At 67.6% G+C, this 113874-nt stretch carries 101 protein-coding genes, 3 tRNA genes and 8 pseudogenes (1 of these 112 only partly in view); 69 read left to right on the plus strand and 43 right to left on the minus strand.

The features are described from left to right. The 3 genes in view from rsmI to gshB are tightly spaced (at most 60 nt apart) and all read left to right on the plus strand, a layout consistent with a single transcriptional unit that may run on beyond the window. Window positions 1–167, plus strand: partial view of a 16S rRNA (cytidine(1402)-2'-O)-methyltransferase gene (gene rsmI, locus F1642_RS01300; RefSeq protein WP_255522032.1) — the 3' end only. 772 nt of this gene lie to the left of the window's left edge; only the last 167 of its 939 coding nucleotides appear in the window; the start codon falls outside the window, past its left edge; it ends in the stop codon at window positions 165–167. After that, a complete protein-coding gene (locus tag F1642_RS01305; RefSeq protein ID WP_157001422.1) occupies window positions 160–540 on the plus strand; it encodes a YraN family protein in 381 nt (126 codons plus the stop codon). Before rsmI ends, F1642_RS01305 begins: the two co-directional genes overlap by 8 nt. A gap of 60 nt (window positions 541–600) precedes the next feature. Beyond that, window positions 601–1578, plus strand: a complete 978-nt coding sequence (gene gshB / locus F1642_RS01310) for a glutathione synthase (protein ID WP_194885266.1) — start codon at window positions 601–603, stop codon at window positions 1576–1578. On the opposite strand, the gene F1642_RS01315 is transcribed toward gshB, so the two are convergent. After that, complete coding sequence (locus F1642_RS01315) at window positions 1548–3059, minus strand: YifB family Mg chelatase-like AAA ATPase (protein WP_194885267.1); 1512 nt, start codon at window positions 3057–3059, stop codon at window positions 1548–1550. The two genes, gshB and F1642_RS01315, sit on opposite strands and share 31 nt — an antisense overlap. 124 nt (window positions 3060–3183) lie before the next feature. Between F1642_RS01315 and coaBC the strand changes: the two genes are divergently transcribed. The 10 genes from coaBC to uvrB all read left to right on the plus strand — a co-directional run bounded on the left by coaBC (window position 3184) and on the right by uvrB (window position 14974). Further along, window positions 3184–4368, plus strand: coding sequence for a bifunctional phosphopantothenoylcysteine decarboxylase/phosphopantothenate--cysteine ligase CoaBC (gene coaBC, locus F1642_RS01320; protein ID WP_194885268.1), 1185 nt, complete (start codon window positions 3184–3186; stop codon window positions 4366–4368). After that, the gene (locus F1642_RS01325; RefSeq protein WP_194885465.1) at window positions 4359–5420 is read left to right on the plus strand and encodes a cysteine desulfurase family protein; all 1062 of its coding nucleotides are present in this window, start codon (window positions 4359–4361) and stop codon (window positions 5418–5420) included. Before coaBC ends, F1642_RS01325 begins: the two co-directional genes overlap by 10 nt. A gap of 16 nt (window positions 5421–5436) precedes the next feature. After that, window positions 5437–6957: a Fe-S cluster assembly protein SufB gene (gene sufB / locus F1642_RS01330; RefSeq protein WP_194885269.1), complete on the plus strand. Its 1521-nt coding sequence runs from the start codon at window positions 5437–5439 to the stop codon at window positions 6955–6957. A gap of 76 nt (window positions 6958–7033) precedes the next feature. Next, on the plus strand, window positions 7034–7789 hold the full coding sequence (gene sufC / locus F1642_RS01335; RefSeq protein WP_045982236.1) for a Fe-S cluster assembly ATPase SufC: 756 nt from the start codon (window positions 7034–7036) through the stop codon (window positions 7787–7789). Further along, the gene (locus tag F1642_RS01340; protein ID WP_194885270.1) at window positions 7789–9123 is read left to right on the plus strand and encodes a SufD family Fe-S cluster assembly protein; all 1335 of its coding nucleotides are present in this window, start codon (window positions 7789–7791) and stop codon (window positions 9121–9123) included. The genes sufC and F1642_RS01340 overlap by 1 nt, the downstream gene beginning before the upstream one ends. Next, the gene (locus F1642_RS01345) at window positions 9096–9614 is read left to right on the plus strand and encodes a hypothetical protein (protein WP_232303350.1); all 519 of its coding nucleotides are present in this window, start codon (window positions 9096–9098) and stop codon (window positions 9612–9614) included. The genes F1642_RS01340 and F1642_RS01345 overlap by 28 nt, the downstream gene beginning before the upstream one ends. Further along, on the plus strand, window positions 9611–10204 hold the full coding sequence (locus F1642_RS01350; RefSeq protein ID WP_194885271.1) for a Yip1 family protein: 594 nt from the start codon (window positions 9611–9613) through the stop codon (window positions 10202–10204). Before F1642_RS01345 ends, F1642_RS01350 begins: the two co-directional genes overlap by 4 nt. Further along, the gene (locus F1642_RS01355) at window positions 10201–11412 is read left to right on the plus strand and encodes a cysteine desulfurase (RefSeq protein WP_194885272.1); all 1212 of its coding nucleotides are present in this window, start codon (window positions 10201–10203) and stop codon (window positions 11410–11412) included. The genes F1642_RS01350 and F1642_RS01355 overlap by 4 nt, the downstream gene beginning before the upstream one ends. 102 nt (window positions 11413–11514) lie before the next feature. Further along, entirely contained in the window at window positions 11515–12732 is a 1218-nt protein-coding gene (locus F1642_RS01360; RefSeq protein ID WP_194885273.1) for an FAD-binding oxidoreductase, read from the plus strand. A gap of 55 nt (window positions 12733–12787) precedes the next feature. Next, entirely contained in the window at window positions 12788–14974 is a 2187-nt protein-coding gene (gene uvrB / locus F1642_RS01365; RefSeq protein WP_255522033.1) for an excinuclease ABC subunit UvrB, read from the plus strand. Here uvrB and F1642_RS01370 read toward each other — a convergent pair. Continuing rightward, window positions 14971–15252: an I78 family peptidase inhibitor gene (locus tag F1642_RS01370; RefSeq protein ID WP_194885274.1), complete on the minus strand. Its 282-nt coding sequence runs from the start codon at window positions 15250–15252 to the stop codon at window positions 14971–14973. The genes uvrB and F1642_RS01370 overlap by 4 nt on opposite strands. A 72-nt stretch (window positions 15253–15324) precedes the next feature. Between F1642_RS01370 and F1642_RS01375 the strand changes: the two genes are divergently transcribed. From F1642_RS01375 to F1642_RS01385, 3 genes are all read left to right on the plus strand, one after another. Next, window positions 15325–15639 (plus strand): hypothetical protein, encoded by a 315-nt coding sequence (locus F1642_RS01375; protein WP_194885275.1) that lies wholly within the window; start codon window positions 15325–15327, stop codon window positions 15637–15639. Window positions 15640–15724: 85 nt separating this feature from the next. Further along, window positions 15725–16036, plus strand: coding sequence for an ETC complex I subunit (locus F1642_RS01380; RefSeq protein ID WP_042248244.1), 312 nt, complete (start codon window positions 15725–15727; stop codon window positions 16034–16036). A 72-nt stretch (window positions 16037–16108) separates the two neighbouring features. Further along, a complete protein-coding gene (locus F1642_RS01385) occupies window positions 16109–17023 on the plus strand; it encodes an MYG1 family protein (RefSeq protein WP_194885276.1) in 915 nt (304 codons plus the stop codon). Between the two features lie 178 nt (window positions 17024–17201). Here the strand turns inward: F1642_RS01385 and F1642_RS01390 are convergent. Continuing rightward, window positions 17202–17276 (minus strand) — tRNA-Asn (locus F1642_RS01390). A gap of 60 nt (window positions 17277–17336) precedes the next feature. Beyond that, window positions 17337–18197: an MBL fold metallo-hydrolase gene (locus tag F1642_RS01395; RefSeq protein WP_194885277.1), complete on the minus strand. Its 861-nt coding sequence runs from the start codon at window positions 18195–18197 to the stop codon at window positions 17337–17339. A gap of 34 nt (window positions 18198–18231) precedes the next feature. On the opposite strand from F1642_RS01395, the gene F1642_RS01400 reads away from it, so the two are divergent. From F1642_RS01400 to dusA, 5 genes are all read left to right on the plus strand, one after another. Then, complete coding sequence (locus tag F1642_RS01400; protein ID WP_240542524.1) at window positions 18232–19587, plus strand: ATP-binding protein; 1356 nt, start codon at window positions 18232–18234, stop codon at window positions 19585–19587. A gap of 121 nt (window positions 19588–19708) precedes the next feature. Further along, window positions 19709–22126: an endopeptidase La gene (lon, locus tag F1642_RS01405; RefSeq protein ID WP_194885278.1), complete on the plus strand. Its 2418-nt coding sequence runs from the start codon at window positions 19709–19711 to the stop codon at window positions 22124–22126. A 124-nt stretch (window positions 22127–22250) separates the two neighbouring features. Continuing rightward, window positions 22251–22550, plus strand: a complete 300-nt coding sequence (locus F1642_RS01410; protein WP_045999535.1) for a hypothetical protein — start codon at window positions 22251–22253, stop codon at window positions 22548–22550. Window positions 22551–22628: 78 nt separating this feature from the next. After that, window positions 22629–22703 (plus strand) — tRNA-Val (locus F1642_RS01415). Between the two features lie 74 nt (window positions 22704–22777). After that, entirely contained in the window at window positions 22778–23764 is a 987-nt protein-coding gene (gene dusA, locus F1642_RS01420; protein WP_139597692.1) for a tRNA dihydrouridine(20/20a) synthase DusA, read from the plus strand. Here the strand turns inward: dusA and mazG are convergent. Further along, window positions 23761–24567 (minus strand): nucleoside triphosphate pyrophosphohydrolase, encoded by an 807-nt coding sequence (gene mazG, locus F1642_RS01425; protein WP_194885279.1) that lies wholly within the window; start codon window positions 24565–24567, stop codon window positions 23761–23763. The genes dusA and mazG overlap by 4 nt on opposite strands. Before the next feature lie 64 nt (window positions 24568–24631). On the opposite strand from mazG, the gene F1642_RS01430 reads away from it, so the two are divergent. The 11 genes from F1642_RS01430 to ggt all read left to right on the plus strand — a co-directional run bounded on the left by F1642_RS01430 (window position 24632) and on the right by ggt (window position 33899). Beyond that, window positions 24632–25798, plus strand: coding sequence for a M20 aminoacylase family protein (locus tag F1642_RS01430; RefSeq protein ID WP_194885280.1), 1167 nt, complete (start codon window positions 24632–24634; stop codon window positions 25796–25798). 130 nt (window positions 25799–25928) lie between these two features. Then, window positions 25929–26261, plus strand: coding sequence for a preprotein translocase subunit YajC (yajC, locus tag F1642_RS01435; RefSeq protein WP_045981124.1), 333 nt, complete (start codon window positions 25929–25931; stop codon window positions 26259–26261). A gap of 16 nt (window positions 26262–26277) precedes the next feature. Then, window positions 26278–27942, plus strand: a complete 1665-nt coding sequence (gene secD, locus F1642_RS01440) for a protein translocase subunit SecD (protein WP_045981125.1) — start codon at window positions 26278–26280, stop codon at window positions 27940–27942. A gap of 13 nt (window positions 27943–27955) precedes the next feature. After that, window positions 27956–28942, plus strand: coding sequence for a protein translocase subunit SecF (secF, locus tag F1642_RS01445; protein WP_139597694.1), 987 nt, complete (start codon window positions 27956–27958; stop codon window positions 28940–28942). After that, window positions 28942–29298 carry an Mth938-like domain-containing protein gene (locus F1642_RS01450; RefSeq protein WP_045999530.1) on the plus strand — a complete coding sequence of 119 codons (357 nt, stop codon included), beginning with the start codon at window positions 28942–28944 and terminating at the stop codon, window positions 29296–29298. Before secF ends, F1642_RS01450 begins: the two co-directional genes overlap by 1 nt. Continuing rightward, window positions 29295–29927, plus strand: a complete 633-nt coding sequence (gene ccmA / locus F1642_RS01455; RefSeq protein WP_194885281.1) for a heme ABC exporter ATP-binding protein CcmA — start codon at window positions 29295–29297, stop codon at window positions 29925–29927. Before F1642_RS01450 ends, ccmA begins: the two co-directional genes overlap by 4 nt. Then, window positions 29924–30580, plus strand: a complete 657-nt coding sequence (gene ccmB, locus F1642_RS01460; RefSeq protein WP_194885282.1) for a heme exporter protein CcmB — start codon at window positions 29924–29926, stop codon at window positions 30578–30580. Before ccmA ends, ccmB begins: the two co-directional genes overlap by 4 nt. Before the next feature lie 43 nt (window positions 30581–30623). Then, window positions 30624–31349 (plus strand): heme ABC transporter permease, encoded by a 726-nt coding sequence (locus F1642_RS01465; protein ID WP_045981130.1) that lies wholly within the window; start codon window positions 30624–30626, stop codon window positions 31347–31349. Next, a complete protein-coding gene (gene ccmD, locus F1642_RS01470) occupies window positions 31346–31489 on the plus strand; it encodes a heme exporter protein CcmD (RefSeq protein ID WP_045981131.1) in 144 nt (47 codons plus the stop codon). Before F1642_RS01465 ends, ccmD begins: the two co-directional genes overlap by 4 nt. After that, window positions 31482–32024 (plus strand): DsbE family thiol:disulfide interchange protein, encoded by a 543-nt coding sequence (locus F1642_RS01475; RefSeq protein WP_255522035.1) that lies wholly within the window; start codon window positions 31482–31484, stop codon window positions 32022–32024. Before ccmD ends, F1642_RS01475 begins: the two co-directional genes overlap by 8 nt. A gap of 69 nt (window positions 32025–32093) precedes the next feature. Beyond that, entirely contained in the window at window positions 32094–33899 is a 1806-nt protein-coding gene (ggt, locus tag F1642_RS01480) for a gamma-glutamyltransferase (protein ID WP_194885283.1), read from the plus strand. A gap of 155 nt (window positions 33900–34054) precedes the next feature. Here the strand turns inward: ggt and acnA are convergent, their stop codons facing one another. Beyond that, window positions 34055–36835 (minus strand): aconitate hydratase AcnA, encoded by a 2781-nt coding sequence (acnA, locus tag F1642_RS01485; protein WP_045999526.1) that lies wholly within the window; start codon window positions 36833–36835, stop codon window positions 34055–34057. Window positions 36836–37069: 234 nt separating this feature from the next. Here acnA and F1642_RS01490 point away from each other — a divergent pair, with 234 nt between their 5' ends. Genes F1642_RS01490 through F1642_RS01500 form a run of 3 tightly spaced genes read left to right on the plus strand, consistent with a single transcriptional unit; the run spans window position 37070 to window position 39624 of the window. Beyond that, window positions 37070–38047 carry a thioredoxin family protein gene (locus tag F1642_RS01490; protein WP_255522037.1) on the plus strand — a complete coding sequence of 326 codons (978 nt, stop codon included), beginning with the start codon at window positions 37070–37072 and terminating at the stop codon, window positions 38045–38047. A 45-nt stretch (window positions 38048–38092) separates the two neighbouring features. Continuing rightward, window positions 38093–38992, plus strand: a complete 900-nt coding sequence (locus F1642_RS01495) for a DMT family transporter (RefSeq protein WP_045981134.1) — start codon at window positions 38093–38095, stop codon at window positions 38990–38992. A gap of 26 nt (window positions 38993–39018) precedes the next feature. Further along, window positions 39019–39624 carry an inner membrane-spanning protein YciB gene (locus F1642_RS01500; RefSeq protein ID WP_045981135.1) on the plus strand — a complete coding sequence of 202 codons (606 nt, stop codon included), beginning with the start codon at window positions 39019–39021 and terminating at the stop codon, window positions 39622–39624. Here F1642_RS01500 and F1642_RS01505 read toward each other — a convergent pair. Beyond that, the gene (locus F1642_RS01505; protein WP_194885284.1) at window positions 39621–40487 is read right to left on the minus strand and encodes an alpha/beta fold hydrolase; all 867 of its coding nucleotides are present in this window, start codon (window positions 40485–40487) and stop codon (window positions 39621–39623) included. The two genes, F1642_RS01500 and F1642_RS01505, sit on opposite strands and share 4 nt — an antisense overlap. Window positions 40488–41039: 552 nt before the next feature. On the opposite strand from F1642_RS01505, the gene F1642_RS01510 reads away from it, so the two are divergent. The 15 genes from F1642_RS01510 to recN all read left to right on the plus strand — a co-directional run bounded on the left by F1642_RS01510 (window position 41040) and on the right by recN (window position 58789). Beyond that, the gene (locus F1642_RS01510; RefSeq protein ID WP_194885285.1) at window positions 41040–43436 is read left to right on the plus strand and encodes a ribonuclease E/G; all 2397 of its coding nucleotides are present in this window, start codon (window positions 41040–41042) and stop codon (window positions 43434–43436) included. Between the two features lie 114 nt (window positions 43437–43550). Continuing rightward, the gene (locus F1642_RS01515; RefSeq protein ID WP_194885286.1) at window positions 43551–44294 is read left to right on the plus strand and encodes a cytochrome c biogenesis CcdA family protein; all 744 of its coding nucleotides are present in this window, start codon (window positions 43551–43553) and stop codon (window positions 44292–44294) included. A 206-nt stretch (window positions 44295–44500) separates the two neighbouring features. Then, on the plus strand, window positions 44501–45664 hold the full coding sequence (gene ftsW / locus F1642_RS01520; RefSeq protein ID WP_194885287.1) for a putative lipid II flippase FtsW: 1164 nt from the start codon (window positions 44501–44503) through the stop codon (window positions 45662–45664). Then, entirely contained in the window at window positions 45664–46749 is a 1086-nt protein-coding gene (gene murG / locus F1642_RS01525; protein ID WP_194885288.1) for an undecaprenyldiphospho-muramoylpentapeptide beta-N-acetylglucosaminyltransferase, read from the plus strand. The genes ftsW and murG overlap by 1 nt, the downstream gene beginning before the upstream one ends. Continuing rightward, window positions 46746–48167, plus strand: a complete 1422-nt coding sequence (gene murC / locus F1642_RS01530; RefSeq protein WP_194885289.1) for a UDP-N-acetylmuramate--L-alanine ligase — start codon at window positions 46746–46748, stop codon at window positions 48165–48167. Before murG ends, murC begins: the two co-directional genes overlap by 4 nt. Continuing rightward, entirely contained in the window at window positions 48164–48466 is a 303-nt protein-coding gene (locus tag F1642_RS01535; protein ID WP_064503538.1) for a DUF2484 family protein, read from the plus strand. The genes murC and F1642_RS01535 overlap by 4 nt, the downstream gene beginning before the upstream one ends. After that, window positions 48463–48810 (plus strand): hypothetical protein, encoded by a 348-nt coding sequence (locus F1642_RS01540; protein WP_194885290.1) that lies wholly within the window; start codon window positions 48463–48465, stop codon window positions 48808–48810. Before F1642_RS01535 ends, F1642_RS01540 begins: the two co-directional genes overlap by 4 nt. A gap of 45 nt (window positions 48811–48855) precedes the next feature. Then, on the plus strand, window positions 48856–49791 hold the full coding sequence (gene murB / locus F1642_RS01545) for a UDP-N-acetylmuramate dehydrogenase (RefSeq protein ID WP_194885291.1): 936 nt from the start codon (window positions 48856–48858) through the stop codon (window positions 49789–49791). Window positions 49792–49938: 147 nt separating this feature from the next. Continuing rightward, the gene (locus tag F1642_RS01550) at window positions 49939–50874 is read left to right on the plus strand and encodes a D-alanine--D-alanine ligase (protein WP_194885292.1); all 936 of its coding nucleotides are present in this window, start codon (window positions 49939–49941) and stop codon (window positions 50872–50874) included. Next, window positions 50862–51812 (plus strand): cell division protein FtsQ/DivIB, encoded by a 951-nt coding sequence (locus F1642_RS01555; RefSeq protein WP_045981145.1) that lies wholly within the window; start codon window positions 50862–50864, stop codon window positions 51810–51812. Before F1642_RS01550 ends, F1642_RS01555 begins: the two co-directional genes overlap by 13 nt. A gap of 3 nt (window positions 51813–51815) precedes the next feature. Further along, on the plus strand, window positions 51816–53150 hold the full coding sequence (ftsA, locus tag F1642_RS01560) for a cell division protein FtsA (protein WP_045981146.1): 1335 nt from the start codon (window positions 51816–51818) through the stop codon (window positions 53148–53150). Window positions 53151–53371: 221 nt separating this feature from the next. Beyond that, window positions 53372–54967 (plus strand): cell division protein FtsZ, encoded by a 1596-nt coding sequence (gene ftsZ, locus F1642_RS01565; protein ID WP_127898162.1) that lies wholly within the window; start codon window positions 53372–53374, stop codon window positions 54965–54967. Between the two features lie 227 nt (window positions 54968–55194). Next, the gene (lpxC, locus tag F1642_RS01570; RefSeq protein ID WP_045999514.1) at window positions 55195–56130 is read left to right on the plus strand and encodes a UDP-3-O-acyl-N-acetylglucosamine deacetylase; all 936 of its coding nucleotides are present in this window, start codon (window positions 55195–55197) and stop codon (window positions 56128–56130) included. 135 nt (window positions 56131–56265) lie between these two features. Then, a complete protein-coding gene (locus tag F1642_RS01575; protein WP_045981149.1) occupies window positions 56266–57114 on the plus strand; it encodes an outer membrane protein assembly factor BamD in 849 nt (282 codons plus the stop codon). Between the two features lie 28 nt (window positions 57115–57142). Beyond that, a complete protein-coding gene (recN, locus tag F1642_RS01580; protein ID WP_194885293.1) occupies window positions 57143–58789 on the plus strand; it encodes a DNA repair protein RecN in 1647 nt (548 codons plus the stop codon). On the opposite strand, the gene F1642_RS01585 is transcribed toward recN, so the two are convergent. From F1642_RS01585 to F1642_RS01615, 7 genes are all read right to left on the minus strand, one after another. Beyond that, window positions 58786–59118: an RcnB family protein gene (locus F1642_RS01585; protein WP_194885294.1), complete on the minus strand. Its 333-nt coding sequence runs from the start codon at window positions 59116–59118 to the stop codon at window positions 58786–58788. The two genes, recN and F1642_RS01585, sit on opposite strands and share 4 nt — an antisense overlap. Before the next feature lie 98 nt (window positions 59119–59216). Next, the gene (locus F1642_RS01590; RefSeq protein WP_194885295.1) at window positions 59217–59468 is read right to left on the minus strand and encodes a hypothetical protein; all 252 of its coding nucleotides are present in this window, start codon (window positions 59466–59468) and stop codon (window positions 59217–59219) included. A gap of 81 nt (window positions 59469–59549) precedes the next feature. After that, window positions 59550–60419, minus strand: a complete 870-nt coding sequence (gene mmsB, locus F1642_RS01595; protein ID WP_045999511.1) for a 3-hydroxyisobutyrate dehydrogenase — start codon at window positions 60417–60419, stop codon at window positions 59550–59552. Next, window positions 60416–61423, minus strand: coding sequence for an enoyl-CoA hydratase/isomerase family protein (locus F1642_RS01600; RefSeq protein ID WP_194885296.1), 1008 nt, complete (start codon window positions 61421–61423; stop codon window positions 60416–60418). Before F1642_RS01600 ends, mmsB begins: the two co-directional genes overlap by 4 nt. Before the next feature lies 1 nt (window position 61424). Then, entirely contained in the window at window positions 61425–62570 is a 1146-nt protein-coding gene (locus F1642_RS01605; protein WP_194885297.1) for an acyl-CoA dehydrogenase family protein, read from the minus strand. Window positions 62571–62645: 75 nt separating this feature from the next. Continuing rightward, window positions 62646–63776, minus strand: a complete 1131-nt coding sequence (locus F1642_RS01610) for a carboxylate-amine ligase (RefSeq protein ID WP_194885298.1) — start codon at window positions 63774–63776, stop codon at window positions 62646–62648. Between the two features lie 117 nt (window positions 63777–63893). Next, window positions 63894–65393 (minus strand): CoA-acylating methylmalonate-semialdehyde dehydrogenase, encoded by a 1500-nt coding sequence (locus F1642_RS01615; RefSeq protein ID WP_194885299.1) that lies wholly within the window; start codon window positions 65391–65393, stop codon window positions 63894–63896. A 100-nt stretch (window positions 65394–65493) separates the two neighbouring features. Here F1642_RS01615 and F1642_RS01620 point away from each other — a divergent pair, with 100 nt between their 5' ends. The 3 genes from F1642_RS01620 (at window position 65494) to coaD (ending at window position 67505) form a co-directional block, all read left to right on the plus strand. Beyond that, window positions 65494–66405, plus strand: a complete 912-nt coding sequence (locus tag F1642_RS01620; RefSeq protein WP_194885300.1) for a LysR family transcriptional regulator — start codon at window positions 65494–65496, stop codon at window positions 66403–66405. A gap of 55 nt (window positions 66406–66460) precedes the next feature. Beyond that, entirely contained in the window at window positions 66461–66922 is a 462-nt protein-coding gene (locus tag F1642_RS01625) for a CBS domain-containing protein (RefSeq protein ID WP_194885301.1), read from the plus strand. Window positions 66923–67013: 91 nt separating this feature from the next. Beyond that, window positions 67014–67505, plus strand: coding sequence for a pantetheine-phosphate adenylyltransferase (gene coaD / locus F1642_RS01630; RefSeq protein ID WP_045999505.1), 492 nt, complete (start codon window positions 67014–67016; stop codon window positions 67503–67505). Here the strand turns inward: coaD and F1642_RS01635 are convergent. The 10 genes and pseudogenes from F1642_RS01635 to pyrC form a co-directional block, all read right to left on the minus strand. Continuing rightward, window positions 67502–68218, minus strand: coding sequence for an SDR family oxidoreductase (locus F1642_RS01635; protein ID WP_139597759.1), 717 nt, complete (start codon window positions 68216–68218; stop codon window positions 67502–67504). The genes coaD and F1642_RS01635 overlap by 4 nt on opposite strands. 162 nt (window positions 68219–68380) lie before the next feature. After that, a complete protein-coding gene (locus F1642_RS01640) occupies window positions 68381–68863 on the minus strand; it encodes a polymer-forming cytoskeletal protein (RefSeq protein ID WP_194885302.1) in 483 nt (160 codons plus the stop codon). After that, window positions 68853–69353 (minus strand): M23 family metallopeptidase, encoded by a 501-nt coding sequence (locus tag F1642_RS16230; RefSeq protein WP_370582740.1) that lies wholly within the window; start codon window positions 69351–69353, stop codon window positions 68853–68855. Before F1642_RS16230 ends, F1642_RS01640 begins: the two co-directional genes overlap by 11 nt. A 106-nt stretch (window positions 69354–69459) precedes the next feature. Beyond that, a pseudogene (locus F1642_RS16235) lies at window positions 69460–70143 on the minus strand (DUF5930 domain-containing protein); the annotation flags it as partial. A gap of 185 nt (window positions 70144–70328) precedes the next feature. Further along, entirely contained in the window at window positions 70329–71726 is a 1398-nt protein-coding gene (locus tag F1642_RS01650) for a helix-turn-helix transcriptional regulator (RefSeq protein WP_194885303.1), read from the minus strand. 60 nt (window positions 71727–71786) lie between these two features. After that, window positions 71787–72902 (minus strand): multidrug effflux MFS transporter, encoded by a 1116-nt coding sequence (locus F1642_RS01655; protein WP_370582741.1) that lies wholly within the window; start codon window positions 72900–72902, stop codon window positions 71787–71789. Window positions 72903–73148: 246 nt separating this feature from the next. Continuing rightward, entirely contained in the window at window positions 73149–73499 is a 351-nt protein-coding gene (locus tag F1642_RS01660; RefSeq protein WP_045981166.1) for a DMT family protein, read from the minus strand. 4 nt (window positions 73500–73503) lie between these two features. Next, window positions 73504–75006 (minus strand): replicative DNA helicase, encoded by a 1503-nt coding sequence (locus tag F1642_RS01665; RefSeq protein WP_084693681.1) that lies wholly within the window; start codon window positions 75004–75006, stop codon window positions 73504–73506. A 96-nt stretch (window positions 75007–75102) separates the two neighbouring features. Further along, a pseudogene (locus F1642_RS01670) lies at window positions 75103–75773 on the minus strand (orotate phosphoribosyltransferase). Continuing rightward, window positions 75770–76813 (minus strand): dihydroorotase, encoded by a 1044-nt coding sequence (gene pyrC, locus F1642_RS01675; protein ID WP_045999500.1) that lies wholly within the window; start codon window positions 76811–76813, stop codon window positions 75770–75772. The pseudogene F1642_RS01670 and the gene pyrC overlap by 4 nt, the downstream one beginning before the upstream one ends. Window positions 76814–76970: 157 nt before the next feature. Between pyrC and F1642_RS01680 the strand changes: the two genes are divergently transcribed. Then, window positions 76971–77288, plus strand: coding sequence for an antibiotic ABC transporter (locus F1642_RS01680; RefSeq protein WP_232303263.1), 318 nt, complete (start codon window positions 76971–76973; stop codon window positions 77286–77288). Between the two features lie 63 nt (window positions 77289–77351). Next, window positions 77352–78104, plus strand: coding sequence for an SDR family oxidoreductase (locus tag F1642_RS01685; protein ID WP_045999499.1), 753 nt, complete (start codon window positions 77352–77354; stop codon window positions 78102–78104). Window positions 78105–78169: 65 nt separating this feature from the next. On the opposite strand, the gene gap is transcribed toward F1642_RS01685, so the two are convergent. The 3 genes and pseudogenes from gap to purB all read right to left on the minus strand — a co-directional run bounded on the left by gap (window position 78170) and on the right by purB (window position 81859). Continuing rightward, window positions 78170–79171 (minus strand): type I glyceraldehyde-3-phosphate dehydrogenase, encoded by a 1002-nt coding sequence (gap, locus tag F1642_RS01690; protein WP_045981170.1) that lies wholly within the window; start codon window positions 79169–79171, stop codon window positions 78170–78172. 289 nt (window positions 79172–79460) lie between these two features. Further along, window positions 79461–80471 carry a FliG C-terminal domain-containing protein gene (locus F1642_RS01695; RefSeq protein WP_194885304.1) on the minus strand — a complete coding sequence of 337 codons (1011 nt, stop codon included), beginning with the start codon at window positions 80469–80471 and terminating at the stop codon, window positions 79461–79463. Between the two features lie 73 nt (window positions 80472–80544). After that, a pseudogene (gene purB / locus F1642_RS01700) lies at window positions 80545–81859 on the minus strand (adenylosuccinate lyase). Between the two features lie 143 nt (window positions 81860–82002). On the opposite strand from purB, the gene F1642_RS01705 reads away from it, so the two are divergent. The 3 genes from F1642_RS01705 to F1642_RS01715 all read left to right on the plus strand — a co-directional run bounded on the left by F1642_RS01705 (window position 82003) and on the right by F1642_RS01715 (window position 84000). Continuing rightward, window positions 82003–82638, plus strand: a complete 636-nt coding sequence (locus F1642_RS01705; protein WP_194885305.1) for a hypothetical protein — start codon at window positions 82003–82005, stop codon at window positions 82636–82638. A gap of 103 nt (window positions 82639–82741) precedes the next feature. Further along, window positions 82742–83665 (plus strand): YihY/virulence factor BrkB family protein, encoded by a 924-nt coding sequence (locus F1642_RS01710; protein WP_194885306.1) that lies wholly within the window; start codon window positions 82742–82744, stop codon window positions 83663–83665. Continuing rightward, on the plus strand, window positions 83662–84000 hold the full coding sequence (locus F1642_RS01715; protein ID WP_045981174.1) for an SMR family transporter: 339 nt from the start codon (window positions 83662–83664) through the stop codon (window positions 83998–84000). The genes F1642_RS01710 and F1642_RS01715 overlap by 4 nt, the downstream gene beginning before the upstream one ends. On the opposite strand, the gene F1642_RS01720 is transcribed toward F1642_RS01715, so the two are convergent. From F1642_RS01720 to F1642_RS01730, 3 genes and pseudogenes are all read right to left on the minus strand, one after another. Continuing rightward, window positions 83997–85685, minus strand: coding sequence for a peptidoglycan -binding protein (locus F1642_RS01720; protein WP_194885307.1), 1689 nt, complete (start codon window positions 85683–85685; stop codon window positions 83997–83999). The two genes, F1642_RS01715 and F1642_RS01720, sit on opposite strands and share 4 nt — an antisense overlap. A gap of 4 nt (window positions 85686–85689) precedes the next feature. After that, window positions 85690–86839 (minus strand): annotated as a pseudogene (locus F1642_RS01725) (biopolymer transporter ExbB). 222 nt (window positions 86840–87061) lie between these two features. Then, the gene (locus tag F1642_RS01730; protein WP_194885308.1) at window positions 87062–87607 is read right to left on the minus strand and encodes a gamma-glutamylcyclotransferase; all 546 of its coding nucleotides are present in this window, start codon (window positions 87605–87607) and stop codon (window positions 87062–87064) included. Window positions 87608–87669: 62 nt separating this feature from the next. Here F1642_RS01730 and F1642_RS01735 point away from each other — a divergent pair, with 62 nt between their 5' ends. Next, window positions 87670–88677: a DUF2125 domain-containing protein gene (locus tag F1642_RS01735; protein WP_194885309.1), complete on the plus strand. Its 1008-nt coding sequence runs from the start codon at window positions 87670–87672 to the stop codon at window positions 88675–88677. On the opposite strand, the gene F1642_RS01740 is transcribed toward F1642_RS01735, so the two are convergent. From F1642_RS01740 to F1642_RS01755, 4 genes and pseudogenes are all read right to left on the minus strand, one after another. Then, window positions 88674–89600 carry a prephenate/arogenate dehydrogenase family protein gene (locus F1642_RS01740; protein WP_045981178.1) on the minus strand — a complete coding sequence of 309 codons (927 nt, stop codon included), beginning with the start codon at window positions 89598–89600 and terminating at the stop codon, window positions 88674–88676. The two genes, F1642_RS01735 and F1642_RS01740, sit on opposite strands and share 4 nt — an antisense overlap. Beyond that, a pseudogene (gene hisC / locus F1642_RS01745) lies at window positions 89597–90695 on the minus strand (histidinol-phosphate transaminase). The gene F1642_RS01740 and the pseudogene hisC overlap by 4 nt, the downstream one beginning before the upstream one ends. 456 nt (window positions 90696–91151) lie before the next feature. Then, window positions 91152–91772 (minus strand): 30S ribosomal protein S4, encoded by a 621-nt coding sequence (gene rpsD, locus F1642_RS01750; protein WP_045981180.1) that lies wholly within the window; start codon window positions 91770–91772, stop codon window positions 91152–91154. A gap of 151 nt (window positions 91773–91923) precedes the next feature. After that, window positions 91924–93048 (minus strand): ROK family transcriptional regulator, encoded by a 1125-nt coding sequence (locus tag F1642_RS01755; RefSeq protein ID WP_194885310.1) that lies wholly within the window; start codon window positions 93046–93048, stop codon window positions 91924–91926. A gap of 138 nt (window positions 93049–93186) precedes the next feature. On the opposite strand from F1642_RS01755, the pseudogene F1642_RS01760 reads away from it, so the two are divergent. The 3 genes and pseudogenes from F1642_RS01760 to F1642_RS01770 all read left to right on the plus strand — a co-directional run bounded on the left by F1642_RS01760 (window position 93187) and on the right by F1642_RS01770 (window position 96098). Continuing rightward, window positions 93187–94198 (plus strand): annotated as a pseudogene (locus F1642_RS01760) (sugar ABC transporter substrate-binding protein). Between the two features lie 73 nt (window positions 94199–94271). Continuing rightward, window positions 94272–95327: an ABC transporter permease gene (locus F1642_RS01765; RefSeq protein WP_045999488.1), complete on the plus strand. Its 1056-nt coding sequence runs from the start codon at window positions 94272–94274 to the stop codon at window positions 95325–95327. After that, window positions 95324–96098 (plus strand): annotated as a pseudogene (locus F1642_RS01770) (ATP-binding cassette domain-containing protein). Before F1642_RS01765 ends, F1642_RS01770 begins: the two are co-directional and overlap by 4 nt. Before the next feature lie 95 nt (window positions 96099–96193). Here F1642_RS01770 and F1642_RS01775 read toward each other — a convergent pair. The 5 genes and pseudogenes from F1642_RS01775 to thrS form a co-directional block, all read right to left on the minus strand. Continuing rightward, the gene (locus F1642_RS01775) at window positions 96194–97414 is read right to left on the minus strand and encodes a multidrug effflux MFS transporter (RefSeq protein ID WP_255522039.1); all 1221 of its coding nucleotides are present in this window, start codon (window positions 97412–97414) and stop codon (window positions 96194–96196) included. Between the two features lie 61 nt (window positions 97415–97475). Continuing rightward, window positions 97476–98099, minus strand: a complete 624-nt coding sequence (locus F1642_RS01780; protein ID WP_194885311.1) for a DsbA family oxidoreductase — start codon at window positions 98097–98099, stop codon at window positions 97476–97478. Further along, window positions 98096–99558 (minus strand): annotated as a pseudogene (locus F1642_RS01785) (AMP-binding protein). The gene F1642_RS01780 and the pseudogene F1642_RS01785 overlap by 4 nt, the downstream one beginning before the upstream one ends. 74 nt (window positions 99559–99632) lie before the next feature. Continuing rightward, complete coding sequence (locus F1642_RS01790; protein WP_042244736.1) at window positions 99633–99839, minus strand: cold-shock protein; 207 nt, start codon at window positions 99837–99839, stop codon at window positions 99633–99635. 191 nt (window positions 99840–100030) lie between these two features. Then, window positions 100031–101977, minus strand: coding sequence for a threonine--tRNA ligase (gene thrS, locus F1642_RS01795; protein WP_194885312.1), 1947 nt, complete (start codon window positions 101975–101977; stop codon window positions 100031–100033). A gap of 116 nt (window positions 101978–102093) precedes the next feature. Between thrS and F1642_RS01800 the strand changes: the two genes are divergently transcribed. Continuing rightward, entirely contained in the window at window positions 102094–103383 is a 1290-nt protein-coding gene (locus F1642_RS01800) for an MFS transporter (protein WP_255522040.1), read from the plus strand. Beyond that, window positions 103380–104129, plus strand: a complete 750-nt coding sequence (locus F1642_RS01805; RefSeq protein WP_194885313.1) for a carboxylesterase — start codon at window positions 103380–103382, stop codon at window positions 104127–104129. The genes F1642_RS01800 and F1642_RS01805 overlap by 4 nt, the downstream gene beginning before the upstream one ends. Here the strand turns inward: F1642_RS01805 and F1642_RS01810 are convergent. After that, a complete protein-coding gene (locus F1642_RS01810) occupies window positions 104111–104584 on the minus strand; it encodes a pyridoxamine 5'-phosphate oxidase family protein (protein ID WP_045999481.1) in 474 nt (157 codons plus the stop codon). The genes F1642_RS01805 and F1642_RS01810 overlap by 19 nt on opposite strands. An 89-nt stretch (window positions 104585–104673) precedes the next feature. Then, window positions 104674–106020, minus strand: coding sequence for a polyhydroxyalkanoate depolymerase (phaZ, locus tag F1642_RS01815; protein ID WP_127898190.1), 1347 nt, complete (start codon window positions 106018–106020; stop codon window positions 104674–104676). 251 nt (window positions 106021–106271) lie between these two features. Here phaZ and phaC point away from each other — a divergent pair, with 251 nt between their 5' ends. From phaC to F1642_RS01840, 5 genes are all read left to right on the plus strand, one after another. Further along, window positions 106272–108134, plus strand: a complete 1863-nt coding sequence (gene phaC, locus F1642_RS01820; protein ID WP_370582742.1) for a class I poly(R)-hydroxyalkanoic acid synthase — start codon at window positions 106272–106274, stop codon at window positions 108132–108134. A gap of 176 nt (window positions 108135–108310) precedes the next feature. Beyond that, complete coding sequence (locus F1642_RS01825) at window positions 108311–108766, plus strand: hypothetical protein (protein WP_045981193.1); 456 nt, start codon at window positions 108311–108313, stop codon at window positions 108764–108766. A 138-nt stretch (window positions 108767–108904) separates the two neighbouring features. Continuing rightward, window positions 108905–109483, plus strand: a complete 579-nt coding sequence (gene phaR / locus F1642_RS01830) for a polyhydroxyalkanoate synthesis repressor PhaR (protein ID WP_045981194.1) — start codon at window positions 108905–108907, stop codon at window positions 109481–109483. A 42-nt stretch (window positions 109484–109525) separates the two neighbouring features. Continuing rightward, window positions 109526–109615 (plus strand) — tRNA-Ser (locus F1642_RS01835). A gap of 349 nt (window positions 109616–109964) precedes the next feature. Continuing rightward, window positions 109965–110762, plus strand: a complete 798-nt coding sequence (locus tag F1642_RS01840; protein ID WP_194885315.1) for a DUF3883 domain-containing protein — start codon at window positions 109965–109967, stop codon at window positions 110760–110762. Window positions 110763–110896: 134 nt separating this feature from the next. Here F1642_RS01840 and F1642_RS01845 read toward each other — a convergent pair. Beyond that, a protein-coding gene (locus tag F1642_RS01845) for an IS3 family transposase (RefSeq protein ID WP_139599857.1) occupies window positions 110897–111984 on the minus strand; the annotation gives its coding sequence in 2 pieces (ribosomal slippage) (window positions 110897–111735 and window positions 111735–111984; 1089 coding nt in all). 258 nt (window positions 111985–112242) lie between these two features. Beyond that, window positions 112243–113568, minus strand: coding sequence for a sodium:proton antiporter (locus F1642_RS01850; RefSeq protein ID WP_194885316.1), 1326 nt, complete (start codon window positions 113566–113568; stop codon window positions 112243–112245). Window positions 113569–113874 lie beyond the last annotated feature (306 nt).

A 113874-nucleotide genomic window follows, 5' to 3' on the forward strand; every position in this document is an offset into this window, starting at 1 on the left:
ACCGCCCCTCTGCCGTTGAGATGGACGAAGACCGCGTGCGCGCCGTCCTGACTGCGCATATGCGCACCATGTCCGTCAAGGACGCCGCGCGCGAGGCCGCGCAGGAGCTGGGCCTGCCGCGCCGCAACGTCTATCAGCTGGCGCTTGGGCTGGCGGATCGTGACTGAGCCGGGCGGCAGGCGCGCGGGCCGGGGCCGCACCGCCGACCTGTCCGGCCGCCTGGCCGAGGAGAGCGTCCTGCGCCTCTATCATCAGCGCGGCGCGCAGGTTCTGGCGACGCGCTGGCGCGGGCAGGGGGCCGAGATCGACCTGATCGTGCAGGACGGTCCCGACCTGGTTTTTGTCGAGGTCAAGGCGTCGCGCAGCCATGCTGACGCCGCCCTGCACCTGCTGCCCGCGCAGATGCGCCGGATCACCCAAGCCGCGCTGGAATATTGCGACCGACAGGGCCTGGGCGAGGTTTCCATGCGCTTCGACGTGGCGTTGGTGGATGCCACCGGTCGGGTGGAGCTGATCCCCAATGCCTTCGGCGAGGTCTGAGGCAGGCTTGCATCCGCCCCGGCGGCGGGCCACAACTTGTCCGAAATTCAGGAGGGCCCCATGAGCCTGTATGTCGCCTTGCAGATGGACCCGATCGAGGATGTCTCGATCCACGCCGACAGCACCTTCCGCATCGGCCTGGAGGCCGAGGCCCGCGGCCACCGGCTGTTCCAGTACACCGTCGATCAGCTGCGCTATGACGAGGGGCGCATCGTCGTGCGCGGCCGCCCCGTCACCCTGCGCCGGACCGAGGGCGACCACGTCACCTTCGGCGACTGGACCGAGGTCGAGGCGGGCGATTTCGACGTGATCTGGCTGCGCCAGGACCCGCCCTTCGACATGGGTTATGTGACCTCGACCCATCTGCTGGACCGGGTGCATCCCCAGACGCTGGTGGTCAACGACCCGTTCTGGGTCCGGAACTGCCCCGAAAAGCTGATGGTGCTGGATTTTCCCGACCTGACGCCGCCCACCATGATCGCCCGCGACCCCGCTGCCTTCAAGGCGTTCCGGGCGCGCCACGGAGAGATCATCGTCAAGCCGCTTTACGGCAATGGCGGGGCGGGGGTGTTCCACCTGAAGCCCGGCGACCCGAACCTGTCGGCCCTGCTGGAGACCTTCGCGGGCATCAACCGCGAACCCATGATCGCGCAGAAATACCTGCCCGCCGTGGTCAAGGGCGACAAGCGCATCATCCTGGTCGACGGCGAACCCGTGGGCGCCATCAACCGCGTCCCGCAGGAGGGCGAGGCCCGGTCGAACATGCATGTCGGCGGGCGCGCCGAGAAGATCGGCCTGACCGAGCGCGAATTCGAGATCTGCACCCGCATCGCCCCCGTGCTGCGCGAGAAGGGCCTGATCTTCACCGGCATCGACGTCATCGACGGCTGGCTGACCGAGATCAACGTGACCTCTCCCACCGGCATCCAGGAGCTGGAGCGGTTCGACGGCATCAACGCCGCCGAGGCCATCTGGGAGGCGATCGAGCGGCGCGTGGCCGCCAAGGGCTACCCCCCCGCGACGAAGGGCAGGCGATAGCTGATCGCCTCGGCCAGGTGGCGGGTCAGGACATGGTCCGACCCGTCCAGATCGGCGATGGTGCGCGCGCTGCGCAGGATGCGGTGATAACCGCGCGCCGTCAGGCCCAGCCTTTCCGACGCCTTCAGGATCAGCGCGCGCCCGTCCGCATCGGGCGCGGCGATCGCGTCCAGCAGCGGCGGCGGCGCATCGGCGTTCACCGTCATGCCGGGATGGTCGCGGAACCGCTTTGCCTGGATCGCGCGGGCCGCGGCGACGCGGGCTGCCACCGTCGCGGACGTGTCGCCCGCCGGCAGGTCCAGGTCGGTGAGGCTGACGCCCGGCACCTCCAGCCGCAGATCGAACCGGTCCATCAGCGGCCCGGAGATCTTGCCCAGATAGCTGTCGCCGCAGACGGGCGCGCGCGAACAGGCCCGGCCCGGATCGGCCAGATAGCCGCAGCGGCACGGGTTGGCCGCCGCGATCAGCAGGAACCGGCTGGGATAGCGGATGTGCGCGTTGGCGCGGCTGACGAAGACCTCGCCTGTCTCGACCGGTTGGCGCAGGCTTTCCAGCACCTTGCGGTCGAATTCCGGCAGCTCGTCCAGGAACAGCACACCGTTATGGGCCAGGCTGATCTCTCCCGGCTTGGCCTTGGGGCCGCCGCCGACGATGGCCGGGGATGACGCGGTGTGGTGCGGGCTTTGAAAGGGCGCGCGGCGCGAGATCTGGCCGTTCTTCAGCAGCCCCGCCACCGAATGCACCATCGAGGTCTCCAGCGCCTCGCGTGCGGTCAGGGGTGGCATCAGGCCGGGCAGGCGTGCCGACAGCATGGATTTGCCCGCGCCGGGGGGACCGACCATCAGCAGATGATGACGCCCCGCGGCGGCGATCTCAAGCGCGCGTTTGGCGCGTTCCTGGCCGCGGACATCGGACAGGCACGGGGGCTGGGGACCGTCGACGACCTGGCCGGGGCGGGCCGGCGCGATGGGCGCGCGGTCGGTCAGGTGATCGACCACGGCGCGCAGCGTGTCGGCGGCCAAGACCGGCACCTGTTCGATCCACGCGGCCTCGGCGCCGCAGGCGCGCGGACAGATCAGCGCGCGGTCGTCATCCGCGGCCGCGACGGCGGCGGGCAGCGCGCCCGCGACCGCGACCAGCCGCCCGTCCAGCGCCAGCTCGCCCAGGGCCACGCAGCGGGCCAGTTCCTCCCGGGGCACGATGTCCAGCGCGGCCAGCACCGCCAGCGCGATGGGCAGGTCGAAATGCGACCCCTCCTTGGGCAGATCGGCGGGCGACAGGTTCACCGTCAGTCGCTTGTTCGGCAGGGCGATGGCCAGCGCGCCGAAGGCCGCACGGACGCGTTCCTTGGCTTCGCTGACGGCCTTGTCGGGCAGACCCACGATGGAGAAGCCGGGCAGGCCCGCCGCCACGGCGCATTGCACCTCGACCAGGCGGGCCTCGATGCCTTCGAAGGCCACGGAATAGGCGATGGCGACCATATTACCCCTCGGTTGTCCCGGAATGGTTAACGGCAGCGACCTTAAGGAAGCGTTAACGGGCGCGCTTTCCTTGCGGCAGCGGCGCCGCGTCGCTATCTGGGGCGCAGGACCGATGGGGTAGCGCATGCAGGACAGGCGGATATTGCTGATCGTGGGCGGCGGGATCGCGGCCTTCAAGGCGCCGGCGCTGATCCGGCTGCTGCGGGCGGCGGGCGCGTCGGTGACGCCGGTGCTGACAGCGGCGGGCGCGCAGTTCACCACGCCCATGACCCTGTCCGTGCTGGCCGGAGAGCCGGTTCACGACACGCTGTGGGATCAGGGTGCCGAGGCCGAGATCGGCCATATCCAGCTGTCGCGGCAGGCCGATCTGGTCGTCGTGGCCCCAGCTACGGCCGATCTGATGGCCAAGATGGCCCAGGGATTGGCGAATGATCTGGCATCCACGCTGCTGCTGGCGACGGACAAGCGCGTTCTGATCGCGCCGGCGATGAACGTGCGGATGTGGCACCACCCCGCGACGCAGCGCAACCTGGCCACGCTGCGGGGCGACGGCGTGCTGTTCGTCGGCCCGGACGAGGGCGACATGGCCTGCGGCGAATACGGCGCGGGCCGCATGGCCGAACCCGAGGCGGTCGTGGCCGCGATCCGTGCGGCCCTGACCGACGGGCCGCTGACGGGGCGGCATGTGATCGTGACGTCCGGCCCCACGCATGAGCCGATCGACCCGGTGCGCTATATCGCCAACCGCTCCAGCGGGGCGCAGGGGGCGGCGATCGCTGCGGCGCTGCGCGATCTGGGCGCGCGGGTCAGCTTCGTGACCGGCCCCGCATCCGTGCCCGCGCCGCAGGGCGTCGACGTGATCGCGGTGGAAACGGCGCAGCAGATGCGGGATGCGGTCGCGGCTGCGCTGCCCGCCGATGCGGCGGTGATGGCGGCGGCGGTGGCCGATTGGCGCGTGCTGAACGGCAGCGACCAGAAGATCAAGAAGACCGGCGACATGCCGACGCTGCAGATGGCCGAAAACCCGGACATCCTGGCTTGGATCAGCCGCGATGCGCGCCGTCCGCGCCTGGTCGTGGGGTTTGCGGCGGAAACGCAGGACGTGACTGCCCATGCGACCGCGAAGCGGCTGCGCAAGGGCTGCGACTGGATCGTGGCGAACGATGTCAGCCCCGCGACGGGCATCATGGGGGGCAGCCACAACACCGTCACGCTGATCACCGAAACCGGGGCCGAGGACTGGCCGCGGATGGACAAGCATGCCGTGGCGGCCCGGTTGGCCGCGCGGATCGCGGAGGCATTGGCATGAGAACCTATCTGGACTGGAACGCCACCACGCCGCTGCGCCCCGAGGTCAAGGCCGCCATCACCGAGGCGCTGGAAATCTCCGGCAACCCGTCATCGGTCCATACCGAGGGGCGGGCCGCCAAGATGGCGCTGGAACGCGCCCGCGAGCAGGTGGCCGTGGCCTTGGGCGCAGACGGGGCCGACGTGGTCTTCACCGCCGGCGCGACCGAGGCCGCGGCGATGGTCCTGGGACAGGGCGGGTTCCACTGCGCCCCCGTGGAACACAGCGCCGTCAAGGTCTGGTGCGAGGCGGACCTGCCAGTCGACGGCGACGGCATCGTCACAGTGACCGACCCCGCACGAACCAGCCTGCAGCTGGCCAATAATGAGACCGGCGTGATGCAGGACCTGCCGCAGGGGCTGCATTCCAGCGACCTGACGCAGGCCTTCGGCAAGGTGCCCATGGCGTTCAACTGGCTTGGCGTGACGGCAGGCTTCGTCAGCGCGCACAAGCTGGGCGGGCCAAAGGGAATCGGTGCGCTGATCCTGAAGAAAGGCACCGACCTGCCTCCGCTGATCAAGGGCGGCGGGCAGGAGCAGGGGCGCCGTGCGGGGACCGAGAACCTGATCGGCATCCTGGCCTTTGCCGCCGCCGCCACGGCCGCGCAGCGTGATCTGGACGCCGGGCTGTGGGACGCGGTCCGCGAGCGGCGCGACGCGCTGGAGGCGCGGATCTGCGACATCGCGCCCGGCGCGGTGATCGTCGGAAAGGCCGTGCGGCGCTTGCCGAACACGACATGCCTTCTTACATCGGGGTGGAAGGGCGAAACCCAGGTCATGCAGATGGATCTGGCAGGGTTCGCGATCTCGGCTGGCTCGGCCTGTTCATCGGGCAAGGTCCGGGCCAGCGGCGCCCTGCAGGCGATGGGGTTCGACGATCAGCTTGCGCAATCGGCGATCCGGATCTCGATAAGCCCCGCTGTTGGGGACGATCAGATCAACCGATTTGCGGATGCCTGGGAAAAGGCGTATTCACGCTGGCGCGACAGGAATGGACCGACCGCGGCCATTTGAGGAAAAGGACTGAAGGATGACGGACATCACCGATCTTGACGTGCGCGAAGGCGTAGACCGGGAAACGGTCGAGACTGTCCAGAACATGGGCAGCTACAAATACGGCTGGAACACCGAGATCGAGATGGACTATGCGCCCAAGGGCGTGAACGAGGATATCGTCCGTCTGATCTCGGCCAAGAACCAGGAACCGGAATGGATGACCGAATGGCGGCTGGAAGCCTATCGCCGCTGGGTCACCATGGCAGAGCCGAAATGGGCGATGCTGAACTATCCCGAGATCGACTATCAGGACCAGTATTACTATGCGCGTCCCAAGAGCATGGAGGAGAAGCCCAAGTCGCTGGACGACGTGGACCCCAAGCTGCTGGCGACCTATGACAAGCTGGGCATCCCGCTGCGCGAGCAGATGATCCTGGCGGGCGTCGAGGGCGCCGAGGATGCGCCCGCCGAGGGTCGCCGCGTGGCCGTGGACGCCGTCTTCGACAGCGTTAGCCTGGGCACGACCTTCAAGGACGAACTGGCCAGGGCCGGGGTGATCTTCTGTTCGATCAGCGAGGCGATCCGCGAGCATCCCGAACTGGTGCGCAAGTACCTGGGATCGGTCGTACCGCAGTCTGACAACTATTTCGCGACGCTGAACAGCGCCGTCTTCTCGGATGGCAGCTTCGTCTACATCCCGCCCGGCGTGAAGTGCCCGATGGAGCTGTCGACCTATTTCCGCATCAATGCGGAGAACACCGGCCAGTTCGAACGGACCCTGATCATCGCCGACAAGGGCGCCCATGTCAGCTACCTGGAAGGCTGCACCGCGCCCAAGCGCGACACCAACCAGCTGCATGCCGCAGTCGTTGAGCTGGTCATCCTCGAGGATGCCGAGATCAAGTACTCGACCGTCCAGAACTGGTTCCCCGGCGACGAGGACGGCAAGGGCGGCATCTACAACTTCGTCACCAAGCGCGCCGACTGCCGCGGCGACCGGGCCAAGGTGATGTGGACGCAGGTCGAGACCGGCTCGGCGATCACCTGGAAGTACCCGTCCTGCATCCTGCGCGGCAACGAGAGCCAGGGCGAGTTCTATTCGATCGCCATCGCCAACAACTGGCAGCAGGCCGATACCGGCACCAAGATGATTCACCTGGGCAAGAACACGCGTTCGCGGATCGTGTCCAAGGGGATTTCGGCAGGGCAGGCGCAGAACACCTATCGCGGGCTGGTCACCATGCACCCGCGCGCCACGAACAGCCGCAACTATACCCAGTGCGACAGCCTGCTGATCGGCGACAAGTGCGGGGCGCATACCGTGCCCTATATCGAGGTCAAGAACAGCAGCAGCCGCGTGGAGCACGAGGCGACGACCAGCAAGGTCGACGACGACCAGCTGTTCTATTGCCGGTCGCGCGGGATGGACGAGGAAGAGGCCGTGGCGCTGGTCGTCAACGGGTTCTGCCGCGAGGTCCTGCAGGCCCTGCCCATGGAATTCGCCATGGAGGCGCAGGCGCTGGTCGCGATCTCGCTGGAAGGCTCGGTGGGCTGATCGATCCGGCCGGGCATTGCTGCCCGGCCACCATAGATGCGGCGCCCCGGTGGCGCCTTTGCCGTTTGAGGGAAATATGCTGAAAATCAACAACCTGCACGTCAAACTTGAGGACGAGGACAAGCAGATCCTGAAGGGTCTGACGCTGGAGGTTCCGGCCGGAGAGGTCCATGCGATCATGGGCCCGAACGGGTCGGGCAAGTCCACGCTGTCCTATGTCCTGTCGGGCCGCGACGGCTATGAGGTCACCGACGGCTCCGCCACGCTGGACGGCGAGAGCCTGCTGGACATGGAGCCCGAGGAGCGTGCGGCCGCGGGCCTTTTCCTGGCGTTCCAGTACCCGGTCGAGATTCCGGGCGTCGGCAACATGACGTTCCTGCGCACCGCCGTGAACGCGCAACGCAAGGCGCGCGGCGAGGCCGAGCTGACCGCCGGAGAGTTTCTGAAGGTCGTGCGCGCCAAGGCGGCAGAGCTGCAGATCAGCCCCGACATGCTGAAGCGCCCAGTCAATGTCGGCTTTTCGGGCGGCGAGAAGAAGCGCAACGAGATCCTGCAGATGGCCATGCTGGAGCCCCGCATGTGCATCATGGACGAGACCGATTCGGGTCTGGACGTCGATGCGATGCGCCTTGTCAGCGACGGCGTGAACGCCCTGCGCAGCGAAGGCCGCAGCTTTCTGGTCATCACCCACTATCAGCGCCTGTTGAACCACATCCAGCCGGACGTCGTGCACATCATGTCCAACGGCCGGATCATCAAGTCGGGCGGCCCCGAACTGGCGCTGGAAGTCGAAGAGAACGGCTATGGCGACCTGTTGGCGGAGGCCGGCTGATGTCCGAATCCGCCGTTCAGGAAATCCAGACCCCGCAGGTCACCGGCGCGCCCAAGCCCGCCAATGCGCTGGATGCGCGGCTGGCTGCGACCACGCTGCCCACGGGTGGGTTCACCGCCGCCGCGCGCGCCGACGCGCTGGCACGGCTGCGCGCCATGGGCCTGCCGGGCCCGCGTGACGAATACTGGCGCTATACCGACCCGCGTCCGTTCAACGCGCCCGAGCCTCAGGCGCTGGCCATCGATACGGGCCCGGAATCGCCGCTATTCACCGCGCGTGACAAGCTGACGCTGGTCTTTGTCGACGGCGCGTTCGACGCCTCGGCATCCGACGACCTGTCGCTGGAAGGGATCGAGATCACCACCCTGGCACAGGCCGACCGGGCGGGCGATCATTGGTCGGCCGATCTGTACGGGACGCTGGAGCTGGCGGGTCAGACCCCGGTCAAGCGCCCCTTCGCGGCGCTGAATACGGCCGTCGCGGCCGACGGCCTGCTGATCCGCGTCACTGGCAAGCCTTCGCGTCCGGTGCATGTGCTGCATCGCCGCGGGTCGGACCGCGCGGATGCCGTCTGGCATCACGTGATCCAGGTTGAATCGGGTGCGGAACTGACGCTGCTGGAAAGCGGCATGGTCGGCGCGCGGTCGAACGGCATGATCGAGGCCGATCTGCTGCCGGGCGCCACGCTGCACCACATCGCGGCCAAGCGCGCCGTCGACCCCAAGGTCGGCCTGTCGCACCTGTTCGCCCGCGTGGGCGAGGGTGCGGTGCTGAAGAGTTTCGCGCTGGTCGTGAACGGCACCACCATGCGCCACGAGGCTGTCGTGGACATGGTCGGTGACGACGCGGTGGCCCATGTCGCTGCGGCGGTGCTGGGCGACGGCGATGTCGGTCCGTTTCACCATGACGATACCGTCTTCGTGACCCATGGCGCTTTGCGCGGCGAAAGCCGGCAGGTGTTCAAGAAGGTCCTGAAGAACGGGGCGACCGGCGTGTTCCAGGGCAAGATCCTGGTCAAGAACGGCGCGCAGAAGACCGACGGCTATCAGATCAGCCAGGCCCTGCTGCTGGACGAGGCCAGCCAGTTCCTGGCCAAGCCCGAGCTTGAGATCTATGCCGATGACGTCAAGTGCTCGCACGGGTCCACGACGGGTGCGATCGACGAGGGTGCGTTGTTCTACCTGCGCTCTCGCGGGGTGCCCTATGACCGGGCGATCGTGTTCCTGGTGCTGTCGTTCCTGGCCGACGCCCTGGCCGAGGTCGACGACGAGAGCCTGCGCGACGAGATCAACGAACGGCTGGACGCGTGGCTGACCGAACGCCCGCAGGGATGACCGGCCCGCGCGGCGGAATGGTGCTGCGCGTGCTGGAAAGCTGGTGGGCCCCGCGCCGGGTGGTGCGGGGCCTGTCGGCCATGCCCGACAGCACGCTGCTGGTCGTGCTGATGGTGGCGATGCTGATCACGCTGGTCGGGCAGGCGCCGGGCCTGTCGCGCGCGGCGCAGTTGGACCCGTCGATCCCGCTGGACGCGCGGATCGGGGGTGCGGCCCTTGGGACCATGTTCATGATGCCGCTGGTGGCCTATGCCATGGCGGGGCTGACGGCGCTGCTCAGCCGCCTGACCCCGTGGCGGCTGGAGGCGCGCCATGCGCGCCTGGCGCTGTTCTGGGCGTTGATGGCGGTGGCGCCCGCGACGCTTTTGGGCGGGATGGTGGCGGGGCTGATCGGCCCGTCCCCCGCGCTGACCCTGACCCGCACGGTGGCGGGTGCGGGATTCCTGTTCATCTGGGGCGCCGGGATCATGGCGCTGGCGAGACGCAAATGACCTTCGACGACTTCAAGGCGCTGGCGCGCCGGACCCTGCGCGATCCAGAAGGGGCGGCCCGCTGGTTGATCGACCAGCGCTGGCCGATGCAGGTGCGCTGGATGGCGCTGGTTCTGGCGGTGTCGCTGTCGGGGCTGCTGGCCTACGGTTCGACCCTGCTGTTCCCGCTGCCCTCGGACGAGGGGGCGGCCGTGTTCTCGATCAGCCGGCAGCCGCTGGTCCTGGCCGGAATGCAACTGGTCGCGATCGTTCTGGGCGCGGGTCTGATGGCCGGGGTCGGGCGCATGTTCGGCGGCCACGGCCGGTTCGAGGATGCCCTGCTGCTGACCGTCTGGATCGAGGTGATGCTGCTGGTCGTGCAGGTCGCCCAGATCGTGCTGTCGCTGGCCCTGCCGGGGCTGGCGGGGATCCTGGGGATCATCGCGGTCGCGCTGTTCCTGTGGCTGACGGTGCAGTTCACCAAGGCGCTCCACGGGTTCACCAGCGGCCCCAAGGTGCTGCTGGTCATGTTCGGCACGCTGCTGGTCATGGGATTCGTCCTGTCGTTTTTCATGGCCGCGCTTGGCCTCATGCCGGAGATGCCGCAATGAGCTTTGACGTCAACGCCGTCCGCGCCGATTTTCCGATCCTGTCGACGACGGTCAACGGGCGCCCGCTTGTCTATCTGGACAGCGGCGCCAGCGCGCAGAAGCCGCGCGTCGTGATCGACGCCATCACCCGCGCCTATGAAGGCGAATACGCCAATGTCCATCGCGGCCTGCATTACCTGTCGAACCTTGCGACCGACAATTACGAACGCGTCCGCGGGATCATCGCACGGTTCCTGAACGCGCCTGCGGTCGACGAGGTGATCTTCACCAGCGGCTCGACCGAGGCGCTGAACCTGGTCAGCTATGCCTGGGCCGCGCCGCGCCTGCAGGCCGGCGATGAGATCGTGCTGTCGCTGCTGGAGCATCACGCCAATATCGTGCCGTGGCATTTCCTGCGCGAACGCCAGGGCGTCGTGCTGAAATGGGTCGAACCCGATGCGGATGGCAGCCTGCCGCCGGAAAAGGTGCTGGCCGCCATCACGCCGCGCACGCGGATGCTGGCGCTGACGCATATGTCGAACGTGACCGGGACGGTCGTGGACATCGCGGCGATCCGCCGCGGCACCGACCTGCCGATGGTCGTGGACGGGTCGCAGGCCGCGGTCCACATGCCGGTGGACCTGTCGACGCTTGGCGCCGATTTCTACTGCATCACGGGGCACAAGCTTTACGGTCCCTCCGGCTCGGGCGCGATCTGGATCCGCGCCGACCGCCAGGCCGAGATGCGGCCCTTTCTGGGCGGCGGCGACATGATCCGCACCGTCAGCCGCGATGCCGTCACCTATAACGACCCGCCCCTGCGGTTCGAGGCGGGCACGCCCGGCATCGTCAACCAGATCGGCCTGGGCGTCGCGCTGGAATACATGATGTCCCTGGGGATGGAGAACATCGCCGCCCATGAGTGCGCGCTGCGCGATCACGCCCGCGACCGCCTGCGCGCGCTGAACTGGCTGCAGGTGCAGGGCGATGCGCCGGGCAAGGGCGCGATCTTCTCCATGACGATGGACGGGGCGCACGCGCATGACATCTCGACCATCCTGGACAAGAAGGGAATCGCGGTCCGTGCGGGCAGCCATTGCGCCATGCCCCTGATGGAGCATCTGGGAATCAATGCCAGCGCCCGTGCCAGCTTTGCGATGTACAACACGCAGGCAGATGTGGACGCGCTGGTCGAAGGATTGATCTTCTGCCGCGAGCTTTTCGCCTGATTCTTGCAAAGATTTCCAGGGGCGTCGAAGAATGCCCGATAAATCTTGCCGGATGGCGGGAATGTCTGCATCCCTGACCCATCATCAGCGATGGGGGCGGGAATGGCCGAGGTTCTGGTTCTGGGTGCGGGTATGGTGGGCGTCAGCACCGGTCTGGCGCTGCAGGCACGCGGGCATGACGTCACCATCATCGAACGCGGCGTGCCGGGGCGCGAGACCAGCTATGGCAATGCCGGCCTGATCCAGACCGAAGCGGTCGAGCCCTATGCCATGCCGCTGTCGCCCGGCGCGCTGTTCCAGATCGCGCTTGGGCGCGGCTATGACGTGAAATGGACGCCGCAGGGCCTGCTGTCGCAACTGGGTGCGGTGGCCACCTATGCGTGGAATTCGCGGCCTGCCGCGCACAGGCGGGCATCGGTGACATGGGGCAAGCTGATCCGCCAGTCGACCGACCGCCACGGCCCCTTGATCGCGGCGGCGGGCGCAGACAACATCATCCGCCGCAACGGCTATATCGAGATCCACCGCACCCCCGCCAAGATGGAGGCCGCCCGCAAGACCTCCGAACGTTTCGCGACCGAGTTCGGCGTGCAGGCGCGGCTGATGAGCGGGGCTGAACTGCGCGCGATGGAGCCCGCGATCCGCATCGAGGTCGAGGGCGCGACCCACTGGTCCGACAGCTGGAACTGCGCCGATCCGGGCGGCCTGGTCGCCAGCTATGCGGCGCTGTTCCAGAAGCGGGGCGGGCGCGTCGTGAACGGTGATGCCGGTGACCTGCACCGCCATGGCGCGGGCTGGCGCGCCGACGAGGTCGAGGCGGAGCATGCCGTCATCGCGCTTGGGCCCTGGTCGCCGATGCTGACGCAGCGCTTTGGCCTCAAGGTGCCGATGGTGTTCAAGCGCGGCTATCACAAGCATTATCACATGGAGCTGCCGCCCCATCACCCGATCGCCGATTTCGGCAATTCGGTCGTCCTGTCGCCGATGCGCCGCGGTCTGCGCATCGCCACCGCGGCCGAGCTGACGCCCCATCCGCGCCTGTCGCCGCCGCAGCTGAAGCATGGCGAGAAGGCCGCGCGCGAGCTGTTCGACATCGGGGCGGCGGTCGAGGCCGAACCCTGGACCGGACGGCGCCCCTGCATGCCCGACATGCTGCCCGTGGTGGGCCGCGTGCCGGACCAGCCGAACCTGTGGGCGCATTTCGGTCACGGCCACCAGGGCTTTACCCTGGGCCCGGTCACGGCCGAAATCCTGGCGGATGAGCTGTCGGGCGGCGAAGGCTGGGCGGAACTTCAGCCGGGGCGTCTGAAACGCGGTTGAAACCGGGCGGCTGCCATCACATCTTGAGGGCAACTCCGAACGGATCAGGAACCTCATGGGTCACAACAACACCAACGCGCCCGTGATGCGCGTTCCCGAAGTGACCCGCCCCAAGCTGGAGGGCGGGAAACGCTTTGCATTGAAAAGCGAATTTGAACCGGCGGGCGATCAGCCCACGGCCATCGCCGAACTGGTGGCGGGCGTCGGCGCCGGAGAGCGCGACCAGGTGCTGCTGGGGGCCACGGGGACGGGCAAGACCTTCACCATGGCCAAGATCATCGAGGAGACGCAGCGTCCCGCGATCATCCTGGCGCCCAACAAGACGCTGGCCGCCCAGCTTTACGGCGAATTCAAGGGGTTCTTCCCCGACAACGCGGTCGAGTACTTTGTCAGCTATTACGACTATTACCAGCCCGAGGCCTATGTGGCCCGCAGCGATACCTATATCGAGAAGGAATCGCAGATCAACGAGGCCATCGACCGGATGCGCCACAGTGCCACCCGGGCGTTGCTGGAACGCGATGACGTGATCATCGTGGCCTCGGTCAGCTGCATCTATGGCATCGGTTCGGTCGAGACCTATTCGGCGATGACCCAGGACATGGTCGTGGGCGAAAGCTATGACCAGCGCGAGTTCCTGGGCCAGCTGGTCGCGCAGCAGTACAAGCGGCTGGACACCAGCTTTCAGCGCGGCAGCTTTCGCGTGCGCGGCGATCTGGTCGAGGTCTGGCCCGCCCACCTTGAGGACCGCGCCTGGCGGTTCGACTTCTTCGGCAACGAACTGGAGGCGATCACCGAGTTCGATCCGCTGACCGGGGTCAAGACCGACAGCTTCAAGCAGATCCGCATCTATGCCAGCAGCCACTATGTGACGCCGCGCCCGACGTTGCAGCAGGCGATCAAGGGCATCAAGCAGGAACTGGCGATGCGCCTGAAGCAGCTGACCGAGGAGGGCAAGCTGCTGGAGGCGCAACGCCTGGAGCAGCGCACCGCCTTTGACATCGAGATGCTGGAGGCGACCGGTGTCTGCAGCGGCATCGAGAACTACAGCCGCTATCTGACCGGGCGCGCGCCCGGAGAGCCGCCCCCCACGCTGTTCGAGTTCATCCCGGACAACGCGATCGTCTTTGCCGACGAAAGCCACGTGTCGGTCCCGCAGATCGGCGGAATGTACCGGGGCGACTTCCGGCGCAAGTTCACCTTGGCGGAACACGGCTTCCGTCTGCCGTCCTGCATGGACAACCGCCCGCTGAAGTTCGAGGAATGGGACGCGATGCGGCCCCAGTCCGTGTTCGTTTCGGCCACGCCTGCGCAATGGGAGATGGACCAGACCGGCGGCGTCTTCACCGAACAGATCATCCGCCCGACGGGCCTTCTGGACCCCAAGATCGAGATCCGCCCGGTCGAGATGCAGGTCGACGACCTGCTGGACGAGGTGCGCCGCGTGACCGCCGCAGGTTACCGCACGCTGGTCACCACGCTGACCAAGCGCATGGCCGAGGATCTGACCGAATACCTGCACGAGCAGGGCATCAAGATCCGCTACATGCACAGCGACATCGACACGATCGAGCGGATCGAGATCCTGCGCGACCTGCGGTTGGGCGCGTTCGACGTGCTGGTCGGCATCAACCTGCTGCGCGAGGGGTTGGACATTCCCGAATGCGGGCTGGTGGCCATTCTGGACGCCGACAAGGAAGGCTTCCTGCGGTCCGAGACGTCGCTGATCCAGACCATCGGTCGGGCGGCACGGAATTCCGAAGGGCGGGTCATCATGTATGCCGACCGGATCACCGGCAGCATGGAACGGGCCATGGCCGAAACCGAACGGCGTCGCGCCAAACAGATGGCCTATAACGAGGAGCACGGCATCACGCCCCAGACGGTCCGCAAGAACGTCGAGGACGTGCTGGCAGGCCTGTGGCATGGCGACACCGACCAGTCGCGCGTGACTACGAAGGTGGACAAGCCGCTGATCGGCGCGAACCTGGCCGCCCATCTGGACGCGATGCGCACCCAGATGCGCAAGGCCGCAGAGAACCTGGAGTTTGAAGAGGCCGCGCGCCTGCGCGACGAGGTCAAGCGGCTGGAGGCGGTGGACCTGGCGATCTCGGACGATCCGATGGCGCGGCAGTCGGTGATCGAGGAGGCGGCCGAGGCCGCCGTCAAATCATCGGGCCGTTCGACCGCCGGACGGGCCGGTCAACGGGGCGGCAACAAGCGGTCCAAGCGCGGCCGCTAGCTGCATTCCACCCGGGCGATCCAGCCCTTGGCGTCCAGGAACATGGTCAGGCGCGCGGGATTGTAGTCGCGCGTCATGACGCCTTGGTTGTGCACCTCGCGCTTGCGCAGGTTGGGCGGCAGGCGGACCTCGCCGATGTTGCGTCCGACCAGGGCCTGGTGCTGGGACAGGTCGCACTGGCGGGCGGGAACGTCATAAGGGCTGCCGGCGCAGGCGCCCAGGGTCAGCATCAGCAGCGACGCGCAAAGGACAGGGTGGCGAAAGGGGGTCATGATCACGTCTCTCTCATGTGACAACGGCGTGTTGGAATGCCAACGTGGGCCATGTTCAGTTGTTCCGGTGGCAAGATGATGAAACATACGGTTTGGGTGGCGATGGTGGCATTCTGGCCCGCCGTCGCGCAATCCTCGACGGACGAGGCATGGGCCGAACTGCGCGACCGCACCGTGGCGGAATGCACGCGCCTGGCGCAGGACGCGGCGCCCGACGCGGAACTGTCCGTGACCCCGAACGAATTCGGCACCGAGACACACGCGCTGGCACTGGTCGTCGCGACGCTGCCGGACCGTCTGCCGGAACTGTCGGTCTGCCTGCTAGACAAGCAGACCGGAGCGGCGCGGCTGAGCGTTCCGTTCCAGGATCTGCCCGATACCCTGCAGCCCTGACCTGCGTCGGCATGACCGGGGCAGGGGGCTTGATCCGCCGCCCGGATTTGGCGATACAGCGGACAGTCAATCCGAAGGATCACCCATGCCCGTGCGCATCTATCAGCCCGCCCGCACCGCGATGCAGTCCGGTACCGCCAAGACCAAGGGCTGGGTGCTGGAATTCCCGCCCGCCGACGCGCGCGAGGTCGATCCGCTGATGGGCTGGACCAGCAGCGGCGACACCCAAAGCCAGGTCCGCCTGCGCTTTGACACCCGCAAGCAGGCCGAGGATTACGCCCGCGATCATGGACTGGAATTCGTGGTGCAGGAACCGCACCGCCGCGGCACGAACATCCGCCCCCGCGGCTATGGCGAGAATTTCGCCACCGACCGCCGCGAGCCATGGAGCCACTGAGGCCGCATCCGCCATCGACACAAAGCTTTGCTGACCGCCCCCGGGCGGTCATCTGCATTTGAGGGATATTCCATGACCGTCACGCATCTTGTCACCCATTCCGGCGGCTTTCACGCCGATGAGGTCCTGTCCTCGGTCATCCTGACCCGCCTGCACCCGCAGGCGCGGATCATGCGGACGCGCGACGCCGACTGGATCACGCCTGCGGAAGGGCGGATCATCTATGACGTGGGCCGCGATTTCGATGCCGCGCGCATGATCTTCGATCACCATCAGAAATCTCCTCCGCTGCGCGACGACGGCCAGCCCTACAGTTCCTTCGGACTGATCTGGCGGCAGTTCGGGCGCGACTACCTGGCCGCGCTGCAGGTGCCCGAAGCAGATATCGAGGCGATCCATGCGGCGATTGACGCCGACCTGGTGCTGCCCATCGACCTGGTCGACAACGGCGCGCTGTCGCCGACGGGGCCGCTGGCCGATCTGTCCCTGCCGATGCTGCTGGAGAGCCTCAAGCCCGTCTTCGATGACCGCAGCCCCGACGCCGACGACCGTGCCTTTGACGGTGCGGTCGCGATCGCCCGCGCCTTCGTCGAAGCGGCCGTGGCCCGCAAGGCCGCAAAGCATCGCGCCGAGGCCGTCGTTATGGCAGCCATCGCCGCCGCGGGCGACGGTCGGGTGCTGGAACTGCCGATGGGGATGCCGTTTCGCTCCGCCATCACCGCGGCGGGGGCGGACCATCTGCTGTTCGTGATCCATCCGCGGGACACGGACTGGGCGGTGACCGGCATCCGCCGCGATGCGGACGGGTTCGCTCTGCGCGCAGACCTGCCGGCAACCTGGGCCGGCCTGACCGATGGCGCCTTCGAGGCTGCATCGGGCGTTTCCGGGGCGCGTTTTTGTCACAACGCCCGCTTCATCGCCGTGGCCGCCGATCGCGACGCCGCTTTGCGTCTTGCCGACCTGGCGGTGGCGGCAAGCGACGTCTGACGGCTGACAGCCGGAGCCATCGGACAGCCCTGCGGTCAGGCGACTGCAGGGCACGGGATAGAATGCGCAAGCTGCCGACGTGAATACGTTGCAGTCATCATCGAAGTTTGGGGAATGTTGTGCCGTCTGCCGGGCACCTGTGTGTTTAACCAAACCTACTCAAGAACTTAGAAAGGTCTGGCTCCGGCGGTAGGGATCGAACCTACGACCAATTGATTAACAGTCAACTGCTCTACCGCTGAGCTACGCCGGAACACGGGGCGGATATAGCAACCTCGGTCAGGGGCGTCCAGTGGCGTTCTGGGGTTTTTTGTCATCCGGTCGAAAAAACCGTCTCGATCGTCAAAACGCCGGTAAAATCAACGGCTCCGATCTGGGACAGGGCGATCAGATGGGCCAGGACGTTGCGCATGGCGATGGGAAGGACCGGTTCGGGCACCGCATAGATACGGCGCGCGAGGCCCGCCGCGGAATCGGGGCGGACCCGCAGGGCGGCCAGGATCTGGGACGTGCGGTCGCGGCGATGCCGCGCCAGTTCCGCGATCCGGTCCTGCGGGGCCGTGATCGCGGGCCCGTGGGTCGGCAGCAGGACGCGCGGCGACAGTGCCGCAAGCCGTTCCAGCGAGCGGAAGTATTCCACCAGGTCCCCATCCGGCGGAGAGATCAGCGTCGATGACCAGCCCATCACCAGGTCGCCGCAGAAGATCCGGTCACCCCATTGGAACGACAGGTGCCCTGCCGCATGACCGGGCGTGTGCCACGCTGTCAGCGACCAGTCTGGCGTGGTGATCACCTCCTGGTCGCGCAGGTGGCGGTCGGGCGCGAAGGCGTGGTCCAGCCCCTCGCCCCCGCCAAGGCCCTCCAGCGCCAGGCGGGACATCAGCGGCGACCGCCCTGCTAGCGCATCGCCGAAGGCCAGCACCGGGGCGCCGGTCAGGCGGGACAGGCGTGCGGCTCCGGCGCTATGGTCGCGATGCGCGTGCGTGATCAGGATATGGCTGATGCGGCCGCGGCCGGCGCGGGCGACGGCGTCGATATGGGCGGGATCGTCGGGGCCGGGGTCGATCACCGCGACATGGCTGTCGCCCAGCAGGAAGGTGGTCGTGCCCGGCCCGGTCAGGGGGGACGGATTCGGGGCCAGGATCTGCAGCGGCTCTTTCGCAGGCGGGGTCATGGGGCTAGCCTAGCGCGCAACGCAGGAGGCCGCCATGTCGAACAATGCCGACGCCACGCAGATGCGCAAGCTGGTCCCGCGGGGCCTCTATGCGCGCGCGGCGCTGATCCTGTTCCTGCCGGTCGTGGTGGTGACGACTGTGGTCAGCGTGATGTTCCTGCAGCGCCATTTCGAGGGCGTGACCCGGCAGATGACCGCCAGCATGTCGCACGAGCTGACCTTCGTCGCGCGGCTGATCGACAGTGCCGCGACGCCCGACGCGGCGCGGCGCGCCGGGGTGTCCGTCGCGCGCCCGCTGGAGCTGGAACTGGCGCTGCCGGTCGATCCGCCTGCCGAGGATCGGCGGCTGTTCTATGATTTTTCGGGGCGGGTGGTGACCGAGGTGCTGCGCGACGCGCTGCCGCAGGTGATCTCGGTCGATCTGGCCAGCAGCGACCGGCGGGTGTCGGTGGCGCTGGACGGACCGCACGGACCCTATGCGCTGAGCTTCGAGCGGCGGCGGGTCAGTGCGTCGAACCCGCACCAGCTGCTGGTGCTGATGGTGTTCACGTCGGTCCTGATGACGGGGATCGCGATGATCTTCCTGCGCAACCAGCTGCGCCCGATCCGGCGGCTGGCCTATGCGGCCGAGGAATACGGCAAGGGGCGCATCGTGCCCTATCGCCCGTCCGGGGCGGTCGAGCTGCGCAGCGCGGGCACCGCGTTCCTGGACATGCGCAACCGGCTGGAGCGCCAGAACGACCAACGAAAGCTGATGATGTCTGGAATCAGCCACGACCTGCGCACACCGCTGACGCGGATGAAGCTGGGGCTGTCGATGATCGGGCCCGACATGCCGCCTGAGCCCGGCGACATCAGCGCGATGGAGGCCGACATCGCGGAGATGAACCGCATGGTCGACGGCTTTCTGGACTATGCCCGCGACGACGCGCAGGACAGCGCGCCCCAGCCCATCGCCGCCGCGGGTTTCCTGGAGGGCCTGGTCGCGGACGCGCAACGCGCCGGCCAGCAGGCCAGCCTGGTCCAGTTCGAGGGCGATCGGGACGGGCTGGCCACGTTCCGCCCCGACATGCTGCGCCGCGCGCTGGAGAACCTGATCGGCAACGCGGTGCGTTACGGCAGCCGGGCCGAGATGGACGCCTCGCTTGGCCCGCGCAGCCTGCGGATCGGGATCGAGGATGACGGCCCCGGCATCCCGGAGGACAGCCTGGACGCGGCGATGCGGCCCTTTACCCGGCTGGATCCGTCGCGGCGCAGGAACAGCGCGCAGGGGGCCGGGCTGGGCCTGGCCATCGCTGCGGACGTGGCGCGCGCGCATGGCGGGCAGCTGCGGCTTGGCCGCGGCCCGCGTCTGGGCGGTCTGCGGGCAGAGATCGTCATTCCGCGCTGACGAAATAGGTGGCATTGTTGCGGTCATATTGAACGCGGGGGGCGACACCCCTAGATTGATCGCATGCAGAGGCCGCGCGTCGCCATGACGGGGCCGCGGCTTCGGGCAGAAAGGACATACCATGACGGAATTCACCACCCAGACCTATCCGGTGCTGCCCCTGCGGGATATCGTCGTCTTCCCGCACATGATCGTTCCCCTGTTCGTCGGACGCGAGAAATCGGTCCGCGCGCTGGAGGCCGTGATGGAATCGGACAGCCCGATCCTGCTGGCCGCCCAGAAGGACGCGGCCATCGACGAGCCCACCGAGGAGGGCATCTTCCGCGCCGGTGTTCTGGCCAACGTGCTGCAGTTGCTCAAGCTGCCGGACGGCACCGTGAAGGTGCTGGTCGAGGGCCGCGAGCGTGTCGAGATCACCGACTTCGTACCCCATGACGACCATTTCATGGCCGAGGCCCGTGTCCTGGACGAGACGATGGGCGACGAGGCCACGGTGGCCGCGCTGGTGCGCACCGTGACCGAGGAGTTCGAGCGTTACGTCAAGGTCCGCAAGAACATCCCTGAGGAGGTCGTGACCGCCGTGTCCGAGGCGTCCGAGCCCGGCAAGCTGGCCGACCTTGTCGCCGGACACATGGGCATCGACCTTGAGCGCAAGCAGGACCTGCTGGACACGCTGGAGGTCGCGGCACGCCTTGAGAAGATCTATGGCCACATGCAGGGAGAGATGTCTGTCCTGCAGGTCGAGAAGAAGATCAAGTCGCGCGTCAAGACCCAGATGGAGAAGACACAGCGCGAATACTATCTGAACGAGCAGATGAAGGCGATCCAGAAGGAGCTGGGCGACGGCGAGGACGGCCAGAACGAGCTGGCCGAGCTGGAGCAGAAGATTGCCGCCACCAAGTTCAGCAAGGAGGCCCGCGACAAGGCCGAGGGTGAGCTGAAGAAGCTGAAGTCGATGTCACCCATGTCGGCCGAGGCGACCGTCAGCCGCAACTACCTGGACTGGCTGTTGTCGCTGCCCTGGGGCGTCAAGTCGCGCACCCGCAAGGATCTTGGCCGCGCCGAGGCGATCCTGGACGCCGACCACTATGGTCTGGACAAGGTCAAGGAGCGGATCGTCGAGTATCTGGCCGTGCAGGCCCGCAGCCAAAAGCTTAAGGGCCCGATCCTGACGCTGGTCGGTCCTCCGGGCGTGGGCAAGACCTCGCTTGGACGGTCCATCGCCAAGGCGACGGGGCGCGAGTTCATCCGTATCAGCCTTGGCGGCGTGCGCGACGAGAGCGAGATCCGCGGTCATCGCCGGACCTATATCGGGTCCATGCCGGGCAAGATCATCCAGGCGCTGAAGAAGGCCAAGACGACCAACCCGCTGATCCTTCTTGATGAGATCGACAAGATGGGCCAGGATTTCCGGGGCGATCCGGCATCCGCCATGCTGGAGGTGCTGGATCCGGAACAGAACTCGACCTTCGTGGACCACTATCTTGAGGTGGAATACGATCTGTCGAACGTGATGTTCGTGACGACGGCCAACAGCTACAACATGCCGGGCCCGCTTCTGGACCGCATGGAGATCATCAGCCTGTCGGGCTATACCGAGGATGAAAAGCGAGAGATTGCCAAAGGCCACCTGCTGTCCAAGCAGATCGCCGCGAACGGTCTGCGCAAAGGAGAGTTCAGCGTCTCGGACGAGGCCCTGACCCACATGATCCGGTATTACACCCGCGAGGCCGGGGTTCGCTCGCTGGAGCGCGAGATCGCCAAGCTGGCCCGCAAGGCCGTGACGGAGATCCTGAAGGGCAAGGTCAAATCGGTCAAGGTGACGCCGGAGAAGGTCGAGGAATACCTTGGCGTGCGCCGCCACCGCTATGGCTTGGCCGAGAAGGAGGACCAGGTCGGCGTGGTGACGGGTCTTGCCTGGACCTCGGTCGGGGGCGATCTGCTGCAGATCGAGGCGCTGCGCCTGCCGGGCAAGGGTCGCGTCAAGACCACTGGCAAACTGGGCGAGGTGATGAAGGAATCGATCGACGCGGCGTCCAGCTTCGTGCGCTCGATCGCGCCGGATATCGGGGTCAGGCCCCCGGAATTCGACAAGCGCGACATCCACGTCCACGTCCCCGAGGGCGCCACGCCCAAGGATGGACCGTCGGCGGGCATCGCCATGGTGACCTCGGTCGTGTCGGTCATGACCGGCATCGCGGTCCGCAAGGACATCGCCATGACCGGCGAGGTGACCCTGCGCGGCAACGTGCTGGCCATCGGCGGGCTGAAGGAGAAGCTGCTGGCGGCCCTGCGTGGCGGTATCAAGACGGTGCTGATCCCGCAGGACAATGAAAAGGATCTGGTCGAGATCCCGGACAACGTCAAACAGGGGCTGACCATCATTCCGGTCAGCAACGTGCGCGAGGTTCTGCGCCACGCCCTGGTGCGCCAACCCAAGGCCATCGAATGGGACGAGGCCGCCGAAGAGGCGGCCGAGGCCGCGCGGCTAGCCAACCATCGCGGCAGCGATGGGCAGGGCAGCGCCGTCGCGCACTGACAGGGAGAGGGCCGGGGCAATCCCCGGCCCTTTTTCCATGGTGCGGGCAAGCGTTAACAAAGATTGACGCAACGTCAAATCGCGCTAGGCTGATCCCATCATTGCCTGACGGGGGGGAACAGCAATGCCAGCCGAAATCATCGGGGCCGACGGCCCGACGCCCGTGCTGCACGATCCGCATGTGGCGATCGTCGTTCAGAAGCGCGACTTCATCGACCGCGTTGTGGCCGCGACGGGCGCCCGGCGCACCGATGCGCGCCCGATCATCGAGGCGACGCTGGCGCAGCTTGGCATGGTCCTGTCCGCCGGGCACACCCTGGCGGTGCCGCCCCTGGGGCGGGCGCGAATCAATCTGGAGCGTGACGCCCGCGGCGGCGATGTCATCACGCTGCGACTGCGCCGCCGTGCCCCCCCACCGGCCTGATGGCGTGGAAAACAGCTAGTCGAAACGCGCATCGCCCTCTTGCAACCGGCTGCGGCTGGCGGTAATGACCAGCCCGACGGGTGATTAGCTCAGTGGTAGAGCGCTTCGTTCACATCGAAGATGTCAGGGGTTCAAATCCCTTATCACCCACCATTTCCCTTGCCGGTTTGCGCTTTTCGCCGCGGGCGCCTATATCGGCGGCCTTGACCCGCAATCCCGGACCGCCCATGCCCGACCCGATCAGTGATGCCGCGCGCCTTTCGGTCGCGCCGATGATGGACTGGACCGACCGCAATTGTCGGCGGTTCCACCGGCTGATGTCGCGCCGTGCGCTGCTGTACACCGAGATGGTGACCGCGCCGGCGATCATCCACGGCGACCGGCCGCGCCTGCTGGATCACGACGCCGCCGAACACCCGGTGGCGCTGCAATTGGGCGGATCGGACCCCGCGGAACTGGCCCAGGCCACGCGCCTGGCCGCCCCCTGGGGTTATGACGAGATCAACCTGAACTGCGGCTGTCCAAGCGACCGCGTGCAGTCCGGAGCCTTTGGTGCGATCCTGATGACCACGCCGCAGGTGGTCGCCGATTGCGTGGCGGCCATGCAGGACGTCGGCGCCGTGCCCGTGACCGTCAAGTGCCGCATCGGGGTGGACGACCAGCAGGCCGAACAGGTGCTGCCCGAATTTCTGGACATACTGCAGCGCACGGGCATCCGGCGGGTGACGATCCACGCGCGCAAGGCCTGGCTGAAGGGCCTGAGTCCCAAGGAAAACCGCGAGGTTCCGCCGCTGGACTATCCGCTGGTCCACGCGATGAAGGCGCAGTTCCCGGCGCTGCATCTGTCGATCAACGGCGGCATCGCGACGCTGGATCAGGCCCGCGACCAGCTGGCGGTGATGGACGGGGCGATGATCGGCCGCGCGGCCTATCACGAACCGTGGAACATCCTGGGCGGCGCGGATGCGCTGTGGGGCGACGTTCCGCCCTTTGCCGCCCCGGCCGAGGTCGCCGTGGCGATGCGCCCGATGATCGTTGACCACATCGCCAAAGGCGGGCGGCTGCACCAGTTCACGCGGCACATGCTGGGCCTGTTCCACGGCCAGCCCGGCGCCCGCGCCTGGAAGCGCACCCTGTCCGAGGGGGCGTCCAAGGGCGGCATCGAGGTCTATGACGCGGCCTTGGCGCAGGTGACCGAGGCCGCGCTGGCCTAACCGGCGGTCTTCTCCGCGACCTTGGCCGCGTTCCACAGGCGGTCCATCTCGGCCAGGTCGCTGTCCTCGGGGCGGCGGCCGTCGGCGGCCAGCGCGGCCTCGATGGCGGCAAAGCGGCGCGTGAACTTGGCGTTGGCGCGGCGCAGGGCCAGTTCGGGGTCGATCTTCAGGTGGCGGCCCAGATTGGCCATCACGAACAGCAGGTCGCCGAACTCCTCCTCCATCGCGTCGGGGCCCAGGGTGTCGCGGGCCTCGACCAGCTCGGCCGTCTCCTCGGTGATCTTGTCCAGGACATCCGCAGGGCCGGGCCAGTCAAACCCCACGCGCGCCGCCCGGTTCTGCAGCTTCAGCGCCCGCGTCAGCGCGGGCAGACCCAGGGCGACCCCGTCCAGCGTGCCGCGTTCGGCCTTGCCGGCCCGTTCGACGGCCTTGATCGCCTCCCAGTCCTTGACCTGCTGTTCGGCGGACTTGTCGCGGGATTCGTCGCCGAAGACATGCGGATGCCGGAAGATCAGCTTGTCGCTGATCGCGGCGGCACAGTCGGCGAAATCGAACATCCCGGCCTCGCGCGCCATCTGGGCGTGAAATACCACCTGAAGCAGCAGGTCGCCCAGCTCTCCGGGCAGTTCGTCCCAGGCCTGGCGCTGGATCGCGTCTTCGACCTCGTGGGCCTCCTCGATCGTGTAGGGCGCAATCGAGGCGAAGTTCTGTTCGATGTCCCAGGGGCAGCCGGTGCTGGGGTCGCGCAGGGCGGCCATGATGTCCAGCAGGCGCGTGATCTGCGCGGCGGGGTCGAGGGTCATTGCAATTCCCTTCGTCAGGCGGAAGATGGCCCATCGACTGCCACAGCATAAGGCCCAAGTCCACATGCCCGTCCTGAACCGCATCGCCGATTTCGCAGATCAGATGACCGAATGGCGCCGCCACCTGCACCAGCATCCCGAACTGGGCTTCGACTGCGGCCAGACCGCTGCGTTCGTCGCAGCGCGCCTGCGCGAGTTCGGCGTGGACGAGATCCACGAGGGGATCGGCCGCACCGGCATCGTGGCGATCATCCGCGGGCAGGGAGAGGGCCCGACCATCGGCCTGCGCGCCGACATGGACGCCCTGCCCATGACCGAGACGACGGGCCTTCCCTGGGCCTCGATGGTGGCGGGGCGGATGCATGCCTGCGGGCATGACGGGCACACGACGATGCTGCTGGGGGCCGCGAAGTACCTGGCCGAGACGCGCAACTTTGCCGGCCGCGTCGCGCTGATCTTCCAGCCCGCCGAGGAGAACGGCGGCGGCGGCGACGCGATGGTCCAGGATGGGATGATGGACCGTTTTGCCATCGAACGCGTCTTTGCGATGCACAACAATCCCGGCCAGCAAACCGGCAGCTTCCAGACCACCCCCGGTCCGATCATGGCCGCCGTGGACACGTTTGAGATCGACGTGCAGGGCCGCGGCGGCCATGGCGCGATGCCGCACCTGACCGCCGACCCGATCGTGGCCGCCGTGGCCGTGGTCGAGGCGATCCAGACGATCAGCAGCCGCAACCATCACACCGCCGACGACCTGGCCCTGTCGGTCACCCAGATCCACACCGGCAGCGCCGACAACATCGTGCCGGACACGGCCTATATCTGCGGGACGGTGCGGACCTTTGCGCCCCATGTGCGCGACATGGTGCGCCGCCGCATGACCCAGATCTGCGACGGGCAGGCCCAGGCCTATGACGTGGAGATCCGCCTGAACTATCAGGAAGGCTATCCCGCGACGGTCAACGATGCCGAACAGACCGCCTTTGCCGTGCGCGTCGCCAAGGAGATCGCCGGCCCCGCCAATGTCGATCCCGACGCCGGCCGCGAGATGGGGGCCGAAGATTTCAGCTATATGCTGAACGCGCGGCCCGGCTGCTACCTGTTCCTGGGGCAGGGGGACGGCGCGGGGGTCCATCACCCGGCCTATGACTTCAACGACGCGATCTCTCCGGTCGGGGCCAGCTTCTTCGCGCGGCTGGTCGAACGGGCGCAGCCGGCGCAACCCTGATCACAAGGACGTTCGCCGCCCTTGCCCGCAAGGCGGCGGGCGCTTTCTTGCCAAGGGCGGACAGCGCGGCTAGGTTGCGCGCCAATCCTGACGCGGCCCCGGTCGCGCCCCCAGACCGAAAGGACCCTTGATGTTCGTGACCCCCGCCTATGCCCAAGCCGCCGGCGGCGCCGGTGCCGGTGCTGCATTCGCGCAGTTCATCCCGCTGATCCTGATCTTCGCGATTATGTACTTCCTGATGATCCGCCCCCAGCAGAAGCGTCTGAAGGCACATCGCACGATGGTCGAGAACGTCAAGAAGGGCGACCGCGTCGTCACCCAGGGCGGCATCCTGGGCAAGGTCGTGTCGGTGGGCGAGGACGAGCTGGAGGTCGAGATCGCGACCGGCGTGCGTGTCCGCGTGATCCGCAGCACCCTGGCACAGGTCGTCACCAAGACCGAACCTGTCGCCGCAAACAGCTGAAAAGGCCCTAGCCAAGATGCTTCAGATCGACCGATGGAAGCGCGTCCTGATTTTCGGGATCTGCCTTCTGGGCCTGCTATATGCCTTGCCCAACGCCTTCTACGCCCGCGTCGAGGCGCATAACGATGCCGTGGCCCAGATCGAGGCCACCGGCGTCGAGACGCCCGAACTGGCCGCGGCGCGGGATGGGTGGCCGTCGTGGATGCCGTCGCATCTGGTCAATCTGGGGCTGGACCTGCGCGGTGGCGCCCATCTGCTGGGCGAGGTGCAGGTCGACCAGGTCTACAAGTCGCGCATGGATGCGCTGTGGCCAGAACTGCGCCGCGCGCTGTCGGATGCCCGCGACACCGTCGGATCGGTCCGCCGCGTGGCCTCCCCCGACGGCGTCCTGGCCATCGAGATCGGCAATGCCGACCAGATGGCCGCCGCGACCGAGATCGTGCGCGGATTTTCCACGCCCGTCACCACGCTGACCGGCGCGGGCCAGCAGTCGCTGGCCATCAGCACCCAGGGCGCGACCCTGACCATCCAGCTGTCGGATGCCGAAAAGGCCGTCACCGACGACCGCACGATCCAGCAATCGCTGGAGATCGTGCGCCGCCGCGTCGACGAGGTCGGCACGCGTGAACCCACCATCACCCGCCAGGGCGAGGACCGCATCCTGATCCAGGTGCCGGGCATCGGATCGGCCGCGGAACTCAAGGAGCTGATCGGCACCACCGCGCAGCTGACCTTCAACCCGGTCGTGGGCACCACCGCCGACCCGCAGGCCCAGCCCGGCGTCGGCCAGACGATCGCGCCGTCCATCGACCAGCCGAACCTGTTCTATATCCTGGAGCAAAGCCCCGTCGTCACCGGCGAGGATCTGGTGGACGCCATGCCCGCCAGCGACGAGAACGGCCTGCCTTCGGTCAACTTCCGCTTCAACCCGACGGGGGCGCGGGCGTTCGGGGCCTATACCTCGGCCAATATCGGCCAGCCCTTCGCGATCGTCCTGGACAACGAGGTCATCTCGGCCCCGGTCATCCGCTCGGCGATCACCGGCGGATCGGGCCAGATCTCGGGCTCGATGGACTTCGACCAGGCGAACCAGCTGTCGATCCTGCTGCGCGCCGGCGCCCTGCCGGCCGAGCTGACCTTCCTTGAGGAACGCACCATCGGCCCCGAACTGGGCCAGGACAGCATCGAGGCCGGGCGCATCTCGGCCATCGTTGCCACCGGGCTGGTCGCGGCCTACCTGATCGCCAGCTATGGCCTGTTCGGCGTGTTCGCCTCGATCGCGGTCGCGGTCAACGTCATCCTGATCCTGTCGATCATGAGCATGATGGGCGCAACCCTGACCCTGCCGGGCATCGCGGGCATCGTCCTGACGGTGGGTACCGCGGTCGACGCCAACGTCATCATCTTCGAGCGCATCCGCGAGGAGCTGCGCCGCGCCAAGCGGCCGTTCCGCGCCATCGAGGACGGCTTCCGCGAAGCGATGAGCGCGATTATGGACGCCAACGTCACCAGCTTCATCGCGGCGGCGGTCATGTTCTATCTGGGCTCGGGCCCGGTCAAGGGCTTTGCCGTCACGCTGACCATCGGTCTGGTCACCTCGGTCTTCACGGCGATCTTCCTGACGCGCCTGATGATCCTCACCTGGCTGGAATGGCGCAAGCCCGTCCAGCTGAACCTGTAAGGGGGACGCAATCATGGCCTTCCGTCTGAAACTGGTCCCCGACGTCACCCGGATCGACTTCTTCCGCTGGCAGTGGCTGACCGTCGGGGCGTCCGCCGTGGCGGTGGTCGTGTCGATCCTGGCCACGATCTTCATGGGGCTGAACTACGGCATCGACTTCCGGGGCGGCACGACGATCCGCACCGAAAGCACCACCGCCTTCGACATCGGCGACTATCGCCAGGCGCTGGACGGCATGGGTTTCAGCGACGTGTCGATCACCGAGGTGTTCGACCCGTCCTTCGGGGCCGACCGCCACGTCGCCATGGTCCGCATCGGCACGACGGACGAGGCCGGATCGGTTTCTCCCGAGCAGCTGGCCGAGGTCGAGGCCGCGTTGCAGCAGGTCGATCCGCAGGTGACCTTCGCTTCGGTCGAATCCGTCGGACCCAAGGTGTCGGCCGAACTGATCCGCACCGCCATCATGGCGGTGGCCGCGGCGACCGTGGGCATCCTTCTCTACATCTGGCTGCGGTTCGAATGGCAGTTCGCGGTCGGCGCCGTGGTGTCGCTTCTGCATGACATCATCCTGACCGTCGGCATCTTCGCGCTGTTCCAGATGAAGTTCGACCTGACGACCATCGCGGCGCTGCTGACGACATTGGGCTTCTCGGTCAACGACACCGTCGTGGTCTTCGACCGGCTGAGGGAGAACCTGATCAAGTTCAAGACGATGAAGCTGATCGACGTCATGAACCTGACCGTGAACGAGACGCTGTCGCGGACCGTCATGACCGCGGTGACCACCGCCATCGCGCTGACCGCGATGCTGGTCCTGGGCGGCGACGTGGTGCGCGGGTTCGTCTTCGCGATGCTGTGGGGCGTGTTCGTGGGCACCTATTCCACGGTCTATGTCGCCAAAAGCGTCGTTCTGTGGCTGGGCGTGAAACGCGACTGGTCCAAGGACGGCGATGGTCCCAAGAAGAATGTGTCCCCCTTCGAGGGCGCCGAGGAGGTCTGATGCCCGCCCTGACGCCCACGGATTTCACCGGCCAGAACGCGGTCGACGGCTATGGACCCGGCTTCTTCCGCATTGCCGGAAAGGTCCATCAGGGCGCGCAGGTGGTCGAGGCCGACCGTGTGACGCCTTGGGGCGGGCTGGACGATCCCGGCCCGCTGCTGGCGCTGGCCGGGCGCGTGGACGTGCTGTTCCTGGGCCTTGGGGCGCAGGTCGGCTATGCCCCCCGCGACCTGGCGGCGCAGCTGGACGCGCTTGGCGTGCGGGTCGAGGCGATGGCCTCGGCCACCGCGGCGCGCACCTACAACGTCACCCTGTCCGAAGGGCGGCGCGTCGCCTGCGCCCTGATCCCCGTGTGAGCCTGCTGGCCGTCCATGACCTTGCCGTCGCGCGCGGAGGTCTGCGGACGGTCGAGGGCGTCAGCTTTGCCCTGGACCCCGGTCAGGCGCTGATCCTGCGCGGGCCGAATGGGCTGGGCAAGACCACGCTGCTGCGCACGGTCGCGGGGCTGCAGTCCCCGGTCGCGGGGCGGATCGACATGGCCGACGACGTCGTCGCCTATGCCGCCCATGCCGACGGGCTGAAACCGGCCCTGACGGCGCGCGAGAACCTGACATTCTGGGCACGGGTCTTTGGCGGGCAGGGCGTCGAGCGGGCCTTGGCCGCGATGGACCTGACCGCGCTGGCCACGCGTCCCGCCGCGGCGCTGTCGGCGGGCCAGAAACGCAGGCTGGGGCTGGCCAGGCTGCTGGTCACGGGCCGTCCGCTGTGGGTGCTGGACGAGCCGACGGTGTCGCTGGATGCCGCCTCGGTCGCGCGCTTCGCGCAGGTGGTGGCCGAACATCTGGGGCAGGGCGGTGCGGCGCTGATCGCCACGCATATCGACCTGACCCTGCCGCAGGCGCGCGTCCTGGACCTGACCCCGTTCCGCGCCCGGCCCGGCGCGCCCGCCGCGCGGCCGTCCGGCTTCAACGAGGCATTCGGATGATCGCGCTCTTGATCCGCGACCTGCGTCTGGCCACGCGGGCGGGCGGCGGGTTCGGCCTGGGCGTCGCGTTCTTCCTGATCCTGTCGGCGCTGGTGCCCTTTGGTGTCGGTCCGGACCGTGCCACGCTGGCCCCCGTGGCGCCGGGCATCCTGTGGGTCGGGGCGCTGCTGGCATGCCTTCTGTCGCTGGATCGCAACTTTGCGCTGGATCACGAGGATGGCAGCCTGGACCTGATGGCCACCGCCCCCCTGCCGCTGGAGGGGGCGGTCGCGATCAAGGCCCTGGCCCATTGGATCACCACCGGCCTGCCGCTGGTGCTGGCCGCCCCGATCTTCGGGCTGCTGCTGCATCTGCCGATGCAGGCCGTGCCGGCGCTGGTGCTGTCGCTGGCCCTGGGCACGCCGGCGCTGTCGATGCTGGGGGCCTTCGGGGCGGCAATCACCGTCGGGCTGCGCCGGGGGGGGCTGCTTTTGTCGCTGTTGGTCCTGCCGCTGTATATTCCCACACTGATCTTCGGCGCCGAGATCACCCGCCGCGGGGTCGAGGGGCAGGCCATCGGCACGCCGCTGGTGTTCCTGGCGGGCATCACGCTGGCGGTGCTGGCGCTAATCCCGCTGGCGGCAGCGGCGGCGCTGCGGGTCAATCTGCGGTGAGACGCCCTTGAGGGCGCGGGGAAAACAGGGAATACACGGACACATGTCGATCTGGGAATACGCAAACCCCGCCAAGTTCATGCGCACCACCGAAGGGGCCTTGCCCTGGCTGGTCGGCAGCGCCGCGATCTGCTGCGTGGGCGGGGTGGTCTGGGGGTTCCTGACGCCCGAGGATTTCCGCCAGGGATCGACGGTCAAGATCGTCTTCCTGCACGTGCCCGCCGCGATGATGGCCATCAACATCTGGGTGATGATGCTGGTCGCGTCGCTGATCTGGATCATCCGCCGCCACCATGTCAGCGCGCTGGCCGCCCGGGCCGCGGCCCCCATCGGGGCGGTGATGACGCTGATCGCGCTGGCGACCGGGGCCATCTGGGGCCAGCCGATGTGGGGGACGTGGTGGGAATGGGACCCGCGCCTGACCTCGTTCCTGATCCTGTTCCTGTTCTACATCGGCTATATCGCGCTCTGGGCATCGGTCGAGGATCCCGACAGCGCCGCCGACCTGACGGGCGTGCTGTGCCTGGTGGGGTCGGTCTTTGCCCTGCTGTCACGCTATGCGGTGCTGTTCTGGAACCAGGGCCTGCACCAGGGCGCCAGCCTGTCCGTCGCCCCCGGAGAGCGGATGTCGGCCGTCTATCGCCATCCGTTGTACCTGTCGATGCTGGGGTTCTTCCTGCTGACGCTGGCGCTGATCCTGATCCGCACCCGAACTGAAATCCGCAAGCGCCGCCTGGCCGCACTGCAAGCCAGGGAGATGCGCGCATGATCGATCTTGGACGGTATGCCGGCACCGTGCTGGCCGCATATGGGGTCAGCATCGTGCTGATCGCGGGGTTGGTCTGGCACACCGTCGCGGCCAATGCCCGCGCCCGCCGCGCCCTGCAGGAGTTCGAACGCAATGGCTAGGATCGCGCCGCTGATGCTGCTGCCCCCGCTGGCCTTCGCGGCGCTAGCCGCGACCTTCCTGTGGGGCATGAACCGCGATGATCCGGGCAGCGTGCCGTCGGCCATGATCGGGCGTCAGGCACCGCCCGTGCCCGCCACGACCCTGCCCGGCAAGACCCAGCTGACCGACGCGATGCTGCGCGAGCCGGGGGTCAAACTGGTGAACTTCTGGGCCAGCTGGTGCCCGCCCTGCCGGATCGAACATCCGACCCTGATGGCGCTGTCCGAACAGCTGCCCGTCTATGGCGTCGATCTGCGCGATGTCGAGGCCAACGCGTTGCAGTTCCTGTCCGCAGACGGCGACCCCTTCGCGGCGCTGGCGACTGATCCGCGCGGACGGGCAGCCATCGACTGGGGCGTGACCGCGCCGCCGGAAACCTTCATCGTCGATGGCGAAGGGACGGTTCTGTACCGGTTCGCCGGGCCGCTGGTCGATGCCGATTACCAGACGCGATTCCTGCCAGAGCTGGAACGCGCATTGGCCGACCAGGACTAGGCCGCTTGCACCCAGACCCCTTGCGCGACATGCTGACCCAAAGGCACGCACAAATAGGGGAGACGGCAGATGACACGGACAGGTCTGGCACTGGCGCTGCTGATGGGCAGCACCACCTGGGGCATGGCCCAGCAGGCAACCGACGCGATCGCGCCCGAGGCCGCGTCGGGCACGCAGGTTGCGACCGAAGGCTTTGGTGATCTGACGCAGGCCGCCCGCGACGGGCTGGCCGCCAAGGCCGAGGGTCGTCCGGTCACCGCCCCCGACTGGATGATCAGCGCCGCCCACCCGCTGGCCGTGCAGGCCGGCGCTCGCGTGTTGGAACAGGGCGGCAGCGCGGCCGACGCGATGGTCGCGGTCCAGGTCGTCCTTGGCCTGGTTGAACCGCAAAGCTCTGGCTTGGGCGGCGGGGCGTTTCTTGTCTGGTACGACGCCGCCACGGGCGAGGTGACCACGCTGGACGGCCGAGAGACCGCACCGATGGCCGTGACCCCCACGCTGTTCCAGGATGACGAGGGTCAGCCGCTGGACTTCATGGAGGCGGTGGTGGGCGGTCGGTCCGTCGGTACCCCCGGCACGCCGCGCCTGCTGGAGACAGCACACCGCAAATGGGGTCGCGCCAACTGGGCAGGGCTGTTCCAGGACGGCATCGATCTGGCGCAGAACGGGTTCACGGTGTCGCCGCGGCTGGCCTCGCTGGTCGCGTCCGAAGGCGATGCCCTGGCCCGCTATCCGGCGACGACGGACTATTTCTTTCCGGGCGGTCAACCCGTCGCCCAGGGGGCGACCCTGACCAACCCCGCCTATGCCGACACGCTACGGGCGCTGGCCCGCGACGGCGCGGATGCCTTCTATGACGGTCCTATCGCGGACCAGATCGTCGCGGCGGTCCGCGGGGCCGAGGACAATCCCGGCCTGCTGACCCGGTCCGACCTGTCGGCCTATCGCGTCGTGGAGCGTCCGGCGGTCTGCGTCGAGTATCGCGATCACGACGTCTGCGGCATGGGGCCGCCGTCCTCCGGGGGGCTGACGGTGGGGCAGATCCTTGGGATGCTGGGCGGCTATGACCTGGCTTCGCTTGGCGCCGAAAGCCCCGAGGCGTGGCGCCTGATCGGCGATGCCTCGCGTCTGGCCTTCGCGGATCGGGGCCGCTTCATGGCGGATGCCGATCATGTGGCGATGCCGACGCAAGGCTTGATCGACCCGGCCTATCTGGACGAACGCGCCGCCCTGCTGCAGGGCGACGACAGCCTGCCCGAGGTCACCGCCGGCCAGCCGGGGTGGAGCCATGCCGCCCTGTGGGGCCAGGACAGCGCGCTGGAACTGCCCTCGACCACCCATATCTCGATCGTGGATGGCGACGGGAATGCGCTGTCGATGACCACCACCATCGAGAACGGTTTCGGGTCGCGGGTGATGGCGGCGGGGTTCCTGCTGAACAACGAGCTGACCGATTTCAGCTTCGAGACGCATGACGCGGACGGCTGGCCCATCGCCAACGCCATCGCGCCGGGCAAGCGGCCGCGGTCGTCGATGGCGCCGACCATCGTGCTGAAGGACGACGCCCCGGTGATGGTGATCGGATCGCCGGGCGGCAGCCGCATCATCGGCTATGTCGCGCGGGCGATCGTGGCGCATCTGGACTGGGGCCTGGACATCCAGGCCGCCGTGGCCGGGCCGAACCTGGTGAACCGTTTCGGCCCGATGGACGTCGAGGTGGGGCTGCCCGCGGCCCTGACCGACGGGTTGACCGCGATGGGGTTCGAGCTGAACGAGACCGAGCTGACATCGGGCCTGCAGGGGATCGTGGTCACCCCCGACGGGTTGCAGGGCGGCGCCGACCCGCGCCGCGAGGGTGTCGCCATCGGCGGCTGATCCGCGCCGGGCGGAGGGCTGTCCCCGCGTCGGTCCTGGCGGGGTTTTCGGCAACAAAGATGCCCGCCCCGGCGTGGTCGGCGCTTATCTTGGCCTTGGTCATGAAAAAACCCCCGGCGCGGTGCCGGGGGTTTCCTTTTCGCAGCGCGGGCCGATCAGGCGGCGGCGAGGTTGCGCAGCACATAATGCAGCACGCCACCGTTCTTCAGATAGTCGATCTCGACCTCGGTATCGACGCGGGCCTTCAGCTGGATCGTCTTTTCGGTGCCGTCGGCGTATTTGATCGTGCAGGGTACCATCGACAGCGGCTTGAAGTCGCCGGCCAGCCCCTCGATCGTCACGACCTCGTCGCCGGTCAGGTTCAGCGAATGGCGGGTGTCGCCATTGGTGAACTCGAACGGGATGACGCCCATGCCGACCAGGTTCGACCGGTGGATCCGTTCGAAGGATTCCGCGACCACGGCCTTGACGCCCAGCAGGTTGGTGCCCTTGGCCGCCCAGTCACGCGACGAACCCGCGCCGTATTCCTTGCCGCCGAAGATCACCAGCGGGGTGTCCTGTTCGACATAGGACATCGCGGCGTCATAGATCGCGGCCTGGTTGCCCGACGCGTCCTTGGAGTAGCCGCCCTCGACCCCGTCCAGCATCTCGTTGCGGATGCGGATGTTGGCGAAGGTGCCGCGCATCATGATCTCGTGGTTGCCGCGGCGCGAGCCGTAGCTGTTGAAATCGCGCGGCGAAACCTGGCGCTCCGTCAGGTACTTGCCCGCCGGGGTGGTGGGCTTGAACGAACCTGCGGGGCTGATGTGGTCGGTCGTGATCATGTCGCCCAGCAGCGCCAGGACGCGGGCGCCCTTGACGTCGCTGATCGTGCCCGCATCCTTGGACATGCCCTGGAAATAGGGCGGATTCTGGATGTAGGTCGACGAGGCCGGCCAGTCATAGGTCTCGCTGTCGGTGATCTCGACGCCTTGCCAGCGCTCGTCGCCCTTGAAGACGTCGGCGTATTTCGCCTGGAACATCTCGCGGGTGACGATGGTGTCGACCAGGTCCGCAACCTCCTTGGAGGTGGGCCAGATGTCCTTCAGGTAGACCGGCTTGCCGTCCGGCGTGTGCGCCAGCGGGTCCTTGGTCACGTCGATGTTCATGTCGCCCGCGATGGCATAGGCCACGACCAGCGGGGGGCTGGCCAGATAGTTCGCGCGGACGTCCGGGCTGATGCGCCCTTCGAAGTTGCGGTTGCCCGACAGGACCGACACGGCGACCAGGTCGTTGTCGTTCACGGCCTTCGAGATCTCGGGCTGCAGCGGGCCCGAGTTGCCGATGCAGGTGGTGCAGCCGAAGCCCACCAGGTTGAAGCCCAGGGCGTCCAGGTCTTCCTGCAGGTTCGCGGCCTTGAGGTATTCCTCGACCACCTGCGAGCCGGGTGCCAGCGAGGTCTTGACCCAGGGCTTACGGGTCAGGCCCAGGGCGCGCGCCTTGCGGGCGACCAGGCCCGCGGCCATCAGCACATATGGGTTCGAGGTGTTGGTGCAGGAGGTGATCGAGGCGATCACGACCGAACCGTCACGCAGGGTATAGTCCTCGCCCTCGACGGCACCGCTGTTCAGGTGGCCGTGGCTGCCGCCGGGGATTTCCTCGGGCGCGGGATCGGGGGATCCGGCTTCTTCGGTCATCTCGGCCTTCTCCTCGGCCGGGACGGACGGTGCCGGGCGGATGCCGCGGATGTATTCGCCGAAGGCGGTCGCGGCCTCGGTCAGGGGCACGTGGTCCTGCGGGCGCTTGGGCCCCGAGATCGCCGGGACGACCGTGCTCTGGTCCAGCTCCAGCGTCGAGGAGTAGACGGGGGCATAGTCCGCCGTGCGCCAGAAGCCGTTCTCCTTGGCATAGGCCTCGACCAGGGCGATGCGGTCCTCCTCGCGGCCGGTCTGGCGCAGATAGCGCAGCGTCTCGTCGTCGATCGGGAAGAAGCCGCAGGTGGCGCCGTATTCGGGGGCCATGTTGGCGATGGTCGCACGGTCGGCCAGCGGCATGTGGTCCAGCCCCTCGCCGTAGAACTCGACGAACTTGCCGACGACGCCGTGGGCGCGCAGCATCTGGGTGACCTTCAGCACCAGGTCGGTGGCGGTGACGCCCTCGCGCAGCGCGCCCGTGACCTTGAAGCCCACGACCTCGGGGATCAGCATCGAGATCGGCTGGCCCAGCATCGCGGCCTCGGCCTCGATCCCGCCCACGCCCCAGCCCAGGACGGCCAGGCCGTTGACCATGGTGGTGTGGCTGTCGGTGCCGACCAGCGTGTCGGGATAGGCGACGGTCTTGCCGTTCTGGTCCGTGTCGGTCCAGACGGTCTGGGCCAGGTATTCCAGGTTCACCTGGTGGCAGATGCCGGTGCCGGGCGGGACCACGCGGAAGTTGTTGAACGCCTTCTGGCCCCATTTCAGGAACGTGTAACGCTCCATGTTGCGCTCGTATTCCAGTTCGACGTTGCGCTGGAAGGCGCGAGGGGTGCCGAATTCGTCGATCATGACCGAGTGGTCGATGACCAGGTCGACCGGGTTCAGCGGGTTGATCTGCTGCGGGTCGCCGCCAAGCGCCTTGATGCCGTCGCGCATCGCGGCCAGGTCGACCACCGCCGGAACGCCGGTGAAGTCCTGCATCAGCACGCGGGCCGGGCGATAGGCGATCTCGCGGCTGGACTTGCCGCCGTCGGTGGCCCATTGCGCGAATGCCTTGACGTCGTCGACGGACACGGTCCGGCCGTCATCCTCGAAGCGCAGCATGTTCTCCAGCACGACCTTCAGTGCGGCCGGCAGTTTCGAAAAGTCGCCAAGCCCCGCCTCGGTGGCGGCGGCGATCGAGTAATAGTCGACGCTCTGCGCGCCCGCGCTCAGCGTGCGGCGCGTCTTGGCGGTGTCGGTTCCGGTCTGGATGGGCATCAAGGCCTCCCTGTCTGCAAGAATGGATGGGTCCGGCGTGTGCCTTGCTTTGCCCCATCGGGGGGCATCGCGCAAGGGTTGCGTCGCGAATTGTATGCGATTGCATACCATCTTTCCCGCTGTTGCTCAAGAGGCACGCATCGGTCCGTCGCACGCGCTGACGAAGCCTTGATTTGGTGTTTCACCGCGCCACCCGTTAACACGCTGGATGTGAAACATGACGGGAAACATCTTATGGCCCTGTGGCCCCGATCTGCGTTGCGGCCCTGCCGCGGGATGGGCGGGGCCATGATGCTGGTGGCGATGCTGGCCGCGGCGCCGGCGCTGGCGCAGGATGGCGGCCATGCCGACATCACGCAGCGCAGCGCGCCAAGCCCCGCGCCCAGCCAGATGAACCGCCCGGAGGCGCCGCTGATCCTGGCGCCCGACGATCCGGGCCGGCAGAGCCCCTCGACGATGTCGCTGACGGAATCGGGCGGTGTGAACGGTTTCGTCCCGGCCGAGGCCGCGCCGCCGGTGACGGCGGACCTGCCCTCGGCCAACCTGCCGGTCGTGGTCGAGCTGTTCACCTCTCAGGGCTGTTCGTCCTGTCCGCCGGCCGATGCGATGCTGACCATGCTGGCGGGACAGCACGACGTGCTGCCGCTGTCCTTCCATGTCGACTACTGGGACTATCTGGGCTGGGCCGACAGCTTTGCCCGGCCCGAATTCACCGAACGCCAAAGCGCCTATGCCCATGCGGTGGGCGAACGGTCCGTCTATACGCCGCAGATGATCGTGGACGGACAGGACACCGCGGTCGCGCCGGGGCCCGCGCAGCTGATGGGCCTGATCGACGCCCACCGCTTTGCCCCCGCCGAGGTCACCATCCAGCGAGAGCGCACCGACGCCGGAGAGACGATCGAGCTGCAGCCCCTATCCGATCTGGGCGGCAAGGTCGACGTGCTGCTGGTTCGCTATGCCCCAGAACGCCCCGTCGACATGACCGCCGGAGAGAACCGCGGCAAGACCGTAATCTATACCAACGTCGTCCTGGGGATGCAGCATCTGACGCGGTGGGACGGGCTGCAGCCATTGCGCCTGACGGTGCGCGCGGACCTGGTCGGCAATGCATCCTTTCCCGACGACACGCGCCACGCCCTGCTGGTCCAGCAGATGATGGGCAAGCGTGCCCTTCCGGGACCGATCGTGGCGGCGATCCGGCTGGACTGACCCGTCGCGTCTTGCACATTCTGCAAATCGGGGCCATCAGGCGGGATGGGCGATTTCATCATCCAGATCGCCGGGACCGAACAGGGGGCGCGGCTTGCGTCGATCCTGGCGATTACGGCGGCCTTCCTGCACGCGGTCTTCGGCGCGCTGCAGAAGGGGCGGCACGATCCCTGGATCAGCCGCGCCGCGATCGACCTGTCCTATCTGGTGCTGGCCCTGCCGGTGGCGCTGTTCCTGGTGCCGTGGCCCGATCCGCACCTGTGGCCGGTGCTGGCGGGCGCGATGGGCATCCATATCGCCTACAAGATCGCGCAGGCCAAGACCTATCAGCGGGGGGCTTTCACGGTCGTCTATCCCGTGGTGCGCGGTTCCGCGCCGCTGGTCGTCGTGCTGGTCGCGATGATCGTCTTCGACGAACGCTTCAACGCGGTGCAGTGGGTGGGGCTCGGCCTGCTGGTCGGCGGCATCTTCGGGCTGGCGCTGAACAGCCTGCGCAAGCTGAAGGTCGGTCGCGACACGCTGGTCCCGGCGCTTGCCTGGGCGCTGATCACCGGCGTGACGGTCGCGGCCTATACGACTTATGACGCCTGGGGCATCCGGCTGGCGGCGAACCCGTTCACGTTTCTGGCATGGTTCTTCGTGCTGGACGGCCTGTTCATGCCGCTGCTGAGCTGGCGCCGGCTGGCCGCCCTGCCGCGGGCCGAGGTCGCACCGTTGGCCGCGCGTGGCATGATCGGCGCCGTGGTGGCATTCGCCAGCTTCGGGTCGGTGATGCTGGCCACGCGCATCGACGACGTGGGTCGCGCCGCCGTGCTGAGAGAGACCTCGACCGTGTTCGCCGCCCTTGTGGGCTGGGTCATCCTAGGCGAAAAGGTGGGGCCGCGGCGCGTCGCGCTGATGGCGCTGATCGCGCTTGGCGCGGTCATCGTGGAATTCGCCGCCTGACGGGCGGCCACAGGAAGGCAGTCGGGATGGAAAACACGAAACCCTGGGTCAAGCCGGCGCTGGAGTTCGGCCCCCTGATCCTGTTCTTTGCGGTGTTCATGCTGTATCGCAACGACACCGTGACCATCGCGGGGGAGAGCTATGGCGGGTTCATCCTGGCCACGCTGGCGTTCATTCCCGCGCTGATGCTGACGACCGCGATCCAGTGGCGCATCACCGGCAAGCTGGCGCCGATGCAGGTGGCCACGCTGGTGCTGGTCATCGTCTTTGGCGGGCTGTCGGTCTGGCTGAACGATCCGCGCTTCTTCAAGCTGAAGCCCACGATCATCTATCTGCTATTCGCGGCCATCCTGGGCGTCGGGCTGATGCTGCGTCGCAACTGGCTGGGCGCCGTCCTGTCCGAGGCGCTGCCGATGGACGCGGAAGGCTGGCGCAAGCTGACGCTGCGCATGGCGCTGTTCTTCGTGGCGCTGGCCATCGCGAACGAACTGGTCTGGCGCAACCTGTCGGACAGCACCTGGGTCTGGTTCAAGACCTTCGGCCTGCCGGTGCTGCTGTTCGCGTTCCTGCTGGGCAATGCGAAACTGTATCGCGATCACGCCTTGCCCGCCAAGGACGACGCCCAGCCCTAGGCCCGCATTCCGCCCAGGGACACCGGCCCCGCCCGCAGCCGCGACCAGCGCGGCTGTGGCCGCAGCGGCAGGTGATGGCGCAGCAGCCCCAAGGGCAGGGCCCAGGGGTGGCACAGCGCCGCACGGTAGAAGGCGAACAATCCCTGGCGCCGATAGGGCGTCCAGTGCGACATCAGCCGGGCTCCGCGGGCGGTGGGAAAGCCCAAGGTCTCCAGCGCCTCGAGGGTGGCGGCATCGTCGATCTGCAGGTCGACCCAGTTGGCGCGGGCCTGCGCCAGTCCTGCGCCAAGCGCCCGCCTGCGCCCGCGCGACAGCATCTGCTCCAGCGCAAAATCGAACAGGTCGTTCTCGCGGGCGGTGACGTTCAGCACCTCGGCCATGCGGCCCGCCGGACTGTCCAGCGCCGATTGGGCGGCGTCCTGGAATTCGGCGGCGTTCAGCAGGACGATCCGGCCGATGCTGCCGGGCGCGGCATGGGCCAGCGCCTGCAGCGCCACGCGGCCGCCAAGCGAATGCCCGATCAGCCCGACGGGCCGCCCCGCAAGCGTCGCCAGATCGTCGATCATCGCGCCCAGGTCCGCCCCGGCCCCGGCGGCGCGGTCATAGGCATGGCGCAGTCTGCCCCGCGCCTCCCACCCGCAGGCCAGGGCCAGGCCTTCGGACGGATCGCCCTGAAAGCCCAGCTGCTGCGGCCACGAGATGCCGCCGGGACCGGCCTGGGGCGACAGGATGTGGCGGTGCGGGTCATACGCCGGATGGGCCGGGGAATAGCGATAGCCGTGCAGCATCACCAGGACCGGCGCCCCCGCGGGCAGGCGGCGCGCGGCGTCCCGCAGGGCAGGGGGGCACAGGCTGGTCGGCATCCATCCGCATCACGGGCATCGCGGCCTCCGTTCCCGGTCGATCCCGGACTAGGGACAGGCTGCGACGGGCGCGTGAAAAATCTGTTAATGCTGCGTGACGTTGCGCGGCTGCCGCAAATTCGCCCATGCTGGGCCCGGATCGTTTTCGGCATTGAATTTTGATGGGTTCCACCGCTATGTTGGCCCCATGCGCAGGGCTGCCCGCAACCGGGGGTTGCCACGCGCCGAAAGTTTCGCAGCGCGGCACCTCTGATCCCGATACCGGGCAGCCATGTGTCCCGCGGAAAAACCAAGCCTCCGTCGCGCCACCGCATTGCGGGGCGGCGCAGGAGGTCAGATGAACAGCGGCCCCGCCTTGCGGCATCGGGCCATCCTAGGGAACAGACGCGATGACGCGCGCTTTGGACGGCAGACTTCGGGACGGGCGGGCAGGATGCCCCGTCCGACCGGACGTCTTCGACGGTGACGCGCCCGTGTCCTCATCACACCGCAGACCGAACCGGGGGATGCCGATGGCGCCGCCCGGTCTTCGGCTGCGCGAAAGACATAACAATGGCAATGAAAATGCTGATCGACGCCACCCATGCCGAGGAAACTCGGGTGGTCGTGGTCGATGGAACCAAAGTCGAGGAATTTGATTTCGAGACGGCCAACCGGCGCCAGATCGCCGGGAACATCTACCTGGCCAAGATCACGCGGGTGGAGCCCTCGCTGCAGGCGGCCTTCGTGGATTACGGTGGGAACCGCCACGGCTTCCTGGCCTTTGCGGAAATCCATCCGGACTATTACCAGATCCCCGCGGCCGACCGCGAGGCTCTGAAGGCAGAGGAACGCGCCGATGCCGAGGCCCAGGAGGCCGAGGAGGAGCGTGGCCGTTCGCGCCGCAAGCCCCGCGCCGAGGCGGTCGATGCCTCGGACGAGACGACGACCGACGACGCGGGCCAGGACGCGACCGACAAGGACGACGAGATCGAATCGGTCGCCGACGAGGACGTGGCCGAGGAGGTCCGCGCGCCCCGAAAGCCGCGTGCGCGCCGCTACAAGATCCAAGAGGTCGTCAAGGTCCGCCAGATCATGCTGGTGCAGGTCGTCAAGGAGGAGCGTGGCAACAAGGGTGCCGCGCTGACCACCTATCTGTCGCTGCCCGGCCGCTACTGCGTCCTGATGCCCAACACCGCGCGTGGCGGCGGCATCAGCCGCAAGATCACCAATGCCGCGGATCGCAAGAAACTCAAGGACATCGCGGGCGAACTTGATGTGCCCAAGGGCGCCGGCCTGATCATCCGCACCGCGGGCAGCGAGCGCACCCGGATGGAGATCCGCCGCGATTACGAGTACCTGCTGCGCCTGTGGGAGCAGATCCGCGACCTGACCTTCAAGTCGATCGCACCGGCCGCCATCTATGAGGAAGGCGACCTGATCAAGCGCAACATCCGCGACCTGTATTCCAAGGACATCGACGAGGTGCTGGTCGAGGGCGAGCGCGGCTATCAGCAGGCGCGCGACTTCATGCAGATGATCATGCCGACGCATGCAGACAGCGTGAAGCACTACCAGGACCAGATGCCGCTGTTCGCGCGCTTCCAGGTCGAAAGCTATCTGGCGGGCATGTTCAACCCGGTCGTGCAGCTGAAGTCGGGCGGCTACATCGTCATCGGCATCACCGAGGCGCTGGTCGCCATCGACGTGAACTCGGGACGGGCCACCAAGGAGGGCTCGATCGAGGAGACCGCGCTCAAGACCAACCTTGAGGCCGCCGACGAGGTCGCCCGCCAGCTGCGCCTGCGCGACCTGGCCGGGCTGATCGTCATCGACTTCATCGACATGGACGAGCGTCGCAACAACGCCGCCGTGGAAAAGCGCATCAAGGACAAGCTGAAGTCCGACCGCGCCCGCATCCAGATCGGCCGCATCTCGGGGTTCGGCCTGATGGAGATGTCGCGCCAGCGCCTGCGCCCCGGCATGCTGGAATCGACCACGCAGCCCTGTGCGCATTGCCACGGCACCGGCCTGATCCGCAGCGATGACAGCTTGGCGCTGACCATCCTGCGCGCGATAGAGGACGAGGGCACCCGCAAGCGTTCGCGCGAGGTTCTGGTCAAGGCGCCCGTCGCCGTCGCCAACTTCCTGATGAACGCCAAGCGCGAGCATGTCGCGGGCATCGAGACGCGTTACGGCCTGTCCGTGCGCGTCGAGGCTGACCCGGCACTGGTGTCCCCGGACTTCGCGATCGAGAAGTTCAAGACCGCGACCCGCGTGCTGCCCGAGCCCAGCCACGTTCCCCTGGGCGTCAATGCCGACCTGATGGCCAGCATCGACGAGGAGGAGGACCTGGACGTCGTCGAGCCGCAGGAGGAGCCGGTGGCCGAGGTCGTCGAGGCGTCCGAACCCGCCGCCGAGCCGCGCGCCGAGCGTCCCGCCGATGCGGACGCGGATGGCGAGGGTCGGTCGCGTCGCCGCCGTCGTCGTCGTCGTCGGAAATCCGGCGAGCGTCCCGAGGGCGAGGATCTGCGCGCCGATGACGATCAGGACGACGAGGGCGAGGACCAGTCCGACGAGGACGTGGCAGCCCCCGCCGCCGCCGAACCGGTTGCCGCTGCTGCCGGTGATCAGCCCGAGGCCGATACGCCCCAGGCCGAGGAGGAGGCTCCTGCCGGTCGCACCCGGACGCGTTCGCGCGGCCGGTCGCGGTCCAGAAAGCCGGTCGATGCGCAGCCCCTGGCCGAGGTCGTTGATCTGCAGGACAGCCAGGATGCCCGCGCCGATGCGCTGCCCGGCCTGAACGCCGCCCCCGTTGCCGCCGAAGCGGTGGCCGAGGCGCTGGTCGAGACCGCCGCGGCCCCGGTCGATGCGGCACCCGCGCAGCCCGAACCGCAGGCCGAGGCTCAGCCTGAACCCGTCGCCGAGGCCGCGCCCTCCAAGCGGCGCGGATGGTGGTCGGGCCGGTAAGGTTCGCTGAACCAGGGGCGCGGTGGCAACACCGCGCCCCTTTTGCCATCCGGCCCACGCATCCGTGACGCCATGGCCCCTGTCCTTTGCATCCCCACCCGCTAAGGTGTCGCGATGTTGGGAATCGAACTTGCCACCGCCGCCTTCCTGCCTGCCGCCTTCGTGGCGTTGCTGGCGGGTGTCCTGTCCTTTCTGTCGCCCTGCGTGCTGCCGATCGTGCCGCCCTATCTGGCCTACATGACCGGGGTGGGGGTGAACGGGCTGAAGACCCGCGAACGCAGCGCCGTCGTGCCCGCGCTGTTCTTCGTGCTGGGCCTGTCGACGGTCTTTCTGGTGATGGGCTTTGCCGCGTCGGCCTTCGGGCGCGCCTTCCTGCAGTATCAGGACATCCTGGCCCGCGTCGCCGGTGTCATGGTGGTGGTGATGGGCCTGCATTTCCTGCACGTCATCCGCATCCCCTTTCTGGACCACGAGGCCCGGCTGCAATCGGGCCAGCAGGGCGGCGGCGCGTTGGGCGCCTATGTGCTGGGGCTGGCCTTCGCCTTTGGCTGGACGCCCTGCATCGGCCCGCAACTGGGCATGATCCTGTCGCTGGCGGCCACCGGGGGCGAACTGTCCCGCGGAACCGCACTGCTGGCGGTCTATGCCCTTGGGCTGGGGATCCCGTTCCTGCTGGCGGCGATCTTCATCAACCGGGCCATCGGCCTGATGAACCGCGTCAAGCCGTACCTCAAGACCATTGAACGCGTCATGGGCGCGCTTCTGGTTGTCGTGGGTGTCATGCTGCTGACCGGCGCCTTCTCGGCCTTCAGCTTCTGGCTGCTGGAGACGTTCCCCGCCTTGGCCACCCTGGGCTGAACCGCACAGCCGGCGCAGCCGGCACGGGGCCGGGCGGCAGCGCGCCGGAGGTCGCTTGCGGGCTCCGGCCCCGTTGCGCGATCACGTTGCGGCGCGAGCCCCGCCCCGCGGACAATCTCTGGTAGCGCGCCTGCGACAATCGCGCTATCCTTGTGCCCAGATCCGGGCAAACCGGACAGGACAGAGGCAGTGACGGCGGTATTCCCATGACCGAGATGGTCTTCGGCACGACGCCCGTTCGGGCGGGCGACCCGATTCTTCCACGCTGGTGGCGAACCCTGGACAAATGGTCGTTGACCTGCGTCCTTGGCCTGTTCGCCATCGGTCTTCTGCTGGGGCTGGCCGCATCGGTGCCCCTGGCAGAAAAGAACAACCTGCCGCGGTTCTACTATGTCCAGCGACAGATGGTGTTCGGGGGAATGGGCCTGTTCGTGATGCTGGTCATCTCGATGCTGACCCCCCGCCAGATCCGCCGCATCGGCGTTCTGGGCTTTGCCGTGTCCTTCCTGCTGATCCTGGCCCTGCCGATCATCGGCACCGACTTTGGAAAGGGCGCGACGCGGTGGCTGTCGCTCGGCTTCGTGTCGGTGCAGCCGTCGGAATTCCTCAAGCCGGGCTTCGTGGCGCTCTGCGCGTGGTTCATGGCCTCGGCGCAGGAACCGGGCGGCCCTCCGGGGCGGATCTATTCCTTCGGCGCCGCGATGACGATCGTCATCCTGCTGGCCCTGCAGCCCGACTTCGGCCAGGCCTCGCTGGTGCTGTTCTCGTGGCTGGTGATGTATTTCGTCGCCGGATCGCCGGTCATCCTGATCGTCTGCGTCGCGGGACTGGCCGGGATGGGCGGTCTGTTCGCCTATAACGCGTCCGAACACTTTGCCCGCCGGATCAACAGTTTCCTGTCATCGGAAATCGACGCGAACACCCAGATCTACTTTGCCACGAACGCCATCCAGGAAGGCCGCTTCTTCGGCGTCGGCGTGGGCGAGGGGACGGTGAAATGGTCGCTCCCCGATGCGCATACCGACTTCATCATCGCCGTCGCGGCCGAGGAATACGGCTTCATCATGGTCCTGGCGATCATCCTCCTCTACATGACCATCGTCATGCGCTCGCTGCTGCGGCTGGTGCGGGAACGCGATCCTTTCGCCCGCATCGCCGGCACGGGCCTAGCCTGCGCCTTCGGCGTGCAGGCGCTGATCAACATGGGCGTCGCGGTGCGCCTGCTGCCCGCCAAGGGCATGACGTTGCCCTTCGTCAGCTATGGCGGCTCGTCCATGATCGCGTCCGGCATCGCGCTTGGCATGCTGCTGGCGCTGACCCGCACCCGTCCGCAGGGCGAGTTCGCCGAAATCCTGCGCCGGTCCCGCTGATGGCCGCCCCCCTTGCCCTGATCGCCGCCGGAGGCACCGGCGGCCACATGTTTCCGGCCCAGGCCCTGGCAGAGCTGCTGCTGGCGCAGGGCTGGCGCGTCAAGCTGTCCACCGACGACCGCGGTGCGCGCTATGCCGGCGGCTTCCCCGAGGCGGTCGAGCGTCAGGTCGTGAAATCCGCGACCACCGCGCGCGGCGGGCTGTCGGGCAAGCTGGCGGCACCGTTCAAGATCGCAGCCGGGGTGCTGGCCGCCCGCCGGGCCTTCCGGCGCGACCGCCCGTCGGTCGTGATCGGGTTCGGCGGCTATCCGACCATCCCGGCGCTGTCGGCGGCGCATCTGATGGGCCTGCCGCGGATGATCCACGAACAGAACGGCGTCATGGGTCGGGTGAACCGGATGTTCGCGGCGCGCGTGCACCGCGTGGCCTGCGGCACCTGGCCCACGATCCTGCCGCAGGGCATTTCGGGCCAGCATGTCGGCAACCCGGTCCGCGGCGCGGTCCTGGACCGGGCCGCCAGCCCCTATGTCGCGCCGGGCGAGGGGGCGCTGAACCTGCTCGTCATCGGCGGCAGCCAGGGGGCGCGCGTCCTGTCGCAAGTCGTGCCCGCCGCCATCGCCGCCCTGCCTGCGGACCTGCGCGCCCGTATGCAGGTCAGCCACCAAGCCCGCCCCGAGGATGCCGATCAGGTCACGGCCGCCTATGCCGCAGCCGGCATCGCGGCCGAGGTTCAGCCCTTCTTCACCGACGTGCCGGACCGCATCACGGCCGCGCATCTGGTGATCAGCCGGTCGGGCGCATCGTCGCTGGCCGACATCACCGTGATCGGCCGCCCGGCGATCCTGATCCCCTTTGCCGCCGCCACCGGCGATCACCAGACCGCGAATGCGCAGGCGCTGGCCGATGCGGGCGCGGCGCATGTCCATCCCGAATCCGTGCTTGACGCGGACAGCCTCACGCGCGACATCCGCGCGATCCTGACGGACCCCGCCCAGGCCACGGCCATGGCGCAGGCGGCCCTGACCCTGGCGCGCCCCGACGCGGCGCGCCGCCTGTACGACCTCGTCGAGGAGATCACGCGATGAACGCAGCGACAAAACTGCCCGGAGAGCTGGGCCCCATCCATTTCGTGGGCATCGGCGGCATCGGCATGTCGGGCATCGCCGAGGTGCTGCTGACCCTGGGCTATCGTGTCCAGGGCAGCGATTCCAAGAAATCCAAGATCACCGACCGGCTGGAGACCCTGGGCGCCACCGTCTTCGAGGGCCAGCGCGCCGAGAACGTGGCGGGCGCAGGCGTCATCGTCATCTCGACCGCGATCAAGAAGGGCAACCCCGAGCTGGAGGAGGCGCGCCTGCGCGGCCTGCCCATCGTGCGCCGAGCCGAGATGCTGGCCGAACTGATGCGGCTGAAATCGAACATCGCCATCGCCGGCACGCATGGCAAGACGACGACCACCACGATGGTCGCGACCCTGCTGGATGCGGGCGGGCTGGACCCCACGGTCATCAACGGCGGCGTGATCCACGCCTATGGCTCGAACGCGCGGGCCGGTGCGGGCGAGTGGATGGTGGTCGAGGCCGACGAATCCGACGGCAGCTTCAACCGCCTGCCCGCCGACATCGCGATCGTCACCAATATCGACCCCGAACACATGGAGCATTGGGGCAGCTTCGATGCGCTGCGCCAGGCCTTCACCAACTTCGCGTCGTCGGTTCCGTTCTACGGCCTGGCCGTCTGCTGCACCGACCACCCAGAGGTGCAGGCGCTGGTGGGTCGGTTGACCGATCGCCGCGTGGTGACCTTCGGCTTCAACGCACAGGCCGACGTGCGGGCGATGAACCTGACCTATGACAAGGGCATCGCGCATTTCGACATCGCGCTGCAGGGCGAGGCGAGCGACGGTCCGATCCCGATGATCGAGGGTTGCACCCTGCCCATGCCGGGCGATCACAACGTCTCGAACTGCTTGGCGGCCGTGGCCGTCGCACGCCACCTGGGCATCAAGAAATCCGAGATCCGCACCGCGCTGGCGAAATTCGGCGGGGTCGGTCGCCGCTTTACCCGCGTCGGAGAGATCAACGGCGTGACCATCATCGACGATTACGGCCACCACCCGGTGGAGATCGCCGCCGTCCTCAAGGCCGCGCGCCAGGCCAGCACCGGCCGCGTGATCGCGGTCCACCAGCCGCATCGCTATTCGCGCCTGTCGAACCTGTTCGAGGATTTCTGCACCTGCTTCAACGAGGCCGACGTGGTCGCCATCGCCGACGTCTATTCCGCCGGAGAGGAGCCCATTCCCGGCGCCTCGCGCGACGATCTGGTGGCGGGGCTGATCGCCCACGGCCACCGCCACGCCCGCGCCATCCTGTCCGAGGACGACCTGGAGCGACTGGTCCGCGAACAGGCGCGGCCCGGTGACATGGTGGTCTGCCTAGGGGCGGGCACGATCTCGACCTGGGCCAACGGGCTGCCCGCGCGGTTGCAGGGCCAGGCCGCGTGACGGCCACGCCCGATCTTGCGATCCTGCCGCTGCTGGCGCTGGCGGGGGCGGCGGTCTGGCTGACGCTGGCCTGCCTGACCCCGCGCCTGAACCGCCGCTGGCAGCGACGCGCCAGCTGGGTCCTGGTGCTGGCAGGCGTCCCGGTTCTGGGCTGGCTGACGCTGGAATGGGGACCGGGCCTGGGCGTTCTGGGCTTTGGACTGGGTCTGCTGATGCTGCTGGGCCGTCCGACCGCGCGGCGCCGCGCGGCGCGGCTGCCCACGCCCGCCCCGATGAACACCGCCGAAGGACAGCGATGAATCCCTGGATCATCGCGGGCCTGTGCCTGTCGGGCGCGGGCGTCATCGCCTGGGGCAGCGCGCGGCTGCAGCTGCGCTGGCCGCTGCTGGTCCTGGCGGCACTGCTGGCGGCGATCGCGCTGCAGCTGTTTCGGGCGGCGCAGGGGCAGGGGGGCTTTCACGACCTGGCGGCCGTCGTCGCGCAAAGCTTTACTGTCCTGCCCGCACTGCTGGGCATGGTAACCGGGCTGGCACTGGCGCGCATCCGCGGCCACCGCCTGGCGTGGCGCAGCCCCCAGATCGTCCTGGCGCTGGCGTCGATGCTGGTTGCGGGTCTGGCCGCCGCGGCGACGCTGGTCCTCTAGTCCCGCGGTTGACGGACGGGGCGCCGCTGGCTACCACCCAAGGCCATGAGCATCGACCTTCCCACCCCCCGCGGCAGCCTGATCCCCGACAGAACCCTTGACGGCCTGACCTGGCTGCGCGTCGGCGGCCCCGCCGACTGGCTGTTCCAGCCCGCGGACGAGGATGACCTGGCCGAGTTCCTGGCCGCGCTGGACCCCGGTGTCCCGGTCTTTCCGATGGGCGTGGGCAGCAACCTGATCGTGCGCGACGGCGGCATCCGCGGCGTGGTCATCCGCCTTGGCCGCGCCTTCAACAGCGTCGAGATCGACGGCGACACCGTCACCGCGGGTGCCGCGGCGCTGGACGCGCAGGTCGCGCGGCGGGCGGCTGAGGCGGGGCTGGACCTGACCTTCCTGCGCACGATACCGGGCAGCATCGGGGGCGCGGTGCGGATGAACGCGGGCTGCTATGGCAGCTATGTGGGCGACCACCTGATCGACGCGCAGGCCGTCACGCGGCAGGGCGCACGCGTCACCCTGACGCCCGCCGATCTGCGTTTCGGCTATCGCGAGACGCATCTGCCGACCGATTGGGTGATCACCAGTGCCCGGCTGCGCGCCGCGCTGGGCGACCCCGACCGGCTGCACGCCAAGATGGCCGATCAGCTGGCACGGCGCGATGAAAGCCAGCCCACCCGCGAACGCAGCGCCGGTTCGACCTTTCGCAACCCGGCGGGGTTCAGCTCGACCGGGCAGGCGGATGACGTGCATGACCTGAAGGCATGGTCGCTGATCGACCGGGCGGGGCTGCGCGGGCACAGCTGGGGCGGCGCGCAGATGTCGGAAAAGCATCCGAACTTCCTGCTGAACACCGGCGGCGCGACCGCAGCCGAGCTGGAGGCCCTGGGCGAACTGGTCCGGCGCCGCGTGCTGGAGGAGAGCGGCCACGACCTGCAATGGGAGGTCATCCGCATCGGCGACCCCGGTCCCGACACGGACTGACGCCCGCTGCGCAACATTCTGCGCAGACAGCCGAAATTGAGCTTTTGCGGTTCGCGCTTTGCTTGTAACCTGATGCGACATGACGCCTTCGTTCAAGGGGGCGCGGACCAGATCAAGCCCGGATCAACCGGGCACGAAAGGCGAAAAGTGGCGGGCAGGTCGAGCAGGACAGCCCACTCGGTCGCTGTTCTGATGGGCGGACCCTCGGCTGAACGCCAGGTGTCGTTGTCGTCGGGACGCGAATGCGCAGATGCGCTGCGGGTGGCGGGATATCAGGTAACCGAAATCGATCTTGGCGCCGCGCGCGGGGACGAGATCGTCCGGCGTCTGGCCGATGCCGCACCCGACGTCGTCTTCAACGCCCTGCATGGCCGGTGGGGAGAGGACGGCTGCGTCCAGGGCCTGCTTGACTGGCTGGACCTGCCTTATACCCATTCGGGCGTGCTGGCCTCGGCGCTGGCGATGGACAAGACGCGCGCCAAGCAGGCGTTCCGCGCCGCCGGCCTGCCCGTGGTCGAGAGCGTCATCGCCGATGCCGCCGAGGTGCGCCTGCGCCATGTCATTCCGCCCCCCTATGTGGTCAAGCCCAATGACGAGGGATCGTCCGTCGGCGTCTACATCGTCCATGACGGCGCCAACCAGCCGCCCGCGCTGTCCGCCGATATGCCCGAGCGCGTGATGGTCGAGACCTATGCCCCCGGGCGGGAGCTGACGACCACGGTCATGGGTGACCGCGCGCTGGATGTGACCGAGATCCTGACCAGCGGCTGGTACGATTACGCCGCGAAATACACCGTCGGCGGGTCGCGCCACGTGATCCCCGCGGACATTCCCGACGACATCCGCGCCGCCTGCCTGGAGATGGCCGTGCGCGCGCACAAGGCGCTTGGCTGCACCGGCCTGACGCGCACCGATTTCCGGTGGGACGAGACGCGCGGCGTGGACGGGCTGATCATCCTGGAGCTGAACACCCAGCCCGGCATGACGCCGACCAGTCTTGCCCCCGAACAGGCGGCCCATGCGGGCATCGACTTTCCCGCGCTGATGCGCTGGATGGTGGAGGACGCGCTGTGCCGGTCGTGATCGATCACCGTCCCGGAAAGCAGATCACCCCGCCCGCCGCGCGGCAGCGCCGCGACCCCGCGCCGTCGCGCCTGAAGTACCGCCTGGAGCGGATGTGGCTGACGCCGCTGTACCGCCGGGTGTTGCGCGTGGGCCTTCCGGCCTTTGCCATCGCGATGATCGGGGGGCTGTGGCTGGCCGACGAGGACCGTCGCGCCGCGCTGAACGACACCGTCGCCAGCGTGGTGACCAAGGTCCAGAGCCGCGACGAATTCCAGGTCCGCATCATGACGATCGAGGGGGCGACCCCGGTGGTGGACCGGGCCCTGCGCGCGATGCTGCCGGTGGATCTGCCGGCCTCCAGCTTCGATATCGATCTGGCGGCGCTGCGCCTGCAGGTGCTGCAGCTGGACGCGGTCGAATCCATCGACTTGCGCATCAAGCCGGGCGGCATCCTGTCGGCGGTGGTCAAGGAACGCGAACCCGCGATCCTGTGGCGCCACGCGCGCGGCATCGACATGCTGGACGCCGGCGGCCATCGCGTGGCCAGCCTGACCTCGCGCGAGGTGCGCGCCGACCTGCCGCTGATCACCGGAGAGGGGGCGGATCTGGCCACGACCGAGGCGCTGGCCCTGTTCGACGCCGCGGGTCCGATCCTGCCCCGCGTGCGTGGCCTTGTGCGGCGCGGCGAACGGCGGTGGGACCTGGTGCTGGATCACGGCCAGCGCATCCTGCTGCCCGAGACCGGTGCGGTGATCGCGCTGGAGGCCGCGATCGCAATGGATCGGGCCGAGGACATGCTGGGCCGCGACATCACAATCGTCGATCTGCGCGACCCGACGCGGCCCGTCCTGCGGTTAGGGATCGACGCGCGCAACACGATACGCACCGCACGCGGGCTGCCGCTGCTGGGACCCGATGGCAGCGTGCTGCCCGATGACAAGAAGACGGAGGGCTGAGGAATGGTGGACCTGTATCAGACGCAACGCGCGATGCGTAACATCCGCCGGGCGGCCCTGCAGCGGGGCGTGATCGGCATCCTGGACATCGGCACGTCCAAGATCGCCTGCCTTGTCCTGCGCATCGACGGCAATGGCACCTTCCGGGAAACCGACGGCGTGGGCCCGATGGCGGGGCAGGTCAATTTCCGCGTGATCGGCGCGGCATCGACCCGGTCGCGCGGGATGCGCCGCGGCGAGATCGAGACCATGGCCGAGACCGAGCGCGCGATCCGCACGGTCGTCGCCGCCGCGCAGAAGGTCGCGGGCGTGCGTGTCGATCACGTCATCGCCTGCCTGTCGGGCGGCCGGCCGGCCTCGTATGGCCTGGCCGGAGAGATCGTGCTGGAATCCGGCAAGGTCGGCGAACATGACGTGGCTTCCGTGCTGGCCGCCTGCGACGCGCCCGATTTCGGCCGCGGCCGCGAGGTGCTGCACGCGCAGCCGGTGAATTTCGCGGTCGACAACCGCAGCAACCTGGCCGACCCGCGCGACCATCTGGGCAACAAGCTGTTCTGCGACATGCATGTGCTGACCGTGGACGGCGATTCCATCGGCAACCTGGTCCAGTGCATCCGCCGCTGTGATCTTGAACTGGCGGGGATCGCCTCAGCGCCCTATGCCTCGGCCCGCGCGTCGCTGGTCGAGGATGAGCAGGAGCTGGGCGCGGCCTGCGTCGATTTCGGCGGTGGCGGCACCGGCGTGTCGATCTTCGTCAAGAAGCACATGATCTTTTCCGATCACGTGCCCATCGGCGGCAACCTGATCACCCAGGACATCGCCCAGGGTCTGCGCGTCAGCCTGCCCGTGGCAGAGCGCCTGAAGACGCTGAACGGGGGCGTCGAGGCGACGGGCCGCGACGACCGCGACATGATCGAGGTCGGCGGAGAGACCGGGGACTGGGAGGCGGACCGCCGCCAGGTCAGCCGCGCCGACGTGATCGGCGTGATGCGCCCCCGCGTCGAGGAAATGCTGGAGCATGTCCGCGAGGTGCTGGATGCGGCCGGGTTCGACTGGATGCCCAGCCAGCAGATCGTGCTGACCGGGGGCGGCAGCCAGATCCCAGGCCTGGACGGTCTGGCGACGCGCATCCTGGGTCCGAACGTGCGCTGCGGGCGGCCGCTGCGCATCGACGGTCTGGCCCATCAGCTGACCGATCCCAGCTTTTCCAGCGCCGTCGGCCTGGCGCTGTTCGCAGCACATCCGCAGGATGAATGGTGGGATTTCGAGATGCCGGCCGACCGCTATCCCGCGCGCAGCCTGCGTCGCGCCTATCGCTGGTTCAAGAACAACTGGTGATTGCACCACCTTGGTTCTGGGGGGTGGCAAGGGTTTTCCCACCACATTCGGAAGACATGGCAAGATGCCGCCTATTTCAAGGGTAGCCCCTCCAGATTTTGCGAAACGCCCGGCTTTTTCGGGTGACGGAACTGGTGCCAATTGTTACGGTAACCATTAAGAAACGGGATTCGAGCGGTACACCCGCCTCCCCAATGCAGCAGCGGTAACAGGCGGACACCATGAACCTCAATCTGATGATGAATGACGAAGAAGAGCTGAAGCCGCGCATCACCGTCTTCGGTGTCGGTGGCGCAGGTGGCAACGCCGTCAACAACATGATTCAGAAGCAGCTCGACGGGGTCGAGTTCGTGGTCGCCAACACCGACGCGCAGGCGCTGCAGCAGTCGCGTGCGACCTCGCGCATCCAGATCGGGCCCAAGGTCACCGAGGGTCTGGGCGCGGGCGCCAAGCCCACGATCGGCGCCAAGGCCGCCGAGGAGACGATCGAGGACATCGTCGATCACCTGATGGGCGCGCATATGTGCTTCATCACCGCGGGCATGGGCGGCGGCACCGGCACCGGTGCGGCCCCGATCATCGCGCAGGCCGCGCGCGAGATGGGCATCCTGACCGTCGGCGTGGTGACCAAGCCCTTCCAGTTCGAGGGCACCAAGCGGATGCGCCAGGCCGAGGAGGGCGTCGAGGCCCTGCAGAAGGTCGTGGACACGCTGATCATCATTCCGAACCAGAACCTGTTCCGGCTGGCCAACGAAAAGACCACGTTCACCGACGCCTTCGCGCTGGCCGACGATGTGCTGTACCAGGGCGTCAAGGGCGTGACCGACCTGATGGTCAAGCCTGGCCTGATCAACCTGGACTTTGCCGACGTGCGATCGGTGATGGACGAGATGGGCAAGGCCATGATGGGCACCGGCGAGGCCTCGGGCGAGAACCGCGCCCAGGAAGCCGCCGAGCGTGCCATCGCAAACCCGCTGCTGGACGAGATCAGCCTTAACGGCGCGCGCGGCGTGCTGATCAACATCACCGGCGGCTATGACATGACCCTGTTCGAACTGGACGAGGCGGCCAACGTCATCCGCGACAAGGTGGATGCCGATGCCAACATCATCGTCGGTTCGACCCTGGACCCCGACATGGACGGCACGATCCGCGTTTCGGTCGTGGCGACCGGCATCGACGCCGCCGTCGCGGTGGCCGAGGTTCCCTCGCCCCGCCGCGGCATGGCCGCACCGCTGACCCAGAACCCGCAGGTCGGTGCCGCCGCCGAGGAGCAGCCGGCGATCCCGGCGCGCCGCGTGGCGCCCCCGATCGCATCCTCTGCCGAGACGGCCCGTGTCGAGGCCCCGCGCCACGACCCGCGCGCCGAGGACGACATGCCGCAGCCGGCCTATCAGCCGAAGGACAGCGCCCGCCAGAACGCCGTGCGCATCGACGACGACGCGTCGGCCTTTGTCGCGCCCCGTGCGCCGCAGTCCCCGCGTGCCGGCCAGCCCGCACCCGAGGTGATGGACCGCCTGCGCCGCGCCGTGGACAACCACGGTCGCGTCCCCGCACAGCCGCAGCAGCAGCCTGCACAGCCCGCCACCAGCCGGATGAGCGGTCTGGGCCGCATGCTGGAGCGCATGGCAGGCCATGGCAACGACCAGCCTGGCGGCGCCAAGCCGGCCGCATCCTCGATCGCCGAGCGTGTGAACGACCGCGTCGCCGTCCGCGCCCGTCAGCACGACACCGACTTCGACGATCTGGCCAGCCCCGACTCAAACGGCAAGGACAATGTCGAGATCCCGGCTTTCCTGCGCCGTCAGGCCAACTGACGGATCACGAAACCGGCACATCCACTGGTTGCAAGGGCCGCTGCAAAGCGGCCCTTTCCCTTTGCCGGTCAACCTCTTGGGCGAAAACGGCCATCGGGTTGCAGGGCAGGGCAGGGGAATGTTTCACCCCGTTACAAAACGTTAATTGAATGCGTTCACTGCCGGACCTAGCTGGAGTGACAGAAGGGGCAAGTGCGCCCCACGACGAATCCGAAGGCAGGCAGATCATGCAGGCGACGCTGAAAGACACGGTGACATTGCAGGGCGTCGGGCTTCACTCCGGTGCGCCCGCGCGTCTGGTCATGCATCCCGCACGGCCCGGCCACGGGATCGTCTTTCGCCGCACCGACCTGTCGCCTGCGGTCGACATTCCGGCATTGTGGGACCATGTGACGCCGTCCAAGCTGTGCACGCTGCTGGACAACGGTTTGGGTGTGACCCTCTCGACGGTCGAGCATGTGATGGCTGCGCTGGCCGGCACGGGTATCCACAACGCGCTGATCACCGTCGATGGGCCCGAAATTCCGATCCTGGACGGTTCGGCCGCGCCCTTCGTGGACGCGATCTTGGACACCGGCATCGCGCGTCAGGCCGCACCGCTGCGCGCGATCCGCGTCCTGCGCACGGTCGAGGTCCGCGAGGGCGAGGCCTTTGCCCGCCTGTCGCCCGCCGACCACCTTGAGATCGATTTCGAGATCGACTTTACCGACGCCGCAATCGGGCATCAGGAAAAGCGTCTGGACATGGCCAATGGCGCGTTCCTGCGCGAACTGGCCGACAGCCGCACCTTCTGCCGCGCGTCGGATGTCGAGGCGATGCGCCGCAACGGTCTGGCCCTGGGCGGGACCTATCTGAACGCGGTCGTGGTGGATGGCGGGCGCGTCCTGTCGCCGGGCGGTCTGCGTCACGCGGACGAGGCCGTGCGCCACAAGATGCTGGACGCCACCGGCGATCTGGCGCTGGCCGGTGCGCCGCTGCTGGCGCGCTATACCGGCCACCGCGCGGGCCACGCGATGACCAACCGCCTGCTGCGGGCGCTGTTCGCCGACCCCACCGCATGGACTTGGGAGCGGTGCACGCCCGAGCTGGAAGGCCGCCTGCCGGGTGCGGGTGTCGCCGACTATGCACGCCCCGAACTTGCCGCGGCCTTTGCGGCCGAGTGACGGCGCGGGGCGCCGGGACCTTGGCCGAATTCAACGGATTGCCATTTTGCGCCCCCTGATGTTCTGTGCTAGAGGATCCCGGCAGTGCCGCCCGTACGCGGGCAGCGCATCGGCAAATCGTAGGGCAGGATAAAGATGGCGGGCTCGAAAATCTCGGCTTCGGTGGTGGCTGCGGTGCTGGCGGGCGTTGTCCTGACTGGCTGCGGCGGCAACCGGGACGCGGCGCAAAAGCAGAATCTGGACCGCTTTACGGCCGAGGAAATCTACAAGCGGGGCGAGTTCGAGCTGGAGAACAGCGGCGATCCCGAGGATGCCGTCGTCTATTTCAGCGAGATCGAGCGGCTGTATCCCTATTCCGAATGGGCCAAGCGCGCGCTGATCATGCAAGCCTATGGCAACCACAAGGCAGGCAATTACGAAGAGGCCCGCGGCGCGGCGCAGCGGTTCCTGGACACCTATCCGACCGATGAGGATGCCGCCTATGCGCAGTATCTGCTGGCGCTGTCCTATTACGATCAGATCGACGACGTCGGGCGTGATCAGGGCCTGACCTTCCAGGCACTGCAGGGGCTGCGGACGGTGATCGAGCAGTATCCCGACAGCGAATATGCCCGCAGTTCGATCCTGAAATTCGACTTGGCGTTCGATCACCTGGCCGCCAAGGAAATGGAGATCGGGCGTTACTACCTGAAGCAGGGGCATTACGCAGCGTCGGTGAACCGGTTCCGTGTGGTGGTCGAGGAGTTCCAGACGACCACCCAGACCCCCGAGGCGCTGCTGCGTTTGGTCGAGGCCTATCTGGCCCTTGGACTGCTGGACGAGGCGCAGACGGCGGGCGCCATCCTGGGACACAACTTCCAGTCCTCGCCCTTCTATGACGACGCGTTCCGGCAGCTGCGCGGCCGCGGCCTGTCGGCCGAGGTGCGCGGTGACAGCTGGCTGACCAACGTCTATCGCCAGACCATCCAGGGACGCTGGCTGTAATGCAGGCCGTGCGCAGGGGCCGTGGCCCATGCTGAGATCGCTGGACATCCGCGACATGCTGTTGATCGACCGGCTGGAGCTGTCGTTCGGCCCCGGCCTGAACGTGCTGACCGGAGAGACCGGCGCGGGCAAGTCCATCCTCCTGGATTGCCTGGGGTTCGTCCTGGGCTGGCGCAGCCGCGCCGAATTGGTCCGCCAGGGGGCGGCGCAGGGCGAGGTTCAGGCGGTGTTCGACCTGCCGGAGGTTCATCCCGCCCGCGCCCTGCTGGCCGAGGCCGGGATCACGATCGATGACGACGAACTGATCCTGCGCCGCGTGAACACGCTGGACGGGCGCAAGACGGGCTGGGTCAATGACCGCCGGGTGTCGGGCGAGGTTCTGCGGCAGCTGTCCGAGGTCCTGGTCGAGCTGCACGGGCAGCATGACGACCGCGGGCTGTTGAATCCGCGCGGGCATCGCACCCTGCTGGACGCGTTCGGCGCGATGGACCTGTCGGCGGTCCGCCGGACCTGGGCCGCACGGCGCGATGCGGACCGGGCACTGGCCGAGGCCGAGGCCGCGTTGGCCGCCGCCCGGCAGGAGGAAGAGTTCCTGCGCCACGCCGTGGCGGAACTGGACAAGCTGGCCCCCGAACCCGGCGAGGAACAGCGCCTGGATATCGCGCGCCGCGCCATGCAGGGCGCAGAGCGCATTCGGGATGACGTGGCGCGCGCTCTGCAGATGCTGGCGGGAGACGGTGCCGAAGGCGCGATGGTCGACGCCGCGCGCTGGTTGGAGGGCGCATCCGAGCAGGCCGAAGGTCGACTGGACGAGCCCCTGGCCGCCCTGTCACGTGCGCTGATCGAGCTGGGCGAGGCCACCCGCGGGGTCGAGGACACGCTGGCCGCGCTGGATTTCGATCCGCACGCGCTGGAATCGACCGAGGAGCGTCTGTTCGCACTGCGTGCCTTGGCGCGAAAGCATGACATCCTGCCCGACGATCTGGCCGGGCTGGCGCAGCAACTGCGCGACCGACTGGAGCGTCTGGACGCCAGCGAGGCGCGGATGGGCGACCTGCGCCGTGCCGCGCGGGACGCTCAGGCGGACTATGATGCCGCGGCCGATGCGCTGACCGCCGCCCGGACCGAGGCCGCGACCCGGTTGGACCGCGCCGTGACCGCCGAACTTGTGCCGCTGAAGATGGAACGTGCGGTCTTTCGCACCGTCGTGTCGCCCGCCGAACCCGGGCCGGACGGGCGCGATACCGTGGCGTTCACGGTGGCGACCAACCCGGGCGCGCCGTCGGGACCGCTGGACAAGATCGCCTCCGGTGGCGAACTGTCCCGCTTTCTGCTGGCGCTGAAGGTCTGCCTGGCGCGGGGGAACGACGCGCTGGTCATGATCTTCGACGAGATCGATCGCGGGGTCGGCGGGGCCACGGCCGATGCCGTCGGTCGCCGTCTGCAGAATCTTGCGGATGGTGCGCAGGTGCTGGTCATCACCCATTCGCCGCAGGTCGCGGCCTTGGGCGCGGTGCATTTCCGTGTGTCGAAATCGGTGACGGACGGGATGACCACCTCCACCGTCACGCCGCTGCCCCAACCCGACCGCGTGGCCGAGATCGCGCGCATGCTATCGGGCGACCGTGTCACCGACGCTGCGACCGAGGCTGCGCGCGCCTTGTTGGACGGTTAGTCCAGAATCCGCGGTGCGGGTCGCAGCACCGACAGGATACGCCCGTCATCTGAATCGATCCGTACCAGATGGCCACCGACCACGGCATAGCTGTCGCCATCGGGCGCCTGAGACAGGCCATAGCGGCCCGGCGCGCTGACACGATGCAGTTGGTCCTCGGGAACACTGTCACCGACCATCGGCATGGTCGCATGCCCGCCCAGACATTCCGTCGTACATGACGGCACAGCCTGCAGGCCACGGGTCGGCGTGGTGTTGGGGGCGGTCAGGGCGGCGAGGCCGAGCATTGTCCCGGCCGCCACGGCGGCAAGGGGGTGCAGCGGCGTCATCATATCCTCGGATCAGTTACAACGGGTCAACCCGGGATTGCCTGACGGGTTCCGCTGCGACGCCGCATGGCAGGCATGCCGATGCGGAACTGCTACGTTCAGTCGGGCAGGGGCCGCAGGATCGACAGGATCTTGCCGCTGCCGATCTGGATGCGGACCAGATGGCCCGATACGACGGCATAGACGCTGCCCGGCAGCTGCGGCCCAAGGCCCACGGCGCCGGGCTTTTCGATCTGGCGAACCTGCTCGGGCGCCGGCACCTCACCGACGGTGGGGCGCTGCTGGGCAAAGCCGCTCTGAGGGACCAGCGCGCATGCGCCGATCAGCAGGGCGGAGGAAAGACGTCGCAAGATCCGGTCCATGATGGCTGCACCCCGTTCGCAGGCTCGCCACCGCATATCACCACGGCAGGGGTTAACAACCCGTTCCGATCAACCGTTCCGCGCCGTAAATCGGGGCAGCATGGCCGAAAAATCCTGGCCCCGGCCGTCTTCGCGGGTGACGAAGTCGTCATATTGTTGATGCGCCAACGCCCCCATCGGGGTCTGCGCGCCGACCGATTCGGCCGCCTGTTGGGACAGGCCAAGATCCTTGAGCATCAGTTCGGCGGCAAAGCCGGGCTTGTAGCCGTTGTCCGCAGGGCTGACAGGGCCCACGCCCGGCGCCGGGCAATAGGCGTTCATCGACCAGCTATAGCCCGAACTGGTCGACACGACGTCGAACATCTTCTGGCGGTCCAGCCCCAGCTTGTCGGCCAAGGCAAAGGCTTCGCAGGTGGCGATCATGGTGACGCCCAGGATCATGTTGTTGCAGATCTTGGCCGCCTGTCCCGCGCCGCTGTCGCCGCAATGGACGGCCTTCTGGCCCATGACCGCGAACAGCGGCTGGACGGTGGCGAAATCGGCTTCGGCGCCACCCACCATGAAGGTCAGCGTGCCGGCCTGTGCGCCGCCGGTGCCGCCCGAGACGGGCGCGTCCAGCGCACCCAGCCCCGCTGCGCGGGCCGCTTGCGCCACGGCGCGCGCGCTGTCCACGTCGACGGTGGAGCAGTCGCACAGGACCGCGCCCTGCTGCATGGCGGGGATTATCTGGCCGGCCACGTCGCGCAGGATCTGGCCATTGGGCAGCATGGTGAAGACCACATCCGCGCCCGACACCGCCTCGGTCGCGCTGGCGGCGAGGGTCACGCCCGCAGGGGCGGGGGCTGCGGTGTCGAAACCCGTGACCTGATGGCCCGCGGCGGCCAGGTTGGCGGCCATGGGCGCGCCCATATTGCCCAGTCCGATGAAGCCGATCTTCATTCTGCAGTCTCCCATTGCAGTTCGTCATCCCCGAGCGGGGCCAGCATCGCGCGCAGCGTGTCATCGGACGCGTCCCGGCGCCAGACGGGCTTGCGATCCTTGTCGATGATCTGGGCGCGCACGCCCTCCAGGAAATCGCTTTCGGCCGTGGCGCGGGCGGTAAAGCGGTATTCGCGCGACAGCGACTGCTGCATGCAGTCGTCGCCGCGGGCCGCACGCACCATCGCCAGCCCCGCCGCCATCGACAGCGGCGAATTGCGCCGCAGCGCCTCCAGCGATTCGTCGTCGCCCGCCTCCTGCAACGCGGCGGTGATATCGGCCAGGGTGCGGCCACCAAAGGCGGACAGGTCGCGCCGGTCCAGCGTCGCCGCGGGGGCAGGGTGGCCGCGCAGGCCGGTCACGTCGCCGCTGTCCTCCAGCATGGCGATCAGGCCCGGCCAGTCCGCTTCGGGAATATACATGTCCGCAAAGCCGGCATGGATCGCGTCGCCTGCCGTCATCCGACCCCCGGTCATCGCCAGGTATTCACCGATCCGCCCCGGCGCGCGACCCAGCAGCCAGGTGCCGCCCACGTCGGGGATCAGGCCGATGCCGCTTTCGGGCATCGCGATGCGCGTCGTGTCGCCGACGATCCGGTGGCTGGCATGACCGCCCACCCCCACGCCGCCGCCCATGACGAACCCTTGCATGAAAGCCACGATGGGCTTGGGAAAATCGGCGATGGCCGCATTCATGCGGTATTCGTCGCGAAAGAAGTCGCGCCCGACCTGGTGATCGCCCGCGCGGCCCGCATGGTAGACGGCGGCGATGTCGCCCCCGGCGCAGAAGGCGCGGTCACCATCGGCATCGATGATGACCAGCGCGACCGCAGGATCGTCGCGCCAGCCGTCCAAAGCGTCGTGGATGGCGCGGGCCATGGCATGGGTCAGGGCGTTCAGCGCCTTGGGCCGGGTGAAGGTGATGCGCCCGGCGCGCCCGGCGGTGCGGGTGGTAAGGTCGTCCATGTCAGGCCCTTTCCGCCAACAGGGCGCGGCTGATGATCAGGCGCATGATCTCGTTCGTGCCCTCCAGGATCTGGTGGACGCGCAGGTCGCGCACGATCTTCTCGATCCCGTAATCGGCCAGATAGCCATAGCCGCCGTGCAGCTGCAGGCATTGGTTGGCGACCTCGAAGGCGCGGTCGGTGACGTGCAGTTTCGCCATGGCGCAAAACTTGGTGGCATCCGGCGCGCCCTGATCCAGCTTCCACGCCGCCTGGCGCAGGAAGATGCGTGCCGATTGCAGGGCGGTCTCCATTTCGGCCAGCCGGAACTGCAGCGCCTGGAACTGGTCCAGCGATTTGCCGAAGGCTTTGCGGTCGCCCATATAGGCCAGCGTCCGGTCCAGCGCCGATTGCGCACCGCCCAGTGCGGCGGCGGCGATGTTCAGGCGCCCCCCGTCCAGCCCGGCCATGGCATAGCTGAAGCCGCGGCCTTCCTCGCCCAGCAGGTTGTCGGCGGGCAGGATGCAGTCGTCGAACTGGACCTGGGTCGTGGGCTGGGACCGCCAGCCCATCTTGTCCTCAAGCCCCCCGAAGGAGAGGCCCGGCGTGCCGTTCTCGACGATGACGGTGCTGATGCCCTTGGGGCCGTCGCCGCCGCTGCGGACCATGGCGACATAGACGTCGCTATAGCCGCCGCCGCTGATGAAGGCCTTGGTCCCATTCAGCCGCCAGCCCTGATCGTCGCGGTCCGCGCGGGTGCGCAGCGCCGCTGCATCCGAGCCGGAGCCCGGTTCGGTCAGGCAATAGCTGAAGATGCGGGTCATCGAACACAGGTCGGGCAGCCAGCGGTCGCGGGCCTGATCGCTGCCGAACTTGTCGATCATGCCGCCGCACATGTTGTGGATCGACAGGAACGACGCGACCGAGGGGCAGGCCATCGACAGCGCCTCGAAGACCAGCGTGCCGTCCAGGCGGGACAGCCCCGTGCCGCCGTGATCCTCGGAGACGAAGATGCCGCCCAGGCCCAGGGCCGCCACGTCGGGCCAGAGGTCGCGCGGGATGGTGCCCTGACGTTCCCAGTCCTGCGCATGGGGCGCGATGCGGTCGGCCCCGAAATCGCGGGCCATGTCGAAGATGGCCTGCTGTTCCTCGGTCAGTGCGAAATCCATCGGCAGCCCCTCCCCGGACCGGTGTGAATTGAACAGCTGTTTAATTGCCAGATGTTGCGACAGTGTTGCAAGCGGTTACAGGTCGCGGGTGAACTCCTGCACCAGATGGCGGGTGACGGCGCGCAGCGCGTCGTCGCGGTCGGCCCCGGCCTGACGGGCGCGGGCATGGACGGCGCGCTGCGCCTCGGCCGCGGTGCCATGCGCCACCATGTCTCGCAGGCGGGCCACATGGGGCTGACAGTCCAGCGCGTCGGCATCCTGCGCAATCAGGCCCAGCCAGTCGTCGGCGATCTGGTCGAACGGGATGATCCGCCCCGCGCCGAAATCGATCAGCCCCTCGGTGGTACCATAGCGCAGCGCGCGCCAGCGGTTCTCGGCCAGCAGGAAGGGCTCGTACTGCCGCCAGCGCTGATTGCCGCGCGACAGGCGCCACAACATGCGCAAGGTGGTCTGGATCAGCGCGGCCAGGGTCAACGCATCCTCGATCCGCGGGCAGGCGTCGCAGATGCGGGTTTCCAGCGTGGGGTATTTGCTGCTGGGGCGCAGGTCCCACCAGATCTTGCTGCTGTCCTCGATGATGCCCAGGTCGGTCAGGGCCTGGACCGAGCGTTCGAACTCGTCCCAGCTGCCCATCTGCGGCGGCAGGCCGGTGCGGGGCATGTCGCCGAAGACCGTGGTGCGGTACGAGGCAAGGCCCGAATCCTCGCCCATCCAGAAGGGGCTGGAGGCAGACAAGGCCAGCAGATGCGGCAGGAAATAGGCCAGCTGGTTCATCAGGTCGATGCGCTGCGCAGGGTCGGGTATGCCCACATGGACATGCATGCCGCAGATCAGCATGCGCCGCGCCACGCCGCCCATGTCGCGCGACAGCTGATTGTAGCGGTCCTTGTCGGTATGATCTTGTTCGCGCCAGTCGGCCTGCGGATGGCACGACGCCGAGATGGGCGCCAGCCCATGTTCCGCGGCGCACCGGGCAACGGTGCCGCGCAGGTGGCGCAGGTGATCGCCCGCGGCGCGGATGTCGGCGCTGACCGGGGTGCCGATCTCGACCTGGCAGCGCAGGAATTCGGGGCTGACCTGCTCGCCCAGATCGACCGTGAGCGCCTGCATCAGCGCCTCGGGCGCCGCGGCCAGTTGTAGTGTGTCGGCGTCGACGAGGAGATATTCCTCCTCGATGCCCAGGGTGAAGTCGGGATCAGTCGTCATGGGTCCGTCCTGGTTGCCACGACGCGCCGGGCTTGCGTCCCGCGAGGTGCTGGGGGGCTGGCTGCCCCCCGGACCCCCCGCGCAGCGCCCCCCGCATCGGGAGGACTGGCTCCGGCGTCAGTCCATGGCCTTGAAGTTGAACTCTCCGCCTTCCTTGATCCCCGACGGCCAGCGCGCCGTCACGGTCTTGGTCCGCGTATAGAAGCGGAACGCATCGGGGCCGTGCTGGTTCAGGTCGCCGAAGCCCGATTTCTTCCAGCCGCCGAAGGTGTGATAGGCCAGCGGCACCGGGATCGGCACGTTGATGCCCACCATGCCGATGTTGATGCGGTTCGCGAAGTCGCGCGCCGTATCGCCGTCGCGGGTATAGATCGCGGTGCCGTTGCCGTATTCGTGGTCGAGCGCCAGCTTGATCGCATCCTCATAGGTTGCGGCGCGGACGGTGGAGAGGACCGGGCCGAAGATCTCGGTCTTGTAGATGTCCATGTCCGGGGTTACGCGGTCGAAGAGGTGGGGGCCGACGAAGAAGCCGTCCTCATAGCCCTGCAGATTGAAGTTGCGGCCGTCGACGACTAGGTCGGCGCCCTGATCCACGCCCGACTGCACCAGGCGCAGGATGTTCTCCTTGGCGGCCTTGGTCACGACCGGGCCGTAGTCGATGTCGTTGCCGGCGGTCCAGGGACCGACCTTCAGCTTCTCGATCCGGGGGATCAGCTTCTCGATCAGCGCGTCGGCGGTCTTCTCGCCCACCGGCACCGCGACCGAGATCGCCATGCAGCGTTCGCCTGCCGCGCCGTAGCCCGCGCCGACCAGCGCATCCGCGGCCTGGTCCAAGTCGGCGTCGGGCATGATGATCATGTGGTTCTTGGCACCGCCGAAGCACTGCGCGCGCTTGCCGGTCGCGGCGGCGCGTTCATAGATGTACTGCGCGATCGGGGTCGAGCCGACAAAGCCCACGGCCTGGATGACCTCGCTGTCCAGGATCGCGTCGACCGATTCCTTGTCGCCGTTCACCACCTGCAGCACGCCGTCGGGCAGGCCCGCCTCCTGCAGCAGCTTGGCCAGCATCAGCGGCACCGAGGGGTCACGCTCGGAGGGTTTCAGGATCATCGCGTTGCCGGCGGAGAGCGCCGGGCCCATCTTCCACAGCGGGATCATGGCCGGAAAGTTGAAGGGCGTGATGCCCGCGACCACGCCCAGGGGCTGGCGCATGGAATACATGTCGATGCCGGGGCCGGCGCTGTCGGTGAACTCGCCCTTCAGCAGATGCGGCGCGCCTATGCAGAACTCGATCACCTCCAGCCCGCGCTGGATGTCGCCCTTGGCGTCGGGAAAGGTCTTGCCGTGTTCGCTGGACAGGGCCTCGGCCAGCTTGTCCATGTCGCGGTTGATCAGGCCGACAAAGGCCATCATCACGCGGGCGCGGCGCTGCGGATTGGTGGCGCCCCATGCGATCTGGGCCTTGGCGGCGCGGGCGATGGCGTCGTCCATCTCGGCCTTGGTGATCAGCGACAGGCGGGCCTGAACCTCGCCCGTGGCGGGGTTGTAGACGTCGGAAAACCGGCCAGAGGTGCCCTTGTATTCCTTGCCGTCGATCCAGTGATGTATCTCTTTCATCGCGTCCTCCTGCAACTGTTGGGCGCAGCCTAGTCTTGCGGATTTGCGGAAGAAAGGGGAATGCTGGCAAAAGGGTTTTGCGTTTTTGCAAAGGACGGCGATGGATTGGGATGATCTGCGCATCTTTCTGGCCGTCGCACGGGCCGAGAGCCTGTCGGGCGCCGGGCGCAGGCTGGCGATGGACGCATCGACCGTCGGCCGCCGCATCGCGCGGCTGGAGGCGTCGGTCGGGGCGGCGCTGTTTCTCAAGACACCGGGGGGCTATCAGCTGACCGCCGAAGGGTCGCGCCTGATGGCCCCGGCCGAGGCCGCCGAACGCGCCGCCACCGCCGCCGCCGAGGCCGTCAGCGGGGATGCAGGCCTGTCGGGACAGCTGCGCATCGGGGCGCCCGACGGCTGCGCGAACTATCTGCTGCCGCAGGTCGCGCGCGACCTGTGCGCCGCCCATCCGGGGCTGGAGATTCAGATCGTGGCCCTGCCGCGCGTCGTGAACCTGACCCGGCGCGAGGCCGACATGGCCATCGCCGTGTCGCCGCCCGACACGGGGCGGCTGATGGTCCAGCGGCTTGTCGACTATCACCTGCACCTGGCGGGGCATGACGATTACCTGTCGCGCCACCCGCCGCTGGACCGGCTGGAGGATTTGCGCGGACATCGGATGATCAGCTATATCCCCGACATGATCTTCGACCGCGAGCTGGACTATCTGTCCGCGACTGGGTTCGAGGCGGCCCAGATCAGCAGCAATTCCGTGGCGGTCCAGATGCAGGCCGTGCGCGCCGGGGCGGGCCTTGGCATCGTGCATGATTTCGCGATCCCCTTTGCCCCGGGGGTGCGCCGCGTGCTGACCGGACGCATCGCGCTGAAACGCAGCTTCTGGCTGATCCGGCATGCCGACGACCGCGCCTCGCGCCGGCTGACCCTGCTGGCCGAGGCGGTGGCCCAAGGCATCCGCACCGAGGTCGCCCGACTGGAGGGGCAGCTTTCCGCGGCCCCCGATGGTCGCACTTGACGCGAACCGATTTGGCGAAAATGATGAAGGGGAACAAGTCCGAGGGAGGCCCGTGATGCTGGTCAAACAGTTGCTGTCGATGAAGTCCGACAATGCCAAGCCGTGGATCGATTCCGCGACGATCGTGACCATCGCGCCGACCACCACCCTGGGCGAGGCCGCGACGCTGCTGGCCGAAAAGCGCATCGGCGCGGTGGTCGTGTCTACCGATGGCCGGAGGCCCGAAGGCATCCTGTCCGAACGCGACATCGTCCGTCAGCTGGGCAAGCACGGACCCGAAGTGCTGTCCCAGCCCGTCAGCGGCGTGATGACCACCCAGGTCCAGACCTGCACCACCGGAGAGGACGCGCTGACCATCCTGGAGCGCATGACCCAGGGGCGGTTCCGCCACATGCCGGTGGTGGACGGTCAGGGCGACATGCTGGGCGTGATCTCGATCGGTGATGCGGTCAGCGGGCGCCTGAAGGAGCTGGCGGCCGAAAAGGAAGCCCTGACCGGGATGATCATGGGCAGCTGACGCATCGTCGCAGCCGTTCACGATCTTGCAATCCGGGGTCAAATGCGGTTTGCCTTGGGGTCAGGACCATGACCCCAAGGACGCGACATCCATGCGCATCGGCCTTTATCCCGGAACCTTCGATCCGATCACGCTTGGACATATCGACATCATCCAGCGCGCGATGGCGCTGGTCGACCGTCTGGTGATCGGCGTCGCGATCAACCGCGACAAGGGCCCGCTGTTCGACCTGGAGGCGCGCGTGGCCATGGTTCAGGCCGAATGCGACGCCATCGTCGCCAAGACCGGCGGAGAGATCGTCGTCCACCCGTTCGAGAACCTGCTGATCGACTGTGCCCGCGACGTGGGCGCCAGCATCATCGTGCGCGGCCTGCGCGCGGTGGCCGATTTCGAATACGAATTCCAGATGGTCGGCATGAACCGTGCCCTGGACAGCAGCATCGAGACCGTCTTCATGATGGCCGACGCCCGGCGCCAGGCCATCGCCTCCAAGCTGGTCAAGGAGATCGCGCGCTTGGGCGGGGACGTGTCGAAATTCGTCACCCCCCCGGTCGCGGACGCGCTGCTGCGCCGCTATGGCTAGCCGCGCCCGATGAAGGGCATGTTGGTCGCCATCAGCGTCATGAACTGAACATTCGCGCCCTGGGGCAGCGTGGCCATGTGCCAGACGGCATCGGCCACGGTGGCGACGTCGATCACCGGTTCGGCATCGGGATCGCGGGCGGCGGCCTCGCGCAGCAACTGCGTCGCGGCATTGCCCACGTCGATCTGGCCGCAGGCGATGTTCACCGCGCGCCCGTCCAGCGACAGGCTGCGCGTCAGGCCGGTCACGGCATGCTTGGACATCGTATAGGCGACCGACCCCGCCCGCGGCGCATGGGCCGCGACCGAGCCGTTGTTGATGATCCGCCCGCCCTGGGGCGACTGCGCCCGCATTGCCGCAAAGGCCGCGCGCGCGCAGAGGAACATGCCCGTCACATTGGTCGCAATCACGTCACGGAAATCGTCCGGCGACAGATGGTCGGGATCGGCCAGCGGGGCGGCGCGTCCGGCATTGTTGAACAGGACATCCAGGCGGCCCCAGCTGCGGACGGCCTGCGCGAATGCCGCCTCGACCGCGGCGTCGTCGGTGATGTCGCAGGGCAGGACCAGCGCGCCGTCATGCCCGTCGGCGGTCTGGTGCAGGGGTTCGGGCCTGCGCCCGACCAGCCCCACGCGCCAGCCGCGGTCCAGGAACAGCCGCGCCGTGGCCTGCCCGATGCCGCTGCCGGCGCCCGTGATCAGAATGCTTTTCATCATTTTCTCCCGTGATCGCCTATCCCGTGACGGGCCCGCCCGCATGGGCACCCGTCGCCGTTCCGCGGTTCGCGCGCATTGGACCCGCATCGCAGGGGGACCGCAATCCATGAAAAAGGCCCGCGAAACGCGGGCCTTGTCGGGACGGGTGGCAGGGGCCGATCACTCGGTCGGCGGGGCCAGCTTCTTGGTGCCGCCGTTGTTCAGCGGGTCTTCCTGGCGCTGGACCGAACCCTCGAAATGGGCGCCCGATTCGATGGCGATGGTCTTGTGGATGATGTCGCCCTCGACCCGCGCGGTGGCGGTCAGGCGGACCTTGAGGCCGCGCACGCGACCGATGACGCGACCGTTGACGATGACGTCGTCGCCGACGATTTCGCCCTTGATGGTGGCGGTTTCGCCGATGGTCAGCTGATGGGCGCGGATGTCGCCTTCGACCGTGCCCTCGATCTGGATGTCGCCCTGCGTCTTGATGTTGCCCGTCACCGTCAGGTCGGCCGACAAAATCGAGGGTGCCACGCGCGCACGGGGTGCGGCGGCCGGTGCCTGCGCCTCGGGGGTGCTGCGCTCGGGCGCGACGGGGGCCGCCTGCGGGGCTGCGTCGGGGGTCGGGCGGGTCTCGGTCACGCGGGTCTTACTGAACATTGTCTGCTGCCTTGATGAAGCTCATCGGGTCCACGGCCCGACCGTTCATGCGCACTTCGTAATGCAGATGCGGCCCGGTCGAGCGTCCGGTATTCCCCATATCACCGATCCGGTCGCCTTGCGACACCCGATCGCCAACTTTTACATGGATGCGGCTCAGGTGGGCATAGCGGGTCTCGGTGCCCAGCTCGTGGCGGATCTTGATCAGGTTGCCGTAGGCGCCGCTGCGCCCGGCAAAGGTCACGACCCCGTCGCCCGTGACGTGGATCGGCGTGCCGACGGGACCGGCCATGTCGATGCCCTCGTGCATGCGACCCCACCGGCGGCCGAAGCCCGAGGTATAGCGGAAGTTGTCGGTGACCGGCATGGCCAGCGGCAGCTTCTCGATCGCGATGCGATAGGTGTTCATCTGGTCCAGCGTGACGATGATCTGGCGGGCCTTCAGTTCGGTGTCGGTCAGCGCCGCGTTGCCGCGGGTCGAATAGGACATCGGCGTCAGCGGTCCGCCCTGCCCGGAATAGCCGCTGCGGATGGTGCGCCAGAACCTCGTCCGGGTTCATGCCGACATTGCGGAAGACCTCGTCCAGGGGGGCCACGGACACGGTCACGGCGTCCTCCAGCTGGGTCAGGATCTCGTCGTTGCGGGCCAGGATCTGGTCGCGCTCGACGGTCAGCTCCTGTGCGGTCAGCTTGGCGGCCTCGGCCTCCTCGACGGCTTCGGACCGCTGGTCGGCCGAACTGCGCAGCTCTCCCGACAGGATGTCCAGCGCGACCGAGAATTCCTCGGTCCGGTCGGGGGCGGGGGTCGTGCCCGCATCGGCGGCGGCGACGGCGGTGTCGCGATCGGCCAGCGTGTCGCGCAGCGTGGACTGGACGGCAGCCAGGCCGGTCTCCATCTCGCGGCGGCTCTCCTCGGAGGAGAGGAGCTGCGACTGCATCTGCGAGACCTGGTCCAGCGCCACGGCAAAGCGCGACTGCGCGGCCAGCGCCTCGGCGGCGCGGGCGTCGCGTTCGGCCTGCAGCTCGGCCAGGCGCTCCTCGAAGGCGGCCTGGCTGCGCTGGATCTGTTCGCGGGTGTTGCCCGAGCTGACGGCGTCGATGACCAGGAAGGAACTGGCCACCAGCGTCCATCCGAAGACCAGCGTGATGCCGCTGATGCCGACCATCTGGGTCACGGGGCGCAGGCGGACAAAGCGTGTCGTATCATCCGAGCGAAGGAAAAGGCGTTGCTCCGGCAGCCACTTTTCCAGCGACGCGTTCAGTCGATCCATCACCGTCATTGTCAGATACTGTCCCTCGAAGGCACGCCGTTGTCAGCAGTTCGGCGGGTTGTTCCGTTCGGTCACGGGTAAACAGCAGCTGTGCCTTCTTGGCAACAAGACCCTACGGTCTGGTTCCCCGCATTGGCGGAACCCTGCCTTTATCGGCAAGGATCCGCCAATCGTGCAACCTGGGGGCGAGAAACCTAAGTGATTTCATAGGGCAGGGGGCCATCGCGATCCGCGGGGATTCGCAGCGGCCGGTCGATCGGCGGGACCGAGCGCTGATGGCAGTCCGGGCGCGGGCAGATCCGGCACGAGATCCCGATGGGCTGATAGGCGCGCGGCTTGGTCAGGTCCAGCCCGTCGGCATAGACCAGCCCGCCCGCATGCGCGACCTCGACCCCCAACCCGATGGCAAATCGGCGGACCGGCGCGTTGAAGGCGCCTGCATGCTTCGAGACGTCGCGTGCCAGCAGCAGGTAGCGGACCCCGTCCGGCGTCTCTGCCAGCTGGCGCAGGAAGCGGCCTGGCTGCTCGAACGCTTGGTGGACGTTCCACAGCGGGCATGCACCGCCAAAGCGGGCGAATTGCAGGCGGGTCGCGGAATGGCGCTTGGTGATCGTGCCCGCCTGATCGACGCGCACGAAGAAGAACGGCACCCCCTTGGCGCCCGGCCGCTGCAGCGTGGACAGCCGATGCGCGACCTGTTCCAGCGACGCGTCGAACAAGTGCGACAGCCGTTCCAGGTCATGGCGTTCGGCCTGAGCCGCGGCCATGAACGCGCGATAGGGCATCAGCGCGGCGCCGGCGAAATAGTTGGCCATGCCAAGGCGGGCGATCTGGCGGGCGGTGGGGCTGCGAAAGCGCGCCAAATCCAGGGTCGCCTCCAGCAGGTCGGACTGGCGTTCCAGGGCGACCAGATGCAGCAGCTGGAACAGGCGGGTCGGCGCCTCGGCCGCGGCATTGACCAGCAGCCGGTCGCCGTCGCGACGGAAGACCGCGTTGGCAGGCAGCTCGGTCAGCTGGACACGGATGCCCTTGGTGGCCAGGGCTGCGACCGCCATCGCCCAGAGGTCGCCCCGCCGCCCGTCGGGGCAGGCAAAGCGTTCGGCCGCACGGTCGACGGCGTCGATGTAGTTGTCGCAATAGTGGAAAAAGTCACGAACTTCTTCCCATGGCGTCGACAGGCTGTTCTGGCTGGCGGCGCCGATCGCCTCGTCCAAGGCGGCCAGGCGTTCCTGGCCTTCGCGATGGGCGCGGTACAGGTCCAGGAAGGCGCGTGCCAGCACCGGGGCATTGGTCGCGGCCAGGCGCAGGTCGGCCAAAGGGGGTGCCGCATCGAACAGCGGGTCGGCCAAAGCCTCCTGCATGTCGATGACCATCCGTTCGGCATCGCCCGCGGCCAGGGTGGTCAGGTCGACGCCGAATTCCTGCGCCAGGCGCAGCAGGACGCCCGCGCTGATGGGACGGTGGTTGTTCTCCATCTGGGACAGATAGGGCAGGGACACGCCCAGCTTTTCGGCAAAGCGGCGTTGGGTCAGGGCGGCCCGGGCGCGGGTTTCGCGCAGCGCGCTGCCGGCATAGATCTTTTGTGTCGCCACGTCCCGTCCCCCGTTTGCAAAGCCGGTTCTAGCGGTTGCAAAGGCGGTCGGGCAAGAGGTTCAGCCCTGCAGGGCCAACTGACGTTCGCGGCGCAGCACCCAGGTGATGGCCAGCAGCCCGCCCAGGGCGGAGGCGCACATGATCGCCAGCAGGGGCGTGGCGCCGCTGCCCGGTTGCAGCAGCGCGCCCGCCAGCGCCGAAAGTGCTGCGCCGCCGGCCACGGCCAAGGCGCCGCCCAGGCCCGACGCTGTCCCGGCCAGTTCGGGGCGCACGCTCATCATGCCGGCATTGGCGTTGGGCAGGACCATGCCGTTGCCCAGCCCCATCAGCGCGATGGCGCCGAAGAAGACAAGCGGGTGCACCACGCCCGACAGGTCGACCAGCAGCGCGGCCGACAGCGCGACGAGGCAGATGACCGCACCGATCAGGATCATCCGGTTCAGGCCCATGACCGGAGAGAAGCGCGCCGACAGGAAGTTGCCCAGCAGATACCCGATCGAGGGCGCCGCGAACCAGTAGCCCACCTGGGCGGGGGTCAGGCCGAAGACCTGTTCCCCGACAAAGGGTGCGCCGCCCAGATAGGCGAAGAACGCCCCCGACGACAGGGTCGCGGCCAGGCAATAGCCCCAGAACCGATGCGATCGGGCAAGGATTGGATAGTTGACCATCTGGGCGCGCAGGCTCATCCCGCCGCCACGGACCGTCTCGCCCATGTCGCGATAGGCCAGCGCCAGGACGGCGATGCCCAGAAGGCCCATGACGGCGAAGTTGGCCTGCCAGCCGAACAGCTCGTCCAGGACGCCGCCGAAGACGGGGGCCATCATCGGCACGACGGCCATGCCCATCGTGACGTAGCCCAGCATCGAGGCGGCGCGATCGCCGTCATAGAGGTCGCGGATCACGGCGCGCGGGACCAGCATGCAGACGGTGATGACCGACTGCGCCAGCCGGAAGACCAAGAAGGTGGTGGCCGTGGTCGCCAGCAGCGTGCCGACGGTGGCCAGCAGGAAGCCGATCAGCCCCCATATGACCACGGGCCGGCGGCCAAAGCGGTCGCTGAGCGGGCCGCCCAGCAGCTGAAGGACCGCGCTGGCCCCGATATAGGCCGAGACCGACAACTGCATCACGCCGTAATCGACCTGGAAATCGCGCGCCATGCCGGGCAGCGAGGGCAAAAAACACGTTCATCGACAGCGCGGACACCCCGGACAGGGCGACGAGGGTCAGAAGATGGGGGGGCGTGCGCATGGTCGGACCTTTCGAGGGCGGAATGCACGATCTGCAAAACCTCCGCGCGAAATCCATAGCGCGGCTGCGGGGGGATGCGCCAGATGGATTGCGTCCCGCGCAGCGAGCCGGGGGGCCGGCCCCCCGGACCCCCCGCCGGCGGGGGCGGCGCCCCCTCCGGGCCACCCCCGCGATCAGCCGAAGTCGTGGAAGATGAACCAGGCGCCCAAGCAGATCAGGGAGAAGCCCACGCCGTGCTGCCAGCCGATCCTCTCGCCCAGATAGACCCAGGAGAAGATCGCGAAAACCGAGAGGCTGATGACCTCCTGGATGGTCTTGAGCTGAGCGGCGCTGAAATAGCCGTAGCCGATGCGGTTCGCGGGCACCTGCATCAGGTATTCGAAGAAGGCGATGCCCCAGCTGATGAAGATCACCGTCACTAGGGGGGCGGTCTTGAACTTGAGGTGACCGTACCACGCGACGGTCATGAAGATGTTCGAGGCCAGCAGCAGGCCGATCGTGGCGACGGGAACCGGCAGGGTCATCGGATCAGTCCCACTGGCTCTGGCGGTCGCGGGCAAGGTTGCCGAAGCGGGTGAACTGACCCTCGAAGGCCAGCTCGACCGTGCCGATGGGGCCGTGGCGCTGCTTGCCCAGGATCACCTCGGCCTTGCCGTGGACGTTCTCCATCACTTGCTGCCAGCGGGCCATCGCGTCCAGGTCGCTGTCCGAGGGCTTTTCGCGTTCCTTGTAGTATTCCTCGCGGAACACGAACATCACGATGTCGGCGTCCTGCTCGATCGAGCCGGATTCGCGCAGGTCCGACAGCTGCGGGCGCTTGTCCTCGCGGTTCTCGACCTGGCGCGACAGCTGGGACAGGGCGATGACGGGGATGTTCAGCTCCTTGGCCACGGCCTTGAGGCCCTGGGTGATCTCGGACACCTCGTTCACGCGGCTGTCCTTGGCGGTCGCGGCCTTCAAGAGCTGAAGGTAGTCCACGATCAGCACGTCCAGCCCATGCGTGCGCTTCAGCTTGCGGGCGCGGGCGGCCAGCTGGTTGATGGGCAGGGCGGGCGTGTCGTCGATGAACAGCGGGCAGTTCTGCAGCGCATGCGCGGCCTCGACGAAGCGGCGGAATTCGCCCTCGTCCATGTTGCCGCTGCGGATGCGTTCGGATGGCACCTCGGCGGCCTCGGACAGGATGCGGGCGGCCAGCTGTTCGGCCGACATCTCGAGGCTGAAGAAGCCCACGACGCCGCCCTCGATCGAGCCCTGGGTGCCGTCGGGCTTTTCGCCCAGCTTGTGAGACTTGGCGATGTTGAAGGCGATGTTGGTCGCCAGCGCGGTCTTGCCCATCGACGGGCGGCCGGCCAGGATGATCAGGTCCGAATTGTTCAGACCGCCCATCTTGCCGTCCAGGTCGATCAGCCCGGTGGAAATCCCCGACAGCTTGCCGTCGCGCTGATAGGCGGCGTTGGCCACCTGAACCGCGCCGGTCACGGCCTTGAGGAAGGACTGGAACCCGCGTTCGGCCACCCCGGCCTCGCCCAGCTTGTAGAGCGTCTGTTCCGCGGCCTTGATCTGCTCCTCGGCGTCATCGCCGACCTCGACGGTGGCGGCGCGGGCGGCGATGTCCTGGCCCAGGGTCATCAACTCGCGCCGCAGGGCGAATTCGCGGATCATCTGGGCATAGTCGCGCGCGGCATAGGCGCTGATCGCCGCCGCTGCCATGCGCGCCAGATAGGCCGGGCCGCCCAGTTCCTTCAGGCCGTCGTCGTTCTCAAGGAAGGCCTTGATCGTGACGGGGCTGGCCAGCGCGTTGCGGCGGATGCGTTCGGCGCAGATGTCGAAGATGCGGGCATGGACCGGGTGATAGAAATGGTCCGACTTGATGATCTGGCTGACCCGGTCGAACACGTCGTTGTTGGTCAGCAGCGCGCCCAGCAACTGCTGCTCCGCCTCCAGCGAAAAGGGGATGGCCTGCTTGTCCTCGGGCCCGTCGGCCTGTCCGGGAACGATGAAATGCGCGCTGGTGACGGTGAGAGTGCTCATGGTCTGCCTGCCCCTTCGTTGGTTGCGGTCCAGATTAAACCGAAGCGGCCGGCCGCGTCATGGGGCCGGCCGCAGTTTGTTGGGGATAACCCCGGATCAGCCGTTTGCCGCCTGCCAGGCGCGGGGGTCGGTCAGGAACGCGTCGACCTCGGTCAGGGTCGCGTCGTCGAAGGCCCCCTGGGCGCGGGCTTCGGCCAGGACGTCCCACCAGGTGCACAGGTGGTGCAGCGCCACGCCGTGATCGGCCAGCCGCTGCGTGGTCTCCGGAAAGATGCCATAGTAGAAGATCACCGCCGTATGGGCGCAGGTCGCGCCCGTCTCGCGGATCGCGTCGACAAAGGACAGCTTGCTGCCGCCGTCGGTGGTCAGATCCTCGACCAGCAGGACCCGCTGGCCCTCGGTCATCACGCCCTCGATCCGGGCGTTGCGGCCGTAACCCTTGGGCTTCTTGCGCACATAGGTCATCGGCAGGCCCAAGCGTTCGGCGACCAGCGCGCCGAAGGGGATGCCGCGGTCTCGCCGCCCGCGACATTGTCGAAGGCCTCGAACCCCGCGTCGCGCATGACCGTCGCGGCCATGAAATCCATCAGCGTGGCGCGGACGCGCGGAAAGCTGATGATGCGGCGGCAATCGACATAGGTCGGCCCCTTGAGACCGGACGCATAGGTGAAGGGCTGGGCCGCGTTGAAGTCGACGGCCTTGATTTCCAGCAGCATCCGGGCGGTCAGGCGGGCGATCTCCTCGCGCGCGGGGAAGGTCAGGCTCATTGGTCCTCCAGATGCCAGAACAGCGGGAAACCGGGGTCGAAGACGGTGACGGTCTCGTCGCCCGCAGTGATCTGCGCCGGATAGTCGACGGCCGTGTCGCGGCGCGTCAGGGTGATGCGGTCCTCGTTCGGCGCCATGCGATAGAAGGCTGCGCCGTTCAGGCTGGTGAAGGCCTCCAGCCGGTCCAGCGCACCGTCGTCCTGGAACACCTGCGCCAGGATCGACATGGTGTTCGGCGCCGTGAAGCAGCCCGCGCAGCCGCAGGGCTGAAGCTTCGCCGCGTCCGTGTGCGGCGCGCTGTCGGTGCCCAGGAAGAACCGCGCATCTCCGCTGGTCGCGGCCTCGCGCAGCGCCAGGCGGTGGGATTCGCGTTTCGCGACCGGCAGGCAGTAGTAATGCGGCCGGATGCCCCCCGCCAGGATGGCATTGCGGTTGATGACCAGGTGATGCGTGGTGATCGTCGCGCCCAGGTCGTCGCCGCCCGCGCGGGCGTAATCGACGCCCTGCGAGGTCGTGATATGCTCCATCACAACGCGCAGCCCAGGCGTGCGGCGGCGCAGCGGGTCCAGGACCGTGTCGATGAACACGGCCTCTCGGTCGAAGATATCGACAGACGGGTCGGTGACCTCTCCGTGCACGCACAGCGTCACGCCGGCCTCGGCCATCGCCTCCAGCACGGGCTGGACGCGGTCGAAATCGGTCACGCCCGATGCGCTGTTCGTGGTGGCACCCGCCGGATACAGCTTGACCGCGCGGATGATCCCGTCCCGGAACGCGCCCACGACATCGGCCGCGTCCGTCGCGTCGGTCAGGTACAGCACCATCTGCGGGTCCAGCGCGGCACCCTGGGGCAGGGCGGCGCGGATGCGGTCGCGATAGGCGGCGGCCTGGGCGCCGGTCGTGACCGGCGGCACCAGATTGGGCATGATGATCGCGCGGCCGAATTGCGCGGAATGCGGCGCGACCGCGGCCAGCATCGCGCCGTCGCGCAGATGCAGGTGCCAGTCGTCCGGGCGGCGAAGGGTCAGCGTCTGTGTCATGAGGCTGCCTCTAACCACGGCAGCACCGTCTTGCCAAGCAGCCGCGTTCAGATTTCGGGAACCCTGTCCGAAAGTCGCGGTTGAGTGTCTGCGCCATGGGGCGCAATGTGGCTTTGCCGGGCAGTTCCTGTGATGGCAGCCGAAAGGACCCTCGCCGATGAACCCGATGATGCCGATGATTCTTCCCGCAGCCCAGGCCCGGCTTGCGTCCCAGTTCGCGCGGATCGCGATCGAATCGAACATGGTGATCGGGCTGCGCATGGCGGGGATGATGGGCCTGATGGTCCAGGCCCCCGGAGAGCCGTTCCGCATGGTCGCCGAAAAGCAGGCTGCGGTATCGGAATCGCTGTTCGCGATGGCCAGCGCCGGGATGCGTGGGCACAGCGCCGAACGCATGCTGTCGGCCGGCATGCGTCCCTATGCCCGACGGACCCGCGCAAATTCCCGGCGCCTGTCCGCGGTCAAGGCCGGCTGAGGCGGAACAAGCCGTGCATCCGCCCCGTTGGTCCATGACGCAACATCGGGATGGAGCGGGCGGATGAAGACGGCACTGATCACCGGCGGCGCACAGGGCATCGGCAGGGGCATCGTGACCCGCCTGCGGTCAGACGGCTGGCGCGTCGCGGTTTTCGATCTGGATGCAGAGGCGCTGGATGAGATCGGCGCGGCCGATCCCGGCCTGTTGGCCCTGCCCATCGATGTCGGCGACGAACGGCAGGTGGCGCAGGGAATGCTGGCCCTACAGGGCTGGCTGAAGGGGGCAGGTCTGAACCTGGTGGTGTCGAATGCGGGCATCGCCGACCCGGTCAGCGGCCCCATCGAGGATCTGAGCCTTGAGGACTGGCAGCGGTGGCAGGACAGCCACGTGACCGGGGCGTTTCTGGTGATCCGCGCGACGGTGCCCCTGCTGCGTCAGGCGCGGGGCAGCATCGTCACGATGGCATCGACCCGTGCGCTGCAATCGGAACCCGACACCGAGGCCTATGCCGCGGCCAAGGGCGCGCTGGTCGCGATGACCCATGCGCTGGCGGTCAGCCTGGGGCCCAAGGTGCGCGCGAACTGCATCCTGCCCGGCTGGATCGACACAGGGCCGTGGCAGAAGACCGCGAACCGCAGCGATGCGGACCATTCCGACGCCGACCGCAATCAGCATCCCGTGGGCCGCGTCGGCCGGGTCGAAGATATCGCCGGGCTGGTCGCGTGGCTGGCCTCGGACGAGGCCGGGTTCGTGACGGGCCAGCGTTTTGTGGTCGATGGCGGCATGACGGTGCGGATGATCTATGCCGACTGAATGTGGCGTCTTGCCATGAAAAAGGGCCCCGCAACGGGGCCCTTTCCTTTGGCACGGCAGAGGTGTCAGATCAGTTTGCCCATCGCCACGGCCGTGTCCGACATGCGGTTCGAGAAGCCCCATTCGTTATCGTACCAGGTCAGGATGCGGACCATGCGGCCCTCCATGACCTTGGTCTGGTCCATGTGGAAGATCGACGAATGCGGGTCGTGGTTGAAGTCGGACGACACCAGCGATTCCTCGGTATAGCCCAGGACGCCCTTCAGCGGGCCGTCGGCGGCCGCCTTGATGGCACCGTTGATCTCGGCGACCGAGGTGTCGCGGCTGGCCTCGAACACCAGGTCCACGACCGAGACGTTGGGCGTCGGCACGCGGATGGCCACGCCGTCTAGCTTGCCCTTCAGTTCCGGCAGGACCAGCCCCACGGCCTTGGCGGCCCCGGTCGAGGTCGGGATCATCGACAGCGCCGCGGCGCGGGCACGGTACAGGTCCTTGTGCATCGTGTCCAGCGTCGGCTGATCGCCGGTATAGCTGTGGATCGTGGTCATGAACCCGCGGTCGATGCCGATCGTGTCGTTCAGGACCTTCGCCACCGGCGACAGGCAGTTCGTCGTGCAGCTGGCGTTCGAGACGACCAAGTCGTCCTTGGTCAGCGTGTCGTGGTTCACGCCATAGACGATGGTCTTGTCCGCGTTCTCGCCCGGGGCCGAGATCAGGACGCGCTTGGCACCGGTGGACAGATGCGCCTGCACCTTTTCCTTGGAGGTGAACAGGCCCGTGCATTCCATGATCACGTCGACATCGCCCCAGGGCAGTTCGGCCGGGTTGCGGATCGCGGTGACCTTGATCGGGCCGCGGCCCACGTCGATGCTGTCGCCCGACACCGTGACCTGTGCCGGAAAGCGTCCGTGGACGCTGTCATAGCGCAGCAGGTGGGCGTTGGTCTCGACCGGGCCAAGATCGTTGATGGCGACGACCTCGATATCGGTGCGGCCCGATTCGATGATTGCGCGCAGGACGTTGCGACCGATCCGGCCGAAGCCGTTGATGGCGACCTTGACTGCCATGGGTATCCCTCTCGAGCAGGTGATGGTTGCCCGTGGTGTAGCGTGGCGGCAGGGGGCGATGCAAATGCCGAAACGGGCAGCGCCCCGCCCGTCAGCGCCAGAAGCTGAGATACTCTATCAACCGATCCATCGCTCGCGCGGCCATCAGCGGCAGGTGTCCGTCCAGCCACACATGGTCCACGGCAAAAGGCCGCGGCGATCAGCAGCAGCAGGGCAATCGCGATCTGGTTGGTCATCTGCGCCTCCGGTCGTCGGGGTTATCGCGCGGGGACCTGCCCGCGCCAAGACCCTATTCGTCGTCCTGCGGCATCTTCAGGGTCAGCTGACCCGCCTCCTGCAGGCGGCGGATCGCGCTGATGACCTCGGTCATTGCCTCCTCGACATCCTTGGGGCGGGGCTTGCCCAAGGCCTCCCGCTCTTCTCGCAGGCCGTCGGACATGCGCTGCGACAGGTTCGACAGGATGAATTCCGCGGCAGCCGCATCGGCCTCGGCCGGGGCAGCCAGGGCGCGCACCAGCGTGGTCTGATCCAGTTCGCGGACGATCTTGGGCACCTCGCGGGGTTCGATCCGGGTGGGGATATGGGCAAAGATGAAGATCGCCTTGCGCACGCCATCCGCGAATTCCATGTCGCGTTCGTCCAGCGCGCCCAGCACGTCATCGCGCAGATCGGCGGTGGCAAAGTTCAGGATCGCGCCCATGCGGTCGCAGGCCGGCGTGGCGATGGCGGGCTTGGGCAGCGCCTCGGCCGCCTGCAGCAGCACCAGCCCGACCCGGCGCAGCGCCGCGGGCGTCACGCCCGAGGTCATCGACATCGCCTGCGCCACCACGCGCGCCCGGTCGCGGGGCAGGGCGATGAAGGTGGCCGATGCCGCCTCGACCGGCAGCTTGGACAGCATCAGCGCCACCAGTTCGACGGATTCGGCAGTCGCCAGCGCGATCAGGGATTCCTTGGGCAGGTTGCACAGGCGCACCCAGGGGTCGGACTGTCCGGTGATCGCCGCGGTACGCCGCAGGGCGTCAGAGCTGTCGTCCGACAGCCGTGCGCCCAGCATGGCCAGCGTGCCGTCCAGATCGCCCGGAAAGGTGACGCCGACCGATTCCAGCCGATCGCAGAATTCGGTGATGACGGCGTCGCGGGTGTTGCGGTCGATCAGCTCCATCCCCGCCATCTCCTGCGCCAGCAGGGTCTGGGCATTGGGGTTCAGGCGGTCCAGTCCCGCGACCTCGTCATCGTCCAGCAGAAGGCGCACGATCACCGCCGCCTTCTGCCGCTGGTTCAGCCCTGTCTGGCCCGTCATCGCCGCCTCCGTCATCGCATCCGACGGCAGATTGCCACGACAGCCTTAACGCAAGGTTGACGGCGACCCGAAATTACAGCGGGTCGGCGCCGAAAACGCGGGCAAAGATCGTATCGACATGCTTGGTGTGATAGCCCAGATCGAACTTCTCGTTGATCTCGTCCGGGGTGAGGGCGGCGGTCACCTCGGCATCGGCCAGCAGTTCGGTGCGGAAATCGGCGCCCTTTTCCCAGACCTTCATGGCGTTGCGCTGAACCAGGCGATAGCTGTCCTCGCGCGACACGCCGGCCTGCGTCAGGGCCAGCAGCACCCGCTGGGACATGACCAGACCCTTGAACTGGTTCATGTTGCGCAGCATGTTTTCTGGATAGATCACCAGCTTCTCGACCACGCCCGCCAGGCGGTGCAGCGCGAAATCCAGCGTGATGGTCGTGTCCGGCCCGATCGCACGCTCGACCGAGGAATGGCTGATGTCGCGCTCGTGCCACAGGGCGACGTTCTCCATCGCGGGGATGACCGACATGCGCACCAGCCGCGCCAGACCGGTCAGGTTCTCGGTCAGGACGGGGTTGCGCTTGTGGGGCATCGCTGACGAGCCCTTCTGACCGGGGCTGAAGAACTCCTCGGCCTCCAGGACCTCGGTGCGCTGCATGTGGCGGATCTCGATGGCGATGTTCTCGATGCTGGAGGCGATCACACCCAGGGTGGCAAAGAACATCGCATGGCGGTCGCGCGGGATGACCTGGGTGCTGATCGGTTCGGGGCGCAGGCCCAGCTTCGCACAGACATGCTCCTCGACGGCGGGGTCGATATTGGCAAAGGTGCCCACCGCGCCGCTGATCGCGCCGGTTGCGATCTCCTCGCGCGCGGCCTGCAGGCGCGCGCGGCCGCGGGCCATCTCGGCGTAAAAGCGTGCGAAGGTCAGGCCCATGGTGGTCGGTTCGGCGTGGATGCCGTGGCTGCGGCCGATGCGGACGGTGTCCTTGTGTTCATGCGCGCGGGCCTTCAGCGCGGCCAAAACCCGGTCCATGCCCGCCAGCAGCAGGTCGCTGGCGCGGACCAGCTGCACGTTCAGCGTGGTGTCCAGCACGTCGCTGCTGGTCATGCCCTGGTGGACGAAACGCGCCTGGTCGGCGCCCACATGTTCGGCCAGATGCGTCAGGAAGGCGATGACGTCATGCTTGGTGACGGCCTCGATCTCGTCGATGCGGGCCACGTCGAACTGGACGTCGCGGGCCTTCCAGACGGCCTCGGCATTCTCGCGCGGGGATCACGCCCAGATCGGCCTGCGCATCGCAGGCATGGGCCTCGATCTCGTACCAGATGCGGAACTTGGTCTCGGGGGACCAGATGGCGACCATTTCGGGGCGGCTGTAACGCGGGATCATGGCGGGCTCCTTTTGCTGGGTCGGGGCATAGCGGGGCAGGGGGGCGGGGGCAAGTTTTCATGCGCCCCGGCTGGCTTTGCGGGAACATTCCCCGCGCAAGGGGGTTCGGTGGCAACAGACGCGACAACCGACCGGAGATTGCCATGCGCCGCCCCCAGACCCCCCGCCCGCCCCTGACCGAGGCCGACCGCACCAGCCAGACCCGCTTTGGTCCGCGCCCTGTGCCTGCCGGCCATCGTGGCCCGCAGCCGCGCCGCACGGACGACACCTCGACCGTCGCCAAGGCCGTGGTCTGGGCCGGCGTCGCGCTGGGCATGGCCGGGGTGACGGCCGCCGCGGCCATCGCCGCGCGCAAGCTGGCCGGAACGGACGATGCGCCCCGCCTGGCCTATCGCCCGGCAGCAGCCCCCCGGTTCGCCCATCTGGAAGAGGACGAGCGCGAGGCGATGCGCCGCCGCGTCCGTGCCCAGGCCCGCGAGGACAACGCCCATGCCGCCCGCCTGCGCGCCAAGGCGTCGCGCGGCCGCAGCGGCAATTTCGCCAAGGACCTGACGCGCACCGCAACCGACCTGTCGGACGGTCTGAACGGCGTCGCGCAGTCGCTGGCAGGGGCGTTCCAGTCGTTCCGCGGCGTCTCCAGCCAGGCGACGACCATCGTGGGCGATTTCGTGGCCGCTGCCGATCAGCTGCGTGCCATCCTGAATGGCGCGCCTGGTCCCAATCCGGGCCCCGTCCAGCAGCGTGCCCCGCGCCCGCAATCCGACGACACCCGGATCTGATCCGCCCATCAGGGACGACGCATGACCCAAGGGACCGGCATTCGCGACGCCTTGTTCGGCCCGCTGGATGACGACACGAAACGACGTTTCGGCCTGATGGCCGATGACCCCCGCCCCGGTGCCCGCCAAGCGGATGCCGGGGCTTCGCGACATGACGCGGGCCGACCTGCTGGCGGTCGCGAAGTCGACGTTTCGCCAGATCGGCGACGATCGCGTCACGTCGGTGTCCGGGGGCGTCACCTTCTTCGGCCTGCTGTCGCTGTTCCCGGCGATCACCGCCTTCGTGTCGCTGTACGGGTTGTGGGCGGACCCCTCGACCATCCAAAGCCATCTGGAACTGATCGAACCGCTGCTGCCTGAAAGCTCGCTGGAGATCATCCGCGCACAGGTCGTGTCCATTGCCTCAGCCTCGACGGGCGCGCTGTCCCTGGCCGGGGTCGTCGCGCTGCTGATCGCGTTCTATTCGGCGAATGGCGGGATGAAGGCGCTGCTGTCGGCGCTGAACGTCGCATTCTTTCAACGTGAGACGCGCGGCATCGTGCGTCTGAACCTGGTGGCGATGTGCTTTACCATCGGCGGGTTGGCGATGATTGCGCTGATGCTGGCGGTGATCGCGGTCGTGCCCATGCTGCTGCGGCTGTTGCCCATCGGCTGGGGGGCCGAGACGATCCTGGCCGTGATCCGCTGGCCGCTGATGCTGGGCCTGCTGATCGCGGCGCTGGCGGCGGTCTATCGCTGGGGGCCCGCGGCGCCCAAGTCACGCTGGCGCTGGATCTCTCCGGGCGCGGTCTTTGCCGGGCTGGCGCTTGTCGCGACCTCGATGCTGTTTTCCTGGTACGCGGTGAATTTCGGCAATTACAACGAGACCTACGGATCGCTGGGTGCGGTGGTCGCACTGATGACCTGGCTGTGGCTGAACGCGACGATCGTGCTGGTCGGGGCCGAGATCAATTCCGAACTGGAACGCCACCTGAAACATATGGCAGGCTTGCCCGACGACCGTCCCCTGAAGCGCGAGGCCCGATGACCCTGTCCCCTTACATCCCCTTGGGGTTCGCCATCGCGCTGGAGGTTCTGGGCACGACGCTGTTGCAGCGCTCGGAACAGTTCACGCGGCTGGCGCCCACGGTGGGGATGGCCGTCTGCTATCTGGCCAGCTTCTACCTGCTGTCGGTCAGCCTCAAGGTGCTGCCCCTGGGCGTGGCCTATGCCATCTGGAGCGCATTCGGCGTGGCCCTGGTCGCGATGATCGGGCTGGTCGTGTTCGGCCAGCGGCTGGACCTGCCGGCGGTGATCGGGCTGTGCCTGATCGTCGCCGGGGTCGTCGTCATCAACGTGTTCTCCCGTACCGTCGGGCACTAACGCTCGGTCAGCTTTAGTTCGATCCGGCGGTTCAGGGCGCGGGCTTCGGGCGTGTCCTGGGTCGCGATGGGGCGGGTGTCGGCAAAGCCCGTCGGCGCCAGGCGCGCGGCCGGAAAGTCCAGATCGTCGGACAGATAGCGTACCACGGCCAGGGCGCGGGCCTGGCTCAGTTCCCAGTTGTCGGCATAGCGGCCGGTCCCCGACAGGGGCAGGTTGTCGGTATGCCCGTCGACGCGGATGATCCAGTCGATTTCGGGCGGGATCTCGTCGGCGATGTCGCGCAGCAGGGTGGCAAGCCCGGCGACCTGTTCGCGGCCGGCCTGGGACAGGGTGGCCTCTCCAGGGGCGAACAGCACTTCGGACTGGAACACGAAGCGGTCGCCCACAACCTGCACGCCCTCGCGCCCCGACAGGATCTGCGACAGCCGGCCAAAGAATTCGGACCGATAGCGGGCCAGGTCCTGGGCCTCGGCCTCGGCCGCAAGGCGGGCCTCCTCTTCCAGCGCGAGGCGGGCGCGGGTTTCCTCGGCGGCGCGGACAAGGGCGGCGTTCAACTGCTGGCCCAGGTCGGACACGCGCAGCTCTGCATCCGCCTGCTCCTGCCCCGCTGCATCCAGCAGCGCCTGCAACGACCCCAGCTGAGAGCGCAGCTGCGCCACCTGTTCGTTCAGCGCCGCCACCCGGCGCTGGCTGTCCTGCGACAGGTCCTCCTGATCGGCCAGCTCCGCCCGCGCGGTGGCCAGCAGGGCGGCCTGACGCTCGGCCTCGGACAGCTGGGCCTGGGCCTGCGTCTCCGCCGCGTCGCGGGCGGCATTCGCGGCGGCCAGCAGGGTCAGCGTCTCCTCCGCCTCGCGGCGACGCTCCTCCAGGGCCAGGGTCATGGCGGTCAGTTCGGCATCCGCCCCCTCCAGCCGCTCGCGCAGCAGCGCTGCGGCTTCGGCCTCGGCCAGGCGGGTCTGTTCGGCCTCGGTCAGGCTGGCCTGGGTCCGGTCCAGCTGCGCCTGCTGCTGGCCGACCTGAGCGCGCAGGTCCGCGGCCAGCGCCTCCAGCGCGTCGCGGCGGGCGGCGGCAAGGCGCGCGGCCTCGGCCTGCGCGTCGGTCTCGGACCGGGCGGCCGCGACAGCCAGTTCCGCGGCCGATGCGCGGTCCTCTGCCTGATCCAGCTGCGTCTCCAACGTCTCAAGCCGCGCCTGACCCTGCGTCCGTTCGGCCAGCAGGGCAGCGACCTCGGCCTCGAAGTCGGTCAGGCGGGTGCGCGCCTCGGCCAGCTGGGTCTCTCCGGTGGCCAGCTGGCTGGACAGGCGGGCGATGCGGGCGGCACGGTCGCGGGCCTCCGCCTCGGCGCGGGCGGTTCGCTCGGCCTCGGTCTCCAGGGACCGGGTCAGGTCGGCCTCGCGATCCTGGGACGCGTTCAGCGCCTGGCCCAGGGACGCGACCTGCGCGCCCAGTTCGTTCAGCTGGCGTTCCTGGCGCGAGATCACCTGACCCTGGTCGGTGATCGTCTCGTCCTGGGTGCTAATCGTGTCGTCCTGGGTGGTGATCTGTTCGCGCAGCACCCCCTGGACCACGGTAAAGATCGTCAGCACGAACATCAGCACCAGAAGCAGCGCCGTCATCGCGTCGACGAAGCCCGGCCATATCGTGGACGAGAAACGCTGTGCCGATGATCCGCGGGACAGGCGCATCGGTCTAGCCCTCGCCGCGGGCGGGGTCGCGGCCCAGCAGGTCGTCGCGGAACGGGTCGCCAAAGCGCGCGGCGCGGACCGCGCGGGTCAGCACCAGGATGTCGGCGCGCAGATCGGCCACCGCCTCGTTCCGGCCATTGGTCAGTTCGGTGGTCAGGCGGTCCAGCGCGGCCTCCAGCCGTGTCAGGTCGGGGGCGGGCGGCTGGTGATCGGCCAGCCGCGTCAGGGCTTGGGTCAGGCGTTCGGACTGGCCGTCGGGCGCGTCGCGGTCGGCCTGTGCCCGCTGGACCAGCGCGTCGATCGCCTGTGCCATGACCACGACGCGTTCGTCAGCCATCAGCGCGGCCTCGTCCCGCATGGCGTCGCGTTCGGCATGATAGGCCTGCAGGCGGTCCATCTGTCCCGCCATCTGGTCCAGGAACCCGGCCAGTGCCGCCTGATCGACACCGTCCCCATCACCCGAGGCGATGCTGATCCGGGTAAAGCCCGACATCCACTCCTCCAGCTCGCGATAGAACCGGTTCTGGCCGTGCGTCACGAAACAGCTCCAGAAGGCCCACCACCAGCGACCCTGCCAGACCCAGCAACGAGGAGGAGAATGCCGTCGCCATCCCGCCCAGCTGCGATTCAAGGCCCGTCATCAGGTTCTGGAACAGGTCCAGCCCCGACTGTCCGTTTTCGGGCGACAGTGCCCGGATGGTCGCCACGACCGCCGGGATGGTTGTCGCAAGACCGTAGAATGTGCCCAGAAGCCCCAGAAAGATCAGCAGATTTGCCAGATAGCGGGTGATGTCGCGCGCCTCGTCGATGCGCGTCGCGACCGAATCCAGGATCGAGCTTGCGGCGCTGGCGCTGATCGCCTCTCCTCCGGGCCCGCGCGATCCCAGCAGGGCCGCCAGGGGGGCCAGCAGGCGCGGGGCCTCGTCCTGGGTGGTGCCGTTGCGGTCGGTGTCGCGGCGCCGGGCGGCGAACCGTTCGATCCAGCTGACCGACCGGGTCAGCTGCCCCACCTGCCAGAAGCAGGCCAGCACGCCCAGGGCAAAAACCGTCAGGATCAGTCCGTTCAGCCAGCGGTTCGCGTCGAAGATGGACAGGATCCGCCCATAGGCGAACCAGCCCCCCGCCAAAACCAGCCCCAGCACGATCAGCATCATCAGGATCTGCCGCACCGGTTGGGAAAAGCGCGGCGCGCCCGCCGCCCCGATCAGGGCCTTGTCCCGCGTGGCCGAGATGCGCCGGTTCGTCAGGGTCAGCCGCGAGGGCGCCCTGGGGTCGCCATGTGTCGGATCGCTCACCGGTAAATCCCCGTCCCATCGATGCTTTTGCTCGACTGTAGGACGGGGCGCCTCACTTGCCAAGCATTCCGACGGCGCGGGTCAGCTGGGCGGCGGCAACAGCGCCCGGACGGCATCGGACAGCGCGTCCAGATGGTCGTCGGGCATGCCGATCTGCGCCAGATGGGCGGCGGTGTTGAACAGGTATTCGGCATTCGGGCCGCGCCCGCCATGCGCCTGCGCGATGATGCGGGCCTGTTCGTCGGCGGGCAGGCCGCCGGCATATTGCCAGTGGTCGCGCCGCATCACATAGGCCAGCGCCTGCACCCGCCGACCGTCCTGCAGATCGACAGGCAGGATCGCCTCGCGATAGGCGTCGGTCACCAGTTCACGCGCGCGCAGGTCGGCCAGGACGCGGTCATGATCGCGGGGGCGGATGCGCAGGGCCACACCCTGGCACATGGCGCCGTCCTGCGGATCAAGGCCCAGCACAAGGCCGGGCACGGCCTCGGTCCCGCGATGCTGGATCGACCGCAGGCAGAAGCTGCGGGCATATCCGGCCAGGCGCGCATGCACGGTCTCGGCCGGATCGAAACCGGGGTTCCAGATCAGCGAGCCATAGCCGAAGACCCAATCGATGCGTTCCATTGTCCGTCCTTTCGGGGCACAAGGTAGGGCAGGACGGGGCGGGAAAAAAGGGCAGGGCGGGCATGCGCGGGATGGTGATCGGGACGGGACTGGTGCTGGCGCTGCTGGCGGGCGGCTGGCTGGGCGCCGAGACGCTGGCCAGCAACCGCGTGGCCGCACTGATCGCGCAGGACCCGGCGCTGCAGGCCGCATCGGTTTCGCCCCTGCGCGATCCGCGCCGGATCGGCGTCGCGCTGTCCGAACCGTCCTGGTCGGACCCGGGGCTTTCCATCAGCCTGCCTTGGGCGCGGCTGTTCCTGTCGCCGGCATCGCCGCTGACCGCGCGGCTGGACCTGCCCGACGGTGCGGCGGTGACCCAAGGCGGGCAGGTGATGCAGCTGGGCCTGTCTGCGCCCGTGGCCAGCATGGCCCTGTCGCCCCTGAACGGCATGGCGCCCAACCGGCTGGACGTGCAGGCCCGCGACCTGACGCTGGACGGCCAGCCCCTGGCGCAGGGCCTGTCGCTGCAGGCGCGGCTGGCGGGGCTGGGATCGGATGCGCCGCGTCCCGCGCGGGCGGCCTATGACCTTGATCTGGGACTGACCGACCTGCAGGTCGGTGGACTGGCGCAGCTGGGGCTGGATCCCGGTCCGATGCCCGGACCGCTGTCGGTCACGGGGCCGCTGCGGATCTGGCTGGACAGCACGCCCACGGTCACCGGCGACGCCGCGCCGCAGATCGTCGGCTGGCAGACCACCGGGCTGGACCTGCGCGCCGACACGATCGGCCTGCGCATCGTGGGGCGCCTGTCGCGCGACGACCAGGGCTTGGCCGAAGGGCAGGTGGCGCTGTATTCCGCAGACGCGGATGCGATGATCGGGATGGCAACCGGGCTGGGGCTGATCCCGGCGCAGGCCGCGATGCTGCTGCGGGCAGGACTGTCGCAGCTGTCGCGGGCGGAACTGGACGATACGCTGCCCGGCCCCGACTTTCCCGCAGCGGCCGAGGGCGAGCTGCGCGTGGCCGTCATCATGCGCGATGGCCAGCTAATCCTGGGCGGTGTGCCGATCGGCCCCGCCCCGGCGATCTAGCCCGCGGGTCGGGCGCCGGGGGTGCGGCCGAAATCGGGGGCCTCGGTGTCCTGTCCGGCCTCGATGATGCCGCGGCGGATCGCCCGCGTGCGGGTGAAGTAGTCGTGCAGTTGCTGGCCGTCGCCCATGCGGATCGCGCGCTGCAGGACGAACAGCTCCTCGGTGAAGCGGCCCAGGATGTCCAGCGTCGCCTCCTTGTTGTGCAGGAACACGTCGCGCCACATGGTCGGGTCGCTGGCCGCGATCCGGGTGAAGTCGCGGAAACCGGCGGCGGAATACTGGATCACCTCCTCGCCGGACACGCGGCGCAGGTGGTCGGCCACCCCCACCATCGTATAGGCGATCAGGTGCGGCGCGTGGCTGGTCACGGCCAGGACCAGGTCGTGATGGGGGGCGTCCATCCGGTCGGTCTTGGCGCCCATCGCGGTGATCAGCCGGTCCAGCCGCGCAAGCGCCTCCGGGTCGGTGTCGGGCAGCGGCGTCAACAGCCACCAGCGGTTGCGGAACAGGCTGGCAAAGCCCGCGCGGGGCCCTGAATGTTCGGTGCCGGCCAGCGGGTGTCCGGGGATGAAATGCACGCCTGCCGGCAGGCAGGGGGCGACCGCGTCGATGACCGACTGCTTGACCGAACCGACATCGGTGATCGTGGCACCGGGGGCCAGATGGGGCGCGATCTCGGCCATGACCTCGGCCATTGCGCCGACGGGGACGGCCAGCACCACCAGATCGGCGCCGGCCACCGCCAGGGCGGCGGTGTCGCAGACCTCGCACAGGCCGATCTCGCGTGCGGTGTCGCGCGTCGCCTGGCTGCGGGCATAGCCGGTGACGCGGCCGGCCAGGCCGCCATCACGAATGGCATGCGCCATCGATCCCGCGATCAGGCCCAGCCCGATCAGCGCTACCTTGTCATAGACCTGCGTCATTGCGCGCGCCCCTGCATGAAGTTGCCCAGGCAGTCCAGCACCCGCGTCACGGCCGCCTCGTCGCCCACGGTGATGCGCAGCGCGTCGGGCAGACCGTATCCGCCCACGCGCCGCACCAGGATGCCTTCGGCGCGCAGCGCCGCATCGGCCGCGGTCGCGGTCTGGGGGCTGTCAAAGCGGGCCAGCACGAAATTGGCAAAGCTTTCGTCGCAGCCGATGCCCATCTGGATCAGCGATTGCCGCATCCGGTCGCGCATCCGCGCGTTCAGCGCGATGCAGCGGTCGGTGAAGTCGCGGTCCAGGACGGCGGCACGTGCGGCCTCCATCTGGGCGTTGGACAGGTTGAAGGGCTGGCGGATGCGGTTCAGCACGTCGATGACCTCGCGCGCGGCATAGCCCCCATCCGATGCGCAGCCCGCCCAGGCCATAGGCCTTGGAGAAGGTCCGCGTCATGATCACGTTCGGATGCCGGTCGACCAGCGACGCGCCGCCGTCGAACCCGTCGGCGAACTCCGTATAGGCGCCGTCATGGACGAACAGCACCTGCGGCGGCAGGCCATCCACCAGGCGTTGCAACTCGTCCGCGCCCAGCATCGTGCCGGTCGGATTGGCCGGGTTCGCGATGAAGACGACGCGTGTGCGCTCGGTCACCACGGCCAGGATCGCGTCCACATCGACCCGGCGCGTGTCCTCCGGCACGGTCACCGGGATCGCGCCGACCATGCGTGCCAGGATGGGATACATCGAAAAGCCGTGCTCGGTCGTGATGACCTCGTCGTCCGGACCGGCAAAGGCCTGAACCACGAATTGCAGCACCTCGTCCGAGCCCACGCCGCAGATAATGCGGTCCGGATCCAGCCCGTGCACCTGCCCGATGGCCGCGCGCAGCCCCGCGTGATCGGTCGCCGGATAGCGGTGCAGATCGCCCGCCGCGCGGCGGAACGCGTCCTGGGCCGCGGGGCTGGGGCCAAGCGGGTTCTCGTTCGACGACAGCTTGAGCACGTCGTCGCGGCCCGCCAGCGTGCTTTCGCCGCTGACGTAAAGCGCGATATCCATGATGCCGGGCTGCACGGGGTCTGGGTCATGGGGGTCCATCCTTGTGTCCGGCCCCGTTTAGTGCCGTGCCGATGCCAAGGAAAGCCCCCAAACCGTCGCGTGCCGCATGCTTGGGCAAGGACGAAATCCGCTGCGTTGATCGGCGGGACGTCGACGTGGCGCAGCACGATACCATTGCCGTCACAGCGGATGACCGTGTCCCTATCAATGACGCGCAGATCCGCAATCCGATGGGGCCAACGCCGATCTTGACCCGATGGCCGCTGGGATGCGCGATCCAAGCCCCGTTTTCGCCCAAGCGGCCAGAACCGGGATTGGTCGGGGCGGTCAGTTCAAAGGGTCCGCGCTGGATGCGGGCCAACACGGCAGTCCGAAGGGGACGAATGCCGCCCTGCCAGCCGATCCTGATCGAACGACGATCGAAAAAATGGGCGCGATGCCATGCAAAAGGCCGCATCCGAGGATGCGGCCCAAAGACGGTCGATCTGGCGAAGATCAGTTCTTCGCGTAGAATTCGACGACCAGGTTCGGTTCCATCTGCACGGCATAGGGGATGTCGCCCAGGGCCGGGGTGCGCACGAAGGTCGCGGTCATCTTGTTGTGGTCGACTTCCAGATAGTCCGGGACGTCACGCTCGGTCAGGGCGACGGCTTCCAGCACGATGGCCAGCTGGCGCGAACGCTCGCGGATCGAGATGACATCGCCTTCCTTGACGCGGTAGGACGCGATGTTCACGCGCTGACCGTTGACCTGGATGTGGCCGTGGTTCACGAACTGGCGGGCGGCCCAGATGGTCGCCACGAACTTGGCGCGATAGACGACGGCGTCCAGGCGGCGCTCCAGCAGGCCGACCAGGTTCTCGCCGGTGTCGCCACGGATCCGCTCGGCTTCGGCATAGATGCGGCGGAACTGCTTTTCGGTCAGGTCGCCGTAGTAGCCCTTGAGCTTCTGCTTGGCGCGCAGCTGGGTGCCGAAGTCCGACAGCTTGTTCTTGCGGCGCTGGCCGTGCTGGCCGGGGCCGTATTCGCGACGGTTGACGGGCGACTTGGCGCGGCCCCAGATGTTCTCGCCCATGCGGCGATCGAGTTTGTACTTGGCAGACGTGCGTTTGGTCACGGCTGATCTCCTTCAACAGGTTGCGAAGGGCGTTGTCCTCTGGCCAAGGTCTTTCGGACCGGGGCCTGACAGGGTTCCCCTTGCGGGGTCCACCAACACCAACGAAGCGTGCCGTATAGACGCGCAGGCCCCGGTGTCAACCGCAATCGCCCTAGTCCAGCGCCCCGTCCGGCTGAAAGAAATGCGCCAGCGGCAGCCCCGCGGCCCCCAGGATGCGCGCGCTGCGGCCAAGCGATCCCTCGATCACCTGCGGACGGTCGATGCCGGCGGTCGGCATCCCCTCCAGCGCCGCGCGGGTCGCCTGGGCCAGCCGCGCGCGCGTCGCGGGCGGCACCGCTCCGTCGATCACCACCAGCGGCAGATCGACCAGAGCCACCGCCGACAGCGCGACGAAGGCCAGCGCCCGGCCCGCTTGGTCGGCCCATTCCGCCTCGATCCAGGCGGGAACGTCCCAGCCCGAATCGTCGGGCGGCAGGGACCGTCCGATCAGGGCCTCCAGCGCCGAGACCGAAGCCTTTTCCAGCAGCTGGCCGCCCCGTGCGCCCACGACCGGAATGGGCATCGACCCCAGGGCGCCCGCGTTACGGGTCGGACCATGGCGCAGCGCGCCGTCCAGGACGATGCCGCCGCCCGCGAAATGGGCGATGTAGATGTGGATGAAGTCCCGCGGCAGATCCGTCTTGCCGAAGATCAGTTCTGCCCCGCAGGCGGTGGTGGCGTCGTTTTCCACGAAGATCGGGACGGGCAGGCTGCGCGACAGTTCGGCCTGCAGGTCGTGGTCCAGCCAGTCGGCCATCTCCTGACCCCAGTCCCACAGCCGATAGGGGGTCGCGACGCCCAGGCCCATCAGACGTGCACGCTGGCCGGGGTCCAGCGATGCGGTCATCGTGTCCAGCCCCTGACGCGCGAATGCCAGCACGCGGTTGGGGGTGGGGTGGGCATAGACCTCCTGGCGGTGCATCCGCACGCGGCCTGCGAAATCGACCAGCGCCAGTTCGACCAGCCGGCGTCCGATCTTGAGCCCCAGGAACCACGCCCCGTCCGGGGCGAGCGCCAGCGGGGTCGAGGGTTGGCCGACCTTGCCCCGCACCACCGCCCCGGCGTCCAGATAGCCCGCCATCATCAGCTTGCGCGTCAGGTTGGTGATGGACTGTGCCGACAGCCCCGTCAGCTGCGCCAGCGCCGCGCGCGGCATCGGTCCCCGCCGTCGGATCAGCGACAGGATCAGCCGTTCGTTCCGGCTGAGCGCGCCGGGGCCGTCACGATCTAGGGGCATGGGTTCCGTCCTCCTGAATCGCATTAATCAACATGATTGATTTATTGACAAGCGCAATCTTCTGGTGCTTTTGTAACATCAAGACGGCCGAGGAACCGTCGTGCTGGAGGAGTTAGTCAAGTGACCATCAAAACCGTTATCCGCGCATCCGTCGCGGTGTCCGCGCTTGCCCTGTCGGCAGGCTTTGCCCAAGCGCAAGAGGCCACCAAGGCCTGCCTGATCACCAAGACGGACATCAACCCGTTCTTCGTGAAGATGAAGGAAGGCGCCACCGCCAAGGCCGCGGAGCTGGGCATCGAGCTGATGACCTTTGCCGGCAAGATCGACGGCGACCACGAGACCCAGCAGCAGGCCGTCGAAAGCTGCATCGCGGCGGGCGTCAAGGGCATCCTGATCACCGCGTCCGACACCAAAAGCCATCACCGAATCGCTGGGCCAGGCCCGCGAGGCGGGGATCCTGGTCATCGCGCTGGACACGCCGCTGGACCCGATCGATGCGGCCGACGCGACCTTTGCCACCGACAACCGCGAGGCGGGCCGCCTGATCGGCGCCTGGGCCGCGGGCCAGATGGGCGATGCTGCGGCGGATGCCAAGATCGCCATGCTGGACCTGTCGGCCAGCGCGCCGTCGGTGGACGTGCTGCGCGATCAGGGCTTCATGGCAGGCTTTGGCATTGACGTGAAGGACGAGAACGTCATCGGTGACGAGGACGACGCCCGCATCGTCGGCCACGAGGTCACCTCGGGCAACGAGGAAGGCGGCCAGCAGGCCATGGAGGCGCTGATGCAGCGCGATCCGGCGATCGACCTGGTCTACACGATCAACGAACCGGCCGCGGCCGGTGCCTATGAGGCGCTGAAGTCCTTTGGCATGGAAGAGAACGCCCTGATCGTGTCGATCGACGGCGGCTGCCCCGGTGTCCAGAACGTCGAGGCGGGCGTGATCGGCGCCACCGCCCAGCAGTATCCGCTGCTGATGGCGTCGATGGGCATCGAGGCCATCGCGGCCTTTGCCGCCGACGGCACCAAGCCGGAAACCAGCGAGGGGTTGGATTTCACCAACACCGGCGTGAACCTGGTCACGGACAAGCCGGTCGAGGGCGTGCCGTCGATCAGCGTGGCCGAAGGCCTGGAGCAGTGCTGGGGCTGATGCCCCCCGCCGCATGACGTCGCGACGGCGGGTTGGCCGCCGTCGCCTTCCGTGACACGCCACGAGGTCCCCGATGTCCGACACCCCCGATCCCGTGGTCGAGCGCGTTGCCGGTGAGAAGGTCGCGCAGTTCGACCATCGTCACCGCAGCACGCTGGACCGGGTGCAGCATTTCCTGCACCAGTATCCCACCATGGTTCCGGTCATCGTGCTGGTCCTGTCGCTGATCGCCTTCGGGCTGATCTCTCCCAACTTCTTCTCGGCGTTCAACCTGTCGCTGATCCTGCAGCAGGTGGCCGTCGTGGGCACGTTGGCGGCGGCGCAGTCGCTGGTCATCCTGACCGCGGGCATCGACCTGTCGGTCGGCGCGGTCATGGTGCTGATCTCGGTCGTGATGGGGCAGCTGGCGGTCAACTTCGGCATCCCGGTCCCGATCGCCATCCTGGTCGGTCTGGCCTGCGGGGCGGGAACCGGCGCGCTGAACGGTTTCCTGGTCACGCGGCTGAAGCTGCCGCCCTTCATCACCACGCTTGGGACCTGGAACGTGTTCCTGGCACTGAACTACTACCTGTCGGGTCGAGAGACGATCCGCAGCCAGACCCTGGACATGGACGCGCCGCTGCTGAAGTTCTTCGGCACCCGGTTCAACCTGGGCGGCGCCGTGCTGACCTATGGCGTGGTGCTGATGCTGGTCGTGTTCGCGGTGCTGTTCTATGCGCTGTACTATACCGCCTGGGGGCGGCGGGTCTATGCGGTCGGCGACGACCCGGAATCGGCCGCGCTGGCCGGCATCCAGACCAAGCGCGTGCTGCTGTCGGTCTATGTCGTGGCGGGCCTGATCTGTGGCCTGGCGGCATGGTCGTCCATCGGTCGCGTGGGGTCGATCAGCCCAACGTCGTTCTTCGAGGCGAACCTGGAATCGATCACGGCCGTGGTCATCGGGGGCATCTCGCTGTTCGGGGGGCGCGGGTCGATCGTGGGGCCGCTGATCGGGGCGCTGATCGTGGGCGTGTTCAACTCGGGCCTGCGGCTGGCGGGTGTGGACGTGCTGTGGCAGCTGTTTGCGACCGGCTGGCTGATCATCTTCGCCGTCGCCATCGACCAATGGATCAGAAAGGTGTCGTCATGACCGAGCCGCTGCTTACCGCCCGCAACCTGGTCAAGCGCTATGGCCGCGTGGACTGCCATGGATCATGCCGACTTCGATTTGTATCCCGGCGAGATCCTGGCCGTGATCGGCGACAACGGCGCCGGCAAGTCCAGCCTGATCAAGGCCATCTCGGGCGCGGTCAAGCCCGACGAGGGCGAGATCCGGCTGAACGGCCAGGTGGTCAGCTTTGACAGCCCGCTGGATGCCCGCAAGATGGGGATCGAGACGGTCTATCAGACGCTGGCCCTGTCGCCCGCGCTGTCGATCTCGGATAACATGTTCATGGGGCGCGAGATCCGCAAGAAGGGCATCATGGGCCAGTGGTTCGGGATGCTGGACAAGCAGGCGATGGACGATTTCGCCCGCGCCAAGCTGTCCGAACTGGGCCTGATGACGATCCAGAACATCGCCCAGCCCGTCGAGACCCTGTCCGGCGGTCAGCGCCAGGGCGTCGCCGTGGCGCGGGCGGCGGCCTTCGGCAGCCGGGTGATCATTCTGGACGAGCCGACCGCCGCCCTGGGCGTCAAGGAAAGCCGCCGGGTGCTGGACCTGATCCAGGACGTGCGGTCGCGGGGCATCCCGATCGTGCTGATCAGCCACAACATGCCGCACGTGTTCGAGGTGGCGGACCGCGTCCACATCCATCGCCTGGGCAAGCGGCTGTGCGTGATCGACCCCAAGCAACATTCGATGTCGGATGCCGTGGCCTACATGACCGGCGCGCGTGCACCCGAAGGGGTTGCCGCATGAGCCTTGCGTCCCGCGGCGGCCGGGGGGCCAGCCCCCCGGACCCCCCGTGGCCGGTTCCATGACGAACGGGCGGGACCGCAAGGCCCCGCCCGTCTTCAGTCGTTCAGACGCCGCATCAGCGCCCAGGCCAGGCCCGAGCAGATCAGCGTCGCCGTGATCGCCGGGATCGCGGTGCCGTTGTAGAGCAGTCCCACCGGGGCCGCGATCAGCACCGCCGCCAGCGTCGAGATCGCCGCGACGATGGATGCGGCCATGCCCGCAATATGGCCCATGCGCTGCAGCGCCAGCGCGTTCAGGTTGCCGAAGGTCACCCCGGCCATGAAGAACACGCTGACCGCCCAGAAGAAGAAGACCGGGAATTCCAATCCCTGCGGCAGCACGCCGGACAGGATCAGCGTCAGCGCCAGTCCCGACACGATGGTCTGCATCACATAGGCCCATTTCGCGATCCGCCGCATGCCGAAGCGCATCACGAAGGTTGCGTTAAGGACCGTTCCCGACCCCGACAGCAGCGCCATGGCGGCGAACCACAGGTGGAAGTTCTCTCCCTTGCCGTAGGTTTCGCCGAAAAGCTGCTGGGCCGAGGACAGCAGGCCGAACATCTGCCCGAAGCCGAGCGTCAGGATCAGCGTCGCCAGCATCACCTGGCGGTCGGACAGGACCTCGCGCGCAGCGGAATACAGGGTGCCGATGCGCAGCGGACGGCGCGCGGCGGGGGGCAGCGTCTCTGCCTGGCGGATGTTCAGCCACAACGCGCCGATCAAAGCGAAGGCGATGAAGGCCAGGAACACCCCGTGCCAGTCCGAGATCGCGATGATCCCCGCACCAAGCGTCGGCGCCACGGCCGGGATCATGATGAAGATCATCATGACGAAGCTGCTGATCCGGGCCATCTCGCGCCCTTCGTAGAGGTCGCGGACCAGGGCCAGACCCACGATGCGCGGACCGGCGGCGCCGAGGCCCTGCACGAAGCGGGCGACCAGCAGCAGCTCCAGCGAATCGGCATAGATCGCGGCGATGGTCGCGGCGATGTAGATTCCAAAGCCGATGGTGATCGTGCGCTTGCGGCCAAGCGCGTCGGACAGCGGGCCCGCGAACAGCGTGCCAAGCCCCATCCCGGCCACGAAGGTGGTCAGGATCAGCTGGGCGCGGTTCACGTTGTCGGGCGTCAGGTCCGCCGCGATGTCAGGCAATGCAGGCAGCATCGCGTCGATGGAAAAGGCGATGGTGGCGAACAGGAATGCCAGCATCGCGATGAATTCGGGCAGGGGCAGGCGTTGCTGCTGCGCAAGCCCGGGGTGGGAAACGTCTGTCATGGGGTCACCGGTTGGGTCAGACCCTCAGATAGGCCCATCTTGCAGAGTCTGCAAGTTGACCCTAACGGGATGCTGCCATGATCTCGTCGATGACGCTCTGCCACAATTCAGCGGGCTGGGCGCCGCTGACCGCATGGGCATCCGCAACGATGAAGGTCGGGACCGACGAGATCCCGCGCTGTCGGGCGTGCGATTCGCGACGGGCGACCTCGTCGCGGTCGGCGTCGCTGGGCAGCAGGCGCGCGGTCAGGGCAGGGTCCATGCCGGCCGCCCCGGCGATCGCCGACAGGACGGACGCGTCGCCGATGTCCTGGGCATCCTGCCAATGCGCCCGCAGCAGGCCGGACATCACCCGGCTTTGTGCACCTTCCAGCCCGGCCCAGTGCATCAGGCGATGCGCATCGGTCGTGTCGGGTTCGCGCGGCGAGGGGTTCAGCGTCAGGCCGAGGGCCGCGGCGCGTTCCGCCAGAGCGCGCGTGGCGGCATCGACCTGATCGCCCAGCTTGGCCCGCAGATAGGCCACGCGGTCCATCCCTTCGGGCGGCATGGCGGGGTTCAGGCGGAACGGGTGCCAGGTGATCGCGAAGGGATGATCGGGGCGGCTTTCCAGGGCGCGATCCAGTTCGACCTTGCCGATCAGGCACCAGGGGCAGACGGGATCGGCGAAGATGTCTAGGCGGGTCATGGTCGGTCCTTTCGATGCGCCTCGCGCAGGGCGCGGCGGTTGATCTTGCCGGTGGGCGTGCGCGGCAGCGCGTCCAGCGGGATCCACGCGCGTGGCTGCTTGTAGCGGGCAAGGCCGGCCTCGGCCAGAGCCTGCATCTGGTCAGGCGTCGCGGCACCGGTCCAGAAGGCCGCGATGATGCTGACCCCGGGCGCGGTGGGCAGTTCCGCCACCGCCACGTCACCCGCATGGGGATGGGTGGCCAGATGATCCTCGATCTCGGGCGGGGCGACGCGAAAGCCGCCGGCATTCATGATGTCGTCGGCCCGCCCCAGCAGCGTGATCGCGCCGCGATCATCGGCCTGCGCCATGTCGCCGGTCACGAACCAGTCACCGCGAAAGCAGGCGCGCGTCGCGTCAGGATCGTCCAGATAGCCCAGGAACAGCCCCGGATCGTCGCGCCGGACCGCCAGCGCGCCCGGCTGTCCCGGCGGCAGGGGGCCATCGTCGCCCAGGACCGCGACATGACGGCCGGGCTGCGGAAAGCCCGCCGTGCCGTGGGGCGCGGGCCGGGACGGGCTGCCCGAAAGGAAGGTCGAGATTTCGGAGGCGCCCATCGCCTCGTGCAGGTCGGTGCCGGTGCGGGCGGTCCAGGCGGTGCGCAGGCTGGGGTCCAACCGCTCTCCGGCGGCCAGGGCGTGGCGGAGGGTGGCAATCGGGGGCCAGTCCGCGCGCAGCATCCGGCGAAAGACACCGGGCGCCCCGGCCAGGATCGTCGCGCCATGACGCGCGGCCAGCAGGGGGATGCGTTCGATCGGGGTGCCGTCGGCGGGAATCAATGCCGTCGCCCCAGGGTCCACGGATCCAGCAGCCCGGTGCCAAGGGTAAATGTCCAGTTGAACGCCCCGGCATGCAGCAGGCGATCGTCGACGCGCAGCCCGTACCAGCCCGCCATCATCGCCTGCCGCGCCAGGATCGCGCGATGCGCGTGCATGACGGCCCGGGGCTGGCCCGAACTGCCCGACGTGAAGACGATATAGGCCAGGCGATCCGCGGACCCTTGGGCGAAATCGGCCGGGGGAAGCGTGGCAATGCCGTCAAGGTCGCCCTCGGTCAGGACGGGGGCGGGATGGTCGGGCAGGGGCACGCCCGCGCCGGCCACGATCATCGCGGGTGCGATGCGGGCAGCGATGCGGGTGATCTCGGCCCCGGTCAGCTGGGCCGAGGTCGGCACCGGGATCACCCCCGCAGCGATGGCCCCCAGATAGGCGATGGGAAAGGCCGGGCGGTTCGCCAGCCGCATCAGCAGCCGGTCGCCCGGGCGCAGGCCCGCGCGCGTCAGGCCCGTGGCCGTGCCCAGCACCGCGCGGCGCAGATCGCCATGGGTCCAGACCTGCGCGTCGTCCGCGCCCATGACGACCAGGGCCTGGTGGTTCGGGACAGCCTGCCCCGCCCGCAGCACATGTTCGGCCAGGTTCATTCCTGCGTCCTGCCTGTCGCCCAATAAAAAACGGCCCGCGCGAACGGGCCGTCCGGATCACGCGCGATGGCGGATCAGAGCAGTTTCAGATCGCTGGCCGAGGCGCGGCCGTCACGGCCGGACTGCAGCTCGAATGCGATCTTCTGGTTGTCCTGAAGGCCCGTCAGCCCGGCACGTTCCACGGCCGAGATGTGCACGAACACGTCCTTGCCGCCGTCATCGGGCGCGATGAAGCCAAAGCCCTTGGTCGAGTTGAACCATTTTACCGTTCCGGTCGCCATAACCGTATTCTCCTTCAAGTCATCCCGACGCAGGATTGCGCCAGGCCGTGCAGCCCGCTTTCGGTCTTCCGGCTGCCCAAGAGGGAGGCGGTAGAAAGTCTTCGCTCACGCGACTGAGAGGATGCCCGAATCGTTGCAAAACGCAAGAGTCAAACGCGGCCCCGTGGTGCCGCGTTTGACGCAGGCGGGGTTCAACGCAGGTCCGGGGGCGTGGCTTCGGCCGCCAGATCGGCCACGACCTGGTCCAAGGTCACGGTGCGACTGCCCTGCGCGTCCAGGCGGCGCAGCGAGACGGTGCGGTCCTCGACCTCCTTCATGCCGATGGCCAGGATCGCGGGAACGCGGCCGACCGAATGTTCGCGGACCTTGTAGTTGATCTTTTCGTTGCGGATGTCGGCCTCGGCGCGGATGCCGCGGGCGCGTAGGGCGGCCACAACCTCGTGCACATAGGCGTCCGCATCCGACACGATCGAGGCAACCACGACCTGGCGCGGCGCCAGCCAGAAGGGCAGCTTGCCTGCGCTGTTCTCGATCAGGATCCCGATGAAACGCTCGAAGCTGCCCAGAACCGCGCGGTGCAGCATGATGGGCCGGTGCTTGTGCCCGTCGGCACCGACATATTCCGCATCCAGACGTTCCGGCAGGTTGGGGTCCACCTGCAGCGTGCCGCATTGCCAGTCGCGACCGATGGCGTCGGTCAGGACGAATTCCAGCTTCGGCCCGTAGAACGCGCCCTCACCGGGGAACACGGTATAGTCATGTCCCGCGGCCTTGCAGGCATTGCCCAGGGCCGCCTCGGCGCGGTCCCAGCTCTCCTCCGAGCCGATGCGCTTTTCGGGGCGGGTGGACAGCTTGATGCGCCAGCCCTCGAAGCCCAGGTCGGCATAGATCCCGGCCAGGAAGTCGATGAACTTCTTGGTCTCGGCCTCGATCTGGTCTTCGGTGCAGAAGATGTGGGCGTCGTCCTGGGTGAAGCCGCGCACGCGCATGATGCCGTGCAGCGCGCCCGAGGGTTCATAGCGGTTGCAGGACCCGAACTCGGCCATGCGCAGCGGCAGGTCGCGATAGGATTTCAGGCCGTGGTTGAAGATCTGAACGTGGCACGGGCAGTTCATCGGCTTCAGGGCGTTGATCGTCTTGGTCTTGGCATGCTCCTCGTCGACCTCGACGATGAACATGTTTTCTTGATAGTTCTCCCAGTGCCCTGATTCTTCCCACAATTTCCGGCTGACGACCTGGGGCGTGTTGACCTCGACATAACCGTCGGCGCGCTGCTTGCGGCGCATGTAGTCCTGCAGCGTGGTATAGATGTTCCAGCCGTTCGGATGCCAGAACACTTGGCCCGGCGCCTCCTCCTGCATGTGGTACAGGTCCATCTCGCGGCCCAGCTTGCGGTGGTCGCGCTTGGCGGCCTCCTCCAGCATCGTCATGTGCGCCTTGAGGTCGTCGCGGTTGCGGAACGCCACGCCATAGATGCGCTGCAGCATGGGTCGCGTCGCGTCGCCCAACCAATAGGCCCCGGCGATATGGGTCAGCTTGAAGGCATCGGCGGGCAGCTGGCCGGTATTCTGCAGGTGCGGACCGCGGCACAGGTCCTGCCAGTCGCCGTGCCAGTACATGCGTAGGTCCTGACCTTCTGGGATGCGGTCGATCAGCTCCAGCTTGAAGGGCTCATTCGCCGCCTTGTAATGGGCAATCGCGCGGTCGCGGTCCCAGATCTCGGTGCGGACGGGTTCGCGGGCGTTGATGATCTCCTTCATCTTGGCCTCGATCGCGCCCAGGTCGTCGGGAGTGAAGGGTTCGGCCCGGTCGAAATCATAGAACCAGCCGTGGTCGCGGACCGGGCCGATGGTAACCTTGACGTCGGGCCAGATCGCCTGGACCGCACGGGCCATCACATGGGCGAAATCGTGGCGGATCAGCTCCAGCGCCTGCGCCTCGTCCTTCATCGAATGGATGGCGATCTGGCCGCTGGCGGTGATCGGCCAGGCCAAGTCGATGTGGCTGCCGTCCAGGCTGGCGGAAATGGCGCGCTTGGCAAGGCTGGGCGCGATGCTCTCGGCGACCTCGGCGGCGTTCACGCCGGCGGGATAGTCGCGCGCATTGCCATCGGGAAAGGTGAGGGTGATCTGGGACATGTTGTCCTCCTCGTCGGTTTGGCGCCCACGGAACGCCCGGTTGCGGGTTATGGTCGGGCAGGCATGGACGTGCCCGCGCGATTAGTCAAGATTACGGCAACACACGGGAAGCCAGCATGAGCCACCACAGCGATTTCGAGGAGCAACTGTTCGAGCGTCTGGTCGAGGACCCCGACAGTGACGGCGGCCTGTCCGACGCCCAGAGCCGGGTCGAGCCGCGCAACTTCCTGCGCCACATCCTGTCTCTGGCGGCGTCGAAACTGGCCGACGGGCTGGTCGACGCGAAACTGGTTCTGTCCTGGCTGCTGACCCATTTGGGTGCGGGGGCGGGCGTGATCGGCCTGCTGGTGCCCGTCCGAGAGGCTGGGTCGCTGCTGCCGCAACTGTTCACCGCAGGGGCCATCGGCGCATTGCCGCGACGCAAATGGGCCTGGGCCGTGGGCAGCGTCGTGCAGGGTCTGGCGGCGCTGGCCATCGCGGGCATCGCCCTGACGATGGAGGGGCCGGCCGCGGGCGGGGCCATCATCGCAGCCCTGGCGGTGCTGGCCCTGGCGCGGTCGGTCTGTTCGGCCAGCTACAAGGATGTCTTGGGCAAGACCGTGGGCAAGTCGCGGCGCGGCGCGGCCACGGGTTTCGCCAGCAGCGTGGGCGCCGCGGGGGTCATCGTCTTTGCCGGCCTGCTGCTGTGGCAGCCGCTGGACCGGGCGGTGCTGGTCATCGGCGCGGTGGCGCTGGCGGGCATCGCCTGGATTCTGGGCGGCGCGATCTTTGCGACCTTGAACGAGGAGGCGCAGCCGCGCGAAGAGGTGCTGAGCCTGTCGCAATCCATCGGCCAGCTGCGCTTGGTGCGCGAGGATGGACAGCTGGCCCGGTTCATCGTCGCGCGGTCGCTGCTGGTGGGATCGGCCTTGGCGCCGCCCTATCTGCTGGTACTGGCCGCGGCGGGGCAGGGAGACCGTCAGCTGGGCCTTCTGGTGCTGGCATCGGCGCTGGCATCCCTGCTGTCGTCCTGGGTCTGGGGGCGGATGTCGGACCGGTCGGCCCGCCGGGTGCTGATCTGGTCGGGCGTCGCGGGGGCAATCGCCCTGGGTGCGGCCCTGGTTCTGGCGGCCATGGGGCTGGCACAGGTGACGGGCGCGATCGCGGTGGTTCTGTTCGGCCTGATGATCGCCTATCACGGCGTGCGGCAGGGGCGGACGACCTATCTGGTCGACATGGCGCCCGATGATCAGCGCGCCGCCTATACCGCGGTGTCGAACCTGGTGGTCGGTGTCGTCCTGCTGGTGGCCGGCGCCGCCTCTGCGGGGCTGGCGGTGCTGGGCGCGCAATGGGCGGTGGCCGCCTTCGCCGCGGCGTCGGCCCTGGGGGCCTGGGTCGCATGGGGATTGGACGAGGTGAGCGAATGACGGATTATCTGACGACGGATACGGGACGGCGCATCGCCTACGACCGCCTGGAGGGGCAGGGCCCCGGCATCGTGTTCCTGGGCGGGTTCCGGTCCAACATGCAGGGGTCGAAGGCAGTCCATCTGCGGGACTGGGCGGCGGCGCAGGGGCGTGCCTTTTTGCGGTTTGACTATTCCGGGCACGGCGCCAGCGACGGCGCGTTCGAGGAGGGCTGCATCGGGGATTGGGCCGCCGATGCCCGTGCAGCGATCGAGGCGCTGACACAGGGCCCGCAGGTTCTGGTCGGATCGTCGATGGGCGGGTGGATCAGCCTGCTGATGGCACGAACGATCCCGGACCGCGTTGCCGGGCTTGTCACGATTGCCGCGGCCCCGGATTTCACCGAACGCGGGTTCTGGGCCGGGTTTTCACCCGGCCAACGCGAGTCGCTGATGCGCGACGGCCGCGTTGCCTTGCCAAGCGAGTACGGAGAGCCGCTGGTCCTGACGCGCCGGTTGATAGAGGATGGCCGCAACCAACTGGTCCTAAACCAGCCGCTGTCGCTGCCTTTTCCGGCGCGGATGCTGCAGGGGACAGCGGATGGGGATGTGCCGGTGTCCTGGGCGATGGACCTGCTGGAACACGCGTCGGGCGAGGATCTGCGGCTGACCCTCGTCAAGGGGGCCGATCACCGGTTCTCTTCGCCCGACTGTCTGGACCTGATCGTCGCGACGATCAAGGAGGTCGTTCAGAACGTCAGGGAATAGTGGTCGCCCATGTCGGGCTTGTCGCCGGTGATCTTGGATTTGGCGATCTGATACAGGAACGCCATGCTGCCGCCCGTGGCCCAGACTTCCGCCTCGGTCAGGTCCAGACGCAGCAGTTGGACGTCGGGGTCCTGCTTGCCATCCTCGAACCAGCTGGAGGCGACTGCATTCCAAAGCTCGTCCAGCTTGGCGCGGTTGTCGGACAGGGACAGGGTGCCGTGGATGCGGGCGTAAAGGCCCTGGCCGCCATCGCTGACCACATGCATCGCATCCTGCGGACCCGATGCCACGCTGCGGGCCAGGTCGGTGTCCTTGGCGGTGATGAACCACAGCACGCCGACCTTGCGGTCGGTATAATGCGACATCGGAACAAGCCGCGAATCTTGGGTCACACCCAGCATGCCGCTGTTGATGTCGTCCAGACGGCTCCAGAACTGGTGATTGTGGTCGGTCATCCTGCGATCCTTTCGTGCCGCATCAGGCGGCGATCGCGGGATAAACAACGATCCGCGGGACCGGGTTCCCCCATCCCGCGGGACCGACGTCAGACCGCGACGTTGTCCGAATGGACCGGATCGTTGACGCCGCAATCGGCGGCCGCGCCGCCGGCCCGACGCTTGCGACGCGGCTTGACGCTATCCGGCAGGGCTGCGTTTTCGTCAATGAAGTCAAGAACCAGCGGGCGTATGTTCAGGCGCCATGACTTGCCTGCAAAGATGCCGTAATGGCCGGCGCCCGGTTCCAGATGCTGAACCTTCCTGGCGTCGGGCACACCGGTGCACAGGTCCAGCGCCGCGACGCATTGGCCCGGCGCCGAGATGTCGTCATTCGCCCCCTCGACCGTCATCACGGCGACGTCGGTGATCTTTCCGATATCGACGGGACGGCCGTCGACGGTGAAGCGGTTCTGCGCGATCTCGAGGTTCTTGAAGATGCGTTCGACGGTCGACAGGTAGAATTCGGCCGTCATGTCCATGACTGCCAGGTATTCGTCATAGAACTTGTTGTGCTTGTCGCCTTCGCTGGCGGTGCCGCGCGCCTCGGCATAGATCTGTTCGATGAAGGCGCGGGTATGGGTCTGCATGTTCATGGTGATGAACGACGACAGCTGCGCCAGCCCAGGATAGACCATGCGCCCGGCACCGCGATACTTGAAGCCTACGGACTGGATCGCTAGGTGCTCCAGCTCACCCATGGTGATGCGGTTGCCGAAATCGGTGACCTCGGTCGCGGCGGCGTCGGGGTCGACGGGGCCGCCGATCAGGGTCAGGGTGCGCGGCTGCGCAGCCGGCTCCTCCTCCGCCAGGATGGCGGTCGCGACCAGGGCCAGGGGCGCCGGCTGACACACCGCAATGACATTCACGTCGGGGCCCAGGTGACGAATGAAGTCGACCAGGTAGCGGGTATAATCCTCGACGTCGAACTTGCCCTCGCTGACCGGAATGTCGCGGGCATTGTGCCAGTCGGTCACGTACAGTTCGCAGTCGTTCAGAAGCGACAGCACGGTCGAGCGCATCAGGGTCGCGTAGTGACCCGACATCGGCGCGACCAGCAGGACCTTGCGGGGCAGGGGGTCGCGACGGGCGACGCGGAAATGGATCAGGTCGCCGAACGCCCGGCGCAGGACCGGCTCGACATACACGACATGGTCCTGCCCGTCCTCTCCGGCGATGGGGGGGATCTCCCAGTCGGGCTTGATCACCATGCGTGCGAAGCTGCGTTCGGTGACACGGCCCCAGGCCCCCAGCATCCGGAACGCGGGATGCGGGACCAGCGCGAAGGCGGGATAGGCCCCGATCGCGCGGGCGGTCGCGCCCATCCATTCGTTCGTGTTCCGAATCGTTTCCATCGCGTCATAGGACACGATGCCGCGAAGACCTTTGACCGACATGTAACCCCACAATTGCTGCGCCGCGGCACATGATCTGCGCGCGACGGGGCGGCGGGAACGGGGTCAGAAGCCGGGTTTACGCCTTGCCTGCCCTGCGCATATCATGACCGTATAAGTAGGGGGGATTACGGATCATGGCAAGACAGCCGGACAAGACGGGTAAAAATGTTGCCAAATCACGTGCGAAACCGGCAACAACCGCAAAGGCGCGCGCGAAGCCCAAGCCCCAGGCCAAGACCCCGGAGGTCGAGGTGAAGACGCCCCAGGCCAAGGTGGAGGCCGCCGAACCCAAGGTCGAGACGCCCCAGGTCCAGGGCACGTCGCCCGAGGCCGAAGCTAAGGTCGCGGCGCCCAAGCCCGCCCCCGCCGCCCACAAGCTGGCCGAGAATATCGAGCGGATCGAGACCCTGGGTCACCGCCTGATGGCCGCGCTGGCCGATCGCAACCTGCCCAACCCCGGCGTCGAGGGGCCGGGTGCCGAGCTGTACCTGACCGCCGCGAACGCGTTCCTGAAGACGCTGGCGGAACATCCCGCCAAGATGATCGAGACGCAGGTCACCTTCTGGGGTCAGACCCTGTCGAACTATGCCCGCGCGCAGAAGGCGCTGGCCACCGGGCAGCTGACGGCCCCCGAGGATGACAGCCCCGCCGATCGCCGCTTTGCCAACCCGCTGTGGCAGACCCATCCCTATTTCAACCTGATCAAGAAGCAGTACCTGACCAATGCGCGCGCGCTGAAGGATGCGACGGCGACGCTGGACCTGCCCGACGATGTGACCCGCAAGCGTGTCCACTGGATGACCGCGCAGATCATCGACATGATGGCGCCCACCAACTTTCTTGCGACCAATCCCGACGCGCTGGAGAAGGCCGTCGAGACCGAGGGCGAGAGCCTGGTCAAGGGGCTGGAGAACCTGGTCCGCGATGTCGAGCAGCATGGCGGAGAGATGATCGTGTCCCTGGCCGATCGCCGCGCCTTCACGGTCGGAGAGAACATCGGCACCGCGCCCGGCACCGTCGTCTATCGCGCGCCGCTGTTCGAGCTGATCCAGTACGCGCCCACGACGCCCAAGGCGCATGCGCTGCCCTTGGTGATCTTTCCGCCCTGGATCAACAAGTTCTACATTCTGGACCTGAAGCCCCAGAACAGTCTGATCCGCTGGCTGGTGGATCAGGGTCAGACGCTGTTCGTCGTCAGTTGGAAGAACCCCGATGCCAGCCTGTCCGACACCGGCATGGAGGAGTACGTCCAGGCCTATCTGGACGCGATGGACCAGGTGCAGGCCCTGACGGGACAGGCGCGGCTGAACGCGGTCGGCTATTGCATCGCGGGCACCACGCTGTCGCTGACGCTGGCGCTGCTGAAGCAGAAGGGCGATCGCCGCGTGAACTCGGCCACGCTGCTGACCACGCTGACGGACTTTTCCGACCAGGGCGAATTCACCAGCTTCCTGCAGGACGATTTCGTCGGCGGCATCGAGGCCGAGGTCCAGCGCCACGGCCTGCTGCGGGCGCAGCTGATGTCGCGCACCATGAGCTTCCTGCGCGCCAACGACCTGGTCTGGGGCCCTGCCATCCGCAGCTACATGATGGGAGAGACGCCGCCGGCCTTCGATCTGCTGTTCTGGAACGGCGACAGCACCAACCTTCCTGGACGCATGGCGATACAGTACCTGCGCGGCCTGTGCCAGAAGAACGCCTTTGCCGAGGAGGGGTTCGAACTGCTGGGCCACCGCCTGCACCTGTCCGACGTCACGGTGCCCCTGTGTTCGGTCGCCTGCGAGGGTGACCACATCGCACCCTGGAAGGATTGCTGGCGCGGGGTGGCGCAGATGGGATCAAAGGACAAGACCTTCATCCTGTCGCAATCGGGGCATGTGGCGGGCATCGTGAACCCGCCCACGCGGCAGAAATACGGCCACTACCTCAGCGATCACGGCTTTGGCGGCACGCATCAGGACTGGAAGGACGCGGCCGCGTTCCAGCAGTCCAGCTGGTGGCCGACCTGGGGTGCATGGCTGGCCGAGCGGGCTGGTCCGATGGTGCCCGCCCGCGACCCCGGAGCGGGTCTTGATCCCGCCCCTGGCCGCTATGTCCACGAGCGCGCAGGCTGAAGCGGGGCTGGCGCACAGGACTTTCCAAGGGCTTGCGCCGGCCCGCCGGATTTTCGCCGCGCCGCAGAAAAAATACTTGAAATGCTGCGGTGCAGCATTCATATTGGTGGCATGGAATGGATCGCAGCGACCCGTTCCCTCTGTCTCTCGGTCGCTGCATCACAGGAGTGAACGACATGGCAAAGACCCCCGATATGACCAAGACGATGCAGGACATGATGGCGAACTTTCCCATCGACACCAGCTCGATGCAGGACGCGATGAAGTCGCAGTCGATGATGGGCGAGAAGCTGGCCCGCGTCGCGCTGAGCGCCGCCGAGCGTTCGACCGAGATCTCGGCCCGCTGGGCCAAGGACTCGATCTCGCGCATGGGCGAGCTGGCTGCCGTCAAGCAGGACCCGTCCGAATACGCCAAGGCCATGAGCGATTTCGCCTCGGCCGCAGCCGAAATGGCCGCCGAGCACATGGCTGCCTATGCCGAAGTCGCCAAGAAGGTCCAAATGGACACCGTCGACCTGATGCTGACCGCCGGCAAGGACATGGCGTCGGATGCGCAGAAGGTGGCCGAAAAGGCCGCCCGTGACACCCAGACCGCCGTCAAGAAGGCCGCCACGGCGACCGCCGACAAGTGATCGCCTGATCATCGGAAACGACCGGGCAGGGGCGACTTCGGTCGCCCCTGTTCGCATTTGCGCGCCGGGGCTTTTTCCTTTGCGTTTTGCGGGTGCAGAATTCATCATGGCGGCCAGGATGAATTCAAGGAACCCAGGATGGCCGCATCGACTGCGCCGCTGCTGATCAAGCGTTATGCCAGCCGCCGCCTCTACAACACGCAGACCAGCGACTATGTCACGCTGGAGGATATCGCGGGCTTCATCCGCGATGGCCGCGAGGTCAAGATCATCGACCTGAAATCGGGCGACGATCTGACCCGCCAATATCTGCTGCAGATCATCGCCGAACATGAAAGCCGGGGCGAGAGTGTCCTGCCGCTGGACGTGCTGACCGACCTGGTGCGCAGCTATACGACGAACGCGCAATCGGTCGTCCCGCAGTTCCTTGCCGCCAGCTTCGAGATGCTGCGCGAGGGACAGTCCAAGCTGATGGAGAACATGGCGGCGATGCCCAATCCCATGGCCACGATGCCGGGATTCGACGCGCTGCAGCGCCAGCAGCAAATGTTTCTCAAGGCGATGATGGGCGGCTGGCGCGGTGGCGCCTCGGGCCCCGAACGCGAGGATGGCACGCCTACGCCCCCCGCCGGCCCCGCAACCCCCGAGGACGAGCGCGACATGGCCGAGATCCGTCGCCAGCTTGCCGAACTGCAAAAGCGCGTTTCCAAGCTGTGATCCCCTTGCACCGCGCCGTGCGTCGGGCTAGACCCGCTTCACGGAGCGGTGGCCGAGTGGTCGAAGGCGCACGCCTGGAAAGTGTGTAGGCGGGAGACCGTCTCGAGGGTTCGAATCCCTCTCGCTCCGCCACTTGCACATTGCAAACCCGAAAACAGGTCCCTCGCGGGGCCTTTTTCTTTATGTGCCAAAGGGGTTTGTAGGAGCCATCCGTCCTTCGGAGACGGCCCAACCGCGCGAGATCGGTCTCCGAACGCCCACCGTCTCTTTCCACCCGCCCCTCGCTCTCGGCGAGACGGGTAATAAATCACCATATATTTCAGTAATCTGATGAGGTCGCGCTGCGCCCTTGTTTCACTGGTCCCGGCTTGTCTCAAAGCAGATGGCAACGCGACACGGGCGGCGTTGTAGTTGGTATGTCTTGGGAGTTTTGCGCGAAGTCTCTGATGACAAACGCAGTTTCGGCCCCTAGCCTGGCGCAATGTCGAACGAGCCTTGGACAGATCAAGAGAACGACCTGATCGTTGCGGATTACTTCGCGATGCTGGCCAACGACGTCTCTGGCCGCCCCTACAACAAGGCCGAGCACCGGCGCGGGCTTCTACCGTTGTTGAATGATCGGTCCGAGGGATCGGTCGAGTTCAAGCACCAGAACATCAGCGCCGTGATGAAGGGGCTGGGTGAGGACTGGATCCCGGGCTACAAGCCCGCCTTCAATTTCCAGATGACGCTGGTGGATGCCGTGACGCGTTGGCTGGCGCTGAACCCGGCTTGGCTCGGCCGCCATTCGGGTGCAGGAGCGCCGACTGGCCTCGCGGAGGCGCGGCCGATCTGGATCGGGCCGCCGCCCACGTTGTCGAACCAGCCGCCGCCACAGGAACTGGAGCAGATGCTGCATATCGCCCGCAAATTCGATGTCGCGGCGAGAGACGAACGAAACCGCGCCCTCGGCCGGGCCGGTGAGGAGCGCGTCCTGGCGCATGAACGTGCAGCCCTGAAATCAGCGGGCCGCGATGATCTTGCGCGCAAGGTCCGGTGGGTGTCAGAGGAGGATGGCGATGGTGCCGGCTACGATATCGCCAGCTTCGCGCCGGATGGCCGTCCGCGCCTGATCGAGGTGAAGACGACGAATGGCTGGGAACGCACCCCTTTCCACATCAGCCGCAACGAGCTGGACGTAGCCGAGGAGCGGCGTTCGGAATGGTCCCTGTTCCGGCTCTGGAACTTCGCGCGCGAGCCGAAAGCGTTTGAGCTGCCACCAAACATCATTTCGCTGTAGAGCGTGTATCCAGAGATCAAGCTCTCCGGCATCAAGGGCAGGCATTTCACCATCGAAATTGGCAGCATGCATTGCTCTTTCCAGTTCTGTCACAGGGTAATCCTCCCCGTTTTAACGGGGTTTGGTCGTAGAACTCACGCAGCCATTTTCAGTTTCTGTGCGGGTGTTATGCCGCCGATGCCCATGTTGGGTCGCTCGTTGTTGTAAGTCCAGAGCCAGTCGGTTGCGATACTCTGTGCCTCCGCGATGGTTTCAAAAATGTAGAGGTCGAGCCATTCATGGCGGACGGTGCGGTTGTAGCGCTCGACGTAAGCGTTCTGCTGCGGTTTGCCGGGCTGGATGTGGGTCAGGACAATGCCCTGCTTTGCGGCCCAGATTGCCAAGGTTGCGCTGATGTATTCCGGGCCGTTGTCGACCCTGATGGCCATGGGCTTGCCGCGCCACTCGATGATCTGGTTCAGCGCCCGAACCACGCGCTCGGCCGGAAGCGAAAAGTCGACCTCAATGCCCAGACCCTCGCGGTTGAAGTCGTCGAGCACGTTCAGCAGCCGGAATTGGCGACCATCGGCCAGACGGTCGGCCATGAAGTCCATGGACCACACGAGGTTCGGCGCGTCTGGAACCGAGAGCACGTCCGGCTTGTGCCGCTTGATGCGCCGCCTTGGCTTGATCCGCAGGTTCAGTTCCAGTTCGCAGTAGATCCGGCGAACGCGCTTGTGGTTCCAGGCATGGCCACGGACATTGCGCAGATACAGGAAGCATAGGCCGAAGCCCCAGGTTCTGTGCGCCTTGGTCAGGCCCTCAAGAAGATCCGCGATGGTCTCGTTCTCGGCACAGCGCTTCGGGCTGTAACGAAAGCACGTCTCGCTGACCCCAAATGTGCGGCAGGCCAGCGCAATGCTGACCCCCTTCGTTGCCACCGCCCTCGCGGCCAACTCGCGGCGTTGAGCTGGCCGCGTCACTTTTTTCCCAAAGCTTCCTTGAGCAGGTCGGCCTGCATGCTCAGGTCCGCGAACATGCGCTTCAGCCGCCGGTTTTCATCCTCCAGCGCCTTCATCTGGCTCATCATGGACGCATCCATACCGCCATACTTCGCCCGCCATTTGTAAAAGCTCGCGCTGCTGATCCCATGCTCTCGGCACAGCTCCGGCACCGCAACACCGCCTTCGGCCTGGCGCAGCACAGCCATGATCTGCGGCTCGGTAAATCGGGTCTTTCTCATTCGAATCTCCTCAGCTCACGCTACGAGAAAATTCTACGAATAAACCCCCTTAACGATGGGGAGGATTACCATTTTTGTGCCCTTGGGATGAAGACAAGACGGCAGACGCCGCGCCGAAATCGGCGGCGCGGGTGACAGCCGGGTAAAGCTCTCTCCGCCCTTATCTCTGGCGTCTGGCCGTGATCTGCTGTTCGGGCCGGCAGCGCGTCCTGACCTAGCATCCGCACAACAAGACAGCATGTGCATGCAACCGTGCCATCAGTCCGCGTCCCTGCCTGGTCCCTGGAAACCCGGGGGCGGCACGGCGTCTTCGGCATCGGGGTCGCGGCCCTGTACGCGGTCCAGCATTCGCATGATCGGTGTGACCGACAGGCCGTGCATGATGATGGACATCAGCACGACCAGTCCGACGATCGCCCAAAGACGCACCGCGTGCTGCAGATCATCGATGTGGTTCAGGCCATAGGCCAGGTAGTAGAACGACCCGATGCCCCGGATGCCGAAGAAGGCGATCGTCGTTTTTTCATGCCAAGGAGCGCTGATGCCCGTCATGCCTATCAGGGCGGTGATCGGGCGGATCACCAGCAGGATCACCAGGGCCGCCGCAATATCCATGGGGACCAGGGGCGACAGCAGCCCATTGACGATCGCGCCTCCGAACAGGAGCAGAAGCACCATCATCGAGATCCGTTCGATCTGTTCGATCAGGTCATGCATGGATTTATGGAAGTCGTGATCCCTGTGGGCCTGTCTGAAGGTCAGGGCGGTGACGAAGACCGACAGGAAGCCATAGGCGTGGAACACCTCGGTCAGGCCATAGGACACGAATATCGCCGACAGCGCGATCAGGCCGTCACCGGTCCTTACCAGACGGCTTTCCGCGGGGATGTGGAACGTGATCCATCCAAACAGCCGCCCGACCAGATAGCCGCCCAGGATGCCGACGCCGATCTCCCAAACGACATTGTAGGTCAGCCAGTCCAGGGCCCAAGGTTCGTGCGTCACGGACGCGGCCGCCAAGGCTATGGCCAGATGGACGAAGGGGAAAGCGGCGCCGTCGTTCACGCCAGCCTCGGATGTCAGGGCGAACCGGACCTCGTCCTCCTCGCCGGTCTTCGGGGGGCCGACCTGCACATCCGAGGCCAGGACCGGATCCGTCGGTGCCAGAACCGCCCCGAGAAGCAGCGCCATGGCCCATGGCAGGGCCAGCCATGTCCCCGCAAGGACAGCAATCAGCGCGATCCCCAAGGGTAGGGTCAGAAAGATCAGTCGCCAGGTGATCAGCCATGAACGCAGGGCCAGCACGCGATCGATCTTGAGGCCCGCGCCCATCAGCGCGATGATGACCACGAATTCGGCAAACCGTTCGGTGATTTCAGGGTGCTCCAGGGGCGATGGAGCGAACCGCAATCCGGGAATGGCACCCAGACCCATGCCAAGGCCGATACAGACGATCGGGAGGGACAGTGGAACACGGCGGAGAGCCAGGGGAAGCCAGGCGACGAGTGCAATCAGCAACCCCAGTCCCATCATCAGAAGGATGTACGGATCGGGTGGCCGGGTCAGGGTTTTCGAACATGTCATGCCTTTCGAAACCGCGCCGAAGGCAGGGTTCGATTGAGGGAGGTGAAGGGGAAAGGAAAGTCCGTTGGTCGGACGACGTATGGTGGTAAGACACCGCGATGTGTCCGGGCAGCCAACCGTGATGCTGCCGAAAGGTTCCTGAGTTACATATGCGGCTGAAGAGTTTGACGGATGACGGAACGGCTCCGACCTGGACGTCGACGACCCCGGACCCTGTGGGATCGCCCATCGACTGGGCAAGCGGCTGATGAGAAGTGGATGACGATGGATAGGGTTTTTTTGTTAGGACGTCCGAGACAAGCCGCG

This window comes from Paracoccus sp. NBH48 (genome assembly GCF_015390265.1).
Lineage (GTDB): Bacteria > Pseudomonadota > Alphaproteobacteria > Rhodobacterales > Rhodobacteraceae > Paracoccus > Paracoccus marcusii.

Coding starts and splice junctions, on each gene's coding strand:
- gshB (WP_194885266.1), top strand. CDS start 601: ATGAGCCTGTATGTCGCCTTGCAGATGGACCCGATCGAGGATGTCTCG.
- F1642_RS01315 (WP_194885267.1), bottom strand. CDS start 3,059: ATGGTCGCCATCGCCTATTCCGTGGCCTTCGAAGGCATCGAGGCCCGC.
- coaBC (WP_194885268.1), top strand. CDS start 3,184: ATGCAGGACAGGCGGATATTGCTGATCGTGGGCGGCGGGATCGCGGCC.
- sufB (WP_194885269.1), top strand. CDS start 5,437: ATGACGGACATCACCGATCTTGACGTGCGCGAAGGCGTAGACCGGGAA.
- sufC (WP_045982236.1), top strand. CDS start 7,034: ATGCTGAAAATCAACAACCTGCACGTCAAACTTGAGGACGAGGACAAG.
- F1642_RS01340 (WP_194885270.1), top strand. CDS start 7,789: ATGTCCGAATCCGCCGTTCAGGAAATCCAGACCCCGCAGGTCACCGGC.
- F1642_RS01350 (WP_194885271.1), top strand. CDS start 9,611: ATGACCTTCGACGACTTCAAGGCGCTGGCGCGCCGGACCCTGCGCGAT.
- F1642_RS01355 (WP_194885272.1), top strand. CDS start 10,201: ATGAGCTTTGACGTCAACGCCGTCCGCGCCGATTTTCCGATCCTGTCG.
- F1642_RS01360 (WP_194885273.1), top strand. CDS start 11,515: ATGGCCGAGGTTCTGGTTCTGGGTGCGGGTATGGTGGGCGTCAGCACC.
- uvrB (WP_255522033.1), top strand. CDS start 12,788: ATGGGTCACAACAACACCAACGCGCCCGTGATGCGCGTTCCCGAAGTG.
- F1642_RS01375 (WP_194885275.1), top strand. CDS start 15,325: ATGAAACATACGGTTTGGGTGGCGATGGTGGCATTCTGGCCCGCCGTC.
- F1642_RS01380 (WP_042248244.1), top strand. CDS start 15,725: ATGCCCGTGCGCATCTATCAGCCCGCCCGCACCGCGATGCAGTCCGGT.
- F1642_RS01385 (WP_194885276.1), top strand. CDS start 16,109: ATGACCGTCACGCATCTTGTCACCCATTCCGGCGGCTTTCACGCCGAT.
- F1642_RS01395 (WP_194885277.1), bottom strand. CDS start 18,197: ATGACCCCGCCTGCGAAAGAGCCGCTGCAGATCCTGGCCCCGAATCCG.
- F1642_RS01400 (WP_240542524.1), top strand. CDS start 18,232: ATGTCGAACAATGCCGACGCCACGCAGATGCGCAAGCTGGTCCCGCGG.
- lon (WP_194885278.1), top strand. CDS start 19,709: ATGACGGAATTCACCACCCAGACCTATCCGGTGCTGCCCCTGCGGGAT.
- F1642_RS01410 (WP_045999535.1), top strand. CDS start 22,251: ATGCCAGCCGAAATCATCGGGGCCGACGGCCCGACGCCCGTGCTGCAC.
- dusA (WP_139597692.1), top strand. CDS start 22,778: ATGCCCGACCCGATCAGTGATGCCGCGCGCCTTTCGGTCGCGCCGATG.
- mazG (WP_194885279.1), bottom strand. CDS start 24,567: ATGACCCTCGACCCCGCCGCGCAGATCACGCGCCTGCTGGACATCATG.
- F1642_RS01430 (WP_194885280.1), top strand. CDS start 24,632: ATGCCCGTCCTGAACCGCATCGCCGATTTCGCAGATCAGATGACCGAA.
- yajC (WP_045981124.1), top strand. CDS start 25,929: ATGTTCGTGACCCCCGCCTATGCCCAAGCCGCCGGCGGCGCCGGTGCC.
- secD (WP_045981125.1), top strand. CDS start 26,278: ATGCTTCAGATCGACCGATGGAAGCGCGTCCTGATTTTCGGGATCTGC.
- secF (WP_139597694.1), top strand. CDS start 27,956: ATGGCCTTCCGTCTGAAACTGGTCCCCGACGTCACCCGGATCGACTTC.
- F1642_RS01450 (WP_045999530.1), top strand. CDS start 28,942: ATGCCCGCCCTGACGCCCACGGATTTCACCGGCCAGAACGCGGTCGAC.
- ccmB (WP_194885282.1), top strand. CDS start 29,924: ATGATCGCGCTCTTGATCCGCGACCTGCGTCTGGCCACGCGGGCGGGC.
- F1642_RS01465 (WP_045981130.1), top strand. CDS start 30,624: ATGTCGATCTGGGAATACGCAAACCCCGCCAAGTTCATGCGCACCACC.
- ccmD (WP_045981131.1), top strand. CDS start 31,346: ATGATCGATCTTGGACGGTATGCCGGCACCGTGCTGGCCGCATATGGG.
- F1642_RS01475 (WP_255522035.1), top strand. CDS start 31,482: ATGGCTAGGATCGCGCCGCTGATGCTGCTGCCCCCGCTGGCCTTCGCG.
- ggt (WP_194885283.1), top strand. CDS start 32,094: ATGACACGGACAGGTCTGGCACTGGCGCTGCTGATGGGCAGCACCACC.
- acnA (WP_045999526.1), bottom strand. CDS start 36,835: ATGCCCATCCAGACCGGAACCGACACCGCCAAGACGCGCCGCACGCTG.
- F1642_RS01490 (WP_255522037.1), top strand. CDS start 37,070: ATGGCCCTGTGGCCCCGATCTGCGTTGCGGCCCTGCCGCGGGATGGGC.
- F1642_RS01495 (WP_045981134.1), top strand. CDS start 38,093: ATGGGCGATTTCATCATCCAGATCGCCGGGACCGAACAGGGGGCGCGG.
- F1642_RS01500 (WP_045981135.1), top strand. CDS start 39,019: ATGGAAAACACGAAACCCTGGGTCAAGCCGGCGCTGGAGTTCGGCCCC.
- F1642_RS01505 (WP_194885284.1), bottom strand. CDS start 40,487: ATGCCGACCAGCCTGTGCCCCCCTGCCCTGCGGGACGCCGCGCGCCGC.
- F1642_RS01510 (WP_194885285.1), top strand. CDS start 41,040: ATGGCAATGAAAATGCTGATCGACGCCACCCATGCCGAGGAAACTCGG.
- F1642_RS01515 (WP_194885286.1), top strand. CDS start 43,551: ATGTTGGGAATCGAACTTGCCACCGCCGCCTTCCTGCCTGCCGCCTTC.
- ftsW (WP_194885287.1), top strand. CDS start 44,501: ATGACCGAGATGGTCTTCGGCACGACGCCCGTTCGGGCGGGCGACCCG.
- murG (WP_194885288.1), top strand. CDS start 45,664: ATGGCCGCCCCCCTTGCCCTGATCGCCGCCGGAGGCACCGGCGGCCAC.
- murC (WP_194885289.1), top strand. CDS start 46,746: ATGAACGCAGCGACAAAACTGCCCGGAGAGCTGGGCCCCATCCATTTC.
- F1642_RS01540 (WP_194885290.1), top strand. CDS start 48,463: ATGAATCCCTGGATCATCGCGGGCCTGTGCCTGTCGGGCGCGGGCGTC.
- murB (WP_194885291.1), top strand. CDS start 48,856: ATGAGCATCGACCTTCCCACCCCCCGCGGCAGCCTGATCCCCGACAGA.
- ftsA (WP_045981146.1), top strand. CDS start 51,816: ATGGTGGACCTGTATCAGACGCAACGCGCGATGCGTAACATCCGCCGG.
- ftsZ (WP_127898162.1), top strand. CDS start 53,372: ATGAACCTCAATCTGATGATGAATGACGAAGAAGAGCTGAAGCCGCGC.
- lpxC (WP_045999514.1), top strand. CDS start 55,195: ATGCAGGCGACGCTGAAAGACACGGTGACATTGCAGGGCGTCGGGCTT.
- F1642_RS01575 (WP_045981149.1), top strand. CDS start 56,266: ATGGCGGGCTCGAAAATCTCGGCTTCGGTGGTGGCTGCGGTGCTGGCG.
- recN (WP_194885293.1), top strand. CDS start 57,143: ATGCTGAGATCGCTGGACATCCGCGACATGCTGTTGATCGACCGGCTG.
- F1642_RS01585 (WP_194885294.1), bottom strand. CDS start 59,118: ATGACGCCGCTGCACCCCCTTGCCGCCGTGGCGGCCGGGACAATGCTC.
- mmsB (WP_045999511.1), bottom strand. CDS start 60,419: ATGAAGATCGGCTTCATCGGACTGGGCAATATGGGCGCGCCCATGGCC.
- F1642_RS01600 (WP_194885296.1), bottom strand. CDS start 61,423: ATGGACGACCTTACCACCCGCACCGCCGGGCGCGCCGGGCGCATCACC.
- F1642_RS01605 (WP_194885297.1), bottom strand. CDS start 62,570: ATGGATTTCGCACTGACCGAGGAACAGCAGGCCATCTTCGACATGGCC.
- F1642_RS01610 (WP_194885298.1), bottom strand. CDS start 63,776: ATGACGACTGATCCCGACTTCACCCTGGGCATCGAGGAGGAATATCTC.
- F1642_RS01615 (WP_194885299.1), bottom strand. CDS start 65,393: ATGAAAGAGATACATCACTGGATCGACGGCAAGGAATACAAGGGCACC.
- F1642_RS01620 (WP_194885300.1), top strand. CDS start 65,494: ATGGATTGGGATGATCTGCGCATCTTTCTGGCCGTCGCACGGGCCGAG.
- F1642_RS01625 (WP_194885301.1), top strand. CDS start 66,461: ATGCTGGTCAAACAGTTGCTGTCGATGAAGTCCGACAATGCCAAGCCG.
- coaD (WP_045999505.1), top strand. CDS start 67,014: ATGCGCATCGGCCTTTATCCCGGAACCTTCGATCCGATCACGCTTGGA.
- F1642_RS01635 (WP_139597759.1), bottom strand. CDS start 68,218: ATGAAAAGCATTCTGATCACGGGCGCCGGCAGCGGCATCGGGCAGGCC.
- F1642_RS01640 (WP_194885302.1), bottom strand. CDS start 68,863: ATGTTCAGTAAGACCCGCGTGACCGAGACCCGCCCGACCCCCGACGCA.
- F1642_RS16230 (WP_370582740.1), bottom strand. CDS start 69,353: ATGTCCTATTCGACCCGCGGCAACGCGGCGCTGACCGACACCGAACTG.
- F1642_RS01660 (WP_045981166.1), bottom strand. CDS start 73,499: ATGACCCTGCCGGTTCCCGTCGCCACGATCGGCCTGCTGCTGGCCTCG.
- F1642_RS01665 (WP_084693681.1), bottom strand. CDS start 75,006: ATGAGCACTCTCACCGTCACCAGCGCGCATTTCATCGTTCCCGGACAG.
- pyrC (WP_045999500.1), bottom strand. CDS start 76,813: ATGACACAGACGCTGACCCTTCGCCGCCCGGACGACTGGCACCTGCAT.
- F1642_RS01680 (WP_232303263.1), top strand. CDS start 76,971: ATGAACCCGATGATGCCGATGATTCTTCCCGCAGCCCAGGCCCGGCTT.
- F1642_RS01685 (WP_045999499.1), top strand. CDS start 77,352: ATGAAGACGGCACTGATCACCGGCGGCGCACAGGGCATCGGCAGGGGC.
- gap (WP_045981170.1), bottom strand. CDS start 79,171: ATGGCAGTCAAGGTCGCCATCAACGGCTTCGGCCGGATCGGTCGCAAC.
- F1642_RS01695 (WP_194885304.1), bottom strand. CDS start 80,471: ATGACGGGCCAGACAGGGCTGAACCAGCGGCAGAAGGCGGCGGTGATC.
- F1642_RS01705 (WP_194885305.1), top strand. CDS start 82,003: ATGCGCCGCCCCCAGACCCCCCGCCCGCCCCTGACCGAGGCCGACCGC.
- F1642_RS01710 (WP_194885306.1), top strand. CDS start 82,742: ATGACCCCCGCCCCGGTGCCCGCCAAGCGGATGCCGGGGCTTCGCGAC.
- F1642_RS01715 (WP_045981174.1), top strand. CDS start 83,662: ATGACCCTGTCCCCTTACATCCCCTTGGGGTTCGCCATCGCGCTGGAG.
- F1642_RS01720 (WP_194885307.1), bottom strand. CDS start 85,685: ATGCGCCTGTCCCGCGGATCATCGGCACAGCGTTTCTCGTCCACGATA.
- F1642_RS01730 (WP_194885308.1), bottom strand. CDS start 87,607: ATGGAACGCATCGATTGGGTCTTCGGCTATGGCTCGCTGATCTGGAAC.
- F1642_RS01735 (WP_194885309.1), top strand. CDS start 87,670: ATGCGCGGGATGGTGATCGGGACGGGACTGGTGCTGGCGCTGCTGGCG.
- F1642_RS01740 (WP_045981178.1), bottom strand. CDS start 89,600: ATGACGCAGGTCTATGACAAGGTAGCGCTGATCGGGCTGGGCCTGATC.
- F1642_RS01755 (WP_194885310.1), bottom strand. CDS start 93,048: ATGCCCCTAGATCGTGACGGCCCCGGCGCGCTCAGCCGGAACGAACGG.
- F1642_RS01765 (WP_045999488.1), top strand. CDS start 94,272: ATGTCCGACACCCCCGATCCCGTGGTCGAGCGCGTTGCCGGTGAGAAG.
- F1642_RS01775 (WP_255522039.1), bottom strand. CDS start 97,414: ATGACAGACGTTTCCCACCCCGGGCTTGCGCAGCAGCAACGCCTGCCC.
- F1642_RS01780 (WP_194885311.1), bottom strand. CDS start 98,099: ATGACCCGCCTAGACATCTTCGCCGATCCCGTCTGCCCCTGGTGCCTG.
- F1642_RS01790 (WP_042244736.1), bottom strand. CDS start 99,839: ATGGCGACCGGAACGGTAAAATGGTTCAACTCGACCAAGGGCTTTGGC.
- thrS (WP_194885312.1), bottom strand. CDS start 101,977: ATGTCCCAGATCACCCTCACCTTTCCCGATGGCAATGCGCGCGACTAT.
- F1642_RS01800 (WP_255522040.1), top strand. CDS start 102,094: ATGAGCCACCACAGCGATTTCGAGGAGCAACTGTTCGAGCGTCTGGTC.
- F1642_RS01805 (WP_194885313.1), top strand. CDS start 103,380: ATGACGGATTATCTGACGACGGATACGGGACGGCGCATCGCCTACGAC.
- F1642_RS01810 (WP_045999481.1), bottom strand. CDS start 104,584: ATGACCGACCACAATCACCAGTTCTGGAGCCGTCTGGACGACATCAAC.
- phaZ (WP_127898190.1), bottom strand. CDS start 106,020: ATGTCGGTCAAAGGTCTTCGCGGCATCGTGTCCTATGACGCGATGGAA.
- F1642_RS01825 (WP_045981193.1), top strand. CDS start 108,311: ATGGCAAAGACCCCCGATATGACCAAGACGATGCAGGACATGATGGCG.
- phaR (WP_045981194.1), top strand. CDS start 108,905: ATGGCCGCATCGACTGCGCCGCTGCTGATCAAGCGTTATGCCAGCCGC.
- F1642_RS01840 (WP_194885315.1), top strand. CDS start 109,965: ATGTCGAACGAGCCTTGGACAGATCAAGAGAACGACCTGATCGTTGCG.
- F1642_RS01850 (WP_194885316.1), bottom strand. CDS start 113,568: ATGACATGTTCGAAAACCCTGACCCGGCCACCCGATCCGTACATCCTT.